The sequence below is a fragment of the Mesorhizobium sp. M2E.F.Ca.ET.209.01.1.1 genome (assembly GCF_004010375.2).
In the GTDB taxonomy this organism is placed as follows: domain Bacteria; phylum Pseudomonadota; class Alphaproteobacteria; order Rhizobiales; family Rhizobiaceae; genus Mesorhizobium.
Window position 1 is genome coordinate 112,687 of sequence record NZ_SADP02000011.1, and the last position, 115,343, is coordinate 228,029.

95 protein-coding genes and 1 other RNA gene (2 of these 96 only partly in view) are annotated in these 115,343 nt (G+C 64.1%); 60 read left to right on the top strand and 36 right to left on the bottom strand.

The window, feature by feature from the left end; all coding sequences use genetic code 11:
* Positions 1–722, bottom strand: partial view of an NAD(P)-dependent oxidoreductase gene (locus EN852_RS20665; protein WP_348643456.1) — the 5' portion only. It extends 382 nt beyond the left edge of the window; only the first 722 of its 1,104 coding nucleotides appear in the window; its start codon is at positions 720–722; its stop codon lies off the left edge, out of view.
* On the opposite strand from EN852_RS20665, the gene EN852_RS20670 reads away from it, so the two are divergent.
* Both EN852_RS20670 and EN852_RS20675 read left to right on the top strand, forming a co-directional pair.
* The gene (locus EN852_RS20670) at positions 706–1,602 is read left to right on the top strand and encodes an NAD(P)-dependent oxidoreductase (RefSeq protein WP_127863152.1); all 897 of its coding nucleotides are present in this window, start codon (positions 706–708) and stop codon (positions 1,600–1,602) included. The genes EN852_RS20665 and EN852_RS20670 overlap by 17 nt on opposite strands.
* 137 nt (positions 1,603–1,739) lie before the next feature.
* Positions 1,740–2,480, top strand: a complete 741-nt coding sequence (locus EN852_RS20675) for a FadR/GntR family transcriptional regulator (protein ID WP_245519500.1) — start codon at positions 1,740–1,742, stop codon at positions 2,478–2,480.
* A gap of 419 nt (positions 2,481–2,899) precedes the next feature.
* On the opposite strand, the gene EN852_RS20680 is transcribed toward EN852_RS20675, so the two are convergent.
* Positions 2,900–3,187: a DUF3175 domain-containing protein gene (locus EN852_RS20680; RefSeq protein ID WP_127863154.1), complete on the bottom strand. Its 288-nt coding sequence runs from the start codon at positions 3,185–3,187 to the stop codon at positions 2,900–2,902.
* A gap of 245 nt (positions 3,188–3,432) precedes the next feature.
* Between EN852_RS20680 and EN852_RS20685 the strand changes: the two genes are divergently transcribed.
* The 7 genes from EN852_RS20685 (at position 3,433) to EN852_RS20715 (ending at position 11,396) form a co-directional block, all read left to right on the top strand.
* Complete coding sequence (locus tag EN852_RS20685) at positions 3,433–4,659, top strand: MFS transporter (RefSeq protein WP_127876691.1); 1,227 nt, start codon at positions 3,433–3,435, stop codon at positions 4,657–4,659.
* Positions 4,660–4,821: 162 nt separating this feature from the next.
* Complete coding sequence (locus EN852_RS20690) at positions 4,822–5,850, top strand: LacI family DNA-binding transcriptional regulator (protein WP_127876692.1); 1,029 nt, start codon at positions 4,822–4,824, stop codon at positions 5,848–5,850.
* Between the two features lie 293 nt (positions 5,851–6,143).
* Positions 6,144–7,268 (top strand): sugar ABC transporter substrate-binding protein, encoded by a 1,125-nt coding sequence (locus EN852_RS20695; protein WP_127876693.1) that lies wholly within the window; start codon positions 6,144–6,146, stop codon positions 7,266–7,268.
* Positions 7,269–7,343: 75 nt separating this feature from the next.
* Complete coding sequence (locus EN852_RS20700) at positions 7,344–8,888, top strand: sugar ABC transporter ATP-binding protein (RefSeq protein WP_127876694.1); 1,545 nt, start codon at positions 7,344–7,346, stop codon at positions 8,886–8,888.
* Positions 8,885–9,865, top strand: a complete 981-nt coding sequence (locus EN852_RS20705; RefSeq protein WP_127876695.1) for an ABC transporter permease — start codon at positions 8,885–8,887, stop codon at positions 9,863–9,865. The genes EN852_RS20700 and EN852_RS20705 overlap by 4 nt, the downstream gene beginning before the upstream one ends.
* A complete protein-coding gene (locus EN852_RS20710; protein WP_127876696.1) occupies positions 9,862–10,848 on the top strand; it encodes an ABC transporter permease in 987 nt (328 codons plus the stop codon). The genes EN852_RS20705 and EN852_RS20710 overlap by 4 nt, the downstream gene beginning before the upstream one ends.
* A gap of 44 nt (positions 10,849–10,892) precedes the next feature.
* A complete protein-coding gene (locus EN852_RS20715; RefSeq protein WP_246694337.1) occupies positions 10,893–11,396 on the top strand; it encodes a gluconokinase in 504 nt (167 codons plus the stop codon).
* A gap of 112 nt (positions 11,397–11,508) precedes the next feature.
* Here EN852_RS20715 and EN852_RS20720 read toward each other — a convergent pair whose 3' ends face one another.
* From EN852_RS20720 to EN852_RS20765, 10 genes are all read right to left on the bottom strand, one after another.
* On the bottom strand, positions 11,509–12,654 hold the full coding sequence (locus EN852_RS20720) for a hypothetical protein (RefSeq protein ID WP_127876697.1): 1,146 nt from the start codon (positions 12,652–12,654) through the stop codon (positions 11,509–11,511).
* Positions 12,655–12,742: 88 nt separating this feature from the next.
* Entirely contained in the window at positions 12,743–13,192 is a 450-nt protein-coding gene (locus EN852_RS20725; protein ID WP_040970141.1) for an Rrf2 family transcriptional regulator, read from the bottom strand.
* A gap of 252 nt (positions 13,193–13,444) precedes the next feature.
* Entirely contained in the window at positions 13,445–14,431 is a 987-nt protein-coding gene (locus tag EN852_RS20730) for a sulfate ABC transporter substrate-binding protein (protein ID WP_127876698.1), read from the bottom strand.
* A gap of 204 nt (positions 14,432–14,635) precedes the next feature.
* The gene (locus tag EN852_RS20735) at positions 14,636–15,676 is read right to left on the bottom strand and encodes a sulfate/molybdate ABC transporter ATP-binding protein (RefSeq protein ID WP_127876699.1); all 1,041 of its coding nucleotides are present in this window, start codon (positions 15,674–15,676) and stop codon (positions 14,636–14,638) included.
* A 69-nt stretch (positions 15,677–15,745) separates the two neighbouring features.
* Positions 15,746–16,630, bottom strand: coding sequence for a sulfate ABC transporter permease subunit CysW (gene cysW / locus EN852_RS20740; RefSeq protein WP_127876700.1), 885 nt, complete (start codon positions 16,628–16,630; stop codon positions 15,746–15,748).
* Positions 16,623–17,474 carry a sulfate ABC transporter permease subunit CysT gene (cysT, locus tag EN852_RS20745; protein WP_127876701.1) on the bottom strand — a complete coding sequence of 284 codons (852 nt, stop codon included), beginning with the start codon at positions 17,472–17,474 and terminating at the stop codon, positions 16,623–16,625. Before cysT ends, cysW begins: the two co-directional genes overlap by 8 nt.
* 65 nt (positions 17,475–17,539) lie before the next feature.
* Positions 17,540–18,568, bottom strand: a complete 1,029-nt coding sequence (locus EN852_RS20750; protein ID WP_127876702.1) for a sulfate ABC transporter substrate-binding protein — start codon at positions 18,566–18,568, stop codon at positions 17,540–17,542.
* Positions 18,569–18,770: 202 nt separating this feature from the next.
* Complete coding sequence (locus tag EN852_RS20755) at positions 18,771–19,508, bottom strand: M15 family metallopeptidase (protein ID WP_127876703.1); 738 nt, start codon at positions 19,506–19,508, stop codon at positions 18,771–18,773.
* A 49-nt stretch (positions 19,509–19,557) separates the two neighbouring features.
* Positions 19,558–21,648, bottom strand: coding sequence for a penicillin-binding protein 1C (gene pbpC / locus EN852_RS20760; RefSeq protein ID WP_246694338.1), 2,091 nt, complete (start codon positions 21,646–21,648; stop codon positions 19,558–19,560).
* Between the two features lie 205 nt (positions 21,649–21,853).
* On the bottom strand, positions 21,854–27,334 hold the full coding sequence (locus tag EN852_RS20765; protein WP_127876704.1) for an alpha-2-macroglobulin family protein: 5,481 nt from the start codon (positions 27,332–27,334) through the stop codon (positions 21,854–21,856).
* Positions 27,335–27,611: 277 nt separating this feature from the next.
* Between EN852_RS20765 and EN852_RS20770 the strand changes: the two genes are divergently transcribed.
* The 6 genes from EN852_RS20770 (at position 27,612) to EN852_RS20795 (ending at position 42,325) form a co-directional block, all read left to right on the top strand.
* Positions 27,612–29,540, top strand: a complete 1,929-nt coding sequence (locus EN852_RS20770; RefSeq protein ID WP_127876705.1) for an autotransporter assembly complex family protein — start codon at positions 27,612–27,614, stop codon at positions 29,538–29,540.
* A 2-nt stretch (positions 29,541–29,542) separates the two neighbouring features.
* On the top strand, positions 29,543–35,596 hold the full coding sequence (locus tag EN852_RS20775; RefSeq protein ID WP_127876706.1) for a translocation/assembly module TamB domain-containing protein: 6,054 nt from the start codon (positions 29,543–29,545) through the stop codon (positions 35,594–35,596).
* 277 nt (positions 35,597–35,873) lie between these two features.
* Positions 35,874–37,526, top strand: coding sequence for an ABC transporter substrate-binding protein (locus tag EN852_RS20780; protein ID WP_127876707.1), 1,653 nt, complete (start codon positions 35,874–35,876; stop codon positions 37,524–37,526).
* A gap of 220 nt (positions 37,527–37,746) precedes the next feature.
* Positions 37,747–38,781 (top strand): ABC transporter permease, encoded by a 1,035-nt coding sequence (locus EN852_RS20785; RefSeq protein ID WP_112127136.1) that lies wholly within the window; start codon positions 37,747–37,749, stop codon positions 38,779–38,781.
* Between the two features lie 12 nt (positions 38,782–38,793).
* Complete coding sequence (locus EN852_RS20790; RefSeq protein ID WP_127863171.1) at positions 38,794–39,951, top strand: ABC transporter permease; 1,158 nt, start codon at positions 38,794–38,796, stop codon at positions 39,949–39,951.
* 52 nt (positions 39,952–40,003) lie between these two features.
* Positions 40,004–42,325 carry an ABC transporter ATP-binding protein gene (locus EN852_RS20795; RefSeq protein WP_127876708.1) on the top strand — a complete coding sequence of 774 codons (2,322 nt, stop codon included), beginning with the start codon at positions 40,004–40,006 and terminating at the stop codon, positions 42,323–42,325.
* Positions 42,326–42,338: 13 nt separating this feature from the next.
* Here the strand turns inward: EN852_RS20795 and EN852_RS20800 are convergent, their stop codons facing one another.
* Entirely contained in the window at positions 42,339–42,929 is a 591-nt protein-coding gene (locus EN852_RS20800) for a hypothetical protein (protein ID WP_127876709.1), read from the bottom strand.
* Positions 42,930–43,140: 211 nt separating this feature from the next.
* On the opposite strand from EN852_RS20800, the gene EN852_RS20805 reads away from it, so the two are divergent.
* Together EN852_RS20805 and EN852_RS20810 are read left to right on the top strand one after the other, a co-directional pair.
* Positions 43,141–44,679 (top strand): trimethylamine methyltransferase family protein, encoded by a 1,539-nt coding sequence (locus EN852_RS20805; protein ID WP_127876710.1) that lies wholly within the window; start codon positions 43,141–43,143, stop codon positions 44,677–44,679.
* Between the two features lie 78 nt (positions 44,680–44,757).
* The gene (locus tag EN852_RS20810; protein ID WP_127876711.1) at positions 44,758–47,184 is read left to right on the top strand and encodes an FAD-dependent oxidoreductase; all 2,427 of its coding nucleotides are present in this window, start codon (positions 44,758–44,760) and stop codon (positions 47,182–47,184) included.
* Positions 47,185–47,268: 84 nt separating this feature from the next.
* On the opposite strand, the gene EN852_RS20815 is transcribed toward EN852_RS20810, so the two are convergent.
* Positions 47,269–47,667, bottom strand: coding sequence for a DoxX family protein (locus EN852_RS20815; RefSeq protein ID WP_127876712.1), 399 nt, complete (start codon positions 47,665–47,667; stop codon positions 47,269–47,271).
* Positions 47,668–47,864: 197 nt separating this feature from the next.
* Here EN852_RS20815 and EN852_RS20820 point away from each other — a divergent pair, with 197 nt between their 5' ends.
* Positions 47,865–48,353 carry a hypothetical protein gene (locus EN852_RS20820; RefSeq protein WP_127876713.1) on the top strand — a complete coding sequence of 163 codons (489 nt, stop codon included), beginning with the start codon at positions 47,865–47,867 and terminating at the stop codon, positions 48,351–48,353.
* A gap of 83 nt (positions 48,354–48,436) precedes the next feature.
* Here the strand turns inward: EN852_RS20820 and EN852_RS20825 are convergent, their stop codons facing one another.
* On the bottom strand, positions 48,437–49,213 hold the full coding sequence (locus EN852_RS20825) for a VOC family protein (protein WP_127876714.1): 777 nt from the start codon (positions 49,211–49,213) through the stop codon (positions 48,437–48,439).
* Positions 49,214–49,529: 316 nt separating this feature from the next.
* Here EN852_RS20825 and EN852_RS20830 point away from each other — a divergent pair, with 316 nt between their 5' ends.
* From EN852_RS20830 to EN852_RS20850, 5 genes are all read left to right on the top strand, one after another.
* Positions 49,530–50,264: a gamma-glutamylcyclotransferase gene (locus EN852_RS20830; RefSeq protein WP_127876715.1), complete on the top strand. Its 735-nt coding sequence runs from the start codon at positions 49,530–49,532 to the stop codon at positions 50,262–50,264.
* Positions 50,265–50,378: 114 nt separating this feature from the next.
* On the top strand, positions 50,379–51,743 hold the full coding sequence (locus tag EN852_RS20835; protein WP_127876716.1) for an NAD(P)-dependent oxidoreductase: 1,365 nt from the start codon (positions 50,379–50,381) through the stop codon (positions 51,741–51,743).
* Between the two features lie 2 nt (positions 51,744–51,745).
* On the top strand, positions 51,746–53,059 hold the full coding sequence (gene preA, locus EN852_RS20840; RefSeq protein WP_127876797.1) for an NAD-dependent dihydropyrimidine dehydrogenase subunit PreA: 1,314 nt from the start codon (positions 51,746–51,748) through the stop codon (positions 53,057–53,059).
* Between the two features lie 370 nt (positions 53,060–53,429).
* Positions 53,430–53,948, top strand: coding sequence for an Rrf2 family transcriptional regulator (locus EN852_RS20845; RefSeq protein ID WP_127876717.1), 519 nt, complete (start codon positions 53,430–53,432; stop codon positions 53,946–53,948).
* Between the two features lie 30 nt (positions 53,949–53,978).
* A complete protein-coding gene (locus EN852_RS20850) occupies positions 53,979–54,437 on the top strand; it encodes a carboxymuconolactone decarboxylase family protein (protein WP_127876718.1) in 459 nt (152 codons plus the stop codon).
* Positions 54,438–54,688: 251 nt separating this feature from the next.
* On the opposite strand, the gene EN852_RS20855 is transcribed toward EN852_RS20850, so the two are convergent.
* Entirely contained in the window at positions 54,689–55,411 is a 723-nt protein-coding gene (locus EN852_RS20855) for an SDR family oxidoreductase (protein WP_127876719.1), read from the bottom strand.
* A complete protein-coding gene (locus EN852_RS20860) occupies positions 55,408–56,253 on the bottom strand; it encodes an SDR family oxidoreductase (protein ID WP_127876720.1) in 846 nt (281 codons plus the stop codon). Before EN852_RS20860 ends, EN852_RS20855 begins: the two co-directional genes overlap by 4 nt.
* 103 nt (positions 56,254–56,356) lie before the next feature.
* On the opposite strand from EN852_RS20860, the gene EN852_RS20865 reads away from it, so the two are divergent.
* Complete coding sequence (locus EN852_RS20865) at positions 56,357–57,229, top strand: helix-turn-helix transcriptional regulator (RefSeq protein WP_127876721.1); 873 nt, start codon at positions 56,357–56,359, stop codon at positions 57,227–57,229.
* 306 nt (positions 57,230–57,535) lie between these two features.
* Here the strand turns inward: EN852_RS20865 and EN852_RS20875 are convergent, their stop codons facing one another.
* Positions 57,536–58,183 carry a TetR family transcriptional regulator C-terminal domain-containing protein gene (locus EN852_RS20875; RefSeq protein WP_127876799.1) on the bottom strand — a complete coding sequence of 216 codons (648 nt, stop codon included), beginning with the start codon at positions 58,181–58,183 and terminating at the stop codon, positions 57,536–57,538.
* A 235-nt stretch (positions 58,184–58,418) separates the two neighbouring features.
* On the opposite strand from EN852_RS20875, the gene EN852_RS20880 reads away from it, so the two are divergent.
* Positions 58,419–59,747, top strand: a complete 1,329-nt coding sequence (locus EN852_RS20880) for an aspartate aminotransferase family protein (protein WP_127863996.1) — start codon at positions 58,419–58,421, stop codon at positions 59,745–59,747.
* Positions 59,748–59,843: 96 nt separating this feature from the next.
* On the opposite strand, the gene EN852_RS20885 is transcribed toward EN852_RS20880, so the two are convergent.
* Positions 59,844–60,482 carry a TetR/AcrR family transcriptional regulator gene (locus tag EN852_RS20885; protein ID WP_127876722.1) on the bottom strand — a complete coding sequence of 213 codons (639 nt, stop codon included), beginning with the start codon at positions 60,480–60,482 and terminating at the stop codon, positions 59,844–59,846.
* Between the two features lie 121 nt (positions 60,483–60,603).
* Here EN852_RS20885 and EN852_RS20890 point away from each other — a divergent pair, with 121 nt between their 5' ends.
* The 3 genes from EN852_RS20890 to EN852_RS20900 all read left to right on the top strand — a co-directional run bounded on the left by EN852_RS20890 (position 60,604) and on the right by EN852_RS20900 (position 63,852).
* Complete coding sequence (locus tag EN852_RS20890) at positions 60,604–61,854, top strand: Zn-dependent hydrolase (protein WP_112127154.1); 1,251 nt, start codon at positions 60,604–60,606, stop codon at positions 61,852–61,854.
* 167 nt (positions 61,855–62,021) lie between these two features.
* Positions 62,022–63,473 (top strand): dihydropyrimidinase, encoded by a 1,452-nt coding sequence (hydA, locus tag EN852_RS20895; RefSeq protein ID WP_127876723.1) that lies wholly within the window; start codon positions 62,022–62,024, stop codon positions 63,471–63,473.
* Position 63,474: 1 nt separating this feature from the next.
* Positions 63,475–63,852: a hypothetical protein gene (locus EN852_RS20900; protein WP_127876724.1), complete on the top strand. Its 378-nt coding sequence runs from the start codon at positions 63,475–63,477 to the stop codon at positions 63,850–63,852.
* A gap of 17 nt (positions 63,853–63,869) precedes the next feature.
* Here EN852_RS20900 and EN852_RS20905 read toward each other — a convergent pair whose 3' ends face one another.
* Positions 63,870–64,280 (bottom strand): cupin domain-containing protein, encoded by a 411-nt coding sequence (locus EN852_RS20905; protein ID WP_189546077.1) that lies wholly within the window; start codon positions 64,278–64,280, stop codon positions 63,870–63,872.
* Between the two features lie 113 nt (positions 64,281–64,393).
* On the opposite strand from EN852_RS20905, the gene EN852_RS20910 reads away from it, so the two are divergent.
* The 5 genes from EN852_RS20910 to EN852_RS20935 all read left to right on the top strand — a co-directional run bounded on the left by EN852_RS20910 (position 64,394) and on the right by EN852_RS20935 (position 69,278).
* Positions 64,394–65,185 carry an ABC transporter ATP-binding protein gene (locus EN852_RS20910; protein ID WP_127876726.1) on the top strand — a complete coding sequence of 264 codons (792 nt, stop codon included), beginning with the start codon at positions 64,394–64,396 and terminating at the stop codon, positions 65,183–65,185.
* A 458-nt stretch (positions 65,186–65,643) separates the two neighbouring features.
* A complete protein-coding gene (locus EN852_RS20920; RefSeq protein ID WP_127876728.1) occupies positions 65,644–66,522 on the top strand; it encodes an ABC transporter permease in 879 nt (292 codons plus the stop codon).
* Complete coding sequence (locus EN852_RS20925; RefSeq protein WP_127876729.1) at positions 66,519–67,664, top strand: ABC transporter permease; 1,146 nt, start codon at positions 66,519–66,521, stop codon at positions 67,662–67,664. The genes EN852_RS20920 and EN852_RS20925 overlap by 4 nt, the downstream gene beginning before the upstream one ends.
* A 39-nt stretch (positions 67,665–67,703) precedes the next feature.
* Positions 67,704–68,675 carry an ABC transporter substrate-binding protein gene (locus EN852_RS20930; protein WP_127863193.1) on the top strand — a complete coding sequence of 324 codons (972 nt, stop codon included), beginning with the start codon at positions 67,704–67,706 and terminating at the stop codon, positions 68,673–68,675.
* A 165-nt stretch (positions 68,676–68,840) separates the two neighbouring features.
* A complete protein-coding gene (locus tag EN852_RS20935) occupies positions 68,841–69,278 on the top strand; it encodes a CHRD domain-containing protein (RefSeq protein ID WP_127876730.1) in 438 nt (145 codons plus the stop codon).
* Between the two features lie 231 nt (positions 69,279–69,509).
* Here the strand turns inward: EN852_RS20935 and EN852_RS20940 are convergent, their stop codons facing one another.
* From EN852_RS20940 to EN852_RS20950, 3 genes are all read right to left on the bottom strand, one after another.
* On the bottom strand, positions 69,510–71,159 hold the full coding sequence (locus EN852_RS20940) for a thiamine pyrophosphate-binding protein (protein WP_127876731.1): 1,650 nt from the start codon (positions 71,157–71,159) through the stop codon (positions 69,510–69,512).
* The gene (locus tag EN852_RS20945; protein WP_127876732.1) at positions 71,156–72,328 is read right to left on the bottom strand and encodes a CaiB/BaiF CoA-transferase family protein; all 1,173 of its coding nucleotides are present in this window, start codon (positions 72,326–72,328) and stop codon (positions 71,156–71,158) included. Before EN852_RS20945 ends, EN852_RS20940 begins: the two co-directional genes overlap by 4 nt.
* 81 nt (positions 72,329–72,409) lie before the next feature.
* Positions 72,410–73,342: an alpha/beta hydrolase gene (locus tag EN852_RS20950; protein WP_127876733.1), complete on the bottom strand. Its 933-nt coding sequence runs from the start codon at positions 73,340–73,342 to the stop codon at positions 72,410–72,412.
* Positions 73,343–73,537: 195 nt separating this feature from the next.
* On the opposite strand from EN852_RS20950, the gene EN852_RS20955 reads away from it, so the two are divergent.
* The 4 genes from EN852_RS20955 (at position 73,538) to EN852_RS20970 (ending at position 78,611) form a co-directional block, all read left to right on the top strand.
* On the top strand, positions 73,538–74,545 hold the full coding sequence (locus EN852_RS20955; protein WP_127876734.1) for a ribonuclease: 1,008 nt from the start codon (positions 73,538–73,540) through the stop codon (positions 74,543–74,545).
* A 284-nt stretch (positions 74,546–74,829) separates the two neighbouring features.
* Complete coding sequence (gene ettA, locus EN852_RS20960) at positions 74,830–76,479, top strand: energy-dependent translational throttle protein EttA (RefSeq protein ID WP_127876735.1); 1,650 nt, start codon at positions 74,830–74,832, stop codon at positions 76,477–76,479.
* A gap of 39 nt (positions 76,480–76,518) precedes the next feature.
* On the top strand, positions 76,519–77,286 hold the full coding sequence (gene tam / locus EN852_RS20965; RefSeq protein ID WP_127863200.1) for a trans-aconitate 2-methyltransferase: 768 nt from the start codon (positions 76,519–76,521) through the stop codon (positions 77,284–77,286).
* A 203-nt stretch (positions 77,287–77,489) separates the two neighbouring features.
* On the top strand, positions 77,490–78,611 hold the full coding sequence (locus tag EN852_RS20970; protein WP_127863201.1) for a beta-ketoacyl-ACP synthase III: 1,122 nt from the start codon (positions 77,490–77,492) through the stop codon (positions 78,609–78,611).
* Between the two features lie 7 nt (positions 78,612–78,618).
* Here the strand turns inward: EN852_RS20970 and EN852_RS20975 are convergent, their stop codons facing one another.
* Positions 78,619–79,317 (bottom strand): isoprenylcysteine carboxylmethyltransferase family protein, encoded by a 699-nt coding sequence (locus tag EN852_RS20975; RefSeq protein WP_246694340.1) that lies wholly within the window; start codon positions 79,315–79,317, stop codon positions 78,619–78,621.
* Positions 79,318–79,365: 48 nt separating this feature from the next.
* Here EN852_RS20975 and EN852_RS20980 point away from each other — a divergent pair, with 48 nt between their 5' ends.
* The gene (locus tag EN852_RS20980) at positions 79,366–79,992 is read left to right on the top strand and encodes an MOSC domain-containing protein (protein ID WP_127876736.1); all 627 of its coding nucleotides are present in this window, start codon (positions 79,366–79,368) and stop codon (positions 79,990–79,992) included.
* A 46-nt stretch (positions 79,993–80,038) separates the two neighbouring features.
* On the opposite strand, the gene EN852_RS20985 is transcribed toward EN852_RS20980, so the two are convergent.
* The 4 genes from EN852_RS20985 to tsaA form a co-directional block, all read right to left on the bottom strand.
* Entirely contained in the window at positions 80,039–80,881 is an 843-nt protein-coding gene (locus tag EN852_RS20985) for an SDR family oxidoreductase (RefSeq protein ID WP_127876737.1), read from the bottom strand.
* 225 nt (positions 80,882–81,106) lie between these two features.
* The gene (locus tag EN852_RS20990; RefSeq protein WP_127876738.1) at positions 81,107–82,063 is read right to left on the bottom strand and encodes a D-amino acid aminotransferase; all 957 of its coding nucleotides are present in this window, start codon (positions 82,061–82,063) and stop codon (positions 81,107–81,109) included.
* Positions 82,064–82,148: 85 nt separating this feature from the next.
* Positions 82,149–82,463 carry a DUF2293 domain-containing protein gene (locus EN852_RS20995; protein WP_127876739.1) on the bottom strand — a complete coding sequence of 105 codons (315 nt, stop codon included), beginning with the start codon at positions 82,461–82,463 and terminating at the stop codon, positions 82,149–82,151.
* A complete protein-coding gene (tsaA, locus tag EN852_RS21000) occupies positions 82,460–82,966 on the bottom strand; it encodes a tRNA (N6-threonylcarbamoyladenosine(37)-N6)-methyltransferase TrmO (protein ID WP_127876740.1) in 507 nt (168 codons plus the stop codon). Before tsaA ends, EN852_RS20995 begins: the two co-directional genes overlap by 4 nt.
* 140 nt (positions 82,967–83,106) lie before the next feature.
* On the opposite strand from tsaA, the gene EN852_RS21005 reads away from it, so the two are divergent.
* Positions 83,107–84,114, top strand: a complete 1,008-nt coding sequence (locus EN852_RS21005; RefSeq protein ID WP_127876741.1) for a metalloregulator ArsR/SmtB family transcription factor — start codon at positions 83,107–83,109, stop codon at positions 84,112–84,114.
* Positions 84,114–85,034, top strand: coding sequence for a methylenetetrahydrofolate reductase [NAD(P)H] (metF, locus tag EN852_RS21010; protein ID WP_095815674.1), 921 nt, complete (start codon positions 84,114–84,116; stop codon positions 85,032–85,034). Before EN852_RS21005 ends, metF begins: the two co-directional genes overlap by 1 nt.
* A gap of 387 nt (positions 85,035–85,421) precedes the next feature.
* On the opposite strand, the gene EN852_RS21015 is transcribed toward metF, so the two are convergent.
* Positions 85,422–86,342: a DMT family transporter gene (locus tag EN852_RS21015; protein WP_127876742.1), complete on the bottom strand. Its 921-nt coding sequence runs from the start codon at positions 86,340–86,342 to the stop codon at positions 85,422–85,424.
* 209 nt (positions 86,343–86,551) lie between these two features.
* On the opposite strand from EN852_RS21015, the gene EN852_RS21020 reads away from it, so the two are divergent.
* Complete coding sequence (locus EN852_RS21020; protein WP_127876743.1) at positions 86,552–87,772, top strand: alanine racemase; 1,221 nt, start codon at positions 86,552–86,554, stop codon at positions 87,770–87,772.
* Positions 87,773–87,917: 145 nt separating this feature from the next.
* On the opposite strand, the gene EN852_RS21025 is transcribed toward EN852_RS21020, so the two are convergent.
* Positions 87,918–88,649 carry an SDR family oxidoreductase gene (locus EN852_RS21025; RefSeq protein ID WP_127876744.1) on the bottom strand — a complete coding sequence of 244 codons (732 nt, stop codon included), beginning with the start codon at positions 88,647–88,649 and terminating at the stop codon, positions 87,918–87,920.
* Positions 88,650–88,728: 79 nt separating this feature from the next.
* On the opposite strand from EN852_RS21025, the gene EN852_RS21030 reads away from it, so the two are divergent.
* A complete protein-coding gene (locus EN852_RS21030; RefSeq protein ID WP_348643458.1) occupies positions 88,729–89,670 on the top strand; it encodes a LysR family transcriptional regulator in 942 nt (313 codons plus the stop codon).
* Between the two features lie 53 nt (positions 89,671–89,723).
* On the opposite strand, the gene EN852_RS21035 is transcribed toward EN852_RS21030, so the two are convergent.
* Together EN852_RS21035 and EN852_RS21040 are read right to left on the bottom strand one after the other, a co-directional pair.
* Positions 89,724–90,902: a lytic murein transglycosylase gene (locus EN852_RS21035; RefSeq protein WP_127876745.1), complete on the bottom strand. Its 1,179-nt coding sequence runs from the start codon at positions 90,900–90,902 to the stop codon at positions 89,724–89,726.
* A 181-nt stretch (positions 90,903–91,083) separates the two neighbouring features.
* Positions 91,084–91,875 carry a GH25 family lysozyme gene (locus EN852_RS21040; protein WP_127876746.1) on the bottom strand — a complete coding sequence of 264 codons (792 nt, stop codon included), beginning with the start codon at positions 91,873–91,875 and terminating at the stop codon, positions 91,084–91,086.
* 234 nt (positions 91,876–92,109) lie between these two features.
* Here EN852_RS21040 and EN852_RS21045 point away from each other — a divergent pair, with 234 nt between their 5' ends.
* The gene (locus tag EN852_RS21045) at positions 92,110–93,492 is read left to right on the top strand and encodes a serine hydrolase (RefSeq protein ID WP_127876747.1); all 1,383 of its coding nucleotides are present in this window, start codon (positions 92,110–92,112) and stop codon (positions 93,490–93,492) included.
* Positions 93,493–93,501: 9 nt separating this feature from the next.
* On the opposite strand, the gene EN852_RS21050 is transcribed toward EN852_RS21045, so the two are convergent.
* The 3 genes from EN852_RS21050 to EN852_RS21060 are packed head-to-tail and all read right to left on the bottom strand — an operon-like array spanning position 93,502 to position 99,138.
* Positions 93,502–94,167, bottom strand: coding sequence for a class I SAM-dependent methyltransferase (locus EN852_RS21050; protein WP_127876748.1), 666 nt, complete (start codon positions 94,165–94,167; stop codon positions 93,502–93,504).
* Positions 94,164–95,462 carry a DUF3419 family protein gene (locus EN852_RS21055; protein WP_127876749.1) on the bottom strand — a complete coding sequence of 433 codons (1,299 nt, stop codon included), beginning with the start codon at positions 95,460–95,462 and terminating at the stop codon, positions 94,164–94,166. The genes EN852_RS21050 and EN852_RS21055 overlap by 4 nt, the downstream gene beginning before the upstream one ends.
* Before the next feature lie 43 nt (positions 95,463–95,505).
* A complete protein-coding gene (locus EN852_RS21060; RefSeq protein WP_127876750.1) occupies positions 95,506–99,138 on the bottom strand; it encodes a hydantoinase B/oxoprolinase family protein in 3,633 nt (1,210 codons plus the stop codon).
* 177 nt (positions 99,139–99,315) lie between these two features.
* Between EN852_RS21060 and EN852_RS21065 the strand changes: the two genes are divergently transcribed.
* The 7 genes from EN852_RS21065 to EN852_RS21095 all read left to right on the top strand — a co-directional run bounded on the left by EN852_RS21065 (position 99,316) and on the right by EN852_RS21095 (position 103,279).
* Positions 99,316–99,522 carry a hypothetical protein gene (locus tag EN852_RS21065; protein WP_127863217.1) on the top strand — a complete coding sequence of 69 codons (207 nt, stop codon included), beginning with the start codon at positions 99,316–99,318 and terminating at the stop codon, positions 99,520–99,522.
* A 133-nt stretch (positions 99,523–99,655) separates the two neighbouring features.
* Complete coding sequence (locus EN852_RS21070) at positions 99,656–100,375, top strand: DnaJ family molecular chaperone (protein WP_127876751.1); 720 nt, start codon at positions 99,656–99,658, stop codon at positions 100,373–100,375.
* On the top strand, positions 100,372–101,139 hold the full coding sequence (locus tag EN852_RS21075) for an N-acetylmuramoyl-L-alanine amidase (protein WP_127876752.1): 768 nt from the start codon (positions 100,372–100,374) through the stop codon (positions 101,137–101,139). The genes EN852_RS21070 and EN852_RS21075 overlap by 4 nt, the downstream gene beginning before the upstream one ends.
* A gap of 187 nt (positions 101,140–101,326) precedes the next feature.
* Entirely contained in the window at positions 101,327–102,022 is a 696-nt protein-coding gene (locus EN852_RS21080) for a transglycosylase SLT domain-containing protein (RefSeq protein ID WP_127876753.1), read from the top strand.
* A 125-nt stretch (positions 102,023–102,147) separates the two neighbouring features.
* Positions 102,148–102,544: RNase P RNA component class A (gene rnpB / locus EN852_RS21085), an RNA gene on the top strand.
* A 160-nt stretch (positions 102,545–102,704) separates the two neighbouring features.
* Positions 102,705–102,989 (top strand): type II toxin-antitoxin system ParD family antitoxin, encoded by a 285-nt coding sequence (locus EN852_RS21090; RefSeq protein ID WP_127876754.1) that lies wholly within the window; start codon positions 102,705–102,707, stop codon positions 102,987–102,989.
* On the top strand, positions 102,986–103,279 hold the full coding sequence (locus tag EN852_RS21095) for a type II toxin-antitoxin system RelE/ParE family toxin (RefSeq protein ID WP_127876755.1): 294 nt from the start codon (positions 102,986–102,988) through the stop codon (positions 103,277–103,279). The genes EN852_RS21090 and EN852_RS21095 overlap by 4 nt, the downstream gene beginning before the upstream one ends.
* 4 nt (positions 103,280–103,283) lie before the next feature.
* Here EN852_RS21095 and EN852_RS21100 read toward each other — a convergent pair whose 3' ends face one another.
* Positions 103,284–104,399, bottom strand: a complete 1,116-nt coding sequence (locus tag EN852_RS21100) for a cystathionine gamma-lyase (protein WP_127876756.1) — start codon at positions 104,397–104,399, stop codon at positions 103,284–103,286.
* A gap of 399 nt (positions 104,400–104,798) precedes the next feature.
* On the opposite strand from EN852_RS21100, the gene mraZ reads away from it, so the two are divergent.
* The 10 genes in view from mraZ to murG are tightly spaced (at most 54 nt apart) and all read left to right on the top strand, a layout consistent with a single transcriptional unit that may run on beyond the window.
* Positions 104,799–105,257: a division/cell wall cluster transcriptional repressor MraZ gene (gene mraZ, locus EN852_RS21105; protein ID WP_095815658.1), complete on the top strand. Its 459-nt coding sequence runs from the start codon at positions 104,799–104,801 to the stop codon at positions 105,255–105,257.
* A complete protein-coding gene (gene rsmH / locus EN852_RS21110) occupies positions 105,254–106,270 on the top strand; it encodes a 16S rRNA (cytosine(1402)-N(4))-methyltransferase RsmH (RefSeq protein WP_127876757.1) in 1,017 nt (338 codons plus the stop codon). Before mraZ ends, rsmH begins: the two co-directional genes overlap by 4 nt.
* Positions 106,271–106,274: 4 nt before the next feature.
* Positions 106,275–106,670: a hypothetical protein gene (locus tag EN852_RS21115; protein WP_095815656.1), complete on the top strand. Its 396-nt coding sequence runs from the start codon at positions 106,275–106,277 to the stop codon at positions 106,668–106,670.
* Positions 106,667–108,391 (top strand): penicillin-binding protein 2, encoded by a 1,725-nt coding sequence (locus tag EN852_RS21120; protein WP_127876758.1) that lies wholly within the window; start codon positions 106,667–106,669, stop codon positions 108,389–108,391. The genes EN852_RS21115 and EN852_RS21120 overlap by 4 nt, the downstream gene beginning before the upstream one ends.
* 54 nt (positions 108,392–108,445) lie before the next feature.
* Positions 108,446–109,900 (top strand): UDP-N-acetylmuramoyl-L-alanyl-D-glutamate--2,6-diaminopimelate ligase, encoded by a 1,455-nt coding sequence (locus EN852_RS21125; protein ID WP_127876759.1) that lies wholly within the window; start codon positions 108,446–108,448, stop codon positions 109,898–109,900.
* Positions 109,897–111,330, top strand: coding sequence for a UDP-N-acetylmuramoylalanyl-D-glutamyl-2,6-diaminopimelate--D-alanyl-D-alanine ligase (locus EN852_RS21130; protein ID WP_127876760.1), 1,434 nt, complete (start codon positions 109,897–109,899; stop codon positions 111,328–111,330). Before EN852_RS21125 ends, EN852_RS21130 begins: the two co-directional genes overlap by 4 nt.
* A 26-nt stretch (positions 111,331–111,356) precedes the next feature.
* The gene (gene mraY, locus EN852_RS21135) at positions 111,357–112,439 is read left to right on the top strand and encodes a phospho-N-acetylmuramoyl-pentapeptide-transferase (RefSeq protein ID WP_042637735.1); all 1,083 of its coding nucleotides are present in this window, start codon (positions 111,357–111,359) and stop codon (positions 112,437–112,439) included.
* 9 nt (positions 112,440–112,448) lie between these two features.
* Positions 112,449–113,852: a UDP-N-acetylmuramoyl-L-alanine--D-glutamate ligase gene (murD, locus tag EN852_RS21140; RefSeq protein ID WP_127876761.1), complete on the top strand. Its 1,404-nt coding sequence runs from the start codon at positions 112,449–112,451 to the stop codon at positions 113,850–113,852.
* On the top strand, positions 113,852–115,003 hold the full coding sequence (ftsW, locus tag EN852_RS21145) for a putative lipid II flippase FtsW (protein ID WP_127876805.1): 1,152 nt from the start codon (positions 113,852–113,854) through the stop codon (positions 115,001–115,003). The genes murD and ftsW overlap by 1 nt, the downstream gene beginning before the upstream one ends.
* A 6-nt stretch (positions 115,004–115,009) precedes the next feature.
* Positions 115,010–115,343, top strand: the 5' portion of a protein-coding gene (murG, locus tag EN852_RS21150; protein ID WP_127876762.1) for an undecaprenyldiphospho-muramoylpentapeptide beta-N-acetylglucosaminyltransferase. The gene runs 791 nt beyond the window's last position; 334 of the gene's 1,125 nt are visible here — the first part of the coding sequence; its start codon is at positions 115,010–115,012; its stop codon lies off the right edge, out of view.

The following is a 115,343-nucleotide window of genomic DNA, read 5'->3' on the forward strand; positions in this document are numbered from 1 at the left end:
AGCGAGACGAAGTTGTTGAGCAGCTTCATACGGTGGCCGTCGCCGGTGTCGCCGATATGGACGATCCGGCCGGCCCAGGTCTCGATCACTGGCTTCAGCCTGGCGAACACCGCGTCCGGCGCGCCGACCATGGCGTCGAGCGTGCCTTCCCAGGCCTCCTTCGGCGTGCGGCTGAGCGGCGCGTCGACATAATCGACGCCGAGCGCCTTGAGCTCGGCGGCCAGGGCCACTGTCGAGACCGGATCGGAAGTCGAGCAGTCGACGACGACCGACCCCTTCCTCAGACCTTCCTTCAGCCCGCCGGGACCGCGGATGATCGCCTCCACCTCGCGCGAGCCGGTGACGCAGATGAAGACGATGTCGGAAGCCGCAGCCACCTCCCTGGAGGTGGCCACTTCCTTGGCGCCGCGTCCCAAAAGGTCTTCCGCGGGCTTGCGGTTCTTGCGGCCAAGGAAGGTAAGCGGATAGCCCTTGTCCACGATGTTCTTGGCGATGCCGTGCCCCATCAGGCCTAGGCCGATGAAACCGATGTTCTCGCGGGCAGCGGTGGTGCTCATGTCGTCTCTTCCCTGTCTTTCGTGGTGATGGGCGCCCGCGCAGCGGGCATTTGCCGAGAAGGGTTCCGCGGATCGCGGTTGGCAAGCGATTGCGGAATATCCTATTGTCTGACAATACACATAATTCCTGAGCCTTGTGGAGAGTAAAATGACGAAGCGGATCATGTTCACCGGCGGCAGCGGCAAGGCCGGCCGGCATGTCGTTCAGTATCTGGTCGAACATGGCTGCCAGGTGCTCAACATCGACACCAAGCCGCTCGACAATCCGAAGGTACGCACCCTGATCACCGACATCACCGACAGCGGGCAGGTGTTCAACGCCCTGTCGAGCTATATGGGCCTGCACGAATTCGATCCGTCGCTGAGGGCCCAGCCGGTCGACGCCGTGGTGCATTTCGCGGCGATCCCGCGCATCATGATCACGCCGGACAACGAGGTGTTCCGCATCAATGCGATGGGCACCTACAACGTCATCGAGGCGGCGGTGAAGCTCGGCATCCGCAAGGTCATCATCGCCTCTTCGGAGACGACCTACGGGCTGGTCTTCGCCAACGAGCCGCGCAATCCGACGCATTTCCCGCTCGACGAGGACTATGACGTCGACCCGATGGACTCCTACGCGCTGTCGAAGATCGTCAACGAGAAGACGGCGCGGGCGTTCGCGCTGCGCAGCGGCTTCGACATCTATGCGCTACGCATCGGCAATGTCATCGAGCCGCATGAATATTCGCTGTTCCCGAAATGGTTCGCCGATCCGGGTTTCCGCAAGCGCATCGCCTGGAGCTACATCGACGCGCGCGACCTCGGCCAGATCACCTTGCGCGCCATCGAGAAGGATGGCCTGGGCTACCAGGTGTTCAACGCGGCCAATGACGATACCTCGTCGGACCTGCCGACAGCTGAGCTTTTGAAGCGCTTTTATCCGGGCGTGCCGGTCAAGGCCGAACTCGGCGAATATGAGACGCTGCTCTCGAACCGCAAGGCGCGCGACATGCTCGGCTTCCGGCCTGAGCACAGCTGGCGCAAATACGTCAAAACGGCCTAAGGCGGGGCCAAGAGCCGGCTGATCTGTGCACATCTCAGCAGGTTGTGGCAAAGCGGGTTTGCCATGCTTGACAGGCTCTGAAAACGGGATTTTGTGGACCTATGCGGGACGCTAAGCCGAACAACGAAAAAAAGCCGATGAAGACGGCGGCCGCGGAGCGTCCGGCCGGCTTCCGCCGGGCAGACGCGCCACGCATCCCTGGTGCCAGCGTGCATACGTCGCTGGCCAGCGAGATCGGGCTTCGCATCGTGCGCGGCGACTATCCGCCGGGCACCATCCTGCCCAATGAAGCGAAATGGTCGGAGACCTTCGACGTCAGCCGCTCCGCGGTGCGCGAGGCGATCAAGATGCTGATGGCGAAGAGCCTTCTGGCGTCGCGGCCGAAGATCGGCAGTTGGGTGGAGCCGAAGGAACGCTGGAACCTTCTCGACCGCGACGTGCTGTCCTGGTACGCGACGTCGCCGGACCGCGAGGTTTTCCTCAAGACGGTGCAGGAATTCCGCCACATCATCGAGCCGGAGGCGACGGCCTTCGCGGCGATGCGGCGTACCGACGAGCAGATGGCCGAGATCAGCCAGGCCTGCCGTGAGATGGGCGAAGCCACCAATCTGCAGGAACGAACCCGCGCCGACACGCGCTTCCACCTCGCCATCCTGAGGGCCTCGGGCAACGACCTCCTGGTGCCGTTGGGCGTGCTGATCGAATCCGCCTTCGACCACCTCTTCGCCTACACGACGCGCGAGCTGGACGATCTGCAGCATGTTCAGAAGCTGCATGAGGCCATCGAGAGGAATATCCGCCTGAAAAGGCCGGATGCGGCGCGCAGCGCGGTCCGCAAGCTGCTGGCCAATACCGACGAAGTCATTCAATCGCGCTAAGGCCTTGTACTGGATAGTACTCCAGCACAGAAACTTTGACCGCTGCCCATGCGTGCGTTGGCAGATCCCATGCCTTGGCGATTAGCCGAGTCGCCTATCGCGGTCGTCATCCGCGGGCGGAGCAAGGAGCGAAGCGACGCGCGCAGACCCGAGGATCCATGCCGTGACTTGGAAGCGCCGCGGCGGTCCAGAATTCTGCACCGTTGCACACTTCGGTCGATGTAACGGCATGGATTCTAGGGTCTGCGCTCCGCTTCGCGTAGCTCCGCCCTAGAATGACGAGGTTCAGGAGCCCTCAGCTCATCGCCAGCGTTTGCGCTGACTACCCCATACGGACGTTGATAGCCTGCCTGGACAAGCCTGCAATCTTTCCAGGTTCCTGTGTTGAGGAACTGGTGCTAGCCGGATCTCAGCAACCTTCAATCCTGCTTCTCGCGGCCGAAGGCGACGCGCAGCTCGTCCTTCGCCTTTTCCAGCACCTTCTTACGCTCCTCGGGCAGGTTCTTGCCGGCGCGGTTGATGTAGAAATTCAACATCGACATGGCGGATTGGAACGGCTCGGCCTTGCGGCGGTCGCTGTGCTCGGCCGAACGCTTCAGCGAGGCGGCGATTTTCCTGGCGTCGTCGGATTCGAAGACGTGCTCCTCGAGGTCCAGCGCATCGCTGTGCTCGGTCACATCGGCCGACCATTTCTTCTTTGCGGTCATGGCGAAACTCCTTGCCAAAGCGGTTAGCGGTTGCCGCCGAACCGCTCTATGTCTTTTTTTCCAGCAATTCCGGACCGAAAACCGTTAGACATTTTTCCTGGAATTGCTCTGAGGCAAAACTCCAGGAAATGAGAGGGGTTCCCGGTTCTGGTGCCACGGATTGACCGGTCGTGGCGCTGCTCGGCAGGCAAATGCGCCGATAGTGGAGGCGAACCGCCGACTTCGAGAACAGCGGACAGGAACGCTTGACGACGATCTCCAGCAATGCAGCGCCCCCAGGCATAGACAGCACCTACGCCTGGACGAGGCTGGCCATTTCCGTGTTGCTGGCGACCATAGGGGGCGTCGGCATGTGGGCGGTGGTCGTCGTTCTGCCGGCGGTCCAGGCCGAGTTTGGCGTCGATCGCGCCGCGGCCTCGATGCCTTACACCGCGACCATGGTTGGCTTTGCGGCCGGCAATGTGCTGGTCGGGCGCGCCATCGATCGTGTCGGCTACTGGATCCCGGCGCTTGTTTCCTCAACGGCGCTGGCTGTCGGCTTCCTGCTGGCGTCGCTCTCCAGTTCGATCCTGCAATTCACCGTCGCTCAAGGCTTGCTGATCGGGTTGGGGACATCGGCGATTTTCGGACCGCTGATCGCCGACATCTCGCACTGGTTCAATCGTCGGCGCGGCGTTGCGGTGGCTGCGGCTGCGTCCGGCAGCTATCTCGCTGGAACGGTCTGGCCGGCGATCATACCGCCGCTGATGCGGGCGGAGGGCTGGCGCTTCACCTATCTGGCAATCGGCATCGCGTGCCTGGTGACGATGGTGCCGCTGATTCTAATGCTGCGCCGGCGTGCCCCAGTGGTTGTGGCAGGCTCGCCAGGCACGCGCCTGGTCCAGCCGATTGCATTGTCGCCGGCGGCACTTCAGGTGCTGCTGGTGATAGCCGGTCTAGGCTGCTGCGTGGCGATGTCGATGCCGCAGGTGCATATCGTCGCCTATTGCCTGGACCTCGGCTATGGCGTCGCGCATGGCGCCGACATGCTTTCGATCATGATGGCCGCCGGCGTCGTCAGCCGCCTCGCTTCCGGCTTCGTCGCCGATCGGATCGGCGGGGTGAGGACCTTGCTGATCGGTTCGGTTCTGCAATGCCTGTCGCTGTTCTTCTACATTCCCTTCGACGGGCTCGCCTCGCTCTACGTCGTCTCGCTGGTGTTTGGCCTGTCGCAAGGCGGCATCGTGCCTTGCTATGCGATCATCGTGCGGGAATACATGCCCGCCAAGGAGGCTGGCCAACGCGTCGGCATCGTCATCATGGCGACCATTTTCGGCATGGCTATCGGCGGCTGGATGTCGGGCTGGATCTACGACCTCACTGGTTCCTATTCGGCCGCCTTCCTGAACGGGATTGCCTGGAACCTGCTCAACATCCTGATGATGGTTCTGGTGTTCTGGAAGGCAAGACGCAGAGACGTCGTCGCGGCCTGACGGTCCACGCCGCTTCCGCAGGAAACGCCTCGGCTTGACAACAAATCGCGGCTGCGCGACGCCAAGGCCAATGGACGTGGCATGGGCCTGTGACATGGCGATACCAAGAGCGATGGCATTGCGAGAACGCAGCGGGCGGGATTTGCCGCGTGAGGCCCGCCCTTGACCAAGCCGCGCTCCCGCCGTGGCGGCGGCCGTCCGACGATTGCCGATGTGGCGCGCAAGGCGGGCGTCGGCGCGATCACCGTGTCACGTGCGCTGCGCGAGCCCGGACGGGTGTCGGAAGACCTTCGCCGGCAGATACAGGCCGCGGTCGACGAACTCGGCTACGTGCCCGACCCGAACGCGCGCGCGCTGGCCTCGGCGCGCGCCGAAGTGTTCGGCGTGCTGGTGCCATCGCTCACCAACAACGTCTTCGCCGAGGTGGTGCGCGGCATCTATGACAGCCTTTCCGATAGCCCGTTCCGCATCCAGATCGGCAACACGCATTATTCCGGCCTGGAGGAGGAGCGGCTGCTGCAGGTTTTCGGATCGCAACGCCCGGCGGCGCTGATCGTGGCCGGCATCGACCAGACGCCCAGCGCGCGACGACTGCTGGAGAATGCCGGCTGCCCGGTGGTGCAGGTGATGGAGACCGGGCCGGACCCGGTCGACATGATGGTCGGCTTCTCGCATTTCGACGGCGGCAGGACAGCCACCGAGCACCTTCTGCAGGCCGGCTTCCGAAAGATCGGCTTCATCGGCGCCAGGATGGATCCGCGCTCGCAGCGGCGCCTTGCCGGCTACCGCGCCGCCATGGAGGCCGCCGGGCTGTTCGATCCGCGGCTGGTCACCACGACGCCGGTGCCGTCAAGCGTGAGCCTCGGGCGCGAGCTGTTCCGCGACGCGCTGGCCAAGATGCCGACGCTCGACGGCGTATTCTGCAACAATGACGATATCGCGCTCGGCGTCCTGTTCGAATGCCATCGCGCGTCGATCGACGTGCCGAAGCAGATCGGCATTGTCGGCTTCAACGACCTCGACATGATGCAGGTGTCGTTTCCCTCGATTACCAGCGTGCGCACGCACCGCTATGAAATCGGCACCCGATCCGTCGCCATGGCGCTTGCGGCGATTGCCGGTAACCCACCGGAACAGCGCGTCGTCGATCTCGGTTTCGAGCTCGTGCGGCGGGAAAGCACAGCGCGTTGAAAGTCCGGAAAAATGTCGAAGGCGGCGCTTTACACCCAATCATGGTAGCGCTACCATTTGTCTGTAAAATCAACATCCGGCAAGGTTGGGAGGCTGTTTATTATACATAAGCAACAGTCCGATCTTGTTTATTATGTATAATATGATAGTTTTCTAAATTGCCAGGAAGCTGAGGGGGAGAGGAGGATCAGGGCGACGCGGGCGTCCCTGTGAGCGCGTTCGGTTCGGTGGAGGATGCCGGCCGGTAGCGCCATGATTCATCACAAGCAGAACTGCAACTGGGAGGAATATCGATGATCAAGTCACTCGTTGGCGGCGTCGTTGCCGCCACTGCATTCGTCATGCTGAGTTCGTCGGCGATCGCCGGACCTGAAGTGGTCAAGGGACCCGCGGCAGAGCCGGACTGCTTCGCGCCATGGGCGGCCGACACGCAGTTTTTCAAGTTTCCGAAGAAAGACGGTCCTTACCGCATCGCGCTTGCCAACGGCTACATCGCCAACACCTGGCGCATCCAGATGATCCAGACGGCGAAGGCCTACGCGGCGCAGCCGGATGTCGCCAAGAAGCTCAAGGAATTCAAGGTCGTGTCGACCGGCGAGGATGTGCCGGCGCAGATTTCGGCGATCAACAACTTCATCGATTCCGGCTTTGATGCGATCGTCGTCAACGCCCAGAATCCGACCGCCTTCGGGCCAGTCATCAAGCGCGCCAAGGAAGCCGGCGTCGTGCTCGTCGCCTTCGACAACATCCTCGACACCAAGGATGCCATCAACGTCAATGTCGACCAGAAGGGCCTGGGCGAGCTCTGGGGCAAGTGGCTGGTCTCACATGTGCCGAATGGCGGCAAGGTGCTCGAAGTGCGCGGCGTTGCCGGCACCTCGGTCGACACCGATCGCCACAACGGCATCCACGAGGTGCTCGATGGGTCGGGCAAGAAGTGGGACGTCACCGAGGTCGTCGGCAAGTGGGATGACGGCGTGGCGCAAAAGGCCACGGCCGATGCCATCGCCACCAGCGGGCCGTTCGACGGCGTCACCGGGCAGGGCGGCGACACCGGCATCGTGCAGGCGATGATCGACGCCAAGCATCCTTTCGTGCCCTTCGGCGGCGAGACGGAGAACGGCTTCCGCAAGTTCTGCGCCGCGCACGCCGCCGATGGGCTGAAATGTTCGTCCGCCGGCACCGGTCCGGCCCAGGTGGCGGTTGCCATCAAGACCGCGATCTCGGCGCTTGAAGGCAATGTCGTGCCGCAGTCGGTCAAGCTTCCCCTGGCCATCGTGGAGGATCCGAATTTCAAGGCCGGCCAGGACTACTTCCCGGACCAGTCCGATAATTTCTTCGTCGGCAATTCCTTCCCGACCTGCGGCATCAATTTCACCGCGCAGGAAATCATGGGCCAGACCAAGGAAAACAAATAGTCTGACCGGACGGTGCCGCGGCGCGTTCGCGGCACCGTCCTCCTGTTCTCAACTCCAAACGGCCAGGGAGGGCTGATGGACGGCGCGGCTCCGCTCTTCCGCATGGAAGGCATCTCCAAGCGTTACGGCGGCGTGCGGGCCCTGGAAAAGGCCGACCTGACGGTCGCCGCGGGCGGCATCCACGCCATTCTGGGCGAGAACGGCGCCGGCAAATCGACGCTGATCAAGATTATGGCGGGCGTCGTAGCGCCCGACGAAGGCATGATGACGCTCGAAGGCCGCGAGGTGAGCTTCGCCTCGCCGGCGGCCGCCAATCAGGCCGGCATCGTCTGCATCTTCCAGGAACTGTCGCTCATCCCCGAATTGAGCGTCGCCGACAACATCGTCATTTCCGATCCGCCGAAACGCTTCGGCATGATCGACCGCAAGGCGCAGCGGCGCATAGCTGAAGAAGCGCTGGCACGCGCCGGGGCTTCCGACATCCATCCCTGTGCCCTGGTCAAGGATCTGCCGCTGTCGCGCCGGCAGATGGTGGAGATCGCCAAGGCATTGGCTCGCAAGCCGCGTATCCTGATTCTCGACGAGGCGACCTCGGCGCTGACGGCGGCGGATGTCGCCAAGGTGTTCGAGGTGCTGAAGCGGCTGCGCTCGGAAGGACTGGCGCTGCTCTACATCTCGCACCGCATGAACGAGATCGCCGAGCTCGCCGACCATTGCACCGTGTTCCGCAACGGCCGCAACGTCGCCAGCTACCCCGCGGGCTCGAAGAGCGACAATGAGGTGGTCGAGCTGATGATCGGCCGCGAATACAGCCATATCTTCCCGCCGAAACCCGGTCCAACCGCGGCCGCGACGACCGTTCTCGAAGCGCGCAACCTCTCCTGGGCCGACCGGCTGGACAACATCTCGCTGAGTGTCAGGGCCGGGGAGGTCGTGGGCCTCGGCGGTCTCGACGGGCAGGGACAGCGCGAATTGCTGCTTGCCTTTTTCGGCGTGCTGCGCGGCCTCTCAGGTGAGATCCTGATCGACGGCAAGCCCGTTTCGATCGCCAGCCCGACCGCGGCCAGCCATGGCCGCATCGGCATGGCGCTGATCCCCGAGGATCGCAAGACCGAAGGGCTGATGCTGCCGATGACGGTGCGCGAGAACCTGTCCTTCGCGGCGCTCGACCGGCTGTCGAAAGGCGGCATCATCGATCGCGCCGCCGAGCAGCGGCTGATCGACGACATGGTCGGGCTCTTGGCCATCAAGACGGCGGGTCTCGACATCCCTGTCGGCGCGCTCTCCGGCGGCAACCAGCAAAAGGTGGTGATCGCCAAATGGCTGATGCGGCAGCCGCGCATCATCCTGCTCAACGATCCGACGCGCGGCATCGATGTCGGCACCAAGCAGGAGCTTTACCAACTGATGCGCAAGCTGGCGGATGCGGGCGCCGCGATCCTGTTCTATTCGACCGACTATGACGAGCTGATCGGCTGCTGCGACCGCGTGCTGGTGCTCTATGACGGCGCGGTCAAGCGCGAGCTGGTCGGCGCCGAGATCACCGAGCACGCGCTGATCGCCAGCGCGCTCAACATCCATGGCGAAGGTGCCGGGCCGAAGCAGGGAGTGGGCGCGTGAGGGACTGGCGCTACTGGCTGGCCGAGCAGCGCGGAACGCTTCTGGCCTTCGGCATCTTCATCGTCATGTTCGCGATCTACAGCGCGAACCATCCGGCCGGCTTCACCGCCAATGTCGTGCAGACGGCCGCCAACAAGGGTGTGTTGCTGGCCTTCGTCGCCATGGCGCAGACATTGGTCGTGATCACCGCCGGCATCGACCTGTCGGTAGGCATGATCTTCACGCTCACCAACTGCATGGCTTCATGGCTGGTGATCGGCACCGGCCTGGAGACAGCGTTTGGCGTGTTGGCAGTGCTCGGCACCGGGCTCCTCTGCGGCGCGGTCAACGGCGCCATCGTCATCTACGGCCGGCTGCAGCCGATCGTCGCCACCATAGCCACGGGCGCCGTCTTTTTCGGCCTGGCGCTGCTTTTGCGACCGGTTCCCGGCGGTTCGGTCAACGAGGACCTTGCGGATTTCCTGACCGGGCGTTTCTTCGGCGTGGTGCCGGCGAGCCTCGTGGCGCTGGTCGTCATCGTGCTCGTCGTCTGGGTGCCGTTCAGCCGCTCCGAATTCGGGCGCGCCGCTTATGCGGCCGGTTCCTCGGAGACGGCGGCTTACATGTCGGGCGTGCCGATTCGCAGGGGCAAGTTCCTGGCATACACGCTTGCCGGCCTGCTTGCGGCCATCGGCGGCCTGTTCCTGACCTTCTTCACCTATACGGGCGAGGCGGCTTATGCGAGCGGCAACGCTTATACGCTGTTCTCGATCGCCGCCGTCGTGCTTGGCGGCGTGTCGCTGTTCGGGGGCAAGGGCAGCGCCATCGGCGCCATCTTCGGCGCGCTCGCCTTCCGCACCATCGGCGACCTCTTGTTCGTCTTCGACTTCGATCCGCTCTGGCAGCCGCTGTTCCAGGGCGTTATCCTGTTGATCGCGGTCAGCCTCGGCGCTTTCGCGCTGTTTCGGGTGCGCAACCGGCTGGAGTGGTTCCTGTGAGCGAGACGACACTCGGCGGCATCGCCGGCCGCATGCCCAAATTTCTGCGACGCGCCGATCCGGCCGTCGTCACCGCCTTTGCCTGCATCGTGGTCCTGCTTCTGCTCGGCAGCCTCTATTCGCGCAGCTTCCTTTCACCGGAATATCTGCTGCAGCAATTGAAGGTCGCGTCCTTCCTCGGCGTCATCGCCACCGGCATGATGCTGGTCATCCTGCTCGGCCAGATCGATCTGTCCGTGCCGTGGTCCGTGGCTACAGGCGCGATGATGGCTTGCGCGGCGGCCGCCTACGGGTCTGTCGGCGTCGCTTTGGCCATTCCTTTCGGGGTCCTGTGCGGTGTCGCGATCGGCATCGTCAACGGCATCGGCGTCGCCTATCTGCGCATTCCCTCGATGATCATCACTTTGGCCACCAATGCCGTGGCGCAAGGGTTGATGGTTGTCTATACGGGCGGTTTCTCGCCACAGGATTCAGCGACGGCGGCGATGCGCTACCTGGCAACCGGTTTCACCATTCCGGGCGTTCCCAACGCCGTTATCATCTGGGCGCTGATCGGCGCCGCGATGGTCTTCGTGCTGACCCGCACCAGCTTCGGCCGCGCCGTCTACGGCATCGGCAACCGCGAGCGCGCCGCCTATCTTTCCGGGATCGACACGCGCCGTATCGTGCTGATCGCCTTCGCCGTCTCCGGCGGCCTGTCGGCTTTTGGCGGCGTGCTTTTGGCCGGTTATGCGTCCAAGGCGGCGCAGTCGATGGGCGACGCCTATCTGCTGCCGTCGATCGCCGCCGTCGTGCTGGGCGGCACGTCGATCCTCGGCGGGCGCGGCTCCTATCTGGGCACGGTTGCGGGCGTGATCCTGATCACGCTCCTGCAATCCATCCTCTCGGTCATGCAGATGCCCGAGGCGGGGCGGCAGATCATCTATGGCGTCGTCATCGTCGCCATGCTTCTGCTCTACGGGCGCGCGCCGGCAAGCCGCTGACCGTGGACGAGGCAAGCCCAAGACCGCAGATCCCGGAGCTCCGTATGAATGATCTTCGGATGGCGCCGGCCATCGTCGTGATGGGCGTTGCCGGCTGCGGCAAGACGGCCGTCGGCGAGGCGCTTGCCGGGGCGCTTGGCGCCGACTTCATCGAGGGCGACCGGCTGCATCCGCCGGAGAATGTGGCGCGCATGGCGCGCGGCGAGCCGCTGACGGATGCGCTGCGCGCAGGCTGGCTCGACGCCATCGGCGAGCGTATCGCGAGTTCCGTTGCCGGCGGACGAAAAGCGGTCGCGGCCTGCTCGGCGCTGAAACGCAGCTACCGCGACCGGCTGAGCCGCTTCTGTCCGGAGGTCGTCTTCCTCTACCTGAAGATCGATCGCGAAACCGCCTGGCGACGGGTGGCCAATCGCAAGGGCCATTTCATGCCGGCCAGCCTCGTCGACAGCCAGTTCGCCACGCTGGAAGAGCCTGCCGCCGACGAACGGGTGGTGACGATCGACGGAACGCGAAGTGTCGCCGGGATCGTGAAAGAGATCATCCGATAGAGCGTTCTAGGAAAAGTGAGAGCGGTTTTCCGTCCGGAATTGCGCAAAAACAAAGAGTTAGAGCGGTTCGCCGTTTCCGTGAAACGGTGAAACGCTATAGGTCAGTTGGTATTCATGCGCCCTCGTTGCCGATCGCGGCCTCGGTCGGCCGCTCGGTCAACCGCACGGCGCTGGACCAGGCCATCATCTGCTCCGGGCAGAGTTTGAGCGTTTCCAGCATATGGTCGCGCTTCGACAGGATGTATCCTGCCTGGACGGCAAGGTTCTTCGCCGCTGTGTCCTTTGCCGGCGACGCGGGGACTTGCGTGCCCGCGCTCAACTCGCTGACGATAGCCCGGTATTGGCGGAAAGGGATCGTCTCGATCGTCGCCATATGAAACAGCGCGGCACCCGCGCGCGTGGCAAAATTTGCCGGCGCCGAGGCGAGGTGGGTCCAGCCGCGTTCGCCCATGGCGGCCTCGGCGAAGGCGGAGCCGGCGTAGATCGTGTTGGTCATCAGCACCACGCCGTTTGCCTTTAGCACCTTCTGGATGCGCGTGGTGACCTGATAGGCGTCGGTGCGCTCAAAGACGATCCGGCTTTTCAGGAAACGGTTCTCGAGTTTGACCAATGGCGGGTTGATGACGCGGAAGCCGAACTCGCTTGGTGAGAAGCCGTGGTATCGCGCGCTTACCTGATGGGCATCGACGCCGGCCTCATGTAGGGCGCGCTTGCCCATGATCGTCTGCGCCGTGAACTGGTCGCACCATATGATGACGCCGCGCCCGTTGCGCACGGCTCGCTGCAGTCCCTCGAGGCCTTCCAGCCGGATCGCCGGCGACCAGCGCCACCCGGCCACGAGATGCGCCGCAAGCGTCAGTCGTCGGCGATGAACGGCGGCAAGTTGCGCTTCGAACATGCCGCACGTGTCGATGGCATTGCCGAGCACTGCCTTCACCGCGATGTCGTAGCGGGCGAACTCCTTGCGGAAATGGCGCTTGCGCCGGAGCCCCGACACCCAGCCGCAGATGGGTCCCCACCAGGAGACCGGCAGAACCGCCGCGACGCCGAGATAGAAACAGGACAGCAGGCTCTCGCGCAGGTCCCTGTTGGCGAAGCGGCGCAGTTTTCCGGGGCGGATTACCTTGCGGCTGAAGAAGCGAACGGTTTCGTTGCGCTCCGGCACCGGCACATCGGCGATGATCTCGGTGCGATAGATGTCGTTCGATGTTGGCTGCCGGCTGGCCCTGCGGGATTTGCCAAGCCAAGGCAGCCTCATGCGTCAGAGCCCTGTTCCATCTCCAGCCGATTTACTGCCTGGAAAGCAGACAAGCAACCAATCTGACTGCAATCAGGGCGAGGCCGCTTCAGATTTGGGACGTGAGTTCGGCCGGGAAATCGTCGTTGTCGGCGTCGCGCATGGCTGCGAGGCTGCGGTTGTCGAGCACCTCGGCGATCGCCTGGCGCACTTCCAGCATCATATGCCGGACCTGGCAGGTCGCTTCGTCGCAATCCTCGCAGCGCTGATATTGCGTGCGGCTGGCGCAAGGGATCGGCGCCAACGGTCCGTCGAGCACACGCACGACATGGCCGATCTTGATCTCGGAAGCGGGCCGGGCGAGGCGATAGCCGCCTTCCTTGCCCTTGCGGCTCTGGACGAAGCCGGCATTGCGCAGCTCCCCCAGGATCGCATCCAGGAATTTCTTCGGGATGTTGTTGGCGACCGCGATGTCGTTGACGAATGCAAGCTGGCCAGCCGGCAGGCTGGCAAGATGCACAAGGGCCTTGAGGCCGTATTTGCCTTTTTTGGTCAGCATGCCCGATTCAATTCATCAAACCCCAATCGCCCCTGCATCTGGCGGTTGTTTGTGTGCAAATCATGACAGTTTGACCGTCGAACGCCCTCTGGCCCAACAATTTGCCGGTACAGCTTAGGCACAAACGCGTTGATTCTTCGTAACGTTTTTCACGTTGGGGCCGGGATTTCCCCTGCGCACTCATGCAACCCCGCTTATAAGAAGAAAGCCGGCAAAGCCGGCCTCCTTGCGCTTCCTGATTGTGGAGCCCTTTCAGCGGCTGCCATAGGTCTGATCGAGCAGTCCGCCGGCGGCGAAATGCTCCTTCTGCACCTTGTCCCAGCCGCCGAAGACTTCCTCGACGGTCAGCAGCCGGACATCCGGGAAGTCGGCCTTGTGCTTGGCGGCGACCGCTGCATCGCGAGTCCGCAAGCCGTTCTCGGCGGCGATCTCCTGGCCGTCCGGCGTGTAGAGGAAGTCGAGATAGGACTTGGCGAGATCGCGGCTGCCATGCTCGTCGGCGACCTTGTCGACGATCGCCACCGGGAACTCGGCCAGCAGGCTGACGGAGGGAGTGACCTGCTCGAACTTGTCGTCGCCATATTCCTTGCGGATGCCGCGCGTCTCGGACTCGAAGGTGATCAGCACGTCGCCGATCTCGCGCTGGACGAAGGTGGTGGTGGCGGCGCGGCCGCCGGTATCGAAGATCGGCACGTTGTTGAAGAGCTTGGTGATGAACTCCTTCACCTTGGCATCGTCGCCCTTGAACGCTTCCTTGGCGTAGGCTGTGGCAGCGAGATAGGTGTAGCGCGCATTGCCCGATGTCTTCGGGTTCGGGAAGATCACCTGCACGTCGTCACGCACCAGGTCGTTCCAGTCCTTGATGTGCTTGGGATTGCCGGCGCGCACCAGGAAGGAGGGCAGGGAATAGAAGGGCGAGGCGTTGTCCGGAAAATCCTTCTGCCAATCGGCCGAGACGAGGCCCTTCTTGACCAGGAAGTCGACGTCGGTGACCTGGTTGAAGGTGACGACATCGGCAGCAAGACCTTCGGCGATGGCGCGCGCCTGCGCCGAGGTGCCGGCATGCGACTGATCGATGGTGACGCCGGGATGCTTGGCGACGAAGGCTTTGTTGATGTCGACGAACAATTCGCGGCCGACGTCATAGGATGCATTCAAGAGCTTGTCGGCCGACCAGGCTTGGGAGGGTGCGAGGACGAGACCGGCAACAGCTGCGATGCCGAGCAACAGACGCTTCATGAAAACAGGCTCCTTGGAAATGGATCAAGCTATGGCGAAACCATAGTCGGGAAAGCCTGAAGCGACGAGGCACGCGCTCCGAGAGGCGAGCGAGGGTCTGGAAAATATCTCGCCAAAACAGCTCTTTGCTAGGATTTTCTTCCAAGCTGATTCATGAACAGCCCAGGCTGGCACGCCGGAGCAGGAGTCAGAGCGAAAGATAGCTCAGGCCGTGGGGAACAGCTTCCAGCGCCGCGGCCTGAACGCCACGCGGCTCTTCTGCGCGGCGGGATGGTCGACGGGAAGCTCGATCTCGACGCGCTGGCGCTCGCCGCCGATCTCCAGCTCGACACGCCTGGTGCCGGCAACGCGGCGGCTGGCGGCAACAGTGCCGGCGATGCAGCCGCTGCAGCCGTCGAGCAGGTCGACATCATGCGGGCGGAAGTAGAGAACCGCCTCTCCGGGTGGCGTATGCGGCGCCTCAAGTCCGATTGGCCGATCGGCGATCCAGACCTCGCCATTCTCGACCTTGACCGGCAGCGAGCTCGACTCGCCGATGAAGGAATAGACGAAGGGCGAGTTCGGCGTGTCGTAGATGTCGTCGGCGGTGCCCACCTGCTCGATGCGGCCCTGGCTCATGACGACGACCCGGTCGGCGAGTTCCAGCGCTTCCTCCTGGTCGTGCGTGACGAAGACGGTCGTGTGGCCGGTCCGGTCATGGATCTCGCGCAGCCAGCGGCGCAGCTCGCGGCGCACCTGCGCGTCGAGCGCGCCGAAGGGTTCGTCGAGCAGAAGCACCTTGGGCTCGATCGCCATGGCGCGCGCCAGAGCCACGCGCTGGCGCTGGCCGCCGGAGAGCTGCGCCGGATAGCGCTTTTCCAGGCCTGACAGCTGGACGAGGTCGAGCAGTTCCAGTGCCCGGCGGCGGATTTCCTGCGCCGGCGGCCGTGCGGCGCCGTGCCGGACCTTCAGGCCGAAGCCGATATTGTCGGCGACCGTCATGTGACGGAACAGCGCGTAATGCTGGAAGACGAACCCGACATTGCGCTCCTGGATCGACTTCTGCGAAGCGTCTTCCTCGCCGAAGAAGATCGCCCCCTTGGTCGGCCGCTCCAGCCCGGCGATCAGGCGCAGCAGCGTCGTCTTGCCGGAGCCCGACGGGCCCAGCAGCGCGATGAGCTCGCCGGACTTGATGTCGAGCGACACGTCGTGGAGCGCCGGAAACCGCTCAAACTCCTTGCGCACGTTGACGACGCGAACTTCCATGCAAATCCCTCAGTTCTTTGATGCATATCATTATCCCAAAACCGCTATGCACTTTTGGGTGACATGCACCTAGTGTCCGCGTGTCGCGGCGATCTCGGCGCCGTAGCGCATCTCGAGAAGTGTTTTCAAGACCAGCGTCACCAGCGCCAAGCCGGCGAGCAGCGAAGCGACGGCAAAGGCGCCGACGGCATTGTATTCGTTGTAGAGGATCTCGACATGCAACGGCATGGTGTTGGTGAGGCCGCGTATGTGGCCCGACACCACCGAGACCGCGCCGAACTCGCCCATAGCGCGCGCATTGCAGAGCAGCACGCCGTAGAGCAGCCCCCATTTGACGTTGGGCAGCGTCACATACCAGAAGGCCTGCCAGCCGCTGGCGCCGAGCGAAAGAGCAGCCTCCTCGTCGCCATTGCCTTGTTCCTGCATCAGCGGGATCAGCTCGCGCGCGACGAAGGGGAAGGTGACGAAGACGGTGGCCAGAACGATGCCCGGCACGGCGAACAGGATCTGGATGCCATGCGCCTTCAGCCATTCGCCGAGCAAACCTTGAGCGCCGAACAGAAGCACATAGACCAGGCCGGAAATGACCGGCGAGACCGAGAAGGGCAGGTCGATCAGCGTGGTCAGGAACGCCTTGCCCTTGAACTCGAACTTGGCGATGGCCCAGGCGGCCGAAAGGCCGAAGACGAGATTGAGCGGCACCGAGATCGCCGCCACCAGCAATGTCAGGCGGATGGCGGAGCGCGTGTCGGCATCGCCCAAGGATTGGAAATAGGCGCCGACGCCCTTGGCGAAAGCCTCCTTGAACACGATGATCAGCGGCAACAGCAGGAAGATGCCGAGAAAGACCAGCGTAACGGTCGTCAGCGTGATGCGGACGGGCCGGCTTTCGGTGACCGCTGCCGAGCGGCTTTCATGCAGTGGTTCATAGGATTTGATCTCGGGATCAGCCATAGCGCTTGCGGCTCCATGTCTGCACGAGATTGATGACCAAGAGCATCGCGAAGGACAGCGCCAGCATGATCGCGGCGATCGCGGTCGCGGCCGGATAGTTGTACTCCTCCAGCCGGATGACGATCAGAAGCGGCGCGATCTCGGATTTGTAGGGCAGGTTGCCGGCGATGAAGATGACCGAGCCGTATTCGCCGACACCGCGCGCGAAGGCGAGCGAGAAACCGGTGATGACGGCTGGCGCCAGCCCCGGAAATAGGACGCGGGTAATGATCTGGAAACGGCTGGCGCCGAGCGTGGCGGCGGCCTCCTCGACCTCCTTGTCGAGCTCTTCCATGATCGGCTGAACGGTGCGCACGACGAAGGGCAGGCCGATGAACACCAGCGCCACGATGATGCCGAGCGGGGTGTAGGCGACCTTGAGGCCGAGGGGCATCAGCAATTTGCCGAGCCAGCCGGTCGGTGCATAGAGCGTGGTCAGCGCGATGCCGGCGACCGCGGTGGGCAGCGCGAAGGGCAGGTCGACCATGGCGTCGACGACGCGGCGGCCGGGGAAGCGGTAACGGACCAGCACCCAGGCGACGAGCGTGCCGAACACGACATTAACCGCCGCAGCGATGAAAGCGGTGCCGAAGCTGATTTCGAGCGCCTTGAGGGTGCGCCGGTCGGTGGCCAGAGCCCAGAAATCGGTCCAGCCGAGCGCGGCCGAACGCCAGATCAGCCCCGAGAGCGGGATAAGGATGATGAGCGTGAGGTAGGCAAGCGAGAAGCCGAGCGTCAGTCCGAAACCCGGAATGACACTCGGCTGCCTGAATCGCCACCCCGCATGAGCGGGTGCTGTGGTCATGCTGTTCTGGATCGTCCCTTCTTACTCAACCAGATTGCAGTCGCCGGTTTTCGAGGCTCAGCCTCTCACTGCGCCGGCTTGTAGATCTGGTCGAATATACCACCGTCGCCGAAATGGTAAGGCTGTGCCTTCTTCCAGCCGCCGAATTGCGGGTCGTCGATGGTGACCAGCTTGATCTGCGGCAGTTTGGCGAGGTCCTCGGCCGGAACCAGTTCGGGCTTGGCCGGGCGATAATGGTTCTTGGCGATGATGGTCTGGCCTTCCTTCGAATAGAGATAGGAAAGATACCCCTCGGCCACCTTGCGCGTGCCTTTGGCGTCGACATTGGCGTCGACCACGGCGACCGGCGGCTCGGCCAGGATCGAGGTCGGCGGGTAGACGATGTCGAAATTGTCGGCGCCGAATTCGTCGAGCGCCAGATAGGCGTCGTTCTCCCAGGCGATCAGCACGTCGCCGAGGCCTTTCTGGGCGAAGGTGACGGTCGAGCCGCGGGCGCCGCTGTCGAGCACCGGGGCATTGGCATACAGCTTGCCGATGAATTCCTTGGTCTTGGCCTCGTCATTGCCGTCATGCGCATTGGCATAAGCCCAGGCCGCCAGGTAGTTCCAGCGCGCGCCGCCGGAGGTCTTCGGGTTCGGCGTGATCACCTGGACGCCGTCCTTCACCAGATCGCTCCAGTCGTGGATGCCCTTGGGGTTGCCCTTGCGCACCAGGAAGATGATGGTCGAGGTGTAAGGCGCTGAATTGTTTTCGAATTTCTTGCGCCAGTCGGGATTGATCTTCTTCGACTTGGTCACGATGGCGTTGATGTCGCCTTCGAGCGCCAGCGTCACGACGTCGGCGTTGAGCCCGTCGATCACCGCGCGAGCCTGGGCGCCCGATCCGCCATGCGACTGCTGGATGGTGACCGTCTCGCCGGTCTCGGCCTTCCAGTGCGCGGCGAAGGCTTCGTTGTAGGCCTTGTAAAGCTCGCGTGTCGGATCGTAGGACACGTTCAAAATGGTCGTATCGGCGAACGCGAAACCGAGCGTGCCGAACTGGATAGATGTGGCGACCAGCGCGCCGAGCAGTTTCCTGAAATGATGTTTGGTCATTCCCGCCTCCGTTGAACTGCAGCGAACTCTAGCGAGTTTATAGAAATTAGATGCATTGAATGTTGCCTTTTTCGCCTCCTCGAAGCAATTTTTCGCCGAGCTTCGGCTCTTTGAAGAAATAACTTCCTCCTCCGCTCTTGGCTCGGCTCGGCATCAGTCGGCCTAATTAGAAGCGGTCAGGGTCAGGGCAAGCCCCGGCGCGTTAATTGGCGGTGACCGGAAAATCGAAACGCTGTTTTGGAAAAGGCTCTTTGGCAAGGGTGAAGTGCCACCATTCGCGCGCATAGTTGCGGAAGCCGGCGGTACGCATGGCGGCAAGCAGCATCTTGCGGTTCGCCGCCGCTTCGGCGCGAAGAGGGCGGTGCGCGGTCTCGCTCATTGGATCGAAGCAGTCAAAACCGGTGCCGAAGTCGAGTGTCCCGACGTCAGGAGCGCCGCATGCCGGATGAACATCGCTTCCCTTGCCCGGGTCGGCGATGGCGAGATCGACGGTCGAGCCGCGCGAATGGCTGGACAATTCACCGACATAGCCCTTGGCGATAAGATCGCCGCGTTCGACCGTCGGATACCATTGCGGATCCGGCGGACCGCCTTCTCGCGTCCATCTGCCCATGTCGGCGACGGCCCGCGCGGGCCGGTAGCAGTCGAAGACGACCAGCGTCAGGCCTTTGGCGGTCATCGTTTTCTGAACACTGGACAGCGCCCTCGCCGCTTGCGCGGTCAGGATGCAGACAGGCGCGTCATAGCCGTCGACCTTGCGGCGCAGGAAGTTTTCGCGGCCGGCGTAGCGGATGTCCTGGTGGATGGTCTGGTCGATATTGGCGAGCCTGACGAAGCCGGCGGGCAGGGGATCGGCGCGGGCTGAGGGAGGGCAAGCTATTGCCAGGGTAAGCGCTGAGAAGAATGCTCCCAATAAAGGGCGGCGCCTCGCGCCATACATCAGGGGAGAAACTCCGCGCGCCGAATCCCTAAGAAGCGCAATCCCCATCCTATTCAACGAAAACCTTCACGCTCGCCGCGCGGCCGGCTGCGTCGATGACCGTCAGCGTCGAATAGCCGGTGCCGTCGGGCTGCCAGGTCGCGGTGCGGCGGCGGTCGATGCCGGCCAACGGCTTGCCGTTGGCGAGCCAGCGGAACGGCGCGCGGCCACCCTGCAGTTTCAGCACCAGCGGCGTGGCATCGGCTGAATTGGTGCCGAGGTCCACACGGGCGCCATTGGGCGGGAAGATGATGGTCGGCGCCGGCTCGCTGGCGGTGGCCTGCACCAGCCCGTCGGAGCCGGCACCGAAACGGGCGAGCGTCACCGGCAATTCCTCGCGCTTGGGATTGAAGACGCCCGGCGGCCGGCCGGGCAGCGGCACGCTGGCAAGGCCGGACCGGACGAAGCCTTCGAACAGGATGGGTGCCGCCGAGACATAGCCCGACAGGCCCGGGACAGGGCTCGCATCGGCGCGGCCGACCCACACGCCCAGGACGTAGCGGCCGTCGAAGCCGACGGACCAGGCATCGCGATAGCCATAGGAGGTGCCGGTCTTGTAGGCGATGCCGCGCTGCATGGCGCCTTCCGGCGGTTTCACGCCGGACAGTATGTCGTTGATCTGCCAGGCCGCCTGGTCGTCGAGGATGGTGGCTGTGGTGCGTTCGGCATTGGCCGGCTCGGTGCCGTCATGCAGCGTGTGCATCTTGCCGCCATTGGCGAGCCCCGTATAGAGCTGCACCAGGTCGCGCAAGGTCACGCCGACGCCGCCAAGCCCGATCGCCAGGCCCGGTGCCTCGTTGACCGGCAGGACCGGGGTGACGCCGGCCTGGCGGAAGCGCGCCGTCAGCCGCGCCGGACCGACCGCGTCGAGCACACGGATCGCCGGCACATTGAGCGACAATTGCAGCGCCTGGCGGATCGAGACGTCGCCCTGGTAGCCCATGTCGAAATTCTTCGGACGGTAGCCGCCAAAATCGGCCGGGCTGTCCTCGATGATCATCTCCTGCGCCACCAGCCCTTGCTCGAAGGCAAGTCCGTAGATGAAGGGCTTCAGTGTCGAGCCGGGGGAGCGCACCACCTTGGTCATGTCGATCCAGCCGGAGCGGCTGGCGTCGAAGAAATCGGCCGAGCCGACTTCGCCGAGAATGTCGCCGGTGCGCGCGTCGGCCATCACCATGGCGACGGAAAGTTTCGGGCCGAGCTTCCTGGCAGCATCCCTTGCCACCTGTTCCAGCCCTTGCTGCACACTCCGGCGGATGGTGAGCTGCAGCGGCTTGCCGGGCACGGCCCTGGGCAGCATGGCGTAGGAGGCGTGCGCGGCCAGCGCCGGCAGTTTTCTGCGCAGGCCGGAGACGTCGTCCAGCGCCGCGCGCTGCGCTTCGCGCTCGCCGAGCAGGCCGGCCGAGACCATGCGGGTCAGCACCCGGTCGCGCGCGGCATGCGCGATGTCGAGATTGCGGTCGGGCCGGCGCCTTTCCGGCAATTGCGGCAGCGCGACGAGAAGGGCGGCTTCCGAGACGGTGAGCCGCTTCGGCTCCTTGCCGAAATAGGCGAGCGAGGCGGCGCGCACGCCTTCGAGATTGCCCCCATAGGGCGCCAGCGTCAGATAGCGTTCGAGGATTTCCTGCTTGGAGAGTCGGCGCTCGATCTGCATGGCGCGCAGCATCTGCTTGAGCTTGGAGCCGAGGCTGCGGCTGTCGCGCGGCTCGATCAGCCGGGCAAGCTGCATCGACAAGGTCGAGCCGCCCGACACGATATGGCCGCTTGTGACGAGCTGGCCCGCGGCGCGGCAAAGCGCCAGGAGGTCGACGCCGCGGTGGTCCCAGAAGCGCTTGTCCTCATAGGTGACCAGCATGTCGACGAATTGCTTGTCGACCTGGTCGAGGCGGGTCTCGAGCCGCCAGTAGCCGTCCGGCGTAGCGAAGGCGCGCAGCAACTGGCCGTCGCGGTCCTGGACTTCGGTGGAGACCGTCAGCTTTGCCGGCAGCGGCGGCGGGAAGGCACGGTCGAGCTCCCAAAGGGTGGCTGCGGCGATCGCCGCAAACCCCGCGAGTGAAGCTGCGGCGATGCCTGTTCGACGGAGAAATTTCTTGGAGAGCATGGCGCTGCCCCTCATCCGCCTGCCGGCATCTTCTCCCCGTATAGTGACGGGGAGAAGGGGGCTGGCTGCGATGTCGGCTTCTGTCTTGCGACGTTGCCGATTGGCGAAAGCGTCGGCGCAAGCCCCTTTCTCCCCGTCACTATACGGGGAGAAATGTCCGGCAGGACAATGAGGGGCAGCGCCATCGCTATGTCTATCAAGCCGCTTACTCCGCCTTCACCTCCATCACGCCGGTGGCGGTGCGGGCCGAATATTGCGGCCGGTACATGTCCTCCACCGTTGCCGCCGGATGGGCGTAAGTGCCCGGCGTCACGGCGCGCACGACATAGGCCAGGGTGATGTTGCGGTCGCCGTCGCCTTCGTTCGGGTTGAAGGCGGCGACGAAACGGTCGTCGCGGAACTCCAGATGCGCGGCGTCGGTCTGCGCCAGCCAGGAGAAGTTCGACAATTGCGCGCTGGACACCAGGCTCGGATTGTCGATCTCGAAGCCGGCCGGCAACAGATCGGTGATCAGCAGCCGCGACGGCCATTTGTTCTGCTCATAGACCTTGAGCACGACCACGTAGCGCTCGTTCTGCTTGGCTTCGGTGACGTTGGCTTCTGTGCCGTCGAGCTTGTAGTAGGTGCGATCGATGGTGAAGCCGTCGCCGCCGGCCGGCAGCGGGTCGACCGGCGCGGCGACCGCGGTCACCACCGCCTGCAGCGGCGTCGCGCCGGTGTTGGCGATGGTGAGCGGACTGTCGACGAGGTCGCTGCCGGCGACCTGGTCGGAATATCCGCCCGAATGCGGCGCGCCGTTGACGGAAAGCGTGATGGAATCATTGCCTTGCTTCAGCGCCCTTGCGGCAAGCAGCATCCAGGATTCGTCCTGCGTGCTCGTCCAGCGGGCATCGGCGCGCGCCACGCCCACCAGCTTGATCAGCTGCGGCATGATGCTCGGCACCGGCTTCGATTCCGCTGCCAGCGCCAGTATCGCCGCGCCGTCGCGCAGCCGCGAGCCATAGTCCGAGCGGTACCAGTCGTAGTCGGTTTCAGCCTGCGCCAGCCTGAGCGCCGTCTGGAACGTGGCTTCCGAACGCTGCGTGTCGCCGTAGAGCGCCAGGCTCGCCGCCAGTTGTGCGACCGCCATCGGGCTGGAGAAGGCTTCGAGCTGCGTGTCGGCGTAGTAGCGCAGATCGCCGATCGAGGCCTTCTTGTTGCGGGCAAGCACGTAGAGCGCGTAAGCGATATCGCTGCCCTTGTCCTGGACGTCCTGGTCGTAGCCGAGCGAGTTCTGCAGGTTGTTCAGCGCCTGGTTCATCGCCAGCGCGGGAACATCATACTTCTCCTCGCGCGCCCGGGTTAGGAACTCGCTGACATAGGCGTCAAGCCACAGGTCGCCGGAACCCGGTCCCCAGAGGCCGAAGCTGCCGCTTGCCGACTGATAGGACAGCACCTTGTAGATGGCGTCCTGAATGCGGCCGTGCAGGTCAGGGTCGCTCTCCATGCCGATGCTCTTGGCGATTTCGTTGACATAGAGCAGCGGCATGGCGCGGCTGGTGGTCTGTTCGGCGCAGCCATAGGGGTAGCGGTCGAGGCTCATCAGCAGCGACGGCACGTCGAGCGCGGACGACTGCGAGACGCCGACGCTGACCGAAGCGCCGTCGAGCACGCTGGCCGCAAGCAGCTCCTTGTCGACCCGCAGCGAGCCGCCATGCGGCTTCAGGTCGACAACCATACGGTTGGTGACCGGAAGCTGCGCCGGCCGCACCGGCAGATAGAGCGTCTGCTCGACCTGGTAGCCGTCGGCATGCGCAAGCTTGACGGTGACGGAGGCATCGCCCGCGGTCCTGGCGACCAGCGGGAAGGTGAGCGACTGACGCTTGCCCTGGGCGAGCGTCAGTTTTTCCGGCAACGGCTTGTCGCCGGTCGTGAGATCTCCGGTCGCGGTGACCGACAGCGCATAGTCGCCGGCCGGGCCATCGGTGTCGGCTATGTCGAGGCGCATGGTCGCGGCATCGCCCGGCGCCAGGAAGCGCGGCAGGCCGGCGGTGATCACCACCGGATCGCGCACGATGACGTCGGTCTGGGCACGGCCGACGGCTTCCTTGGTCCAGGCGACCGCCATGACACGCACGGTACCGTTGAACTGCGGGATATCGAAGTCGATGCGCGCCTTGCCGTTGGCATCGAGCTCGACCGGGCCGGAGAAGAAGGCGACCAGCTTTTCGGTCGGCGGGCTGCCTTGCGCCTGCATGTTGGCGCCGTCGCCGCCGGTCCGTATCTTGCCCATGGTGCCGAGCGAGCCGTCGATCAGGCGTCCGTAGAGGTCGCGGATCTCCAGCCCCAGCATGCGCTGGCCGAAGAACCAGTCCTCAGGATCGGGCGCCTTGTAGTTGGTGAGGTTGAGGATACCGACATCGACGGCAGCCACCATCACATAGGCGTTGGTGCCCGGCTGGGCGCCGTTCACGGCAACGGGGATCGACAGCTGCTGGCGCGGCAGGGTCTTTTCCGGCGGGGTCAGCGAGACCGCCAGCTTCTTCGAGCCCGGATCGACCGACAGCCACTGGATGCCGATGGCGCGGGCCGGCATGCGCGATTCCTGCGCGTCGCCGGGCCGGAACAGTGTCGCCGTGACATAGGCGCCGGCGCCCCAGTCGTCGCCGACCGGGATGTCGACGGTGCTGCCGCCGGCCGGCACCGAAGCGGTGACGGTCTTCAACAGTTTTTCGGCGCCGATGGTGACCAGAAGTTCGCCGGCAAAATGCGGCGAGACCTTCAGCTTGGCGACTTCGCCGGCGGCGTAAGTATCCTTGTCCAGGGCGATCTCGAGGCCGTCGGGGGTCTCGGTGGTGGTCGAGGCGACATACCAGCCGGCATCGAACTCATAGCTGGTCGCCGGACCATCCGGGTAAGCCGTCTCGACCTCGAGCCGGTAGCGGCCCCAGTCGACGGGCAGCGACACCGTCGCCTCGCCATCGGCCTTCAGGTCGACCGCGCCGTTGGCGACGGCCTTGGTCAGGCTCACCGCCTCGTAGTTCCAGGAATTGTTGGAACGGTACCACTGATAATTGCGCTCGACCTTGACCAGCGACCACTGGGCGCCCTTCAGGTCCTCGCGCTTGCCGTTCGGATCGACGGCGATGATGCTGAACTTGGCGATGCCGCCTTGCGGCACCTCATCGCCCTCGAAATCGGGGCGAATGCCGATGACGTCGCGCGGCGGGCGAACGCCGATGTCGAGCGAGCGCTCGACGGCGCGGCCGCCGGCTTCGCGCATGCGCACCGTGACCTTGGCGTTGACCAGCTTGGTGGTCGAGGGCAGCTGATCGATGGTGATCGGGAAGGTCGCCTTGCCGTCGTCGCCGACGACCGGAAGATTGGCGAGAGGCGTCACGGTCGGCTCACTCGACTGCTCGTCGGCGAGGCCGAAGGTAAAGTCCTTGAAGCTGTCCCAGCTGCTGGTGGTCGACAGCGTCATCTCGCCTTCGAGCGCAAGGCCCGCGGCCGGCGCGCCATAGAGGAAGCGGCCGTCGACGGTGGCGTTGGCGGTTTCGCCCTGGGCGATCTCCTTCTTGTCGGCGGTCAGATCGAACTCGATGCGATCCGGCACGAAGTCTTCGACCAGGAACATCTGGCTGGCGACCGGCGACTGCTTGGGATCGGTGTAGATCGACACCGTCCATGTGCCGCGCATGGCGTTGGCCTCGAGCGGCAAGTCGACGGCGTGGCCGCCGGCTGACTCGCCGTTGCTGACCACGCGGCGGTTCTCGACGCCGTCGGGCCGGGTGAAGATGAAGGTCAGCGGCAGGTTCTCGACCGCCTTGGCGGCGCCGTCGCGGGCAAGCGCCGCGACATGGACGTCCTCGCCGGCGCGGTAGATGCCGCGCTCCGTCCAGGCATAGACGTCCAGCGCGCCCGGCGAGGCGCGCCCCTCGACGCCACGATCCGACAGGTCGAAGCCGGCTTTGCCCATGTCGAGGAAGACGAAGTCGTTGTCGCCCTGCTTGGCCATCAGCACGGCCGGCACCATGCCGTTTTCGCCGCGGGTAAGGCCCGGATTGAAGACGGCGTGGCCCTCGGCGTCGGTGGTCGCGGTGCCGAGGATTTCGTTGTTCTTGGCGAGCAGCGTCAGTTCGGCGCCGGAAATCGGCTTGGCCGAGCCCAGCGAACGCGCAAAGACGTTGAGCCCGTCCTGGCCGGTATAGGTGGAGAGGCCGATGTCGGAGACCACGAACCACTGCGTGGCGCGCGAGCCATAATCGTCGCTCTTGTCGTCGACCGGCTGCGCCGTCAGCACATAGACGCCGGGCTTGCGTTGCGGGATCGCCTCATCCACCGGGAAAGAGGTGGTCACTTCCTTGTTGAGATCATTGGCGATGTCGAGCGTACCGGACCAGACCGGCGCGCCCATCTGGTCGGAAATGGTGGAAATGTCATAGCCATCGAGCTGATGCAGGAACTGGTAGCCGGACAGAAGCTGCGCCAGCGAACGATCGCCGATGCGGTAGAGCGTCATCTTGGCGGCGTTCATGTTGACGGTGACGACCGGAATGCCGCGGCGCGCGCCGGCCGGCAGGACAAAACTGTCGCCGGTGAAGCGGGCGGACGGGGCGCGGTCCTGGACATAGATCGACAGCACGACGGGCGCGGCGATCGTTTCGCCTATCGCCGCCGGCAGCCCGGCGCGGAAGGTCACGTCATAATGCTGGCCGTGCTCCAGACCCTCGACGCAGATCTGCTTGTCCTTGGCCTCGACGGCCTTGGGCGCGGCGTTGTCGACGGTGACGAACTGCGCATAGTCGACGCCGGTCTTGACCAGTTCCTCGGAGAACTGGGCGCAGATGCGCGGCGAGGAGGAATCGGCATCGACGGTATGCTCGACGACGCGGAAACCCTTGCGCGCCTTGAGGTCGGCATAGTCGGCCTGGACGGCCGGCGAGCTCACCAGCGCAAGGCTCGCCTCATAGGCCTGTAGCGACGGACGGTAGAGGTCGCGCTTGTCGAGGCCGGCGGCAAGCAGCGCCAGCGCCTCGGCGCGGGTCCTTGCCGTGCGCACCAGCTTGTAGGCGTTGAAGGCCGCCGAGGTGGCGTTCATCGGGAACGTCGCGGGTTCGGTGGTGTTCGACGCCGGCTCCACGGCCAGTATCTCGTGCGCCAGCGCCAGCCAGAGCGCGCCGTCATCGGGCAGAACGGAGATCGCGGCCTGGTATTTCTGCATGGCAAGGCGATGGTCGCCGGTCAGCGAGGCCTGCTCGGCTTCGGCCTGCAGGGCGGCAAGGCCCTCGGTCGGCTTGTCGTAGGCCGGGTCGGTCAGCTTGTTGCGGAACTGCTGGGCCTGGTCCGCCATCCAGTTCGGGAAGAAGGCCAGTGCCGGCGGAGCGCCGATATCGGGGTCGCCATCGACATTCGCGATCTTGCCGGCGACGGCGCCGGTGAAGGATTTCAACTGGTTATAGTCGGATTTGAGAAAGCACCACTTCGCCTTGGTGTTGTAGGTGAAGGCGCGGCAGGCGGCATCGCCGAGGCATGTGGTCTTGCACTGGTCGAGGCTGACATTCTGCTCCGACCTCAGGTCGAAGCCGAAATAGTCGGAATTGTCGGTCGTGACGATTCGCCGGGCTTCAGCCGCAAGGGCCGCCCCGCCCAGGGCGAAAAAGAGAAGGAGAAGGAAAGAGAGACCACGAGCCGCGCGCATTGCCATACCACCCTCCAGACATCGCCAGCGTCCGGGCATGATCAAGCTTCGTGCAGGCTTGTCAACGCCGGAGCGCCGCAGGTTTTTCACCCGCGAACGGTTTCCATGCCGGCCAAAGGCCGGTATTTCGACAGAACCTCTGTGAGACGGATCACACTTTCTTGCCAAAATGCAAAAGGTGTGAATTCCAAGCCCGGTCTATTTCAGACAATTGGATTGTGGCCCCTTTACGAACGTTTCGGAACTTCATTCCAATTTTAGTTTTGTCGACTAGGTTGTCTTAATGCCGGCGCGTGAAACGCAGATGTCAGGAGGGTTCGCGCCAGGGCGCGGGCTTCCGCGCGCCCTGCTTTTCGCGCTCGTCTGCTCGACCGTGCTGGCCGGGGAGATGCGGCCTGCGGCCGCTTTCGAGATTTTCGGCATCAAGCTTTGGGGCTCATCCAAGGACGAGGACGCCGACATCGTCGATCCGCTGCGCTATTCGGTGACCATTGATGCGCCGGATGCCGATAAAGACCTGTTAAAAAGGCTCGAAAACGCCTCGGCGCTGAAAAATGACGAGGATCACCCGGTGTCGGGATCGCTCGGCCTGATGGCCAAGGCGCGCAGCGACCGCGAGCAACTGGTCGCCGCGCTCTATGCCGATGCCCGTTATGAAGGCGTGGTCACCATAACGATCGAAGGCAAGTCGATCGATGAGTTGCCGCCGGATGCCGAATTTAAGGGGCCGCAGCCCATTCCGGTCGTCGTCAGCGTCGCGCCGGGGCCGAAATTCACACTGGGCAATATCCGGCTGAAGGGCGATGCCGCGGGGCTGGCGAGCGCCGATTTCGGGCTCATCGCCGGCGGCGATGCCAGCTCCGGCGCCGTGCTCAAGGCCGAAGCGCTGATCGTGCGAGCGCTGAAGGATGAGGGCAGGCCGCTGGCCAAGGTCACGGACCGCGAGATCGTCGCCGAGCATGCCAGCTCGACGCTGGACGTGACGCTGACGGTGGCGGCTGGCCCGGTCGCCGGTTATGGCGACACGACGGTTGAGGGCACGGAGAAGGTCGATCGCGACTTCACCGAATACATGACCGGGCTGAAACGCGGCCAGCAATATTCGCCGCAGGAAATCGACGATGCCCGCGACCGGCTGCTCGGGCTCGAAGTCTTCAACAGCGTGACCATCAAGGAAGGCGACAGCCTCGACGCCAACGGCAATATCCCGATCGACGTTCAGGTGAGCGAGCGCAAGCCGCGCTTCTTCGGCCTCGGCGGCACGTTTTCGAATACCGAAGGGCTGGGGCTCGAAGGCTATTGGGGACACCGCAACCTGTTCGGCCAGGCCGAGAAGCTGCGCATCGACGGCTCGATCAGCGGCATCGGCTCCAACAGCATCTCGGCGCTCAACTACAATGCCGGCGTCATGTTCGAAAAGCCTGGCGTACTCGGGCCGACGTCGAAATTCTTCACCGGCATCAAGACGGTGTTCGAGCATCCCGATGCCTATGACCATTTCTCGGTCAAGGGCGATGTCGGCGTTTCCTACGACCTCGACAAGAAGCAGCGGGTCTCGGCCGAATTCGACCTCGATTATTCGAGGATCACCGATGCCTTCGGCAAGCATACCTATCTGATCGCCAGCGTGCCGCTGCAATATGTCTATGACAGCCGCGACAACAAGCTGAACCCGACCAGAGGGTTCCGCTTCCTCGCCTATGCCGAGCCGAGCTACGACATATTGAACGGCGCGACCTTCCTGAAGCTGAAGGGCGAGGGTTACACCTACCAGTCGCTCGACACGGCAAGCCGGTTCGTGCTCGCCGAACGCGCGACGCTGGGCTCGATCGTCGGCACCGGGCTGCAGAACGTGCCCGCCGACCGCCGCTTCTATTCCGGCGGCGGCGGCTCGGTGCGCGGCTATTCCTACCAGGGCATCGGCCCCAAGGACGTTGACGGCCAGCCGATCGGCGGTCTCTCCTTCTTCGAAACCTCGGTCGAGATGCGCATCGGCGTCACCGACACGATCGGCATCGTGCCCTTCGTCGATGCCGGCACGGTCTCGACCAAATCCTTCCCAGATTTCTCGGATGTGAAGGTCGGCGCCGGCGTCGGTCTGCGCTACATTACGCCGTTCGGCCCGCTGCGCATCGACGCGGCCGTGCCGCTCAACCGGGATCCGGGCGATCCGCATTTCGGTATCTATGCCGGCATCGGCCAGGCGTTCTGACGATGAAGATCTTTTGGCGCATCCTCCGCATCTTGATCTACACGCTGCTTCTGCTGCTGGTGGTGGCGATCGGCGCGCTGTTCGTGCTGACCGGCACCGAAGGCGGCCGCCAGAACCTCGCGAGCCTCATTTCCAAAATGGCTTCGAACGAGGACCGAAAGGTTACGGTCGCCGGCATCGAAGGCATCTGGTCGGGCGCGCTCAGGGTCGACCATGTAGTGCTGGAAGATCGTGCAGGCCCCTGGATGGTGGCGCGCAAGGTGGCGCTCGACTGGTCGCCGACGGCGCTGCTCTCCCGGAATTTCAATGCCGACCGCTTCGCCGCCGAACGCATCGAGCTGGCGCGGCTGCCGCAGCCGAGCCAGCAGCCTTCGCAGGGCGGCTCGTCCAGCCTGCCGGTGTCGATCGACGTGAAGCAGATCGACCTGCCGGAGATCGCGCTGGGACAAGAGCTGGCGGGCAGCGGCATCGCCGAGCTGGCCGCCAAGGGCTCGCTCAAGGCCGATCCGTCGCCGCTGGCGATCGAGAGCGTGCTGAACGTCTCCCGCCATGACGGCAAGCAAGGCAATGTCGACGCCAAGATCCACTTTGCGCCGGCCGACAACAAGCTCGACCTCGATCTCAAGGCGTCGGAGCCGGCGGGCGGCATCATCGCCAATTTGCTCAAGCTGCCGGACGCGCCGCCCGTCAACATCGTCGTTTCCGGCAGCGGGCCCTTGGCCAATTGGAGCGGCGTCGGCACCTTCATGGTCGACGGCCGGATCGTCAGCCAACTGACCGGCCGGCACCAGTTGACCGACAAGGGCCACCGCATCGAGGCCAAGGGCGACGGCGAATTTGAGCCCTTCCTGCCGGAGAAGATAAAGGCGCTGTTTGCCGGCAAGACGAGCTTCGACCTCGCCGGCACGGCGACCGCATCGGGCGGGGTCGACATCGAGCAGGCCACCATCGAGAGCGACTCGGTGCACGGGGCCGCGACCGGCAATGTCGATCCGAAGGGCGCCAGCGACCTGTCGGTCGAGCTCTCCGCCAAGGACAAGCCAGTCACCGTCGATGTCGGCAACAGCGCCGTTCCGATCCTGGTCGCTGTCGAAAAGGCCACGGTGCGCGCCTTCGGCGACGGCAAGGCGCCGATGGTCGATATTGGCACCTCGCTCACGTCGGTTGCCGTCGGCGGCACCCAACTCAACAATATCACGGGCGCGATCCATTCCGATGGCTTCGACATCGAAAACCGCAGCGGACCGGTCAGCATCAAGCTCGCCGCCGCCGGGCTGAAGACCGATGTGGCGACGCTGGCGCCGCTGGTGACCGGCAAGCTGTCCGCCGATCTCTCCGGCACGATCAGCCGCGAGACCGTCACGATCGACAAGGGCAGCTTGCGCAGCGATGCGCTCAATGCCGGGCTGACGGCAAATGTGGCGCTGGCCGACCTGTCGATGACGCTGAAGATGAATGCCGACGCCGTCTCCAAGGCGTTGCCGCCGCAGATCAGCTCGTTGCTCGGCGAGCGGGTGAAATTCTCGGCCACTGCCACGCGCGATCCGCAAGGCGCGTTCGCCGCCAACTCGCTGGAGATCAGCTCCGGTTCGCTCAGCGCCAGCGGCACCGGCAGCATGCAGGGATCGGACCTCCAGGCCAGCGTCAAGGGCACGCTGGGCGATGTCTCGCCGCTGTCGTCGCTCGCCGGCACGCCGCTCGCCGGTGGGATCAATTTCGCGCTGAGCGCAAGCGGTCCGCGCCTTGCGCCGGATTTCACGGTGTCGGCAGACAGCGCCAGCCTGACGGCGGCGGGCCGCACGGTGAAGGACATCAAGCTCTCGGCCAAGGGCAAGGCCGATGTCGCCAATCCAACCGCTGACCTCTCGTTGACCGGCAATGCCGAGGGGCAGGCGCTCGACGTAGAGGCTTCGCTGGTGACCGCCGACGGCAAGCGTTCGATCAATGGGCTCAGTCTGGCGCTCGGCGACAACAAGGTTTCGGGCGATCTCGCGCTCGACGACAAGTTCCTGCCGCTCGGCACGCTGACGCTAGCCGTGCCCGATATCGGGCCGCTGGCGGCGCTGGCAAACCAGACCGCCACCGGCGACATCAACGGCACGATCGCCTTTGCCAAGGACGGCGAGGCGCCGACCGTCACCATCAATGCGGCGAGCACGTCGATCGCGCGCGGCGATCTGGCGGCGAAAGCCATCACCGTCAACGCGCTGATCGCCAACTACCTGAAAGGGCCGGCGATCTCGGGCACGATCAAGGCCGACAATGTGACCTCCGGCAGCACCGTCATCAGCGACATCGGCATCGATTTGAAGCGCGACGGCGACTGGACGAACTTTACCGGCGGCGCCACGGTGTCCGGCATTCCGGCCACCGCCACCGGCCGGGTGAAGATCGCCAACGGCACGACCAGCGTTGAAATCGCGTCCGGCGAGGCGACGGTGCGCGGCATCAAGGCGGCCATCGCCGAGCCTTCCAGCTTCTCCATCGCCAATGGCGTGACCGCAATCGAGAAGCTCGCGCTCAATCTCGGCGGCGGCTCGGCGACGGTTTCCGGCAGCGCCGGTGAGACCCTGGACCTGACGGCGAACCTCGCTGACCTGCCGCTGGCGCTTGCCAATGATTTCGTGCCCGGTCTCGACGGGGCCGGAACGGTGGAGGGCACGGCACATGTCACGGGTCCGTCGTCCAACCCCGACGTGCAGTTCAACGCGAAGGTGGCGGGCGCCGAGACCAGCCAGACCCGGCAGGCGGGGCTCGGGCCGCTGGATCTGGACGCTGCCGGCAGCTACACGCTGGCGGGCGGCGTCGCCCTGGACCACGCCACGCTCTCGGGCGAAGGGATTTCAGGCAAGGCCGCCGGCACCCTCAATCCCAATGGCGCCAGCGACTTCTCCCTCGATCTTACCTCGTCCGGGGCCAGCCTGCCGTTGACGGTCGGCAGCGCCGAAAGCCCGGTCAAGATCGCGGTTCAGTCCTTGTCGGCAAAGATGGCGGGCGAAAGCACGCAAGCGCGGCTCGATGTGTCCGCCATCCTGCCTTCCATTGCCGCGAGCCAGGCGAAGGTGGACGGTCTCACCCTGGCGCTGCATTCGGATGCCTTCGACTTCAGGGGGCGGGCGGGTCCGGTTTCCGGCACGGTCTCGGTGGACAGGATCGGCCTCGACAATCCCATGCTGGCACCGCTGATCGCTGGCAAGGTGATCGCCAAGGTCAATGGCCGACTGGCTCCCGATGCCGTCGCCGTCAATAGCGGTTCGCTGACCAGCGATGCGCTCAACAGCCAGATCGCCGGCCGGATATCGCTGGGCGACGGCGCCGTCGACCTCAATATGAAGGCCGATGTCGTTTCTTCCGCCTTGCCGGCGGCGGTGCGCGGCATGCTTGGCGAGACCGCGCAGTTGAGCGCCGCGCTGAAGCGCGATGCCAACGGCAATGTCAATATCGACGGCCTGAAGCTCAATTCGGGGGCGCTCAGCGCAGACGGACAGGCGAGCCTTGCCGACGGCAAGCTGGCCGCCGGGATCAGGGGCGCGTTGAGCGACGTTTCGGGGCTCTCGAAAGACGCCAAGGGCGCCATCGCCTTTGCCCTCAACGCGCAAGGCCCGGTCACGGCGCCCGATCTGTCGATGACGGTGGACAGCGACCGGCTCCTCGTGGCGGCGCGCGAGATCACGGGGTTGAAGCTGACGGCCACCGGCAAGGCCGATGCCGCCAATCCGGCAGCCAATGTGCAGCTCACCGGCAATGTCGCCGGGCAGAATTTGCAAGGCAGCGCGGTGCTTGCCACGACCAATGGCAGCCGCGCGATCAACGGGCTTCTGCTGTCGCTCGGCCCGAACAAGATTTCCGGCGATCTCGTGCTCGATGATGCTTTCGTGCCGGTCGGCACCGTTTCGCTCGACCTGCCCGATATCGGACCGCTCGCCGCGCTCGCCCTGGAAAAGGCCGAGGGCAATGTGCGCGGCACGATCGCTTTTACCAAGGCGGCCAGCGGGCCGAATGTCGTGGTGAAAGCGAACACCTCGCAGATCAAGCGCGGCGATCTCTCCGCCAGGAACGTCGCCATCGACGCGCAGATAGCGAACTACATGGCCGCCCCCGTCATTCAAGGCACGGTTCGTGCCGAGAGTGTCACTTCGGGTGGCACAGTCATCACCGGCATCGATGTCGATCTGAAGCGCGACGGCGAGTGGACCGGTTTTTCCGGTGGCGCCACCGTCAAGAACATTCCGGCCAAGGCGGCCGGTCGCGTGAAAGTGGCGAACGGCACGACGACTATCGAGCTCGCCTCCGGCCAGGCGACGGTGCAAGGCATCAAGGCCGCGATCGCCCAGGCCTCGACCGTAACCATCGCCAATGGCGTGACGTCGCTCGACCGGCTGGTGCTCAACCTCGGCGGCGGCACGGCGACGGTCACGGGCAAGGTCGCGCAGGCGCTCGACATCAACGCCAATCTCGCGAGAGTGCCGATCTCGCTCGCCAACAGTTTCTCGCCAGGCCTCGACGCGGCCGGCGCGATCTCGGGCACGGTCAAGGTCGCCGGCGCACCGGCCAGCCCGTCGGTCGCCTTCAAGATCGATGCTTCCGGTGTGCAGACCTCGCAGACGCGCAGCGCCGGACTCGGCGGCATGAATGTCTCGTCGTCGGGAACCTTTGCCGGCAACAAGCTCGCTTTCGACGCCAACATCAGCGACGGCGCGGGCCTCGGCCTCAAGGGCGGCGGCTCGGTGACGACGGCGGGCACCCCAACCTTGGCGCTCGACTTTAGCGGCAAGGTGCCGTTCTCCTTCCTGGCCGCAAAGCTCGCCGCGCAAGGGCTGGCGCTCAACGGCACCGCCAATGTCGATGTGCAGGTGCGTGGTCCAGCATCTGCGCCGGTTATCAGCGGCAAAGTCACGACATCCGGTGCGCGCCTGATCGATGCCCGCTCCGGCCTGGCAGTGAACGACGTCGCCGCCGACGTCTCGATCGGCGGCGGCGTGGCCAGGATAAACCGCCTGACCGGAACGTTGTCGACGCGCGGCAGCCTGTCGGCGAGCGGCACCGTGGGCATCACGCCGGCGCAGGGCTTCCCGGCCGATCTGTCGATCAAGCTCACCGACGGCCGCTATACTGACGGCCGGGTGGTGACCGCCAATCTCGGCGGTGACCTGACCGTCAAGGGCCCGCTCGTCTCCGCGCCGGTGATCGCCGGCACGATCAACCTGGCGAGGACAGTCATCACCGTCCCCGAAAAGCTGCCGGGTTCGCTTTCGGCGCTGGATGTTAAGCACAAGAACGCGCCGGCGTCCGTGCGGGCGCAGGACAAGGCGCTGCGCCCGGCGACGTCCGGCGGCAGCAGCAACAGCGGCAGCGGCCTGACGCTCGACGTGACGGTGAACGCGCCGAACCAGATTTTCATCCAGGGCAGGGGCGTCGATGCCGAACTCGGCGGCTCGCTGAAGCTGACAGGCCCGGCTTCGGCGCCGAGGGCGATCGGCACCTTCGCCCTGCAGCGCGGACGGCTGATCATCCTTTCCAAGCGCCTGACCTTCACCGACGGCACGATCGGGTTCCAGGGTTCACTGGTGCCCTATCTGAACATGACGGCGACCACGACGACGAGCACCGCCACGGTCACGGTCGCCGTCTCGGGCGAGGCGACCAATCCGAAGTTCACGTTCTCCTCCGTGCCGGCGCTGCCTCAGGACGAGATCCTGGCACAGCTCATCTTCGGTCAATCCATGTCCAAGCTGTCGCCGCTGCAGATCGCGCAACTTGCGAGCGCCGCCGCGCAACTGGCAGGCGTCGGCGGTTCGACCTCGCTGCTAGAGAACCTGCAAAGCGCCATTGGCGTCGACGATCTCGACGTGACGACGGACGAGAAGGGCGGCACCGCGGTTTCGGCCGGCAAGTACCTCAACGACCGCACCTATGTGACCATACAAAAGGGCGACAAGCCAGGCTCCGGCAAGGCAACGATCGACCTCGATGTCGGGAAGGGCGTCAAGCTGCGCGGCGAGGCCAACGACGCCGGCGAAGCTAAGGGCGGCGTCTTTTACGAACGCGAATATTGAGGCCGCGACGTCCATCCCTGGCGCGCCGAACGTACTGCTCGCCGCGGCTATGGGGCCATTATCCTTGTAAAATGTATTGGTTTAATCGCCCGCGGCGATTTTTTGGGAAATCCGCGTTGCGATAACAAATTTGCGTCAAGACTGTCGCTATCGCGCGAACCGGGTTGCAGCCAAAGATGCACATTCCCTGGCATGTTCCTACTCCACACCGTCTTTTTGACAACTCGGTCTGGATGCGGAATGTTAAAAGGCGGAAAGCCAACAATGGGAGCAAGTCATGGCAATCTATAAGAGCAATGGTGATCAGGTTCCGGATCATATCTTGGCGTTGGCCGAAGAAGCCAAGGCGGGAAAGGTCGATCGTCGCGAATTCCTGGCGCTCGCAAGCGTTTTCGGAGCGTCCACGGCGATGGCCTACGGCCTGATCGGCCTCGCCGATCCGACCCCGGCGAAAGCTGACGACGTACAGGGCAAGAAGGGCGGCACGCTGAAGGTCGCGCAGTGGGTCAAGGATCCGAAGGATCCGCGCAAGGCCGACTGGTCGGAAATCGCCAATGCCGAGCGCCAGGCGCTCGAGCCGCTGGTCAAATACACCACCGAGTACACTTTCCGCCCCTATCTCCTGGAAAGCTGGGACGTGAACGATGACGCGACCGAGTACACGCTGCACGTACGCAAGGGCGTGACCTGGTCGAACGGCGATGCTTTCACCGCCGACGACGTGATCTTCAACCTCAAGCGCTGGGGCGACAAGAAGGCCGAAGGCAACTCGATGCCCGGCCGCCTCGGCACGTTGGTCAAGGACGACAAGCTCGACGAGAGCGCCGTGACCAAGGTCGACGACATGACCGTCAAGCTGAAACTCGGCAAGCCGGACATCGCGCTGATCCCGAACATGTGCGACTATCCGGCCCTGATCGTTCACAAGAGCTTCGACGAGAAGGGCGGCGATTTCAAAGCCTGCCCGATCGGCACCGGCCCGTTCGAGCTCATGTCCTACGACGTCGGTCAGAAGGTCGTCTACAAGCGCCGCGCGGACAACAAGTGGTGGGACGGCGAGGTGTTCCTCGACGGCATCGAGTTCATCGACTACGGCACCGATCCGGGCGCCATGGTCAGCGCCTTCGAGGCTGGTGAAGTGCACACCAATTTCGAGACCTCGGCCGACTATGTCTCGATCCTTGACGGCATGGACCTGGTGAAATCCGAGGTGGTGACGGCTGCGACCATCGTCTGCCGCACCAATGTCAACAACAAGCCCTATGACAACCAGAAGGTTCGTCAGGCGCTGCAGCTCGGCGTCGACAACGCCGTCGTCCTGCAGCTCGGCTACGGCAATGCCGGCACGCCCGCCGAGAACCATCACGTCAGCCCGATCCATCCGGAATATTTCGAGCTGCCGAAGATCAAGCGCGACGCCGCCAAGGCCAAGGCCCTGATGGCGGAGGCAGGCCAGGCCGATTTCGAGCACGAGCTGATCACGGTCGACGAGGACTGGCACAAGAACACCGGCGACGCGATCGCCGCCCAGCTGCGCGACGCCGGCATCAAGGTGAAGCGCACGGTGCTGCCGGGCTCGACCTTCTGGAACGACTGGACGAAGTATCCGCTGTCGATGACCAACTGGAACATGCGCCCGCTCGGCGTGCAGGTTCTTGCGATCGGCTACCGCACCGGCGAGGCCTGGAACGAGACCGCCTGGTCGAATCCCGACTGGGATGCCAAGCTCAACGCCGCGCTCGCGGTCGCCGACGCCGCCAAGCGCAAAGAGATGATGAAGGACATCGAGCAGATCCTGCAGGATTCCGGCATCATCATCCAGCCGTACTGGCGCAAGCTCTACAGCCACTCGACCAAGGCGGTGCAGAACTTCAAGATGCACCCGACCTACGAGCACGACTACGGCAAGGTCTGGCTGGAACAGGCCTGATCGGACCGAACGGACAAAGGGGCGCTCGGCCCCTTTGTCCCCTTCCTCGCGTGACCCGGGACCGGAGAGCCGCTGCAGCGAAAAAGTTGCGGACTCGTCGAATGGGGTCATGCAATAAATTTGGTTGATTGCATTCGAAGGTCTGTTTGCCGGCTTGCTCCGCATCACGTCGGAGTGATCGCGCAATCAGGCTCCCCCAACCCTTCGGCAGGGGTCCGCCATGCTTTCTTTCATCCTGAGACGTCTCGGCACCATGGCGCTGACGATGCTGTGCCTGACCTTGATCGTTTTCTTCCTGATCAATCTCGGTCCCAATCTGAAGAAGCTGGCGATCAGCCAGACCGAAATGCACACCTCCGCCGAACAGCTGGAAAGCTGGCTGGTCAACCATGGCTACCGCCAGAACTTCTTCGTCCGCTATGGTCAGTGGCTGGGGGTTCTCCCCAAGCAGCCGATCACCGACCCGGCGACCGGAAAGCCGGCGCAGCGCTTTTCCTTCTGCAACGATCCGACGGAGCCGAAATTCTCCGGCGTGCTGCAGGGCGACTTCGGCTGCTCGACTAAGTTCAAGACGACCGTCGCGGCGAAGCTCTTTCCGGCGCTCGGCGCCACAGGCTTGTTGATGTTCTGGGTTCTGGCGGTGATGGTGCCGATTTCGCTGTTGATCGGCATCCTTGCCGGCATGCGCGAGGGTTCGCGCACCGACCGCACGCTGTCTGTCGCCTCGATCGCCTCGACGGCGACGCCCGAATATGTGTCTGGCGTCATCTTCACCGTCATCTTCGCCTCGTGGCTGGGCTGGCTGAACGGCTCGGCGGCCTCGGCGAGCCAGGGCCTCACCTTCTACAATTTCACCCTGCCGGTGATGACGCTGGCCATCTACGGCATAGGCTATATCGCGCGTATGACGCGCGCCTCGATGGTGGAGGTGATGACGCAGCAATATATCCGCACTGCCCGCCTCAAAGGCCTGTCCTTCGGCAGCGTGGTCGTCAAGCACGCGCTGCGCAACGCTTTGATCGCGCCGTTTACCGTCATCATGCTGCAGTTTCCCTGGCTGCTCACCGGCGTCGTCATCGTCGAGGTGATGTTCCGCTACCAGGGCTTCGGCTACACGCTGGTCGAGGCTGCCGGCAACAACGACATCGACCTTCTGCTCGGCTGCTCGCTGGTTTCGGTGTTCATCGTCTTGATCACGCAGCTCATCTCCGATGTCGGCTACGCGTTCCTCAATCCGCGCATCAGGGTTCAATAAGGGGCAGGGCCGATGCAGACCGAGTATATCAATGCCTTCGACATCGTTGTCGGCGTGCTTTGGCGCTTCTGGCCGGTGTGGATCGGTTTGATCCTGGTGATGGGTGTCAGCTTCGCCTACAAGAAGCGGCTTGGCCTTTACGGCCAGCTCTTCGACAGCGGCGTCGGCATTGCCGGCGTGTTCATCTGCTTGTTCTGGCTGTTCACAGCGATCTTCGCCTCGACGATCTCGCCTTTCGATCCCCTGGCGCAGGTCTCGATCATGAAGGACGCGCTGCCCGGCGCGGTCGAGCCGACGTCCAAGCTGATCTATTATTTCGGCGGCGATAAGCTGGCACGCGACGTGTTCTCGCGCATGGTCTATGGCAGCCAGATCGTGCTGATCATCGCGCCTGCCGCCACCGGCTTCGCGCTGATGGTCGGCATCACGCTCGGCCTGCCGGCCGGTTACTATGGCGGCAGGATCGACACGCTCTTGTCGTTCCTCGCCAATCTGGTGCTGGCTTTCCCGGTGATCCTGTTGTTCTACCTCTTGGTTACACCGGGAATCATGGACACGCCGATCCCCTATGCGATGGCGGGGCTGTTCTTCCTGTTCCCGATCATCTTCTTCAGCGTCCTGTTCTGGACGCGGTTCAAGAACCGGCCGGACCGGCTCTATATCCTGCTCGGCATCACGCTCGTCCTTGGCGGCTGGATTTATGTCGGCCTGGTCTTCGACAGGGACCCGCTGCACATCGTCCACATTGATCCGAACCAGCTCAACATCTTCGTGGCGGTGGTGTTCGCCTCCAGCCCCGGCGTGTTCCGCATCGTGCGCGGCCTGACCATGGACATCAAGACGCGCGACTATGTGGCGGCGGCGCAGACGCGCGGTGAATCGCCCTGGTACATCATGCTGTGGGAGATCCTGCCTAATGCGCGCGGTCCGCTGATCGTCGATGCCTGCCTGCGCATCGGCTACACGACGATCCTGCTCGGAACGCTCGGCTATTTCGGCCTGGGCCTGGCGCCGGAAAGTCCCGACTGGGGCACCGCGATCAAGGACGCCAGCCGGCTGTTGCGTTCCTTCATCCACCCGGCGCTGCCGCCGACGATCGCCCTGATGTCGTTCGTGCTGGGGCTGAATCTTTTGGCGGACTCGCTGCGCGAACAGTCGATGAAGGATTGATGGCTGGGGCTCAGGCCCCACCTGCTGGAACAATTTAGGATTGGAGCGACCCATGAACGAGGCAGTTCGAGATCCAGCTCAACCAATCATCGAGATCGAGAACCTCTCGATCTCCTTCTTCACCCGCAAGGGCGAGATCCCGGCGGTGATGGATTTTTCCTGCACGGTGATGCCCGGCGAGGCGATGGGCATCGTCGGCGAGTCCGGCTGCGGCAAGTCGACCGTGTCGCTCGGCATCATGCGCGACCTCTCCAACATCGGAAAGATCGTCGGCGGGCGCATCAAGTTCCAGGGCAGGGACATGGGCGAGATGTCCGACGAGGAACTGCGCGCCATCCGCGGCAACAAGATCGCCATGATCTACCAGGAGCCGATGGCGAGCCTCAATCCGGCGATGAAGATCGGACAGCAGCTGATGGAAGTGCCGCTGATCCACGACAAGGTGTCGAAGGAAGAGGCGTATAACCGCGCGCTGGAGATGGTGCGGGCGGTGAAGCTGCCCGATCCCGAGCGCATGATGCGCTCCTATCCGCACCAGCTTTCCGGCGGCCAGCAGCAGCGCATCGTCATCGCCATGGCGCTGCTGTCGAAGCCGGCACTGCTTCTGCTTGACGAGCCGACCACCGCGCTCGACGTCACCGTCGAGGCCGGCATCGTCGAGCTGGTCAAGGGTCTGGGCGAGAAGTTCGGCACCTCGATGATCTTCGTGTCGCACAACCTCGGCCTCATCCTCGAGACCTGCGACAAGATCACGGTGATGTATTCCGGCGAAGCGGTCGAGACCGGCAAGATCGAGGACGTGTTCGACCGGATGCGTCATCCCTATACGCAAGGGCTGTTCCGTTCGATCCCGCTGCCCGGCGCCGACAAGAATTCACGGCCGCTGATCTCGATCCCCGGCCAGTTGCCGCTGCCGCATGAACGGCCGAAGGGCTGCAATTTCGGGCCGCGCTGCCACCATTTCGTCGAGGGCGTCTGCAACGCCGCTGAAATCCCGATGGTCCCGGTCGAGGGCCATGAGGGGCATTTCTCGCGCTGCGTGCGCTTCAACGAGATCGACTGGGAAGCGCTGCCGCCCGGCGCCAAGAAGGTCAACGAGAAGGTCGAGCCCGGCGCGCCGGTGCTGAAGATCCAGGACCTCAAGAAATACTACAAGGTCGGCGGTAGCGAGGTGTTCGGCTCCAGCGAAGGCCGCGTCGTCAAGGCCAACGAGACGATCTCGTTCACCGCGCGCGAATCCGAGACGGTGGCGATCGTCGGCGAGTCCGGCTGCGGAAAGTCGACGCTGGCCAAGGTGCTGCTCGGCCTCGAGACCGCCAGCTCCGGCACGGTGACCTTGGCCAACAAGGAAATCCAGTCGACGGGTATCGAGAGCCGCGGCGTCGATACGGTCTCGTCGATCCAGATGGTGTTCCAGAACCCGTTCGACACGCTGAACCCCAGTCACAGCGTCGGCTCGCAGATCATCCGCACGCTGGAAAAGTTCAATGTCGGCAAGACTGCCGCCGAGCGGCGCCAGCGCATGCTGGAGCTGCTCGACCTGGTGAAGCTGCCCAGGGCCTTCGAGACCCGCAAGCCGCGCCAGCTGTCGGGCGGACAGAAGCAGCGCATCGGTGTCGCGCGCGCCTTCGCCGGCGATGCCAAGGTGGTGGTGGCCGACGAACCGGTCTCGGCGCTCGACGTCTCGGTGCAGGCGGCGGTGACCGAGTTGCTGATGGACATTCAGCGCAAGAACAAGACGACGATGCTGTTCATCAGCCACGATCTGTCGGTGGTGCGCTATATCGCCGACCGCGTCGTCGTCATGTATCTCGGCTACATCGTCGAGCAGGGCACGACCGACCAGATCTTCTCGCCGCCCTACCACCCCTATACCGAGGCGCTGCTGTCGGCGATCCCGATCGCCGACACCAGCGTGGTCAAGAAGCACATCGTGCTCGAGGGCGACATCCCGTCGGCGATGAACCCGCCGACCGGCTGCCCGTTCCAGACGCGCTGCGGCTATAAGAAGCTGGTGCCGGACAATCTATGCGAGACGAAGGTGCCGCCGGTGAAGAATCTCGGCGGCGGCCATACGAGCCTGTGCTGGCTTTCGGACGATGTGCTTGCCAAGATGGAGCAGGTCATCAAGTTCGACAAGGAGCATGCCGCGCATGAAGGCGTGCCGGATGACGCCCCGCATGTCGCGGGGCCGAGCCCTGCCGGAACGGCGCCCAAGCGGCCGCGTGGCAAAACAGGCAGCGCTGCAGCCGATGAGATCGGAGATGCCGTGGAGCAGGGCGAGGCGGGCATGCGAGCCCGCCGCCATGAAGTGCGCGACGAGGATTCGGAAACCGGTGTCCCAAGGCCCAAGGACACGACAAGGCGGCACTAGACCAAGCGAAGGGTCAACTGCCGCATTGCCGTAGCTGCGCTGCGTAGTCGCGGGCCATCTGGTCGGTGGCGCGCGCGTAGCTTTGAACGCCGGCGTCGCCGCGATTGCCGCGGCCATAGGCGGTCCAGCCGAGATAGTAGGCCAGATAGAGATTGTAAGTGTCATTGCGGGCGACACCAAAGGTGTCGGCGGTCTTGGAGTGGTACCAGCCGACGAAATCGATGGCGTCGGCGAAGCGCGTGCGGCGCGCCGCCCAGTTGCCGGTCTCGCTTTGATATTGCGACCAGGTGCCGTCGAGCGCCTGCGAGTAGCCCGTGGCGCTCGAGACATGCGTCCACGGGATGAAGCCGAGCAGCTTTGTTCGCGGCGGGCGGGCATTGCTCTTGAAGCCGGATTCCTTGCGCACCGTCGCCATCAGCACGGGAACGGGAATGCTGTATTTCTGCTCGGTCCGCTCGGCGGCGGACTGCCAGTTGTCGAACCAGCCGTCATTCTGGTCGAAGACGGCGCAGACATTGTTGATGTGGCTGGGCGCCGTCGCGCAGGCCGAAAGCGCCAGCAGCACGGAGACAGCGACAATTTTACTAAAACTCGACCTACGCATTGGAAGACGAATAGGCCGAAATCATAAAAGGAGTGTTGCGCGGTTCCTTAACGCGGACGCGGACGGCGCGAAAAGCCCAGTATCGATATTACGACCATATAGGTCGCTATTCTTTTCATCGACTTTCAAAAATGCCGCCTAGGTTAAAATCACGCCGGCAAATGGCGAATTCCTGACAGCTCGTATCTGATGCCGGCGCTCTGATGCGCGTATGAGCGAACCAAGACGCAAGCGCGGCGCCGAGCGCACCAGCAACCGCGGGCCAGCCGCTATCCCGCAATTGCCGCCGCGGCGGGTGGAGAATCCCTACCCGCCGATGGCGCTGCTGTCGGCCGACCAGATCGAGTCCATCCACCAGGCCTCGATGCATATCCTGGAGAATTTCGGCATCGAGGTGATGAGCCCGCGGGCGCTGTCGCTGTTCGAGCGCGCCGGCGCCAAGGTCGATCACGGGTCGATGAATGTGCGCATCGACCGCGGCATGGTCGAGGAAGCGCTGACCTCGACGCGCGGCAGCTACACGCTTACCCCGCGCAATCCGGCTCGAGCCATCCATCTCGGCGGCAGCACGATCAACTTCACGCTGGTCGCCGGCCCGCCCAATGTGCACGACATGGAGCGCGGCCGCCGCGCCGGCAATCTCGCCGACTATTCGGACCTCGTGCGGCTGGCGCAGCATTTCAACTGCATCCATATGCTGGGCAACCAGGTCTGCGCGCCGATCGAGCTGCCGGCGAACACAAGGCATATGGACACCTATTTCGCCAATCTGACGCTGACCGACAAATGTTTTCATGTCTCGGCGATCGGGCGGGGCAGGGCACTCGACGGCATCGAGATGATGGCGATCGCGCGCGGGCTGACGCTGGATGAGATGGCCCGGGACCCCGGCATCACCACCATCATCTCGGTCAACTCGCCGCGCCGCTTCGACGAGATGATGGCCGAAGGGCTGATGACCATGGCCGAATACGGCCAGTCGGTGGCCGTCACCCCATTCACGCTGATGGGCGCGATGAGCCCGGTGACGCTGGCCGGCGCGCTGGCGCAGCAGAACGCGGAGGCGCTGTTCGGCATCGTGCTGACGCAGCTGGTGCGCCCCGGCGCGCCGGTGATGTATGGCGCCTTCACTTCCAATGTCGACATGAAGTCCGGCGCGCCGGCCTTCGGCACGCCGGAAAACACCAAGGCTAACATCGCTTCCGGGCAATTGGCGCGGCGCTACAACTTGCCCTACCGCACCACGCCGGGATCGGCCTCCAACGCAGCCGATGCGCAGGGCGCCTATGAGACGATGATGGCGCTGTGGGGCGCGGTGCTCGGCCACGGCAATCTCGTCTATCATGCGGCCGGCTGGCAGGAGGGCGGACTGACGGCTTCATTCGAAAAGCTCATCATCGATGTCGAAATGATCCAGCATATGATGGAGTTCCTGCGGCCGATCGTTGTCGACGAGGCGGAACTGGCGGTGGACGCACTGGGCGCGGTGCCGACAGGGGGCCATTTCTTCGGCGAACCGCACACGCTGGAGCGTTACGCCACCGCCTTCTACCAGCCAATGCTTTCCAACTGGCAGAATTACGAAGCCTGGCAGGAGGCCGGCGGGCTCGACACGACGGCGCGCGCGACGCGGCTTTGGAAGAAGGCGCTGGAGGAATATGTCCAGCCGGCCATGGACCCGGCGGTGCGTGAGGCGCTCGAGGCCTACATGGCGCGGCGCAAGGAAGCGATCGGCCAGGGCGAGCCGTGATGCTTCCCATTTTGAGTTAACGCCCTACCATCCTGAATCCATTTAACCGTCTAACACCCTGATATTAGAGAAAACGCCATGAAGTCGCATGCAAAGGTCGTGGTCATCGGCGGCGGTGTCGTCGGATGCTCGGTGCTGTTCCATCTTGCCCGCCACGGCTGGACCGATGTCGTGCTTCTGGAGCGCGACGAACTAACTTCCGGCTCGACCTGGCATGCGGCCGGCGGCATGCACACCATCAATGGCGATCCCAACGTCGCCAAGTTGCAGAAATACACGATCTCGCTCTACAAGGAGATCGAGGAGCTTTCGGGACAGGCGACCGGCGTGCATCTCACCGGCGGTGTGCTGCTGGCCGCGACCGAGGCGCGGCTCGACTGGCTGCGCGGCGTGGTTTCGAAGGGCCGCTATCTCGGCATCGACCTCGAAGTGATCTCGGCCAAGGAAGCGGCGGAATTGATGCCGCTCATCGACCCCAGCCAGTTCGTCGGCGCGGTTCGCAACAAGGAGGACGGCCATCTCGACCCGTCCGGCGTGACGCATGCCTATGCCAAAGCGGCGCGGAAACTGGGCGCCGAGGTCGAGCGCTTCACCAAGGTCGAGGATATCGTGCGCCGTCCCGACGGGTTGTGGCGCGTCATCACCAACAAGGGCGATGTTATTGCCGAGCATGTGGTCAATGCCGGCGGGCTGTGGGCGCGCGAGGTCGGCCGCATGGTCGGGCTCGAATTGCCGGTGCTGGCGATGGAGCACATGTACCTGATCACCGAGGACATGCCGGAGGTTGCCGAATGGAACAAGAAGACCGGCACCGAGATCATCCACGCGGTCGACTTCGACGGCGAGCTCTATCTGCGCCAGGAGCGCGGCGGCATGCTGATGGGCACTTATGAGAAGGCCAACAAGGTCTGGTCCGAATTCCAGACGCCTTGGAATTTCGGCCATGAGCTGCTGGAGCCGGACATCGACCGCATCGCGCCGTCGCTGGAAGTCGGCTTCCGCCATTTCCCGGCCTTCCAAAAGACCGGCATCAAGCAGATCATCAACGGCCCCTTCACCTTCGCCCCGGACGGCAATCCGCTGGTCGGTCCGGTGCGCGGCCTGCCGGGCTTCTGGGTCGCCTGCGGCGTCATGGCCGGCTTCAGCCAGGGCGGCGGCGTTGGTCTTGCGCTCTCCAACTGGATGATCGAGGGCGATCCCGGCGCCGACATCTGGGCGATGGACGTGGCGCGCTATGGCGACTGGGCGACGATGGCCTATACCAACGCCAAGGTGCGCGAGAATTATTCGCGCCGCTTCTCGATCCGCTTCCCCAACGAGGAGCTGCCGGCCGGGCGTCCGCTGAAGACGACGCCTCTCTATGACGCGCTTGCCGCCAAGGGCGCGCAATGGGGCGTGTCCTATGGGCTCGAAGTGCCGCTCTGGTATGCGCCGGAGGGCGTCAAGGATGAGTTCTCCTGGCGGCGCTCAACCGACTTCGAGCATGTCGCCAAGGAAGTCGCGGCGGTGCGCAACGGCGTAGGCCTGTCGGAAATCTCGAACTTCGCCAAATACAAGGTGACGGGCGAGGACGCGGCTGGATGGCTCGACCGCATCTTCGCCTGCAAGCTGCCCAAGCGCGGCCGCATGACGCTGGCGCCGATGCTGAAGGACGACGGCAGGCTGATCGGCGATTTCACTTTAGCCAATATCGACGACAAAGAATGGTTCATCGCCGGCTCGGGCATCGCCGAGCAGTACCATATGCGCTGGTTCGAGGCGCATCTGCCTAAGGATGGCTCGGCGCGGATCGAGGCGCTGGGCCAGAAGCTCACCGGCCTTGCCATCGCCGGGCCGAAGGCGAGGGCGGTGCTGGCCAAGGTCACGCGCGCAGACATCTCCAACGCGGCGTTCCCCTTCATGGCGGTCGCGCGGATGGATATCGGCATGGCGCCGTGCCTTGTCGGACGCGTGAGCTATACGGGCGATCTCGGCTACGAGATCTGGCTAGCGCCGGAATACCAGCGCGCCGCCTACCAGGCGCTGGTCGCCGCGGGAGGGGAATTCGGCATCGGCCTGTTCGGCTCGCGCGCGCTCAATGCGCTCAGGCTCGAGAAGAATTACGGCTCATGGGCGCGCGAATACCGGCCGATCTACGGACCACTAGAGGCCGGGCTCGACCGCTTCGTCGCCTATGGCAAGGACGCCGATTTCATCGGCAAGGAAGCGGCGCTAGCCGAGCGCAAGCAAGGCGGCAAGCTTCGACTTCGCAGCTTCATCGTCGACGCTGTCGATGCCGATGTCATCGGCGACGAGGCGATCTGGCATGACGGCGTCGTGCGCGGCTGGGTCACGTCCGGTGGTTACGCGCACAATGCGAAGAAGTCGGTCGCCTTAGGCTATGTGCCAAAAGAGATCGCCGACAGACCGGACGGTTTCGAGATCGAGATCCTCGGCAAGCGCCATGCGGCCCGCATCCAGGCGGCGCCGCTGTTCGATGCCAATTTCGAACGGATGCGCGGCTAAAGCAATTCCAGGAAAAAAGTGCGAAGCGGTTTTCCGTCCGGAATTGCGTCAAAACAAAAAAGCCTCCAGGCGCGCATGTTGACATCAAGCCGTGGCGCTGTCGCGATTGTCCACCGCGAAGGCGCCCGGACCGGCAAAGAACAGATAGAGGAAGACGAAGCAGAACAGGATGGCTGCGTCGCCGCCGTTGTTGGCCGGGAAGAAGTCGCGCGGGAAATGCGCCATGAAATAGGCGATGGCCATTTCGCCGGCGAGCAGGAAGGCGACCGGACGGGTGAAGAGGCCGAGCACCAGAAGGATGCCGCCGGCGAATTCGAGAATGCCGGCAGCCGTCGTCAATCCGGTGAGGGCATGCGGCTCCGCGCTCACCGGGAAGTTGAACAGCTTCTGCGAGCCATGCTCGATGAACTGCAGGGCGGTCATGATGCGCAATATGCCCAGCGCCTGCGGCCGGTATTGAGCAAGGCTTTCGAAAAGCTTCATCTGAACTCCAATTTTCCCCCGCCCGGGGCCTTAAATTATCGCCCGGCGACGGACCACTCACTTCCCTTGGCCAGCCATCAACAATCGGTGAATGGAAGTGGTTTCAATCGCCGATATTTCTTCTCGCCATAGTTGCAAATATATCCTTATGGTTGTAACTCTGTCTGATGCATCGAACCCACGCGAGTCCCTTCATCATGAGAAAAGTAGTCATCGGCCTCTTCGCAATCCTTGCAGGCACCAGCTTCGCCATGGCCGCCGATGCCGGCTGCGATGCCTTCAAATGGCCGGTTGAACGCGAGCAGGCGCTGTTTCCGGAGGCGCCCGCCGCGCAATCGGGCGCCACGCTGACGGTCGGGGAAGCGGTGGATCTCACGCTCGCGGCGGCCGACACGGTCAGCTTTGAGGTACCGCCGGAGCGTGCGCCGGCAGCCGGCACCTTCGGCGCGACTGCAAATGTGACCGTGCCGCCGGAAGGCGAGCTGCAGCTCAGCCTGTCCGATGAGGCCTGGATCGATGTGGTGCAGGATGGCAAGACCGTGAAATCGGCGGCTTTCAGCGGCGTGAAGACCTGTCCGGGAATCCGCAAGAGCGTGCGCTTCAAGCTCGCGGGCGGCGCCGCGATCATCCAGGTCAGCGGCGCGAAAAAGGCCGATCTGAAGCTGGCGGTGCTGACGCCGGAGTGACGCCAAATGGATAACGCTGGCGGGACAGCGCCCCCCTCTGTCCTGCCGGACATCTCCCCCACAAGGGGGGAGATTGGCAGCTTCTACCGCGCCGGTGCCAGCAAGGCGAAATGCGCGCCTTGCGGATCCTGGCACTGGATGATCCACTGGCCGCTCGGCACGTCCATCGGTCCCATGATGACCTTGCCGCCATTGTCGGTGACGCGCCTGGCGGCGGCGTCGATGGCGTCGACGTTGAAATAGAACTGCCAGACCGGAACCGGAATCTGCGGCGGTTTGTTCATGATGCCGCCGCCGGATTCAGGGCCGGCGCCGAAGGTTTTGTAGATACCCATCTCGCCCATGTCGAACTCGCCGGCGCTCGTCCAACCGAATTGGGTGGAGTAGAAATCGAAGGCGGCTTTCCAGTCCGAGGTGTAGAGCTCATGCCAGCCGACATGGCCAAGCGTGGTTGCCGGCACAGGCGGCTGGTCGGGCTGGTTGGGCTGCAGGAACATGAAGGCCGCGCCTTGCGGGTCGGCAACGACGGCGAAGCGGCCGACGCCCGGAATGTCGTCCGGCGCGCGGTGGATCGCGCCGCCCGCGTCCTTGAGTGCTTTGGTCGAAGCGTCGACATCCTTGGTGTAGATGTAGCCTAACCAGGCCGGCGGCATGCCTCTCTTGGCGGGTTCTTCCGGCATCGTCATCAGACCGCCGACGCCGCGCACGGCTGAATTCACCACGATGTAGCGGGGCATGCCGGGCGCCTTGTCGAAGGGCTCGGCCTTCCAGCCGACCACGGCTGTGTAGAAAGCCTCGGCGGCGTCGAGGTCGGTGGTCATCAGTTCGTACCAGAAGAATGGTTGCGGGGATTTCGGCATGGTCGGTCTCCTCACCGGTTCAGGCAGCGATCGTTGTTCGATCCATCCTAAGGTATGTCGAGGTTCAGGTGATGCCGGCCTGCAAACGGTGGTTTCCTGCGCTTCCGGTGCTCACGTACTTAAGTACGCTCCGCTCCGGTTCTCGAAAACCGCCGTTTTCGGCGCGGCCTGACCTAACCTCAACACACCTTAGGACGATCCTGGCGACAGAAATCCGACATGGGCCGAAAATCCCGGTCGGCAAGGCGCTTTGCTCCTGATCTTGCATAGCCCACTCTTTTCGACTTTGCTGCCGGCAAAGAGGGGTTTGCCTTCCATGCGCCAGATGTCGCTCACGCCCGAGCTTGTGGCTCTTTGCCATCGCGAGGAGATCGATCCCGGACCGAGCGGGGAGTGGACGCAGCTCAGCGATGACGATTTCGGCGCGCTCGCCACGCGTCTCGCCGGCGAAGCCGATGAGGGGCCGCTTTGGGTGTTCGCCTATGGCTCGCTGATCTGGAAACCGGCCTTCGAGTCCGTCGAGCAGCAGCGCGCCTCGGCGCATGGCTGGCATCGCTCCTTCTGTCTCGACATGGTCCGCTGGCGAGGCAGCGCCGCGCAGCCGGGGCTGATGATGGCTCTGGAACGCGGCGGGCGTTGCGACGGCGTTATCTACCGCCTGCCGGACGGCGAAAAGCCGGCCCAGATCGAGAGGCTGTTGCGACGCGAGATCGACGACCATGAGAGCGTCGCTTCCGTCAGATGGGTTCCGGTGCGGACGGCGCAAGGTCGGGTGCGGGCGTTGGGCTTCTGGGTCGGCGTGACCGGCAGGGGGACGTCGCTCGGGCAGCCGCTGGAGGAGGTGGCTTGGGTGCTGGCGCGCGCGTGCGGCCATGTCGGCTCCGGTGCGGAATATCTCTACAACACCGTCAGCCATCTCGAGACCTTCGGCATCCATGACCGCAATCTGTGGCGGCTGCAGGAACTGGTCGCGGACGAGATCCGGTCGATCCACGGCCACAGGGTCACAAGCCACGACACCGCGGAGGTTACCGAAGTAGCCATAACATGACTTCATTTGTCATGTTTTTGCTCAACCATTACAGTGGCTTGGCCGAAAATTGACCAATTGATAAAAAAATAAAACGTGCTAGCCTTCCCCAAAACGACAACAAGGGGAACTGGAATGGCGACTGGTCATTTCATCGAAGGCATTGCCGGCGGCAGGCTGTCTTCCGAGCAATACGCCGAGAATTTTTCCGACCTGCATCCGCCGCTCGACCACCACGAGGCGCTGGTCGAATCCGATCGCTGCTATTTCTGCTACGACGCGCCGTGCATGAATGCGTGCCCGACCTCGATCGACATCCCGCTGTTCATCCGCCAGATCGCCACCGGCAATCCGCTGGGCTCGGCCAAGACCATCTTCGACCAGAACATCCTCGGCGGCATGTGCGCCCGCGTTTGCCCGACCGAGACGCTGTGCGAAGAGGTCTGCGTGCGCGAGGTGGCCGAAGGCAAGCCGGTGCAGATCGGCCGGCTGCAGCGCTATGCCACCGATGTGGCGATGAGCGAGGGCAAGCAGTTCTACAAGCGCGCCGAAGCGACGGGCAAGAGCATTGCCGTGGTCGGCGCCGGGCCGGCCGGGCTGGCGGCGGCGCATCGCCTTGCCCGTCACGGCCATGAGGTGACGATCCTGGAGGCGCGGCCGAAGGCCGGCGGCCTCAACGAGTATGGCATCGCCGCCTATAAGAGCGTCGACGATTTCGCCCAGGCCGAGGTCGACTACGTCACCGCGATCGGCGGCATCGACATCCAGAACGGCAAGGCGCTCGGCCGCGACTTCCAGTTGGCCGACCTGATGCGCAACTATGATGCGGTCTTCCTCGGGCTCGGCCTCGGCGGCGTCAATGCATTGCGCGCCGAGGGCGAAGACGCCGACGGTGTCGCCAATGCGGTCGAGTTCATCGCCGAACTGCGCCAGGCAAGCGATCTCTCCAGCCTGCCGGTCGGCCGGCGCGTCGTCGTCATCGGCGGCGGCATGACGGCAATCGATGCCGCGGTGCAGTCGAAGCTGCTCGGCGCGGAGGAGGTGACGATCTGCTATCGCCGCGGCCAGGAGGCCATGAACGCGTCCGGCTTCGAGCAGGATCTGGCCGCCGCCAACGGCGTCACTATCCGCCACTGGCTGCAGCCGAAGCGCGTCATTGCCGAGAACGGCAAGGTCTCGGCGATCGAGCTCGAATACACCGCGATGAGCGGAGATAGGCTTGTCGGCACCGGCGAACGGCTCACGCTCGTCGCCGACCAGGTGTTCAAGGCGATCGGCCAGAGCTTCGTGCCGGCGCATCTCAACGGCAGCGCGGAGGCGATCGAGCTCGAAGGCGGCCGCATCAAGGTCGATGCCGAGGGCCGCACCTCGCTGGCCAAAGTCTGGGCCGGCGGCGACTGCATCTTCGGCGGCGACGATTTGACCGTATCGGCGGTGGCGCAAGGGCGCGACGCGGCCGAGAGCATCCACCGGGCACTGACCTCTAACGGGAGGGCATGAGCATGGCAGACATCCGCAACAATTTCATCGGCATCAAGTCGCCAAACCCGTTCTGGCTGGCCTCGGCGCCGCCGACCGACAAGGCCTACAATGTCGAGCGCGCCTTCAAGGCGGGCTGGGGCGGCGTGGTTTGGAAGACGCTGGGCGAAGAGGGCCCGCCGGTCGTCAACGTCAACGGCCCGCGTTACGGCGCGATCTGGGGCGCTGACCGACGGCTGCTGGGCTTGAACAACATCGAGCTGATCACCGACCGCGACCTGCAGACCAACCTGCGCGAGATGAAGCAGGTCAAGATGAACTGGCCGGATCGGGCACTGATCGCCTCGATCATGGTGCCTTGCGTCGAGGAAAGCTGGAAGGCGATCCTGCCGCTGGTCGAGGAGACCGGCGCCGACGGCATCGAGCTCAATTTCGGCTGCCCGCATGGCATGAGCGAGCGCGGCATGGGCTCGGCGGTCGGCCAGGTGCCGGAATATATCGAAATGGTGGTGCGCTGGTGCAAGCAGTACACGCGCATGCCCGTCATCACCAAGCTGACGCCAAACATCACCGACATCCGCAAGCCCGCGCGGGCCGCGCATGCCGGCGGTACCGACGCGGTATCGCTGATCAACACCATCAACTCGATCACCGGCGTCGATCTCGACAGTTTCGCGCCGCAGCCGACCATCGACGGCAAGGGCTCGCATGGCGGCTATTGCGGCCCGGCGGTGAAGCCGATCGCCATGAACATGGTGGCCGAGATCGCCCGTGATCCCGAAACCCGCGGCCTGCCGATCTCCGGCATCGGCGGCATCACCACCTGGCGCGACGCTGCCGAATTCATGGCGCTCGGCGCCGGCAATGTGCAGGTCTGTACGGCGGCCATGACCTATGGCTTCAAGATCGTACAGGAGATGATCGCCGGCCTGGAAAACTGGATGGACGAGAAGGGCCACGCCTCGCTCTCCGACATCATCGGCCGCGCCACGCCCAACGTCACCGACTGGCAGTATCTCAACCTCAACTATGTCGCCAAGGCGCATATCGACCAGGACGCCTGCATCAAATGCGGCCGCTGCCACATCGCCTGCGAGGATACTTCGCACCAGGCGATCACCAGCATGGTCAATGGGACCCGGCATTTCGAGGTGATCGAAGCCGAATGCGTCGGCTGCAATCTCTGCGTCAATGTCTGCCCGGTGGAGGGCTGCATCACCATGGAGCCGCTGGCGGCCGGCGCGATGGACGAGCGCACCGGCAAGCCGGTGTCGCCGATCTACGCCAACTGGACGACGCACCCCAACAATCCGATGGCCAAGGTGGCGGCGGAATAAGGGTTGTCTTCGCAGAATTTAGGTTCCTCGCCCCACGAGAGTGGGGAGAGGTGGCCTGGCGAAGCCAGGCCGGAGAGGGGCCTCGCGGCGGCTGGACACCTCTGAGGCCCCTGATTTGTCTTTATCTTCTTGCGCCTCGTCCTTGACCGGTTTTGGCTTCGCAAAGGGCGTCCCCCCTCTCCGTCCCGGCTTCGCCGGGCCACCTCTCCCCCGCTTCGCGGGGTGCGAGGAACCCAGGTTCTGCGAAGCGGCATTCTCTCTCTCTCTCTCTCTCTCTCTCTGTCATTGCGAATTGTCGGCATTTTTCATTTCCTATTGCAGATAAAATATATCCATGATAAAAAATATCCAAGAATAGGAGATCGGCACCATGAAACTGGGCGATGGCGTTGAGGCGTCCATCCACTGCGCGGCGACGCTGGCCAGCCTCGACGGCAACAGCACCATGCCGGGCGCGGCGCTGGCGGAATGTTTCGGGCTGTCGCCGAGCTATCTGCTCAAGCATCTCAATCAGCTCACGGCGGCGCGGATTCTTGAATCGGTGCCGGGACCGGCGGGCGGCTACCGGCTGGCGCGAGCGGCGGAGCGGATCACGTTGCTGGATATCGTGCTGGCCGTCGAGGGACGGGAGCCCGCGTTCCGCTGCGGCGAAATCCGCCAGCGCGGCCCGGTCAAGATCGATGCGTCGGCCTATGTCAGACCCTGCGGTATCAATGCCGCGATGCTCAAGGCCGAGCGCGCCTATCGGGCGGCGCTTGCCGAAGTGAAGCTGTCCGACGTCGTGGCCGAATACGCCGCCGAAGGCGATCCGCGGTCCTATGCCGCGAGCTGCGCCTTCGTCGAGCGTCACCAGCGGCCGCAGAAATCCTCTTCACCGAAGCAGACTTAACCCGCCAGACAATGTGGAAAGGCAAAGACGATGAAACAGAGACTTCAATTTTATGCCAAGGCGCCGGCTCTCATGAAGGCAGTGACCGAGCTCAACACGGCTGTCGAGGAGAGCGGGCTGGAGGCCAGCCTGATCCATCTGGTCAAGCTCAGGGCTTCGCAGATCAATGGCTGCTCCTACTGCGTCGACATGCACAGCCGTGAGGCAAGGCGCGACGGCGAGACCGAGCAGCGCCTCTATCTGGTCGCCGCCTGGAAGGAATCACCGCTGTTTTCCGAGCGCGAGAGGGCGGCATTTGCCTGGACCGAAGCGGTGACCAACATTTCCGACAACGGCGTTCCGGACGATCTCTATGCCGCAACGCTTGAGCATTTTTCCGAGGAGGAGCTGGTCAAGCTGACCGTGCTGGTCGGCATGATCAATATGTGGAACCGCCTCGCCATACCCTTCCGCTCCGTCCATCCGGTCGAAAAGGCAAAGGCCGCCTGAGGGAACGGGGCGGCGCGAGGGCGTTTCAGTTGTCGGCGAGCTATTTTCTGATGTTGGCGCTGCCCCTCATTGCCCTGCCGGGCATTTCTCCCCGTGAACGGGGAGAAAGGGCTGGTCGCGGCGTCGGCGCCCTTCTTGCAAGCTTGGACATTGGCGAAATCGCTGACGCGAACCCTTCTCCCCGTTTACGGGGAAGATGGCGGCAGCCCGATGAGGGGCAGCGCTGACGTCGGGTTTTCGCCCACTACCACTCACGCTGCGAACCTTAGGCCGCCGTCGCAGGTCAGCACCTGGCCGGTCATGAAGCCGTTGGAGACCAGGAAGGCGATCGCCTCGGCGACATCCTCGGCGCGGCCGATGCGGCCGACCGGTGTCTTGCCGGCATATTCGGCAAACACCGCCTGCCGCTGCTCGTCCGGCAAAAAGTCCCACCAGGGCGTGTCGATGACGCCGGGCGCCACGACGTTGACGCGCAGCGGTTTCAGCTCGACCGCCAGGATCGGCGCGACGGTCAAGAGCATGCCGTTGATGGCGCCGATGCCGGCGACGCCGGGCGCCGTGATCTGCGCCGAGACGGCGGAGATGAAGGTCACCGATCCGGCCTTGTTCAAGGTCGGCAAAGCCGCCTGCAGGCAGGACAATTGCGGCCGGACCTTTTCGTCGACGCCGCTGGCGATATCGGAGAGGTCGAGCGTCGCGAACGGTCCCAGCCCCTTGCCGCCGCTCGCGGCGAGAACCAGGTGATCGAACGGCCCGAGGCGCTCGAAGAACTGGCGGACTTCATCCGGCTTGGTGGCGTCGAAGGCGGCTTTGCCGACGGTACCGTCGAGGCTCTTCCAGGCGCTTTTCAGCTTCTCCTCGTTGCGGCCGGTGATCGTGACTTTCATGCCGGGGCCGACAAGCCGCCTGGCCGTGGCCAGGCCGATGCCGGACGAGCCGCCGATGATGACGCAATGTTGGATGATTTCGCTCATGAGTGCTGTTCCCTGGATGTTGGTGATGGGTGACCGATCAGTTCGAGGCTCAGCGCCCGCAATCGGCGGCGGGCCTTTTCGTCATAGGCCTGGGCGTCGGCGCGCGATTCCCGCTGGCCGTCGAAATAGCGGCCGCTGCGTCCTTCGAGCGCCGGCGATGTCGCGAGGTTGAGGATGGCGTCGGCGCCGGTTTCGACCGAGCTCCATGGCGTGACGCCGGCCTGCCGGACCATCGTGGTGTCCATGTAGCTTGCCGGATGCAGCGCGTTGACGGTGATGCCGGTGCCTTCGAGCTGTTCCGCCAGATCGACGGTGAACAGGATCTGTGCCAGCTTGCTCTGGCAGTAGGCGCGCACGCCGCTATAGCCATGCGTCAGCATGACGTCGTCGAAGTCGATTGCCTGCTGGCCGGCCGAGGCGACGTTGACGATGCGCGCCGGCGCGCTTGCCTTGAGCAAAGGCAAAAGCTCCGACGTCAGCAGAAAGCCGGCGAGATAGTTGACGGCGAAGCGCAGCTCGTAGCCGTCGGCGCTGACCTGCCGCTTGGCGCCTTGGCCGCCGGTGCCGACGCCGGCATTATTGATCAGGATGTCGAGCCGGTCGGTTCTTGCGCGCACGGCTTCGGCGAGGCTGCGCACTTCGGCCAGCGAAGCGAGATCGGCTGCGAGGAATTCCGCCTTGCCGCCCTTGGCCTCGATGGCGGCAACGACTTCCTTGCCGCGAGTTTCGTCGCGACCATGCACCAGCACGCGGGCGCCACCGGCGCCGAGCCTTTCGGCGACCACACGGCCGACACCGTCGGTCGAGCCGGTGATGAGAATTGTTTTGTCCTTGAGTTCCATGTTCAGAGCCTCCTTGTGCTGCTCTGAACGCAAAGATGGGACACCGCGCGCGTCCCAAACAGTTCAAACTTTATCCTGGTATCAATACTGCTATAATAAGTGCATGGATGTCGTGACCCATTCCCCCGAAGACCATCGCCGGCGCGAGCTCGGCGCCTTCCTGCGTTCGCGCCGCGAAAGGCTCTCGCCCTCGGATACCGGTATCGCTTGCGGCGCGCGGCGGCGCACGCCCGGGCTGCGGCGCGAGGAAGTGGCGATGATCGCCGGCGTCGGCACCACCTGGTACACCTGGCTGGAGCAGGGCAGGGACGTGCGGCCTTCGGTCGAGGTGCTGTCGGCGCTCTGCCAGGCGCTGCGGCTTGACGGCGCCGAGCAGCGGCATCTGTTCACGCTGGCCGGCCGCCAGCAACCGGAGCGGCGGCGCATTGTTGCGGGCAAGGTCGAGGGGCCGTTGCTGCACATGCTGCAAAGCCTGGTGCTGCAGCCCGCCTATGTCGTCGGCCCGCGCTGGGACGTGCTGGCCTGGAACGACGCGGCCGTCGCAATCTTCGGCGATTACGGCCTGCTGGAGGGCGACGCCCGCAACATCATCCACGGGGTGTTCACCGATCCGCATCGGCGGCATCTGCTGGTCGACTGGGAGCAAGTAGCCCGTGCAACGCTCGCCGCCTTCCGCGCCGAAAGCGCGAAATACACCGGCGATCCTGATTTCGAGCGGCTGATCGCGCTGATGATGCGCTCGAGCCCCGAATTCCGGGAATGGTGGCCGCAGCGCGATGTCGTGCACCGGCTTTCCGGCCTGAAGCATCTGCGCCATCCGATCGCCGGCGCGATGACCTTCGAGCATATGAGCCTGTCGATTGACGACGGTTCGGATATGCGATTGATCGTCTACACGCCACTGGCAGAGCAGAATTCTGTTGCGAAATTGCGGAAGCTGCTCGAGGGGCTTCCGACCGAGCGGCGCAGCGCGTGAGGTTGGTTGGTCGCAGGCGCAGCCGTCCGAGAAAGGCAGCGGCAAGCCCTCAACTTCGTCATCCACGGGCGGAGCAAGGAGCGTAGCGACGCAGCGCAGACCCGAGGATCCATTCCGTGACTCCAACGCGCTTCTGCGGTGCAGAATTCTGCTCCGCTGCGCCCTTCGACCAAGGTAACGGAATGGATCCTCGGGTCTCCGCGTCCGCTTCGCTCCCGCTCCGCCCGTGGATGACGAAGCTGAGGGGTTTCGGCCAATCGCCAGCGTCAGCACAGCCAAGCGGTTGGTAGGTCAGCGTCATCCGCTTTACCCTTTGGACGCTTCGCTACCCTTCGGCTTCAGCCCATCGAGGAACAACTGCTCCAGAAACCGCGCCGCGTCCTCGAAGCGGCCCTCGCCGCCGCGGTCGGCGCCGAGCACGGCGCGCACCTGGACATCGAAATCGGCATAATGCTGCGTCGTCGCCCAGATTGAGAAGATCAGGTGCCAGGGATCGGTGCGGGCGATCTTGCCGGCGCGCATCCAGCCCTTGATGACGGCTGCTTTCTCGTCGACCAAGGTCTTCAACTCGCCCTCCAGCATCGGCTTGATGCGCGGCGCGCCCTGCAGGATCTCGTTGGCGAAGAGCCGGCTTTCGCGCGGGAAGTCGCGCGCCATCTCCAGCTTCCTGCGGATATAGCTTCTGAGCTCCGTCAGCGGGTCGCCGATGTCGTCCAGCTCGCGCAGCGGCGCCAGCCAGGTGTCGAGCAGGCGCTGCATCAATGTCTCGTGAATGTCTTCCTTGCGGCGGAAGTAATAGAGAAGGTTGGGCTTCGACATGCCGGCGGCCTCGGCGATTTGGTCGATGGTCGAGCCGCGAAAACCATTGGCGGAGAAGACTTCGAGCGCAGCTTCGAGGATCAGCTCGCGCTTTTCCTGTTGGATGCGGGTGCGGCGGGGAGCGGAGCCTTCCATCGTGTCCGTCATCCTTGCAGGCCGCCGCGCCGGCTTTCTGGACCAATTCTCTGGACCAGTTTTTCCTGAGGCTGTGGAGCGCGCTTTTTATGCCGCATTTCCGCTAGTAATCCCCTGACCGCCGACAGGCGGCGCTAACGTTTGTCCAACCGGTCAAAAATTTGCGTAGCACGAAAACGCAGCAAAGACCAAGCGTTGGCCGCACCGAAACAGGTTACAAGGGGAAGTCTTGGCTATGTCCAACCGGCTGAAAGTCACGCCGAACGATCTCAGCGCATTCTGGATGCCGTTCACGGCAAACCGTCAGTTCAAGCAGGCGCCGCGCATGTTCGTGTCCGCCAAGGACATGCATTACACCACCAGCGACGGCCGCAAGGTGCTCGACGGCACCGCTGGCCTCTGGTGCGTCAACGCCGGTCACTGCCGGCCGAAGATCACCGAGGCGATCCAGCACCAGGCTGCCGAGCTCGACTATGCGCCGGCCTTCCAGATGGGCCATCCCATTGTCTTCGAGCTGGCGAACCGGCTGGTCGACATCGCGCCGAAGGGCATGGACCATGTCTTCTTCACCAATTCCGGTTCGGAATCGGTCGAGACCGCGCTGAAGATGGCGATCGCCTATCACCGCGCCAGGGGCGAGGGCTCGCGCACCCGGCTGATCGGCCGCGAGCGCGGCTACCATGGTGTCAATTTCGGCGGCATCTCGGTCGGCGGCATCGTCACCAACCGCAAGATGTTCGGCACGCTGCTCGGCGGCGTCGACCACCTGCCGCACACGCATCTGCCGGAGAAGAACTCATTCTCGAAGGGCGTGCCGGAACATGGCGCGGAACTCGCCAATGAGCTCGAGCGTCTCGTCACGCTGCATGACGCCTCGACCATCGCGGCCGTCATCGTCGAGCCGGTCGCTGGCTCCACCGGCGTCATCCTGCCGCCGAAAGGCTATCTGCAAAAACTTCGGGAAATCTGCACGAAGCACGGCATATTGTTGATTTTCGATGAAGTGATCACCGGCTTCGGCCGCCTCGGCGCGCCGTTCGCGGCCGACTATTTTGGCGTCACGCCGGATATCATGACCACCGCGAAGGGCGTTTCCAACGGCGTCATCCCGATGGGCGCGGTATTCGTCAAGAAGGAGATCCACGACGCCTTCATGACCGGCCCCGAGCACATGATCGAGTTCTTCCACGGCTACACCTATTCGGGCAATCCGATCGCCTGCGCCGCCGCGCTCGGCACTTTGGACACCTACAAGGAAGAGGGCCTTTTGACGCGCGGCGAGGAACTGGCGCCGTACTGGGAAGACGCGCTGCATTCGCTCAAGGGCGAGCCGCATGTGATCGACATCCGCAACATCGGCCTGATCGGCGCGATCGAGCTGGCGCCGATCGCCGGCAGCCCGACGAAGCGGGCGTTCTCGGCTTTCGTCAAGGCCTTCGAGCGCGGCGCGCTGATCCGCACCACCGGCGACATCATCGCGCTGTCGCCGCCGCTGATCATCACCAAGGGCCAGATCAACGAGTTGATCGACCATGTTCGCGATGTTCTGAGGTCGATCGACTGATCAGCCGGGCGGACATCCTTCCCGTCGAGGGGAGGGTGTCCATGAAGCGGCTGGGCGAGGTCGGCCAAGATGCGCCGACCTCGACAGTGGTGCGATTCAGGCCGGCCGCGCGCCGATGCCGGTCAGGATCACCCGCTTGATGTTCTCCTTGGCTTCCCGCCATTGCCGGTCGGAGAGCGACTTGCCGCCGTTCAGCGTCTCGATCTGGTGGCCGAAATCGGCGTAATGCTGGGTCGTGGCCCAGAGCATGTAGAGCAGATGCCGCGGGTCGACCGGGTCCATCTTGCCCTCCTCGATCCAGCGCCTGATGATCTCGACGCGGCCGTCGGTCCATTCGCGAAGCGTTGATTCCATATAGTCCTGAAGCACCGGCGCGCCGTGCATCACCTCCGAGGCCCAGACCTTCGAGCCATCGGGGTGGCGGCGCGATATTTCCATCTTGGCGTCGATATAGGCGCTGATACCGTCTATCGGCCCGCGCGCGGCATCGAAGCAATTGGCCGCCTGCAGCCAGATCTCGAAGATGTTCTGGACGACGGACCGGTAAAGCTCTTCCTTGGTGGCGAAATAGTAGTGGAGATTTGCCTTGGGCAGCCCCGCCAGATCGGCAATCAGCTGCATCGTGGCGCCGCCGAACCCGGCTTCCGCGAACACCTTTTCGGCGGCGAGCAGAATGGCCTTTTCATTCTCCCGCCTTATGTCCTGGCGCCGCATGGGACGGGTGGATTCGGTCATGTCTCCCCCAAGATTCTCGTTGACCGCTTGGTCAGCTTGTGTAGTCTGAAAGCTGACCATACGGTCAGGATGCAAACCACTCAAGGGGCGACAAGACCCCGGATGGAAATGGGAACCGCAAATGGCCGCACCCGGCGAGAATCTGCGAATCAATTCGGACCGTTTGTGGGACTCCCTGATGGAGATGGCGAAGATCGGCCCCGGCATCGCCGGCGGCAACAATCGCCAGACGCTAACCGATTCCGACAAAGAGGGCCGCGCGCTTTTCAAGTCCTGGTGCGATGCGGCCGGGCTCTCGATGGGTGTCGACCAGATGGGCACCATGTTCATGACGCGCGCCGGCACCGATCCGGACGCGCTGCCGGTCTATGTCGGTTCCCACCTCGATACCCAGCCGACCGGCGGCAAGTATGACGGTGTGCTTGGCGTGCTTTCGGGCCTCGAGGTCGTGCGTTCGCTCAACGATCTCGGCATCAAGACGAAGCACCCGATCGTTGTCACCAACTGGACGAATGAAGAGGGCGCGCGTTTCGCCCCGGCCATGCTTGCCTCCGGCGTGTTCGCCGGGGTGCATACGCAGGATTACGCCTATGGCCGCAAGGATCTGGACGGCCTGACCTTCGGCGACGAGCTGAAGCGGATCGGCTGGGTCGGCGACGAGAAGGTCGGCGCGCGCAAGATGCACGCCTATTTCGAGTATCACATCGAGCAGGGACCGATCCTGGAGGCCGAGAACAAGCAGATCGGCGTGGTGACGCATTGCCAAGGCCTGTGGTGGCTGGAATTCACGCTGACGGGCAGGGAGGCGCATACCGGCTCGACGCCGATGAACATGCGCGTCAATGCCGGCCTCGCCATGGCCCGCATCCTTGAAATGGTGCAGACGGTGGCCATGGAGAACCAACCCGGCGCCGTCGGCGGCGTCGGACAGGTGAAGTTTTCGCCCAATTCGCGCAACGTTCTGCCTGGTACGGTGATCTTTACCGTCGACATCCGCTCGCCGGACCAGGCGAAGCTCGACGGCATGCGCGCCCGCATCGAGAAGGAAGCGCCGAAGATCTGCGAGGGGCTCGGCGTCAAATGCTCGGTCGAGGCGGTCGGCCATTTCGATCCGGTGACCTTCGATCCGACGCTGGTCGGCCGCGTGCGCACCGCCGCCGAAAAGCTGGGCTACAGCCACATGAACATCATCTCGGGCGCCGGCCACGATGCCTGCTGGGCGGCCAAGGTCGCGCCCGCGACCATGGTCATGTGCCCCTGCGTAGGCGGTCTCAGCCACAACGAGGCCGAGGAAATCTCCAAGGAATGGGCGGCGGCGGGCGCCGACGTGCTGTTCCACGCGGTGGTGGAGACTGCGGGGATCGTGGAGTGACCGACTAGAGCATTCCACCGTTTCACGGAAACGGTGGAATGCTCTAGTGTCTTTGTTTTAACGCAATTTCGGACGGAAAACCGCTTCACACTTTTCCTGAAATTGCTCCGGACCAATCACCTCGCAACGCCGCTCGCAAAGAAGCGCGAAAGAACAGGGGAACAGATATGACCAAAGTCATCCGGAACGGCACCATCGTGACGGCCGACCGCACGTGGAAGGCCGACGTGCTGATGCAGCACGGCAAGATCGTCGCCATCGGCTCCAACCTGCATGGCGATCATGAGTTCGACGCCACCGGCTGCTATGTCATGCCGGGCGGCATCGATCCGCACACGCATCTCGAAATGCCTTTCATGGGCACCTATTCGGCCGACGATTTCGAATCCGGCACGCGCGCTGCGCTCTCCGGCGGCACGACGATGGTGGTCGATTTCTGCCTGCCGGCGCCGCAGCAGTCGCTCTTGGAAGCGCTGCAGATGTGGGACAACAAGACCTCGAAGGCGTCCTGCGACTATTCCTTCCACATGGCGATCACCTGGTGGGGCAAGCAGGTGTTCGACGAGATGGCGACGGTGGTCGACCGGGGCATCACCTCGTTCAAGCACTTCATGGCCTATAAGGGCGCGCTGATGGTCGATGACGACGAGATGTATGCGTCGTTCCAGCGCTGCGCCGATCTCGGCGCCCTGCCGCTGGTGCATGCCGAGAATGGCGACGTAGTCGCGGCACTGTCGCAAAAGCTTTTAGCCGCCGGCAACAACGGCCCCGAGGGGCACGCCTATTCGCGTCCGCCGGAAGTGGAAGGCGAGGCGACAAACCGCGCCATCATGATCGCCGACATGGCCGGCGTGCCGCTCTATGTCGTGCATGTCTCCTGCGAGCAGAGCCATGAAGCGATCCGCCGCGCCCGGCAGAAGGGCATGCGGGTGTTCGGTGAGCCGCTAATCCAGCATCTGACGCTCGACGAGACCGAGTATTTCAACAAGGACTGGGACCATGCGGCGCGCCGGGTGATGAGCCCGCCCTTCCGCAGCAAGTGGCACCAGGATTCGCTGTGGGCCGGCCTGCAGGCCGGCTCGCTGCAGGTGGTGGCGACCGACCACTGCTCCTTCACCACGAAGCAGAAGCGCAACGGCATCGGCGATTTCACCAAGATCCCGAACGGCACGGGCGGGCTCGAGGACCGCTTGCCGGTCTTGTGGACGACGGGCGTCAACACGGGGCGGCTGACGATGAACGAGTTCGTCGCGGTGACCTCGACCAACATCGCCAAGATCCTCAACATGTATCCGAAGAAGGGCGCGATCGTCGAAGGCGCCGACGCCGACATCGTCGTGTGGGACCCGAAGCGCAAGAAGACCATCTCGGCCAAGAAGCAGCAGTCGGTGATTGATTACAATGTCTTCGAAGGTTTCGAGGTGACCGGCCTGCCGCGCTTCGTCTTCTCGCGTGGCGAGCTCTCGATCGAGGAAGCGGACGTCAAGGCCAAGGCCGGCCATGGAGAGTTCGTCGCGCGTGAGCCGAACGCGGCGGTCAACCGGGCGCTGTCGACCTGGAAGGAGATTTCCGCGCCGCGCAAGGTGGAGCGCACAGGCATTCCGGCGACGGGGGTCTGAGATGCGGCGCGGGGGACTATTCTTAGGCGCAGCCTTTGTGCTTGCGGCCGGCCATGCATGGGCCGCCGGCATCGATCTCTCAAAACCTTATGGCGACAAATATGGCTGCATCAACCGGAACGGCCAGGAGGTCGCCGCCGACAAGATGCTGCTTTTGACTGACAAGGAACTGATCACGGCGGCCAGCGCCTGCACCTTCAGCGACAAGCAGCCCCAGGCCGACGGCTCGCTGGTGGTAACGGCGAAATGTGAGGCGGAAGGCGAAGAGGGACAGGCGCCCACCAAGTTCACCATCAAGCGCAGCGCAAAGAATGCCAAGAAGCTGGTGGTGGCCGACGAGGACGGCCATGTGATGGGCGAAGTCGCGCGATGCAAATGACGGCGATCCCGTCAGGGTCAAGCAACCAGGCCATCCAGTTCCGGCAGCAGGACGACGCTTTCCTGTTCGTTGGGATCGGTGCGGGCGATGACTGCCGAGGACGGCGCTCCGCTCAGATTGGCGGGCAGATGCGGCACGCCGGCCGGAATGTAGAAGAGGTCGCCGGCCTTGACGACGATGTGGTGCTCGAGCCGGTCGCCGTACCAGGTGTGGACTTCGCCCGAGAGCACGTAGATGGCCGTCTCGTGGCTTTCATGCATATGCGCCTTGGCGCGGGCGCCGGCCGGCATGGTGAGAAGATGCATGCAGATGCCGGAGGAGCCGACGGTCTCGGCGGCGATGCCGGCGAAATAGCTCAGCCCCTGCTTGCCCTGATAGGTGCTTTCGGGGCGAACGAGATGACAGGTGGGTTTAGGCGACATCGGCAAGGCTCCGGGCGGCGTCGATCGGGTGGGACAGGACGAGTGGAAAGCAACGCTATCATAAAATCAACCGGATTGCGGACGGCGCGGCAGCGGCTGCGAAAGGCAGGCTGCAGCCAATGAGCGAACAGCCGCCAGCCGTCGTCTCGGCAAGCAAGCTCGGCCTCACTTTCCAGACCAATGACGGTCCGGTGCAGGCGCTCTCCAATGTCGACCTCACCATCGGCAAGGGAGAGTTCGTCTCCTTCATAGGCCCGTCCGGCTGCGGCAAGACGACCTTGCTGCGCGTCATCGCCGATCTGGAAAGGGCGACCTCGGGCGCGATCTCCGTCAACGGAATGACGCCGGAACAGGCGCGCGAGAAACGCGCCTACGGCTACGTCTTCCAGGCGGCGGCCTTGTTTCCGTGGCGCACGATCGAGCGCAATGTGGCGCTGCCGCTTGAGATCATCGGCCTCTCGCAGGCTGAGCAGGCGGAGCGCATCAAGCGCACGCTGGAACTCGTCAATCTCGCGGGCTTCGAGAAGAAATATCCCTGGCAGCTGTCCGGCGGCATGCAGCAGCGCGCCTCGATCGCACGCGCGCTCGCCTTCGACGCGGACCTTTTGTTGATGGACGAGCCGTTCGGCGCCCTGGACGAGATCGTGCGCGATCACCTGAACGAGCAGCTCCTCGACCTCTGGGCGCGGACCAACAAGACGATCTGCTTCGTCACCCATTCGATCCCCGAGGCGGTGTATCTGTCGACCCGCATCGTGGTGATGTCGCCGCGGCCGGGCCGCGTCACCGACATCATTGAATCGACGCTGCCGAAGGAGCGGCCGCTCGACATCCGCGAGACACCGGAGTTCTTGGCGATCGCCGCGCGGGTGCGCGATGGGCTGAGGGCTGGGCACAGCTATGATGATTGAGGCGGACGAGGATACGCTCCCTCCTCTCCCCACCGGGGAGAGGGTGGCCGGAGCGAAGCGGAGGTCGGGTGAGGGGACGTCCCCCCGCGCCTTCGTCATCCTAGGGCGGAGCAGAGGCGCCAACGCGCGCGTGAAGGGAGCCGGCGACCGCGATTTCGTCATCCTAGGGCGGAGCGACGCGAAGCGGAGCGCAGACCCTAGGATCCATGCCGTGGCGCTGGTCGAAGGGCGTAAGCGGTCGAGAATATCCGCCCGGGGCTCGGCACAAAAAGCCCTGTTCTGCACCGCTGCGGAGCGGAGAAGTAACGGCATGGATCCTAGGGTCTGCGCTGCGTCGCTACGCTCCTTGCTCCGCCCTAGGATGACGAGATCACGGTGGGCGGCTCCAGTCGCGCAGGCTGCTACGCTCCTGCTTCGCCCTAGGATGACGAAGGCGCACGGCCCGCGAGGGCAACGCCATGGATAGCTTCCGCTCGAAAATCATTCCCGTCACCGCCATCCTCGCCGGCGTGGTGGTGCTCTGGTACGTTTTTGCCGTCATCCTCAACGCGCCGTTCCAGCGCGACCTCGATCAACGAGGCAATGAGACGCCCGGCGCTGTCGAGTTCATCGGCAAGACGCTGTCGCAGCCGAAGCCGACCCTGCCGGCGCCGCACCAGGTGGCGGTGAATTTCTTCGAAAACACTTTTCTGCGGTCCGTCACCTCGAACCGCAGCCTCGTCTACAATGCCTGGGTGACGCTATCCTCGACGCTGCTCGGCTTCGCCTTCGGCACCGCGCTCGGCATCGTGATTGCGGTGGGCATCGTGCATGTGGCGACACTCGACCGCAGCCTGATGCCGTGGATCATTGCCTCGCAAACGATTCCGATCCTGGCGGTGGCGCCGATGATCATCGTGGTGCTGGCGGCGATCGGCATCACCGGCCTGATCCCGAAGGCGCTGATATCGACCTACCTGTCGTTCTTCCCGGTCGCCGTCGGCATGGTGAAAGGCCTGCGTTCGCCCGAGCTCATGCATCTCGATTTGATGCATACCTACAATGCCAGCGCCTCGCAGACCTTCTGGAAACTCAGGGTACCGGCCTCGGTGCCGTTCCTGTTCACCTCGATGAAGGTGGCTGTGGCGGCAAGCCTGGTCGGCGCCATCGTCGGCGAGCTGCCGACGGGCGCGGTCGCGGGCATCGGCGCCAAGCTGCTCGCCGGCGCCTATTACAGCCAGACCATCGATATCTGGTCGGCGCTGGTTGCGGGCTCCATCGTCGCGGCGCTGCTGGTGATGGTGGTGGGCATCGCCGGCCGCCTCGTCGACCGCGCCATGGGCGGGAGGCCGGCATGACCTGGTTGAAACCCTCTTGGCAGGCGGTGCTGGCGATTGCGCTGTGCCTCATCGCCTTTGCTCTCGGCGCAATGACGAAGCCGGAGGCAGCCGCGCTGGCGGACCCGACCGCAACGCTTGCCTATCCCTATATGGGCGCAAAAGGCCTGATCATCGGGCTGCTGCTGATCGCGGCGCTTGTCTCGATGGTGAAGCTCACCCCGATCGTTGAGGCGATCGTGCTCTTCGTCGGCGCCCATGCCGCCGCCTGGCTCCTGATCAAGGGCATAGCCGGTTTCGAGGGCACGGCCCTTGCTCCGTATTTCCTGCTGCTTGCCGCCGCCTGGCTGCTTGCCTGGCGCTGCGTTGCCCTGCTGTCCTCATTGCGTCCGAGTCAAAGCGTGGCGTTGCGCCTGATCATCCCGGCGATCTTCGGCGCCTGGATCCTGATCATCTGGGAAGCGATGACGCGCGGCGCCGGCATCCCTTTCATCCTCTTGCCGCCGCCCAGCGCCATCGGCGCGCGCATCGCCAACTCGCTGCCGATCCTGGGCTCGGATGTGCGGCAGACGATCTTCAAAGCGGTGCTGATCGGTTATGTCGCCGGCAACCTCGCCGGCTTCGCCGTCGCCATCCTCGCCGATCGCGTGCCGTTCCTGAGGCGCGGGCTCTTACCGATCGGCAACATGGTCTCGGCGCTGCCGATCATCGGCGTGGCGCCCATCATGGTCATGTGGTTCGGCTTCGACTGGCCGTCCAAGGCCGCGGTGGTCATCATCATGACCTTCTTCCCGATGCTGGTGAACACCGTCGCGGGTCTCGCCGCCTCCGGCCACATGGAACGCGACCTGATGCGCACCTATGCGTCGGGCTATTGGCCGACGCTGCTCAAGCTAAGGCTGCCGGCGGCAATGCCATTCATCTTCAATGCGCTGAAGATCAACTCGACGCTGGCGCTGATCGGCGCCATCGTCGCGGAGTTCTTCGGCACGCCTGTCGTGGGTATGGGATTCCGCATCTCGACGGAAGTCGGGCGGATGAACATCGACATGGTGTGGGCCGAAATCGCAGTTGCAGCACTGGCGGGTTCGGTCTTTTATGGCGTGGTCGCTCTGATCGAAAGAGCCGTCACGTTTTGGCACCCCTCTGTCCGAGGTGGATAGGGGCGGTGGGTTTGGGTACTAACTTCAGAGGGTAAAAACATGAAAAGACTGCTGATTTCCGCTTTGGCCGGCGCCATGTCGCTGGCCGCCTTCCAGGCGATGGCCGCCGACAAGGTGACACTGCAATTGAAATGGGTCACGCAGGCCCAGTTCGCCGGCTATTATGTCGCCAAGGCCAAGGGCTTCTATGACGCCGAAGGCCTCGACGTCGAGATCAAGCCGGGCGGCCCGGATATCGCGCCCGAGCAGGTGATCGCCGGCGGCGGAGCCGATGTCATCGTCGACTGGATGGGCGGCGCGCTGGCGGCCCGCGACAAGGGCGTGGGGCTCGTCAACATCGCCCAGCCGTTCAAGAAGGCCGGCATGGAACTGGTCTGCCCCAAGGCCGGGCCGATCAAGACCGAAGCCGACTTCAAGGGCCATACGCTCGGCGTCTGGTTCTTCGGCAACGAATATCCCTTCTACGCCTGGATGAACAAGATCGGTCTCAAGACCGATGGCGGCCCGGACGGCGTCACCGTGCTGAAGCAGAGCTTTGACGTGCAGCCGTTGATCCAGAAGCAGGCCGACTGCATCTCGGTCATGACCTACAACGAATACGGCCAGGTGCTGGATGCCGGCTACAAGCCGGAAGACCTGATCGTCTTCAACTACTCGGCCATGGGCAATGACCTTCTGGAGGATGGGCTCTACACGCTCGAGGACAAGCTCAAGGATCCGGCCTTCGAGGACAAGATGGTGCGCTTCGTGCGCGCCTCGATGAAGGGCTGGAAATATGCCACCGAGAACACTGACGAGGCGGCCGAAATCGTCGTCGACGCCGGCGGCCAGGACGAGAACCACCAGAAGTTCATGATGAAGGAAGTGGCCAAGCTGGTGGACAATGCCGACGGCAAGCTGATCCCGGCCGCTTACGAGCGCACCGCCAAGGCGCTGCTCGACCAGAAGATCATCAGCAAGGAGGCGAGCGGCGCCTACACGACCGCGATCACCGACAAGGCGATCAAGTAAGCTCCGCTTTCAACGCGGAAGGTGGAAAGGGGCGGGCGACCGCCCCTTTTTCTTGGTCGCGGTAAAATATTCGTGTGTCGGGATACATCCGGCCGCCCAACCGTTAATTGGCGCATCCGCGCGTTGGGGAGCCGCGCAGGATGCTGCAATCAACGGAGGTTCTTCATGCGCATCCTATCCGTGCCGATGCTTTCGGCTTTGGCCGTTTCGACCGCCTTCCTTCTCGCATCGCCGGCCATGGCCGAGACGATGAAGTTCATGGCGACGCTCGACGGCAGCCAGCAGAGCCCGCCCGTGACCACCAAGGGCAAGGGAACCGCCACTCTCACCTTCGATACGACAAGCAAGAAGCTCAGCTGGAACGTCAAATATTCCGGTCTCAGCGGGCCTGCCGTGGCCGGTCACATCCATGGCCCGGCGGATAAGGGCGCGAATGCGGACCCCGTCATCCCGTTCAAGAAGCTGAAGAGCCCGATCAAAGGATCGGCGACGCTGACCGACGCGCAGGTATCCGATCTGGAGGCCGGCAAATATTACGTCAACATCCACACAGCCAAGAACAAGGACGGCGAGATCCGCGGCCAGATCGAGAAGGCGATGTAGGGTCCGTCGGGATTGCGATCCCTTTGGAAGTCGGCGGGACAGCGCCCCCTTCTGGCCTGCTGGCCATCTCCCCCACGAGGGGGGAGATTAGCAGTTTCGTCGCGACGCCAATTCTGCAACGCCAGTGATTGGCGAAAGCCGGCGTGAGGCCTGATCTCCCCCCTTGTGGGGGAGATGTCCGGCAGGACAGAGGGGGGCGCGAAGGAACTCAGCCTAAACTCTCATAGGCACTCAGCTCTTGTTGCGGATCTGCGTCAGCGTGCGGGTCGGCGTGATCGCTTCGGGATCAAGCTTGATCTCGACGATCGCCGGCTTGCCGCTGGCCAGCGCGCGTTCGAAGGCCGGCGCGAAGTCGGCGGTCTTTTCCACCGTCTCGCCATGGCCGCCATAGGCGCGGGCGAGCGCGGCAAAGTCAGGGTTCTTGAGCTCGGTGGCGACGACGCGGCTCGGATATTCCCGCTCCTGATGCATGCGGATCGTGCCGTAGATGCCGTTGTTGACGACGATGACGATGATCGGCAGGTCGTACTGAACAGCCGTCGCGAACTCCTGGCCGTTCATCAGGAAGCAACCGTCGCCGGCGAAGGCGATCACGGTGCGATCCGGGAACAATGACTTGGCGGCGACCGCGGCCGGCGTGCCGTAGCCCATCGAGCCGGAGGTGGGCGCGGCCTGTGTGCCGAAGCGGCGGGTGCGGTAGAAACGGTGCACCCAGGTGGCGTAGTTGCCGGCGCCGTTGGTGAGGACGGCGTCCTCCGGCAGGACTTTTCCCAGATGTTCGATGATCGGACCCATCTGGACGGCGCCCGGGCCGGTCTGCGGCGGCGTCGACCATTCGAGATAGGCGGCATGCGCCTTTTCCGCCTCGGCCGCCCAGGAAGGGCCAGCGGCGGGCTTGCGTTTGGCGAAGGCCTCGACGAAGGCGGCGGGGGAGGCATTGATCGCCAGCGTCGGCCGGTAGACGCGGCCGAGCTCGCCGGCATCGGCATGGACATGCACCAGCGCCTGGTCGGGGTAGGGGCTCTTCAGCAGCGTGTAGTCGGAAGACGGCATCTCGCCCAGGCGGCCGCCGATCAAAAGCACGACGTCGGCCTGCTTGATCCGCTCCGCGAGCTTGGGATTGATGCCGATGCCGACATCGCCGGCATAGTTCGCATGAAGATGGTCGAACAGCATCTGGCGGCGGAAGGAACAGCCGACGGGCAGCGACCACGTCTCGGCGATCGCGCGCATATGCGCCACGGCTTCCTCGTTCCAGCGGGTGCCGCCGAGGATGACGAACGGCCGCTTGGCATTGGCGAGCAGCATCTGCAGCGCGTCGAGCTCGGCTTCGCCAGGACGCGTCTCGACCGGCGTGTGCGGCAGCGCTTTCGGCGCTTCGACCTCGCTGGTCAGCATGTCTTCCGGCAGCGAGATGACCACCGGGCCGGGGCGGCCTGACGTTGCCACCGCGAAGGCGCGGGTGACGAATTCGGGGATGCGCGCGGCATCGTCGATCTCCACCACCCATTTGGCGATGTCGCCGAAGAAGCGCTTGTAGTCGACCTCCTGGAAGGCCTCGCGCTCCTTGGCGTGGCTGGCGACCTGGCCGATGAACAGGATCATCGGCACCGAATCCTGCATGGCGATATGGACGCCGGCCGAGGCGTTGGTGGCGCCGGGGCCGCGGGTGACGAAGCAGATGCCGGGCTTGCCGGTCAGCCGGCCCTGGCAGTCGGCCATCATCGCGGCACCCCCCTCCTGACGGCAGACGATGGTGCGGATCGAGGAGTCATGCAGCGCGTCGAGCACCGCGAGATAGGATTCGCCCGGAACGCAGAAGATGCGGTCGGTGCCGTTCGCCTCGAGCGCCTCGACGATCAGTTGTCCGCCGGTCTTCATTTTGCTCTCTCCAATTCGGCAAGGATTTCTGCAGTGTGCTCGCCAAGGCGCGGCGAGGGGCGTTCATAGACGAGCGGCGTGCCCGACATCACCATCGGCGCGCGCACGGACGGCAAGAGGTTGCCGTGGCCGTCGTCGAGGTCGAGCCGCATGCCGCGCGCGATGGTCTGCGGGTCGGCGAACATCTGGCCGATCGTGTTGATCGGGCTTGCGGGCACGCCGGCGGCTTCCAGCTTCGCCAGAAGCGGATCGCGATCCCAAGTGGCGAGTGTTTCGACGATCCGTTCGCGCAGCTTCACGCGGTTGGCGACACGGGCGGGATTGGTGGCGAAATCCGGATTGGCGGGCAGATCGGTGAGCCCGACCACGGCGCAAAACTTGCCGAACTGGCCGTCATTGCCGACGGCCAGGATGATGTGGCCGTCCTTCACCGGCAGCACCTCGTAAGGCGCGATGTTCATATGGGCATTGCCCATCTGCACCGGCGACTTGCCGGAGACCAGATAATTGAGGTTATGATTGCCGAGCGCCGAGATCTGGCTGTCGTAGAGCGCCATGTCGATGTGCTGACCCTCGCCGGTCTGTTCGGCATGGCGAAGTGCTGCCTGGATGGCGATCACCGAATAGAGCCCGGTGAAGAGATCGGAGATGGCGACTCCGGCCTTCTGCGGCTCGCGGCCGGGCTCGCCGGTGATCGACATCATGCCGGCCATCGCCTGGATGATGAAGTCGTAGCCGGCGCGGGGCGCATAGGGACCGTCCTGGCCGAAGCCGGTGATCGAGCAATAGACGAGACGCGGATTGATGGCCTTCAGGCTGTCATAGTCGAGGCCGTATTTCTTGAGGCCGCCGAGCTTGAAGTTCTCGATCAGCACATCGGCGGTGGCGACCAGCTTGCGCAGCGTCTCGGCGCCTTCCGGCTTGGAGAAGTCGACCGCGACCGAGCGCTTGCCGCGATTGCAGGAATGGTAATAGGCGGCCGATAGGTTCTCGCCGTCATGGCTCATGACGAAGGGCGGACCCCATTTGCGGGTGTCGTCGCCGCCATCCGGGCTCTCGACCTTGATGACATCGGCGCCGAGGTCGGCGAGCAACTGCCCGGCCCAGGGGCCGGCCAGGATGCGGGCAAGCTCTATAACGCGGATGCCTTTCAGCGGGGGTTCGGCCATGGATCACCGTGTTCTAACGAAAGGCAGCCTCTAGCAACCCGCACCGGTCGTGTCACGACCCATGCAGTAGGCCAAGCCGGATCAGGGTTTCAGCACGCTGTCCGCCCAGGCGGCAAAATCGTTCATGACGGCGTCGCGGTTGATCTCGTTCAGGCTTTCATGGCGGGTTTCCGGGTAAACCTTTGAAACCAGATTCGAAAAGCCCATCGCCTGCATGCGCTTTGCGAGATGATGGACCGCCTTGCCGTAATCGGATGCGGGATCCTTCTCGCCACCGATGAGGTTGACGGGCAGGTCGCGGCGCACGGTCGCAAAACTCGAATCCTTGCCGGCGTGCTGCGCCATGTTGACCACGTCGCGCCACATCGAGATGGAGGCGTCCCAGCCGCAGAGCGGGTCGGCGACATATTTGTCGACCTCGGCGGGGTCGCGCGACAGCCAGTCGAACAGAGTGCGGTGGTTGGGCACCGCCTTGCCCCAGGCCTGGAAGGTGAGCTTTGGCAGAAGGCGCGACGGCACGTCGGAGCCCAGCCGCATCCGTTCCCAGCCGAGGATGAGCAGTGCCAATTGGCCAAGAAGCCCTTGCGAGAAATTGCCGTTCCAGATTGCGGCGGCATGGACGCGCTGCGAGTGCCGCAGCACGAAGTTCAGCGCGATCGAGGCGCCGAGCGAATGTCCAAAGGCGATCACCGGCAGTCCCGGATGCTCGGCCGCGATCAGGTCGTGCACCGCGTCGACATCGGCGATCACCTTGGCGATGCCGTCGCTGTCGGCGAACTTGCCGAGTGGCGCGTCGGGCGCCTTCGTCGCGCCATGGCCGCGATGGTCGTGGGCGTAGACGTGGAAGCCGCGCGGCGCGAGGTAATCGGCAAAGCGGGCATAGCGCGCCGCATGCTCGGCCAGGCCATGGTTGATCTGGACCACGGCGCGTGGATGTCCTGCGGCTTCTTTCACATAAAGGTTGAGCTCGGCCCCGGTCGGTGAGGCCAGCCTGGTCTTTCTGTCGAATGGCATGTCTCGCTCCCTCGGCGACTGTTGGGCGAGGGCTTTGCCGGCGTCAAGTGGGCGAGCGCGCTTGCGAACACGCCGACGAGAGCGCGCTCAGCTGGGGATTGTTCTTTCGCACGATGAAAAAGATCGCAATTCTGACACGTCGCCTGTTCTAGTGTGACGAATCCAATACGGTTCAATGATCGCCGGGAGAGCGGGATGCGGGTTTGGGCATTGTGGGGTTCGATGGTGCTGGCTCTGGCCGGCGCCGGCGCGGCTAATGCCGACGTCAAGATGAGCGGGACTTTCGTTGCCGACAGCGCCTGTCCGGCGACGCAGGCCATCAAGAGCGGCAAGAATCCCGGCAACATCTCGACCGAGACGGGCAAGAGCTATGAGCTACTCGCCGGCAACAAGGACGAGCCCACCCATTATCTCATCCAGGTGCCGGGCGCCGACCCCGAGCGGCGCTGGGTGAAGATCAGTTGCGGCCATGTCAGCGGCGGCAGCGCGGCGACGACCCCGGCGCCTGCCGGTCAGGCCAAGCCATCGTCCGCCTCCGGAAAACCCGAATATGTCTTTGCGCTGAGCTGGCAGCCGGCCTTCTGCGAGACCAAGGCAAGCAAGCCCGAATGCAAGGCGCAGAACCCCACCGAGTTCGATGCCTCGCACTTCACGCTGCACGGCCTGTGGCCGCAGCCTAACGGCAATTTCTATTGCCAGGTGCCGGCGGCCGACAAAGCCAATGACAATCCGACGCATTGGGGAGATTTGCCGCCGGTAAAGCTCGATGCGAACACGCGCGCCGAGCTCGACCAGGTGATGCCTGGCACGGCCTCCAAGCTGGAGCGGCATGAATGGATCAAGCACGGCACCTGCTACGGCAAGAGTCAGCAGGAGTATTTCTCCGACGCGCTTAACCTGATGCGGGCGGTGAACGCCTCGGCGGTGCGCGATCTCTTCACCAAGAACATCGGCAAGCAGCTGACCTCGGATCAGATCCGCAGCGCCTTCAACGCGGCCTTCGGCGCCGGCGCCGGCGACCGCGTGCGCGTGTCCTGCCTGGTCGACCCATCGAGCGGCCGGCGCCTGATCGGCGAGATCACGCTCGGCCTGTCCGGGCCGATCGGGCCCGACAGCAAGCTTGCCGATCTCTTGATGGCGTCCGCGCCGACAGGCAAGGCCGGTTGTCCGAAAGGCACGGTCGACGCGATCGGATTCCAGTAGGCTGGAGTTCTTTGGACGGCCGTTCTTCCCCGAAATCGCGGCTTGGCCGCGATTTCCCAATCTAGCATCGTTTTGAAGGCGAATGGCTAGCCGCATCTTTCGCGCGATCGCGGAGCAGCGAAAAGCTGTTGACGGACCTGGATCGACGAACTGGCGGCGCAAACCGCAGAATGCGCCCTGTTTGGCCGCCGGCGTGCCGAAAGCGATTGCCGTGCGGCGCTTCATCGCCTACATAGCGCGCAACCCCCATTCACCTTGACAACTAGTTTCCAGGGAAAGCGCGCGTGGCTCGCCAGTTCATCTATCACATGTCAGGCCTGTCGAAGGCCTACGGCACCAAGAAGGTGCTCGATAACGTTCACCTGTCCTTCTATCCGGACGCCAAGATCGGCATCCTTGGCCCCAACGGCTCGGGCAAGTCGACGATCCTGCGCATCATGGCCGGGCTCGACAAGGAGTTCCAGGGCGAGGCGTGGCTGGCCGAGGGCGCCACCGTCGGCTACCTGGCGCAGGAGCCGCAGCTCGACAACACCAAGACCGTGCGTGAAAACGTCATGGACGGCGTTGCCCGGAAGACCGCCATCATCGAGCGCTACAATGAGCTGATGATGAACTATTCCGACGAGACGGCGGACGAGTCGGCCAAGCTCCAGGACGAGATGGACCGCCTCAATCTGTGGGACCTCGAGCAGCAGGTCGAGATGGCGATGGACGCGCTGCAGTGCCCGCCGCCGGATTCCGAGGTGACCAACTTGTCGGGCGGTGAGCGCCGCCGCGTGGCGCTGTGCCGGCTGCTGCTCGAACAGCCCGACCTCCTGCTGCTCGACGAACCGACCAACCATCTCGACGCCGAAACCACGCAATGGCTGGAAAAGCACCTGCGCGACTATCCGGGCTCGGTGCTGATCATCACCCACGACCGCTACTTCCTCGACAACGTCACCGGCTGGATCCTCGAGCTCGATCGCGGCCGCGGCATCCCCTACGAGGGCAACTACACCAAATATCTCGACGCCAAGGCCAAGCGCCTGATCCAGGAAGGGCGCGAGGACGACGCGCGCCAGAAGTCGATCTGGCGCGAGCGCGAGTGGATCCAATCCTCGCCCAAGGCGCGCCAGACCAAGTCCAAGGCGCGCATCAAGGCCTATGAGGAATTGGTCGAGCAGTCTCAGAACCGCAAGCCGACCGACACGCAGATCGTCATCCCGGCGAGCGAGCGCCTCGGCAATGTCGTCATCGAGGTCGAAGGCCTCAACAAGGGCTTTGGCGACGAGCTCTTGATCGAGAACCTATCGTTCCGGCTGCCGCCGGGCGGCATCGTCGGCGTCATCGGCCCGAACGGCGCCGGCAAGACGACACTGTTCAAAATGATCACCGGCCAGGAGACGCCGGATGCCGGCACGATCCGCAAGGGCGAGACGGTGCGGCTTGGCTATGTCGACCAGAGCCGTGACGCGCTCGATCCGAACAAGACCGTGTGGGAAGAGATTTCGGGCGGCGCCGAGGTGATCAAGCTCGGCAAGCACGAGGTCAACAGCCGCGCCTACTGCTCGTCCTTCAACTTCCGCGGCGGCGACCAGCAGCAGAAAGTGGGCAACCTGTCGGGCGGCCAGCGCAACCGCGTGCATCTGGCCAAGATGCTGAAGGGCGGCGGCAATGTTCTGCTGCTCGACGAACCGACCAACGACCTCGACACCGAAACGCTGGGCGCGCTGGAAGATGCGCTCGAAGCCTATGCCGGCTGCGCCGTCATCATCAGCCACGACCGCATGTTCCTCGACCGCATGGCCACCCATATGCTGGCCTTCGAGGGCGACGCGCATGTCGAGTGGTTCGAAGGCAATTTCGAGGAATATGAGAAGGACAAGCTGCGGCGCCTCGGCGCCGAGGCGGCAACCCCGCACCGCATGACGCACAAGCGGCTGACGCGGTAACATCGGTCCGAGGGCGGCGAACAGAGCGAAGGTTCTAACATGGCTGACTGGTCCGCCGCCCAATATCTGAAGTTCGAGGACGAGCGCACGCGGCCCGCGCGCGATCTCGTGGCGCAGGTGCCGGTCGATTTTCCGCGCCGTGTCGTCGATATCGGCTGCGGTCCGGGCAACTCGACCGAGCTTCTGGTCGCGCGCTGGCCGGATGCCCGGGTCAGCGGCTTCGACACCTCGCCCGACATGATCGAGAAGGCGAGGGCGCGGCTGCCGAACGTCAATTTCGAGCTGGCGGATGCCGCCGCATGGCAGCCAGAGCATCCCGTCGACGTCATCTTCGCCAACGCCGTCTTCCAGTGGCTGCCGGAACACCCGGCGGTGTTCCAGCGGCTAATGGGGCTTCTGGCGCCGGGCGGCGCCCTGGCCATCCAGATGCCCGACAATTTGGGCGAGCCCTCGCACCAACTGATGCGCGAGACGGCGGCCGAAGTGCCGTTCGCGGCCAAGCTCAAGGGCGCCGCGCGCGGGCCGCTGCCGCCGGTGTCGTTCTACTACGATCTGTTGTCGCCGCTCGCCGACCGGCTCGACATCTGGCACACGATTTACAATCATCCGCTGGCCGACGCCGAAGCGATCGTCGAATGGGTCAAGTCGACAGGGCTGAAGCCCTTCCTCGATCCGCTCGACCCGGATGAGAAGAAGCTGTTCCTCGACAGCTATACCGCCAAGATCGCCAAGGCCTATCCGAAGACGGCGAATGGCAAGGTGCTGCTGCGCTTCCCGCGGATTTTCATCGTCGCCAAACGCGCCTGAGCAAATTCCGGCTATCGCGTTTCGCCGCGATGCCAGCGAGGGTTGTCGATTTAAGCTGGCATAAACCGGCCAAATGCGACAAGGGTTGCGCCAGGCCATTTCCGCGCCCACATCAGGCCCGTTACGCCGGGGCATTTGTTCAACGCAATTCCGAACGGAAAACCGGTTCTCACTTTTCCTGGAATGCTCTAGACGGATCGGACATGCATCGCGTCATCATCAGCGGCATCGGCGCCGAAATCCCTGAACCCGTCATCACCAATGAAGAGCTGGTCGCCAGCTTCAACAGCTGGGTTGACACCGAGAATGCGCGCCGCGCCAACACCGGCGAAACGCTTTTGCAAAAATCGGACAGCGACTTCATCGTGCATGCCTCGGGGGTGAAGAGCCGCCATGTCATCGAGCGCGAGGGCATTCTCGACCCGACCCGCATGACGCCGCGCATTCCGGCGCGGCCGGACGACGCGCTGTCGCTGGAGGCTGAGTTCGGCATTGCCTCGGCCAGGAAAGCGCTTGCCCATGCCGGGGTCGACGGGTCGGACATCGATCTGGTCATCTGCTCGGCCTCGCATCACCAGCGGCCCTATCCGGCCATCGCCATCGAGATGCAGGAAGCGCTCGGCACCAAGGGCGCCGGCTTCGACATGGGGTTGGGCTGCTCTTCGGCCGCAGCCGCGCTGCATGTCGCCGTCAACCTGGTGAGGGCAGGGGCGCACAAGCGCGTCCTGGTGTCGACGCCGGAAATCATCACCGGCCATCTCAACTTCCGCGACCGGCAGACGCATTTCATCTTCGGCGACGCCTCGGTCGCCATGGTCGTCGAGGGGCTGGCGCAGGGCGAAAAGCGGCCGGGGCGTTTCGAGGTGCTCGACACGCGCACCTGGACGCAGATGTCGAACAACATCCGCACCAATCTCGGCTATCACACGCGCACCGCCCAGGACGATCCCTACATGATCAACCTGGAAGGCAATCTCATCAAGCAGGTCGGCAACAAGGTGTTCAAGGAAGTCACCGTCGCCGGCCAAAAGTTCATCGTCGAGTTCCTGGCCGAGCATGGGCTGACGCCGCAGGGGATCCGCCGGTTCTGGCTGCATCAGGCCAATGCGCGCATGAATGCGATGATCCTGAAATTGTCCTTCGGCCACGATGTCGATCACGATCGCGCGCCGATGGTGCTGGAGCGGCTCGGCAACACGGCCGGCGCCGGCGCGATCGTGGCGCTGTCGGAGAACCATGCCGACATGAAGGCCGGCGATTTCGGCCTGATCTGCGCCTTCGGCGCCGGCTATTCGATTGGTGGCGCCTTGCTGAGAATGCTGTAGCCGGCCTTCACGCTGGCGCGAACGGCACCAGCATCGGCACGCGCCTGGCGTAATCGTCGTAGGCTGGGCCGAGCTCGCCGCGCAGGAAGGTTTCTTCCAGCCTCGCCTTGACGACAACGCCGACAAGCAGCAGCGCCGCGCCGGCAACGCCCCAGACCGTGCCCTTGACCGCCATGGTGGCGAGTATCGACAGCAGCAGGCCGCTGTAGATCGGGTGGCGGACGAGGCTATAAGGGCCGGTATCGACCACGCGATGATCGGCCTTGGCGGTGACGTTGGCCGACCACAGCCGGCCAAGATGCAGCCGCGCCCACCAGGCGAAGGCGATGCCGATCGCGATCAAGGCAACGCAGATCCAGGCCTCGGCGAGCGTCGGCGTCCAGAGCCTCAGCCGGCCGGCATAGCCGTGCGCCGGCACGAACATCAGCACGGTGCCGGCCAGCCAAAGGACGCGATAGCGCGCCTCCGACTTGAGATCGGCGCGCTTTTGCGCCGGATCCGCCCAGGCAGCGGCAAGCACCCAGGATACCACCCAGAACAGCCAAAGCGCCGCGATTGCGTGTCCAACCTGCATGATCGAACCTTCCCGGTTGCGCGCGCAGTCGTCTATGCCGCCGGCGCGGCAGCATTGCGGTTCGCAGAGGTTGGCGAAAGCGATTTGCGGTAAGAAGATCGTGATCGCCATCAAGCGGCGTGATCGGATCATCAGCGCTTTCGACTGGACCGCATTCTCCGGCACCTTTAGACCAACGGCATGCAGGAAACGAACCTCGAACTTTTTCCCGTGGCGGAACCGGCGGTGGAAATCGTGCCGGGCCGCAAGCTGACGGCCAAGGCGGCGGCGCTCTATGCAGCCCCGCACGATCATTTCGAGACGAGGGCGGTCGATGAACTGCGGCTTGGCTTCGATGGCATCGCCGGCGACTTCCATGGCGGGACGACGCGGCATTCAGGCGGGCGCGAGCCCTGGTATCCGCGCGGCACCGAGATGCGCAACGAGCGGCAATTGTCGCTTGTCGCAGCGGACGAGCTCACCATTGTCGCGCAGCGCATGGGCCTCGCGGAAATCAGGCCGGAATGGATCGGCGCCAATCTGGTGATCGATGGCGTGCCGCATCTTTCGATGCTGCCGGCCGGCTCGCTGATGTTCTTCAAGGGTGGCGCGACGCTCAAGGTCGACGGCCAGAACAAGCCCTGCCGCTTTGCCGGACAGTCGATCGCCGAGCACGTCGGCGCCGCGGATCCCGACGCCACCGCGCTGCTCTTCCCGAAGGAGGCGAAACGGCTACGCGGCCTGGTCGCGTGGGTCGAAAAGCCGGGCACGATCACCGTCGGCGAAGAGATTTCCGTGCGGGTGCCGGAGCAGTGGATCTATCGGTGACGGGAGGCCATGCCGCGCAAGGCGACATGGCCGAGTGTTTTTGGGATTAGGCTGCCTTACGGTTCTTGTTGGCGCCTTGCGCCATGACCGAAACATCATCCCACTTTTCCCAGGTGGCGATGCGATTGGCGTATTCCTGCTTGATCATCGGCAGGCCGGCGTCGCCGAAGAAGACCCGGAGCGGCGGCTCGGCGGCATCGACGATCGCCAGCATTGCCGGGCCGGTCGCTTGCGGATCGCCGGCGACCGAGCGGCTGCGGCGCTCCGCCATCGCGGCGCGGACCGGCTCATAGACGTCCAACGGCTTGGAGACCTTGGCCGACGGTCCAGCCCAGTCCGTGGAGAAACCGCCCGGCTCGACCAGGGTCACGTGAATACCGAACTGCGCGACTTCCAGGCTGAGCGACTGGCTGAAGGCTTCCAGCGCCCATTTCGAGGCGTGGTAGAGGCCGATGGAGGCAAAGGCGTTGACGCCGCCGATCGACGAGATCTGGATGATGTGGCCGGAGCGCTGCGCCCGCATGATGGGAAGCGCCGCCTGCGTCACCCAAAGCGCGCCGAAGACGTTGGTCTCGATCTGGTCGCGCGCCTCCTGCTCGGTGACCTCCTCGATCGCGCCGAAATGGCCGTAGCCGGCGTTGTTGATAACGACGTCGAGCCGGCCGAAGCGCTTGTGCGCCTCGGCGATCGCGGCGTCGACCGCCTTTTTGTCGGTCACGTCGAGCTTCAAGGCGGCGATGTTGTCGCCATATTTCTCGACGAGATCGGCAAGCGTCCCGGCGTCACGGGCAGTGGCGGCGACGCGATCGCCGCGAGCGAGCGCGGCCTCGGCCCAGACGCGGCCGAAGCCCTTCGACGATCCGGTGATGAACCAAACCTTATCAGTCATGATCTGTGATCCTTGCCCTTGGAGCGGTGCGGCGCCTCTCAGGATCGCCGGGCACTCCAAGTGTTTGTTTTGCGCAATTCCGGACGGAAAACGGCTATGCGCTTTTCCTGGGATTGCCTTACGGGCGATGTATTCCGGATATAAGCGGAGGTTACTCCGCTTGCTGAATGTACGGCGCTTTCGGCGATTTTCCAGAGGCGCCGCCGGATTTATTTGGCTGGCACGTCAGGGGTAGCGCACCGCGCTCGACCAGGCCGGGTCCTCATGCCTCTTCCAATAAAGCGCCATCAGCCGCTCGGTGATCGGACCGACCTTGCCGTCGGCGACAGGCGCGCCATCGATCGTCGTTACCGGCATGACGCCGCCGGCGGTCGAGGTGATGAAGACCTCGTCCGCCTTTTTCAGCGCGGCCACGCTGACTTCGGTCGCGACCGCCGAAAGGCCAGCCTCGGCGCACAGGTCAAACACGGTGCGGCGCGTGATCCCGGGCAGCACGCCGACGGCGGGCGTCGACAGCTTGCCGTCCTTGACGCAGAAGACGTTGAAGCCCGGGCCTTCGGCGACATTGCCGTTGAAGTCGAGGATCAGCGCGGTGTCGGCGTCACGGTCATAGGCATCGTAGAGGCCGCGCACGAGGTCCAGCCAGTGGTAGTTCTTGATCGAGGGATCGATCGAGGCCGGCGGGATGCGCACCTTGTCGCTGATCGCGACATGAAGGCCGCTCCGCAACTGTTCGGCATTGGCAACCGAGCCGAAGGGAACAGCGAACGCCATAAATCGGTTGATCGCTTGGCGCGGGTCGCGGCTGAAGCTCGGCGAGGCGCCGCGCGTGCACAGCATCTCGACGTAAGCCGCGCGGTGGCCGGAGAGCGCGACGCAATTGTGGAGAATCTCGGCAACGCCGTCGCGATCGAACGGGATCGTCATGCGCAGCTTCTCCAGCCCGCCGAAGAAGCGGTTGAGATGGAGGTCGAGGCGGAAGAAGCGGCCGTCCCAGACATGGACCGTGTCGTAGGTGGCGTCCGAATGCAGAAAGCCCCAGTCCAGCACCGAGATTTTGGCCTGGGACATCGGCAGATATTGCCCGTCGAGGAAGGCCACGCCCTCGGGATAGGCGTGAGGGTCGAGATGGCGATCGGAGAGAAGGGGGAATTTGGCTGGCGTGGCGGCGGCCTGGCTCATTTCATTCCTCCTCGTGAGTTGCGGCGAGGCAGGCTAGCGTCCGGTTGCGGATGCAGTAGAGCCAGGCAGGCAGCGCTGCTTGGCCTCATTCGTCCTCGTCGTCTTCCTCCAGCAGCCTTGTGGCGCGCCAGCGGGTGAGCACCATATTGGTCTTCTCGATGACGAAGAAACGCGCCGAGTCGCGGTCGTAGCCTTCGGCGAGCAGCTTTTCATAGTCGGTATGGGCGTGACGGACATGGGCGATCGTTGCCAACCATACCGCGATCGTCGGCGGCAGAGTCTTCATATGCACCGAACCGGCATCGGCGCGGATCTTTTCCATGTCGGCGTAAGGAGCGAGCGGCAAGAGCGCGGTCAGCGCCTTGGCAATGGCGCGGCGGCGGCCGGTGGAGGCGCTCATTTCTCGTCGCGCCCGGCGATGGTTGCCTCGGGGAAGGCGTCGGTCGAAGCGTAGTAGGGCTTGATGTCGATGACCGGCGTGGCGTCGAGCACGTCGATGGCGTCGATCTCGATCCGGCCGGCCTCGATGTCGAGCGCGACGAGCTTCGCCACATGCAGGCCGACAGGGTTCGGCCGGGCAGGGGAGCGCAACGAGAAAACGCCTTTCGATTCAGCCGCATGGCGCGGTTTCTGCACGATCAGATTGCGCGGCGCGTGATGCAGCCAGGACAGGATGACGACGTGGCTGGCGCGGTCGAGGTTGTGCAGCCCCGGGCGGTAGGGTTCGTCGATCAGGACGGTTGCGGCCCGCCCTGATTCGCGGGCGGCTCTCATATTCTTGGGGCAGTCTTCCCGCCTCGTCCAAGGCGAAACAATGCGGCCGATAAAGACGACATGGCCGTCTGGCCGCAGTTGCGCCGGATCGGCTGCAAGAAGCGTTTCACCGTCGCGCGTCTCGAACATACTCTTCACTCCGCGCAAGAACCGTCTGCCAGATGCGGATCACGGCTGCGCCATTTTCTTGTCCGGAAGCGACATAGCGCTTGCCAGGGTTTCAAAATCGACATAAACATATCTTTATATCTTTCAACGAGAGCCCGCTCATGCATGTCTCGCTCGACACAATGGTAGATACATTGAAGGCGGCGGCCGAATCCAGCCGGCTGCGCATCCTTGTGCTGCTTTCGCGGGGCGATCTCACTGTCTCCGACCTCACCGAGATCCTTGGACAGTCGCAGCCGCGCGTCTCGCGCCATCTGAAGCTGCTGCTCGATGCTGGGCTGATTGGTCGCTACCAGGAAGGGTCCTGGGCCTTCTTCCGGCTGACCGATACGGATAATTCGCGCGATTTCGTGCAGCGTCTCGTCTCAGGCATCAGCGAAGGCGACCCGCAGGTGGTGCGCGATCTGGAGCGGCTGGCGGCCGTGAAGCGCAAGAGGCAGGACCGGGCTGCCGAATATTTCTCCGAGAACGCCGCGAGCTGGGATCATATCCGCTCGCTGCATGCGCCGGACCGCGCGGTGGAAGCCGCACTCATCAAGCTTGTCGGCAAACGGCCGTTCCAGTCGATGCTCGATCTCGGCACCGGCACCGGCCGGCTGCTCGAAATCTTCGCGCCGCTCTACCGGCGCGGCGTCGGCATCGACATGTCGCGCGAGATGCTGACGGTCGCGCGCGCCAATCTCGACAAGGCTGGTATCGCCAATGCGCAGGTGCGCCAGGGCGACATTTTCTCACCGCCGGTCGAGCGCAACGCCTTCGATCTCGTCACCATCCACCAGGTGCTGCACTATCTCGACGACCCCGCCCGCGCCATCGCCGAAGCAGCGCGGCTGCTGCGCCCATCGGGCCGGCTGATCGTCGTCGACTTCGCGCCGCATAATCTCGAATTCCTGCGCGACCAGCACGCCCATATGCGGCTCGGCTTTTCCGACCGGCAGATGTCGGACTGGTTCGCGGAGGCCGGGCTCGACCTGGAGGACAGCCAGGAGTTCGAGCCGCGCGGCGGCAACGAGGCAAGGCTTACCGTAAAACTCTGGCTCGGCCGCGACCGCCGCCTGCAGATCGCCGATCCGTCCAACGATTCCTTGCCAGTGAGGGAAACAGCCTGATGAACCAGTTCCGCTTTTCCCGCCGCCCCGACATCGGCGACAAGGTCCGGGTTTCGTTCGAATTCTTCCCGCCGAAGAATGACGAGATGGAAGCAAGGCTCTGGGACACGGTCACCCGGTTGGAGCCGCTCAAGCCGAAATTCGTCTCGGTGACCTATGGCGCCGGCGGCTCGACCCGCGAGCGTACGGCGCGCACGGTCAAGCGCATCCTCAACGAGACGACGCTGACGCCGGCGGCGCATATGACCTGCGTCGACGCGGCGCGCGACCAGGTCGACGCCGTCATCCGGGAATTCGTCGACTTCGGCGTCACCCGTTTCGTCGCGCTGCGCGGCGATCCGGCCGCGGGCGTCGGAACCGCTTATCGCCCGCATCCGGACGGCTACGCCAACGGCGCCGAACTGGTCGGCGCGCTGAAGAGCGTCGGCGATTTCGACATCTCCGTCTCGGCCTATCCGGAAAAGCATCCGGAGAGCCCGGATTTCGCCACCGACATCGACATGCTGAAGCGCAAGGTCGACAATGGCGCGACGCGGGCGATCACCCAGTTCTTCTTCGACAACGACCTTTATGAGCGCTATGTCGAGCGGGCGCGCCGCGCCGGCATCTACATCCCGATCGTGCCCGGCATCCTGCCGGTGCATAATTTCACCCAGGTCGCGAATTTCTCGTCGCGCTGCGGGGCGCTGGTGCCGGCCTGGCTGGCCGAGCGTTTCGAAGGGTTGGAGAACGACCCGCAGACGCATGCGCTGGTGGCCTCGGCCGTGGCGGCCGAGCAGGTGCTCGACCTCGTCGAGCGCGGCGTCGGCGACTTCCATTTCTACACGATGAACCGCGCCGACCTCGTCTTCGCCATCTGCCACATGATCGGCATCCGCTCGCATGAGGCGGAGGCGGCGGCTGGGTCGGCCGCGGCATGAGGCAGGCTGCGGGGGAGGTCAGGCTGTAATGGAAAAGGCCGGGTAGAAACCCGGCCTTTTCGAACTCTTGGACTATCCTCGGTGCTGGTCTTCCCGGCTTTGGCGGGTCAGGGAAGAACGCCTATGATAAGGGCACCGATGAATGCGAATGCGGCACAAATCATCAAAGCGTTGATTGGCCTCGTCAGTCCCATGCCATAGCCTCCTCTTCAGAGCTATGGCAGGAGTCTAGGGTCATTTGGGCCACAGGCAAGCGGAAAACGTGCTGCATTGCGACATGATTTTGGAATTTGCGACTTCGAATTTGCCGTTAGCCGTTGAAACTCTTCGGCAAAAGGCGCCTCCGCGGTTGTGAATAAATTGTGGCGGCGGTGTGGCATGACACCGCTACCATCGGCCGAACAGCCGTCCGTCGATGGTGATCAAGCCGAGTCCGATCAGCGCCATGCCACAGATTTCGAACAGCGCAAGCCGCTCGCCAAGGAAGAGAAAGCCGAGCAGAACCGCGCTGACCGGCACGACCAGGGTGACCAGCGAGGCATTGGTGGCGCCGGCCGAGGCGACGAGGTTGAAATACAGGATATAGGCGAAGGCGGTGGACAGCAGCGCCAGTCCCAGCACCGCGGCCCAGACCGGCGGCGAGGCCGAGAACAAGCCCGTCGGCCCATAGGCAATGAGCACGATGGGGATCATGATGATGGTCGAGGCGGTCAGTTGCCCGGTGGCAATCACCGGCGAGGGCACGCCCTTGAAGCGGCGCGCGATCATCAAGGCGATTGCATAGGACACCGAGGCGCCGATCAGCGCGAACTTGGCCCAGACCGGCCCGCCCAGCCCGGCAAGCAGGCCCGGGCCGATCATCACCGCGGTGCCGGCTACGCCAAGCGCGATGCCGGCCAGCTTGTTCCAGGACAGCTTCTCGTCGGTTGTGAGCGCATTGGCGAGCACCAGCGTCCAGAACGGCGTCGTGGCGTTGAGCACCGAGGCGACGCCGGCGCCGAGCTCAGTCTGGCCGGCGAAGATCAGCGAGAAGGGCACGACATTGTTGGTGAGCGCCAGCAGGAAGAACAGGCCGGCATGCGGGAAGGCGAGACGAAAGGATGGGCCGCGGATCGCCAGATAGAGCTGGAGTGCTGCCGCTGCGATGGCGACGCGGAACAGCACCAGCGCCAGAGGATGGATCTCGGCCACGGCAATGCGGGCAAAGAAGAACGAGCCGCCCCAGATCGCGCCGAGCAGGAGAAGCTGCGCCCAATCCTTGAGCGTCATCGGTCCGCGCGTTGGCGCGGCGGCGGCCGTAATCGACATGTCTTTCCTCCCCAGGCTGATCGCAATCTCAGCCTTCACACCTCACCAACCGATAATGCGTTCGCAGGCAAGGGCCACCCGAAACCTGACTGGTGGTTTAGCGTTGGCAAAATGTGCAGCCGGCCGCTCCGGGTCGCCAGACACAGAACTGTTTTCTTTGGCGGCTAGCTAGGATTAATTGTGCGCGCTCCAGACCTGAGGATTCGTCCATGCAGCGATTCGAAAATGCCCGTGACGCGGCACTGGCGCTTCGTCCCGACGATCCGGTCTACTGCTTTCGCCCGCAGGTGCTGAAGGCGGATGCGCTGCAGTTCGTGGGCATGTTTCCCGGCAAGACCGCCTATGCGGTGAAGACCAATGGCGAGCAGATCGTGCTGAAGACGCTGGTGGAAGCCGGCGTCAGCACCTTCGATGTCGCTTCGCCCGGCGAGTTCGCTGCCGTTCGGGCAGTCTCGGCGGATGCCGAGATGCTCTACATGCATCCGGTCAAGGCACAGTCCGACATCAAGCTGGCGCTGGAGAAATACGGCATCCGGGTGATCTCGCTCGACCATGAGGACGAGATCACCAAGCTGACGCGCGTGGTGCGGGCGCTCGATATCGACCCGGGCGCAATCACCGTCTTCGTGCGCATCCAGACCAAGGGCCACGCCGCTTACGAATTGTCGAAGAAATTCGGGGCGGGGCCGGCCAACGCGGTCGAGCTTGCCGAGCGCCTCAACCGCACCGGCTACAAGGTGGGGCTCTGCTTCCATGTCGGCAGCCAGATCGAGGATCCCGACACCTATGAGCGGGCGCTCGCTTCGGCCGACTGGGTGCGCAACCGCCTGACCTTCGACATCGCCGGGCTCGATGTCGGCGGCGGCTTCCCCGCTGAATACGGCCACGATCCGAACCGCAAGCTGGTCGAGATGCCGTCGCTCGGCCAGCTGATGTCGCGGCTTGCCGGCGACCTGAAGGAGTACCAGTTCGACCAGATGCCGCTGGTGGCGGAGCCCGGCCGGGTGATCGTGGCGCGCTGCCTCTCGCTGATCGTGCGGGTGCTGCTGCGCAAGGGCAAGCGGCTCTACATCAATGATGGCATCTGGGCGTCGCTGTCGGATTCATGGACAGGCAAGATCACCCTGCCGGCGCGCTTCATCCCCGATCCGGCGATCCGCACGCGCAACGGCGACGAGAGAAACATCGTGCCGTTCAAGGTCTGCGGCGCGACCTGCGATTCCGTCGACATCCTGTCGCGCCCGTTCTGGCTGCCGGAAACGGTCGACACCGGCGACTGGATCGAGATCGGCCATATTGGCGCCTACTCGCTGTCGCTGAGAACCCGCTTTAACGGCTTCTTCCCGGACACATTCGTGGAGGTGACGACGCCGTTCGACGAAGGCGACGCGCCGCAGGGGTTCGCGAGTTTGGAGACGATGGCGGATTAGGCAGTAAGCAGTAGGAGGTAGAAAGAAGAGAGCGTGAATTATCCCTATCCCTTTTGAATATCGCCTCGGTATTTTTCTACTGCCTACTGCCTACTGCCTACTGCCTACTGCCTACTGCCTACTGCCTACTGCCTACTGCCTATCCTTACGCCACTCCACCGCCGGCCTGGATGTTTTCGCCGGTCAGCCAGCGCGCTTCATCGCTGGCCAGGAAGACGGCGACATCGGCAACGTCGCGCGGGGCACCGATCCGGCCGAACGGCGACATGCCGGCGGCCACGGCGCGATCGCGCTCCGGCAACAGATCGGTATCGGTGAAGCCTGGCGACAGCGCGTTCACGGTGACGCCGCGCGGTCCCAACTCGCGCGAGAGCACGCGCACGAACTGTTCGACGGCGCCCTTGCTGCCGAGATAGAGCGCCGTCTGGGTGAAGAACATCTTGGTGCCGCCGGTCGAGACGGCGATGATGCGGCCACCGTCGCGGACACGTTTGGCCGCCTCTTGAAGCGTGAAGAAAGTTCCTTTGGCATTGGTGCCGAAGACCAGGTCGAAATCGGCCTCGGTCGCTTCAATGAGCGGCTTGATGACGGCGACGCCGACATTGGCGACCACGATGTCGATCTTGCCCAGCCGGCGCTCGGTCTCGTCGAAGAGGCGGCGAACATCGGCGAGAACGGAAATGTCGGCTTGTATGGCAACCGCCTTGCCGCCTTTGTCGGTGATGCCGGCCACCACCTCATCCGCCGCCTTGTTGTTGCCGACATAGTTGACGACGACGGCCGCGCCCTTGGCTGCGAGTCCTTCGGCGATGGCGCGGCCAATGCCGCGCGAGCTGCCGGTTACAATTGCGGTTTTGCCTTGCAGTGATTGAGACATGATCGATTTCCTTCACCTTCGCCGGTTGTCCGTAGCGTGGCCGTTGGGTGAGAAATAGCGACCTGCAATCGATTGGATGATGACCTACTATCTGACTGGTCTATTAATCGCAGGATACACAATGCGCGGCTCTGAATTCGCTGAGTTGAAGGCATTTTCGGCAATCGTCGAAGAGGGCAGCTTCGTTAGCGCCGCCGCGCGGCTGCGGGTGTCGCCGCCCGCACTCAGCCAGACGATCCGTCGGTTGGAGGCGCGTCTCGGCGCCAGGTTGCTCAATCGCACCACGCGCAGCGTCTCGCCAACCGCAGCCGGCGAAACCCTGTTTGCCCGACTCGCGCTGGTGTTCGGCGAGCTGGAGGGCGCCCTTGCTGAAGTCCAGGCCGGGCGCGATCAGCCTGCGGGCGCGCTCCGTATCAATGTCCCGCGCGTCGCGGCGATGCGGTTTGTCGCACCAATCCTTGGCGATTTCCAGGTCGCTTATCCCGATATCGCTCTGACGGTCATCGTCGACGACGTGCTGACCGATATCGTCGAAGGTCGATTCGATGCCGGTATCCGGCTCGGCGAACGGCTGGAACAGGACATGGTCGCGGTCAAACTCAGCGACGAACTGCAAATGGCAGCGGTCGCCGCTCCGGCCTATCTCGAAGGCCGTTCAATTCCACGCCACCCGCAGGATTTGCACCAGCATCGCTGCATCAATTTCCAATGGCCGGGCGGTGGTAATATATACCGGTGGGAGTTCTCTCGGGGCAGGCGCTCGCTGGAAATCGCCGTCCAGGGCAGCCTTGTTGTGAACGACACGGAACTGATGCTCAACGCGGCGCTCGGGGGAGCGGGCGTGGCCTACATGATCGACTATCAAGTCCAGCCATGGATCGAGCAAGGCCGGTTAGTCCGATTTCTCGAAACGTGGTCGCCGAGCTTTCCGGGTTTTTATCTTTATCATCCAAGCCGGCGGCATGTGCCGCCAGCGTTGCGCGCATTCATAGATTTCGTACTGAGGAAGAGTAGGGAGTAGGGAGCGTTGTCTCCGACACGCCCTCACTACTCACTACTGGCTATTCGCTCTTCTTACAGCTTGGCCAACAGCTCCGGCGTCGGCCAGCCATCCACGGGCAGGCCTAACCGCATCTGCTCCTTGCGGATCGCTTCGCGCGTGTTGGTGCCCAGGATGCCGTCCACCGTGCCGACATCGTAGCCCTTGGCCTCGAGCTTGGTCTGAAGCGCCTTCATCTGTTCGCCGCTCAGGCCCTGCTCGGGCGTGCGCGGGTCGAATTGCGGCGCGCCGGCAAACCGCGTCGCCATGACCGCCGCGGTCAGCGCATAGGTGAAGGACTGGTTCCATTCCAGATAGACGTCGAAATTGTCGTAGGTGAGGAAGGCCGGACCCTTGCGACCCATCGGCAGCGCCAGGCCGGCTTTCAGGCCATTGTCGATGAGCGGGTTGCCGTTGGGTTCGGTGACGCCCCACTCAGCCCACTGCGACAGCGGCAGCTTGTTGGCGCGGCCGGTCTGGTCCCATGGCATTTCGTCGGGGACGCGCACTTCCTGGACCCAGGGCTGGTCGCGCTTCCAGCCGCGCGACTGGATCTTACTGGCCGTGGTCATGATGACATCCGGCACGCTGTTCCTGAGGTCGACTTTGCCGTCGCCGTCGCCGTCGACGCCGTGCGCCAGATAATCGGTCGGCAGGATCTGCGTCTGGCCGATCTCGCCGGCCCACGCGCCCTTGACGTCGGCCGGCAGCACGCCGCTATCGATCAGCGTCAGCAGCGGCACCAATTGCTGCCGGAAGAGCTGCGGGCGGCGGCAATCATGCGAAAGCGTGACCAGCGCATTCAGCGTATGGAAGTCGCCCTGCACGGCGCCGAAGTCTGTCTCCAGCCCCCAGAAGGCGGCGATGATGGCCGGCTGGACACCGAATTCCTGGTCGGCGCGGGCAAAGACGTCGGCATATTTCTTGAGATTGGCCGCGCCCTGCTTCAGGCGGTAGGCCGAGATCATCCGGTTGGAGAATTCGGTGAACGTCTGGGTGAAGACGCCCTGGGCGCGGTCGCGCGCCAGCGCCCGTTCGTCAATCGTGGCGTCCTCCAGCGCGTCGAGCCCGGTTGCGCCTACGCCGGCCGCTTTGGCTTCGGCCGCCACGCCTTGTTTCCAGGCCTCGAAGTCGCCGCCGCATTCCTGCGCCGCGGCGGGCAATGCAAACACGCCGACAAACAGCGCCGCCAGGATTTCAACGCGCAATCGCATCGCTTCCCTTTCGAGACCGGCGCATGGCTCCATCGTGACCCCGGACCGGGCTCGGACAGGCGCATGCGAGGATTTCAAAGCTCAGGAGACTCAGGCACTCGCACGAGTGCGCCGCTCCAGATTACCAGCGGTTGCATGTTTCGCCGCCCGCCGTGTCGAAAAGCAGGCGGGAGGGCCGATGTCAACGGGTGTTCTGCCGCAGCCACTTCTTCCAGGCGGCTTCGGAGCCGTTGAAGACGTTGATGTCGGACTTGCCGGTCATGCCGGGCACAATGCCGGTGCCGGTGTACTGCCAGAAGGTGAAGGGATGGCTGCCGTATTTCTCACGCGGGTGGCCTGCGACCGAGCGCAGCCAGTACGGATAGCCGCGGAAGGTCGCCAGTTGGTTGTCGTCGAAGAAGTCGAGCGAGGTGTAGATGATCGGCTTCTTGCCGTAATAGCGCTCGACCATTTGGAGGAAGACGGTCATTTCGCTGCGCACGGTGGCCGGATCGGGGCGCAGCCTGCAGGTCGGCGATTTGGGGTTCCATTCCATGTCGAGCACCGGCGGCATGGCCGACGGGTCTCTCGGGACATTGGCGATGAACCAGCGCGCCTGGGCCTCGGCCGGCGTGCAGAAATAGAAGAAATGATAGGCGGCGCGCGGAATTCCGGCAGCCTTCGTGCGCGTCCAGTGCTCGTTGAAATAGTCGTCGAAGCGGTCGCCGCCTTCCGTCGCCTTGATGAAGGCGAAGGAGATGCCGCTGGCCCTGGCCGCGGGCCAGTCGACCGAGGTCTGGTATTTGGAGACATCCGTGCCGTGGATGGCGTAGTTCCACGGCGCGCCGCTGTCCCATTCGTGCGGCTTGGAATCCTCGAATTTGGGCGCGCGCACGGCAACCGTCTGCGACGATGGCGACAACGGCGAAAGATCGTCGACGGTCGAGCAGGCGCCCAGCAGCGTCAGCATCAGGATGGCCGCAAGACGGCGCATGATATTCCCCGAGCCGGGTTCAGCCGGCCGCTGATGGGTCCTTTACCGATGGTGGTCGCTAATCTGCGCCCCCCTGCCGGATGGATCGCCCCACGAGATCATCCGTCTCCATCGTTGATCGCCGAACATGGTTGATAATCCATTGACGATGCTCGACAACACCGATGATTTTGCGGGAGCAATGGCGGCAAATCGATGACATAAATCGAGCCGGCGAATCCAAAGGCGGAAAAGATGCGGGCTGTGGTGAAGTTCATCAAGTGGCTGCTTGGCCTCGTGATCCTGGCGGTGGTCGCGCTCTTCGCCTGGCTCTATTTCGCGCCGCCGGAACTGATCCGGGTCGGCTCCGGCTATTCGGCCAAGATCGTCTGCTCGAACGTCTTCATTGCCGGCCGCGACGCCAACCAGGTTCTGGCCGTCGATGTGCAGGCGCCCGGCCATCCGCTGCTCAGGCTGATGAAAGTCTCCGTCGACAAGGAAAGGGGACTGGTCTCCGCCGGCCTGCTGTGGGTGCTGGGCAAGAGCGTCGCGGTGGAACGCGACGGCGTCGGCTGCGCCTCGGTTCCCGACGGCGACACCGGCAGGGCGCGGCAGACCTCGCTGCGTGGGGCGGCCTCCAGGCCGGCTCAGGCGGACGCGCTCTGGCCCGATGGCGAGCGCGTGGATGCCTCGCAAAATCCCGAGGTCGCGAAAATCGTCGACGATGCCGCGATGGCTGGCACCGGCATGCGCGCCATCGTGGTGGTGAAGAACGGCCGCGTCGTCGCGGAGCGTTATGGCGACGGCTTTTCGGCGAAGACGCCGCTGCTCGGCTGGTCGATGACCAAGACGGTGAATGCCGCGATCGTCGGCACGCTGGTCAAGGACGGCAAGATCGCCATCGACAACAAGGGTCTATTCAAGGCGTGGAAGGCCGATGGCCGGGCCGCCATAAGCCTTGGCGACATGATGGCGATGTCGAGCGGGCTGGCGTTCAACGAGGATTATGGCGATGTCGCCGACGTCACGCGCATGCTCTATCTCGAGCCGGATATGGCTGGTTTCGCCGCGGCCCAATCGCTGACCGGCGAGGTGGGAAAAGTGTTTTCCTATTCGAGCGGCACGGCGGTGATGCTGTCGCGGCTGTGGCAGGATGCGATCGGCGACAAGGCCAAGGCGCTGGCCTGGCCGCGCACCGCGCTGTTCGAGCCGCTCGGCATGCATAGCGCGGTGCTCGAAACCGACGAGCAGGGCACCTTCGTCGGCTCGTCCTATCTCTATGCAACGGCGCATGACTGGGCACGCTTCGGCCAGTTCCTGGTGCAGGGCGGCGTCTGGAACGGCAACCAGATCCTGCCCACCGGTTTCGTCGACTGGATGCGCGAGCCTGCGCCGGCCTCGAAGGTCTACGGCAGGGGTCAGCTATGGATCGAGGGACCAGGCGATGAGGAAAAGCCCGGCGCGGGCGCCGCCGCCGGCCTGCCCAAGGACACAGTTTGGATGGAGGGCCATGACGGCCAGACGGTGGCGATCATTCCCTCGGAGCAGCTGGTGGTGGTGCGGCTTGGACTGACGCCGGCCAAGCTCGGCTATCGTCCGCAAGCGATGGTCGGCGCGCTGGTCAAGGCGCTGCATTAGTAGCGCTTGCTATTTGGAAGATCCGATCACGCCGAGATATGCATAGCCGCGATAAAGCGTTCTGAACCGGAAGGTCGTGCCGGCGCGCTGCGATTCCGATTCCAGCACATCGCGCAGCGAGGCGCGCGGCGAAACATGGAATTTGCGCAGCCAGCCGCGCAGGAGGGATCGGAACCAGCGCGGCAGGCCTTCCTGCTGGCCGAAATCGACGACATGCAGCGAGCCGCCAGGGGCGAGCGCGGCAAGCGCGGCCGATACGGTCTTTTCCCAGCCGGGGATCATCGACAGCGAATAGGACACGAAGACGCGGTCGAAGCGTTCGATGCCGAAGAGAGCCTTGGCGTCGAAATCGGTGGCGTCGCCGCGTGCGAGGTTGACCTTGCCGGACAGGCCTTCGCGAGCGATAGCCGCGCCCGCCGTCTCCAACATCTCGGCCGAGATGTCGAGACCGAAGAAGCGAGCGTTGGGATAGCGGCGGGCGGCCAGAACGATGTTGCGGCCAGTGCCGCAGCCGAGCTCCAGCACGGTGCCGCCTTGCGGCACGTCCAACCCGTCGATCAGGCGGTCGCGGCCGAGCAAAAAGTATTTGCGGGTCAGGTCGTAGATGTGGCGCTGCCAGCGGTAGACGCCGTCCATCAGTTCGGCATGGCTGACCGGCAGCTCCGTCGCGCTCATGCGGCGCGCTTCACATAAAGGTGGAAGCCGCCATAGATCGCGGAGCGGTCCCTGGCCGAAAATTCGCGTGAGGCGTCGCTCTCATAGGTCCACTGGTCGAGCAGCGAACTGGAAACGCGGCCGGGCAACAGGCTTGGTTCGGCTGCGGTGCGGAAGATGACGCGAGCACCCACGGAAGCCGTGCGGGTGATCTCGGTCCAGAGCGCGTTGAGCAGGTCGTCGGTCATCCAGTCCTGCGCGTCGAGCAGTACGAAGCGGTCGACGGTGCCCGCGTCCTTGGCGGCCAGGAACTTGATCAGGTTGGCGTGATGGATGGCGACGCGGTCGATGTTGTCGCGGATCGTCTTGTAATTGCGCTGTTCGAGATAGGCCGGCAGCGCCGCCTCGCCGGGTTGCGGATAGCGACGGGCGAAGGCCTGCCAGGCGAAATAATTGTTCTTGAGCGGGAAGTCGCAGGCGAGCTTTTCCAGCCGTGCCTTCAAGACGCTCGCCATCGAGCCGTCGCCGGAGGTGATCAGCGAATCGTACTGCGCCGGCGGGATGCCGAGGCCGAACAGCGAAGCCTTGCGCGACGTCGCCCAGCGCAGCAGCTTCTTGTCGAAGACCGGCGCCAGTTCTTCGTTGAAGAAGCGGCGCTGCTCGCCGATATTCTCGGCCTTCATGATGCCGGCCGGGTCGACGCCAAACAGCTTGCCGACGCGATGACCCATGGCGATGAAGAGGCCGAGCAGGCCGGTCTGGTAGAAGTTGCGGTCGAAGACCGAGATGCGGCGGCGGCCGCGCCAATTGCGGCGCTCCCAATAATGGCGGCTGACCGGATCGAGATGCGGCGCGATGAAGCGATCATAGGCATCCGAATTGTGGCTGGTGTCGGCGGCGCCGAAGAAGCGGAAAAGGTCACCCTGCGACGGCAGGTGGCGCACGGCTTCCAGCTTCATGCGGTTCAGCGCGATATGCGCGGCGTTGAGATCGACGGCGTCGATCCTGGCCGGTGAGCGGGTCAGGTAGGCCAGAATGTTGCAGCCGCCCGAGGCGATTGTGACGACGCGGTGACCGGCGCCCAGCTGCATGGCCTCCATGTCGACATCCGGGTCTTCCCAGATCTGCGGATAGACCAAGCCAGAGAACAGGAAGGCGAAGAGCCGCTCGGAAATGCCGTCCTTCGACAATGCGCGGTTCTGGTAGACGGCCTTTCCGACTTCCTTGCCTCGACGGTAAACGAGTTCTCCGGATACGTCCGACATGGAAAGGTGATTCCCCGTTTGCGTTGGCGCAAGCGGGTAGCGCAGCGTCATGACAGGCAGGTGACAGCCTGTTGACGGCAGGTTGACGTGAATTTCACACTTTTCCGAACCCACCGGGCGTCGGCGTGGTGACGATGACGGCTTCGCCGGCATCAAGCGTGGTCTGGTCGCAGGCCTTCAACACATCGACCGAGCCGTCATTGCGCCTGACCTTGGTCGAGCCGGCCTCGCCATCGCCGCCGCCGTCGAGACCCTGGGGCGGCCGGCTTCGATGCGAGGACAGGATCGCGCATTCCATCTTCTCGAGAAAACGGATGGTGCGCCTAGTGCCGTCGCCGGCGTTCCACTTGCCCTTGCCGCCGGAGCCCTCGCGGATGTGGAAGTCTTCCAGCACGACGGGGAAGCGCAGTTCCAGCACCTCGGGGTCGGTGAGGCGCGAATTGGTCATGTGGGTGTGCACGCCGGAGGTGCCGGCAAAGCCGCGGCCCGAATTCATCCGGCCGGCCGGCGAGCCGGAGCAGATCGTCTCGTAATACTGGTATTTCCTGTTGCCGAAGGTGAGGTTGTTCATCGTGCCTTGCGCATTGGCCATGGCGCGCATCGCGCCGAACAGCGCATTGGTGACATGCTGCGAGGTCTCGACATTACCGGCGACGACAGCGGCAGGGTAGGCGGGCTTCAGCATCGAGCCGTCGGGGATGACGATGTTGATCGGCCTGAGGCAGCCGGCATTCATAGGGATCATGTCCTCGACCATGACGCGGAAAGCGTAGAGCACGGCGGCGCGGGCGACCGGCTCCGGCGCGTTGAAATTGTTCTTCATGACAGGCGAGGTGCCGGTGAAATCGACGGTCGCCTCGCGCTTTTTCCGGTCGACGGTGATCTTCACCCTGATCACCTGACCGGTGTCGGTGGGATATTCGTACGCCGCGCTGTCGGGAAGCCGCTCTATCACGCGGCGCACGCTCTCGGCGGCGTTGTCCTGGACATGGCCCATATAGGCCTCGACGACATCGAGGCCGAAATGCGCGACCATCTTGCGCAGTTCCGCCACGCCCTTTTCGTTGGCGGCGATCTGCGCCTTGAGGTCGGCGATGTTCTGAGTTGGGTTGCGCGCGGGGTAGGGATGGTCGGTAAGCAGCGTCTCCAGCTCCTTCTCGCGGAAGCGTCCGCGATCGACGATGCGGAAATTGTCGAACAGCACGCCTTCCTCATCGACCGTTGTCGCAAGCGGCGTCATCGAGCCGGGCGCGGTGCCGCCGACATCGGCGTGATGGCCGCGCGAGGCCGCCCAGAACAGGATCTCATTCAGCGCATCGTCAAAGACAGGCGTCACCACCGTGATGTCGGGCAGATGCGTACCGCCATTGTAGGGCGCGTTGAGCGCGAAGACGTCGCCCGGATGGATATCGCCGGAATTCAGGCGGATGATGGTTTCGACGGAACGGTCCATCGAGCCCAGATGCACCGGCATATGCGGCGCGTTGGCGACCAGCGCGCCATGGCGGTCGAACACGGCGCAGGAGAAATCGAGCCGTTCCTTGATGTTCACCGAATAGGCGGTGTTCTGCAGCGTCACGCCCATCTGCTCGGCGATCGACATGAAGAGGTTGTTGAAGACCTCCAGCATCACCGGATCGGCCTCGGTGCCGAGTGCAGCGGCACGCGCTTTCCGTTCCGTGCGGCGGATCACGACGTGGTCGAGACTGGTGATTTCGGCGCGCCAGCCCGGCTCGACGACGATGGTCTGGTTCGGCTCGATGATCAGCGCGGGGCCGGCGACCGTGTTGGATGGGCGCAGGTTTTCACGGCGGTAGACGCCGGCCTCGTGCCAGCGGCCTTCGGTATAGATGCGCCGGCTTTCCGAAGGCTTGGGCTCTACTCCTGCCAGCCCGGTAGGGGCGGAGGCTTCAGCCCTGTCCTGTCGAGCGGCTTCCATGCCTTCAACGGCGACGGTTTCGACGACGATCGGCTTGTCGTCATAGACGAATCCGAACTGCGCCTTGTGCGCGGCCTCGAAATCGCTTCTGGCGCGGAGGATCGAGCCATGCTCGAAATTCACCGGCAGCGCCGTGTCGGTGCCGTCATAGCGGATGTGCAGGAAAGGCCTCGTTGAAACGACGTCCTCGGCAATGCCCTGCTCGCCGAGTTCGGCGATGACGTCGCTGCGCAGGGCCACGATGAGAGTCTCGATCGCCGCGCGCGATTCCTCGGCGAGCGGCTGCAGCAGGCCCTGCTGGCGCGAGGCGAAGACCGACGAGAGGCCGATGCCGTAAGCGGAAAGCAGGCCGGAAAAGGGGTGGATGAGCACGGCTTCCATGCCCAGCGCATCGGCAACCAGGCAGGCATGCTGGCCGCCGGCGCCGCCGAAGCAATTCAAGAGATATTCCGTGACGTCGTAGCCGCGCTGCACCGAGATCTTCTTGATGGCGTTGGCCATGTTCTCGACGGCGATGGTCACAAAGCCCTCGGCGACCGCCTCGGGCGAGCGGCCGTCGCCGATCTGAGCGGCAAGTGCTGCGAATTTCTCGCGAACCATGCCGGCGTCGAGCAGCTGGTCCTGGCCGGCGCCGAAAATCGCCGGGAAGAAATCGGGCTGCAATTTGCCGAGCATGACATTGGCGTCGGTGACGGCGAGCGGCCCGCCGCGCCGGTAGGCGGCCGGGCCGGGATTGGCGCCGGCGGAATCCGGGCCGACGCGGAAGCGGCCGGCTTCATAATGCAGGATCGAGCCACCGCCGGCGGCGACGGTGTGGATGCGCATCATCGGCGCGCGAATGCGCACGCCGGCGACCTCGGTTTCGAAGGCGCGCTCATAGTCGCCGTCGTAATGGGCAACGTCGGTCGAGGTGCCGCCCATATCGAAGCCGATGACCTTGTCGAAGCCGGCGAGCTTCGCCGTCTCGACCATGCCGACGACGCCGCCGGCCGGACCGGAAAGCAGCGCGTCCTTGCCCTGGAACATGTCGGCGGCGGTCAGGCCGCCCGAGGACATCATGAACATCAGGCGCGGCCCGGCGCCCAGCTCTCCCGCCACACGTTGCACATAGCGCGACAGGATCGGCGACAGATAAGCGTCCACCACTGTGGTATCGCCGCGGCCGACCAGTTTGATGAGCGGCGAGACCTCGTGGGAGACCGAAATCTGGCTGAAGCCGATCTTGCGGCAGACTTTTGCCACGGCTTTTTCGTGATCGGGGTATTTCCAGGCATGCATGAAGACGATGGCGACCGCTTCGATACCGTCGGCCTTTGCCTGTTCGATCGCCGGGCGGCAGGCGGCGATGTCGAGCAGACGTTCGACGCCGCCGTCGGCGCGCACGCGTTCATCGACTTCGATCACACGCTCATAGAGTTGCTCGGGCAGGATGATCTCCTTGGCGAAGATGTCTGGCCTCGCCTGATAGGCGATGCGCAATGCGTCGCGAAAACCCTTGCTGATCAGCAGCAGCACGCGGTCGCCCTTGCGCTCGAGCAGCGCATTGGTGGCAACGGTCGTGCCCATCTTGACGTCGCCGATCGCGTCGGCGGAAATGGCATCGCCGGCTTTCAAACCCAACAGGTCGCGGATGCCCTGGATGGCAGCGTCCGCATAAGCCTCGGGATTCTCGGACAAGAGTTTTCGAGGGTGCAGCCGGCCTTGCGGATCACGGCCGATGATGTCGGTGAAGGTGCCGCCGCGGTCGATCCAAAAATCCCATTTCTGTGTTTCCGCGGCTACCGGCATTCTGCTTATCCACTGTGTCTTCGAGCGCATGTTCTGTTAGTTCGGGATTTCGGCGCCAGCAATTGCAAGTTGATGTTACACATCGAAATGCAACGTTACGAAACCGGCGAGCCTGCTGATGCATTTCCCCTGCGATCGCTCACCGAAACGTGAGTGTTCTGTTGAAGGAGAGATACCATGAAGAAGCTCATTCTGGCGTCTTTATCGGCGCTCGCCCTGCTGGGGGTCGCGGCGTGCAGCGACAGTGGCACCGATAAGACCACCACCCAGAGCACCAATCCGCCGGCCAACGAGCAGCCGATGAAGCCGGCCTCGCCCGACGCTTCGAAGCCCGCTGAACCGGCTCCGGCAACAAATCCGGCTCCTGCCGCGCCTGCGCAGTAAGAGCCGACCGATAGATTCAGGGAAGGCCGGCAATGCCGGCCTTCCCTTTGCCCCGTCGATCCCGAAGCTCGCCGATCACCTGCGGCAATGTCCAGGCTTGATAGAACCGCCCGGTTCGCTCTATGAAGCCGGCATGTCGATTTGGGACCGCCTTGGCGACTTCATCGCTCGTGTTTCGTCGTCGGCGTCCTCGGGCGTCGCGGATGTCGTCGAAGCCGTGCGCACCGTGTTTTCCGGCGATCCGGACCTGCGCCGGCGCGTGGCCTTCTCGGTGGCGATGATCGCGCTGTCGGCCAAGATGGCCAAGGCCGACGGCATCGTCACCCAGGACGAGGTGCGCGCCTTCCAGGAAATCTTCGAAGTGCCGCCGAGCGAGACGCGCAACGTGGCGCGGCTTTACGACATCGCCAAGAAGGATGTCGCTGGGTTCGAGATCTATGCCCAGCGCATGGCGCAGCTCTGCGGCTCCGGCCATGCCAACTGCATGATGCTGGAAGACATCCTCGACGGATTGTTCCACATCGCCAAGGCGGATGGGCTCATCCATGAGCGGGAAGGCCAGTTCCTGCATCGGATCGCCGAGATTTTTCGCATCGACGAGGCGCATTACGAGGCGATCCTGTCGCGGCACGTCAATCTCGGCGCCGCCGATCCTTACGTCGTTCTGGGCATCGAACGCGGCAAGCCGTTCGAGGAGATCAGGAAACGCTATCGCAAGCTGATCTCCGACAATCACCCGGACAGGTTGATCGCGCGCGGCCTGCCGCAGGAATTCATCAAGATCGCCACGACCAGGGTCGCCGCGATCAATGCCGCCTATGAGATGATCGAGCGGGGCCTCAGGCACGCATGAGCGGTTTTCTGCCCGACCAGCCAGGTGCGGAGGTCCGGGTCTCGCCGAATTTCGGCCCGCGCCGCGAGACGCTCCGGCCCGACATGATCGTGCTGCACTATACCGGCATGGCTAGCGGCGCCGGCGCCGAGGCGTGGCTATGCGATCCGGCAAGCGAGGTGTCCTCGCATTACCTCGTTCACGAGGATGGCCGTATCGTGCAAATGGTGCGCGAGAGCGATCGCGCCTGGCATGCCGGCAAGAGTTCCTGGCTCGGGCGAACCGACATCAACTCCTGCTCGGTCGGCATCGAGATCGTCAATCCCGGGCACACGCTGGGCTACAAGGCCTTCCCGCGGCGGCAGATCGGCGCCGTGATCGAGTTGTGCGCGGGTATCGCGGGGCGCCATTCCATTCCCGCTGTAAGGGTGCTCGCACATTCGGACGTGGCGCCGGGCCGCAAGGTCGATCCGGGCGAGAAATTCCCCTGGAAGGCGCTGTTCGCGGCCGGTGTCGGCCACCTCGTGCCGGCGGCGCCGATAAAGGCGGGCGCCGCGCTGGAGGCCGGGGATGCCGGAACCGACGTTGAAGCACTGCAGTCGATGCTGGCGCTCTACGGCTATGGCGCCGAGATATCGGGTGTCTATGATCGGCAGACGGAAATCGTGGTGGCGGCGTTCCAGCGGCATTTCCGGCGGCGACTGGTGGATGGCGTGGCGGACAATTCGACGATCCGCACGCTGGAACGGCTCCTGGCTTCCGTAAAGGCAACCACCATCAAATAGTCGCGCCGGGATCCTTAAATTACAATCTGTCACTCAAAGTGAATTGCGCCGCCTTCATTGCCGCCAATTCCCACTGCAAATGCCCCTCCCGCAAGTTGTCGGGCGTCTATCCCCCCCCAAGACACCCGATGTTGAGTTGACCCAACTGCGCGAAGTTCTTCGCGCAGCTCTAACAGAACAGGACTACATGCAAAGATTGACCGTTGTAGCGGCAGCCGTTGCTGCCGGAGTGATAAGTTTTGCCTTCAATCAGGCCGACAGTGCCCCGCTCAGCACCAGGGCGGACAACGGCTTTGCAGCCGTAGCGCCAAAGGCGAGCGCCAAAACACCAAATACCGCGCGGGCTGCTCCGGCAAAGGTTCAGAAGGCCGCCGCAACCCGGGTGACAAAATCGACGGCCAAACGCGCCAGGCTCGGTAGAAAGGCTATCGATCTCACCACAACGGCCTCGATCCAACCCGGCAAGATCGCCGTAGCGTCGCCCGCTGCAGCCGGCGACGGCCAATATTCGGCGATCATTGCCCGCTATGCCGCGAGCTACGGCGTGCCGATGTCCTTGGCCAAGGCCGTCATCAAGATCGAAAGCAATTATCGGCCGAACATGGTCGGCGGCGCCGGCGAGATCGGCCTGATGCAGATCAAGCCAGCGACGGCCCGGATGATGGGTTATACCGGTTCGGCCAAGGGATTGTTCGATCCCGACACCAACATCAAATACGGCATGAAGTACCTCGCCATGGCGCGGGACCTCGGCGGCGGCACCACCTGCGGCACGATCCTGAAATACAATGCCGGCCACGGAGCGACGCGGATGAACCCGGTCTCCGCCGCCTATTGCAGCAAGGTGAAGGTGCAGATGGTGGCGCTGGGCTCGCCGGCCTGACGCTAACGCGGCGGATTTGGGCAACGCGCGCTTTTATGCAGGTCGTTGCCCCAAACCGCAGCGCATGTGGGACGAGGCGCTTTTTCGTTTGCGTTTTCAGGCGGGAATCCCTTTATACGCGCTTGCCAGCTGGCCGGGCGGCCGCACCCGCGGGAACCGAAAGGTTGCGGGTGAGGAAAGTCCGGGCTCCATGGAGACACGGTGCCGGCTAACGGCCGGCGGGGGCGACCCCAGGGAAAGTGCCACAGAAAGCAAACCGCCGCGGCTTCGGCCGCGGCAAGGGTGAAAGGGTGGGGTAAGAGCCCACCGCGCGACTGGCAACAGGAGCGGCAGGGCAAACCCCACCGGGAGCAAAACCGAATAGGGGCGGTGCGAAGGGAAACCTTCGAGGGCTGTTTCCGGCCCACCGTCCGGGTAGGTTGCGTGAGGCGCGTGGCAACATGCGCCCAAGATGAATGGCCGCCACGTTCTCGCCGCAAGGCGAGGGCCATACAGAACCCGGCTTACAGGCCAGCTGGCATTTTTCTCCCTACGGCGATAGCGATATAAATCAAAAGGTTGCATCCATGGGTGTGCTTTTTGATTCAAGTGATGGCGCGATGGTTGCTTAAACCCGACTAATCCTTGCCTTGAAGGCGGTGCGATTAAATCGTACCATTCCAAGAATGGACAGGAGCACGTCATGGGCCAGGTCGACAAACGCAGCATCACGCTTTCGCCGGAACTGGCGCGGGCAGTCGACGATGTGGTCGCCGCCGGAGAATATGCTTCCGCGAGCGAGGTGATCCGCGATGCGCTCAGGCAGTGGAAGGAGCGCCGCGACCTCCTCGGCTACACTGTCGAGGAATTGCGGGAACTGGTGCAGGAGGGGATCGATAGCGGACCGGCGCTGGACGGCCCCCCCTTAATGGAGCGATTGCGCGCCAGATATGCGAAGATGGCGGAAGCCAAAGGCGCTGACGAGTGAAGTACCGCCTGCTTCCACAGGCACTGATCGACCTCGAAGTTATCGGCGACTATATCGCCGTCCACAATCCTAATGCTGCAATCCGTTTTGTGGAAACTCTTCAGCGGCGATGGGACTTGCTAACTCTCCATCCCCGATCAGGCGCACCGCGCGATGACATCCTGCCGGGCATTCGCCACGTTGTTGTCGGGGAATACCTTACGTTTTATCGAATTGGCGACGATGCGATCGAGATCCTGCGCGTGCTGCACGGCCGGCGCAGGATCGAGACAGAGGATCCGGGACCCTAGCCGCTCAGCTGGCGACTTTGTCCAACGACGCCTCGATCGCCTGCCACAACTCCTCGACCGGCTCGCAACCCACCGACAAGCGCACGAAGCCGGGCGGCACGGCGTCGCCGCGCTTCGAGCGCCGCTCGGCCGACGTGTGCACGCCACCGAAAGAGGTCGCCGATTCAATCAGCGTGCAATTGTCGATGAACGCCTCGGCCTTCTGTTCCGAGGCCAGTTCGAACGAGATCAGGAAGCCGAAGCGATCCATCTGGGCGCGGGCCAGATTGTGCGAGGCATCGCCCGCGAGCCCGGGATAGCGCAGGCCGCTGACCGCGCGGTGATCCTTCAGTCGCCGCGCGATCGTTTCGGCCGTGGAACACATCCGGTCGAAACGCACCTCCAGCGTTTCCAGCCCGCGATGGACAAGCCAAGCCTCGAAGGGGCCGGGGATGCCGCCGACCAGGCTGCGCCAGTCGGCCACCATGGCGATGAGGTCGGCATCGCGGCTCGCGACATGGCCGAAGAGCACATCGGAATGACCGTTCACCGCCTTGGTGTCGGCGGAGACGACGATGTCGGCGCCGAGGTCGAGCGGACGCTGGCCGACGGGCGTCATCGTCGTGTTGTCGACGACCAGCAACCCATCCTGCCTGTGGACGGCTTCGGCCACCGCCGCGATATCGCAGATGTCCAGCCGGGGATTGGACGGCGTCTCGGCAAAAACCACCCGGTAACCGTCGAAGCCGCCGTCGAGGAAGGTTGGCGTCGGCCTGGTGTCGCAGGCAATGCCGAGGGGATTGAGAAAGCGCTCGGCCATGGCGCGCGTGGCGTGATAGCCGTCTGACGGCAGAAGCACGCGGTCGCCTGATTTCAGCAGCGCGAAAAACACCGACGAGATCGCGCCCATTCCGGACGGGAAGGCGACGCATTGCGCGCCTTCGAGGTGGCCGAGCGCGTGCTCGACGGCGCGCCAGGTCGGATTGTCGTAGCGGCCATACTGATCGAAGCCGGCTTCAGCGCCCGGCGTGTGGAAGATCGATGCCATGGTCAGCGTCAAGGGGATCGGGTCGCCCTTGGCGAAATCGCGGCTGCGCAAATGGGCAAGCGCCGCGGCGCGGGACTTCGCTGTTTCGGACATCAGGCTTCATCCCTCCGGCTGTATAGCAGTTGCCGCGACGCTAGGCGTGCCGGCTGTTCGCGGCAAGCCGCGTCCTTTTGGGCCAGAGGGCTCTAAACGCTTCGTTAGGCTTAATAGACGATAAAGACGAGACGTGCCTTCAGCCTGCGCTTTCAGGTTGTGGCAAGCATGTTTGTGATGCCTGTTCCCGTTGACGCCCATAGTACCCCATGATATCCCGTTCACATCATCAGGCTTTCGTTCCGCGTCAGGGTGAAGCGTACGCCAATCGGGCAGCCGCGGCGGCTGCGCGTTTGCCGGTTTTCGCCCCGGTGAATGAAGCGATTTGCTGCGAGTGCGGCGAGGGCGCGGAGAACAACATGGGAAGGGGTGCGGCGGCGGAAGCGGCTGTAGCGTTCATTGGACCGATTTCTGTCAAACGCGGTGAACAGGATCGATGCGAAGGGGCGGGTCTCCGTTCCGGCGCATTTCCGTGCGGTGGTTCAGAAGCGCGGCTATTCGGAGCTTTACGCGCTGCGTTGCCTGGATCTGCCCGCCATGGATGTCGGTGGGCTCGACCTGCTCGACCGCTACGAGCAGCGGATCGCGCTGGAGGATCCCTTTCTGCAGACGGCGGACGATATGTCCTTCTTCTGCCACGGCGACGGGACATTCCTGAAGCTCGACCAGGATGGACGCATCACCATGACCGACTTCATCCGCGAGCATACGGGCATCTCGAACGAGGTGGCCTTTGTCGGCCGCGGCAATTTCTTTCAGATCTGGGAGCCGGGACGGCTTTCCGCCTATGGGGCACAGGCGCGCGCCAGGCTTTTGCAGCTTCGGCAGGGGACGAAGCCCGGGGAGCGATCGGAATGATGGCTGGCCACGGCGATGATCATCACGCCGTTGGCGGACCGGCCCGCCACATTCCGGTCCTCCTTGCCGAGGTGCTCGACGCGCTCGCGCCGAAGGCCGGCGAGACGATCGTCGACGGGACATTCGGCGCCGGCGGCTACACCAGCGCGATCTTCGATCGCGGCGCCTCCGTCGTTGCCATCGACCGCGACCCGGACGCGATCGCGGCGGGCAGGGCGCTGGAGCGGCAGGCCGGCGGCCGGCTGAGGCTTGTCCAGGCGCCGTTCTCGACATTGGACCAACATGTCGAAGGCGCCGACGGCGTGGTGCTCGACATCGGCGTTTCGTCCATGCAGCTCGACCAGGCGGAGCGCGGCTTTTCCTTTCGCGCCGATGGGCCGCTCGACATGCGCATGGCGCAGTCGGGGCTTTCCGCCGCCGACGTCGTCAACAGCTTCAAGGCCGGCGACCTTGCCCGCATCTTCGGCTTTCTCGGCGAGGAGCGCCATGCCGGCCGCATCGCGCGCATGATCGAGAGCCGGCGCGAGAAGAAGCCGTTCGAGCGCACGCTCGATCTCGCCGACGCCATCGAAACGCATATCGGGAGAGGGCCGAAGGACAAGATCCATCCAGCCACGCGCGTCTTCCAGGCGTTGCGCATCTTCGTCAATGACGAGCTCGGCGAGCTTGCAAGGGCGCTGCTGGCGGCCGAGCGGGTGCTGAAGCCCGGTGGCCGGCTTGCCGTGGTGACCTTCCACTCCCTGGAAGACCGCATCGTCAAGCGCTTCATTGCCGACCGTTCCGAAGCCGCCAGCGGCTCGCGACACATGCCAGACGCGCCCCAGCGCGCCGCGACTTTCCGTAAGGCTGGCGGCGGCGTGACGCCGGGGGAGGCCGAGATAGCGGCCAACCCGCGAGCACGCTCTGCCAGGCTGCGCGCGGCGATCCGCACCGAGGCGCCGGCGCGCGCAGGCGATTTTTCGATTTTCGGCCTTCCAAAGCTTCCCGCCGTCGAACGGCCGGGAGAGAGGTGAGCACGTGTTTCGTACCAGCGACATAGTCCTGATCGCCGTCATGGTCTCGGCCGCGGCCCTGACCTACAAGACCAAGCGCGAGGCAGAGGAGCAACTGGCGGCCGTGCAGAAGATCCAGGCGCAGATCCGCTACGAGGAAGACACGATCGATCTCCTCAAGGCGGATTGGAGCCTGCTCACCCAGCCATCGCGGCTGCAAAAGCTTGCCGACGTCTACAAGAGCCAACTCGGGCTCGAACCGGTCGGCGCCCGCCAGATCGGCGGTCTTGACGACATTCCGGTGAAACCGCTGACCATCGAGGACCTCTCCTCGCAACGGCTTGGCGGCATGGCCGACAATTCCGGCAATGGACCTGCGGGCGACAAGGACCCGGTCGTCACGGGGAGCACGGTGCAATGATCAGCAGGTTTCCAAGGATCGGTGACCTGCTAAAGCATCGGAAGAAGACCGCCGAGGACGGCTCGATCGTCGTCGACGCCGCGCGCAAGGCGACGGGCGGAAAGGCCAGGACCCGCATCGTCATGACGATGGCGGTGTTCTTCACCCTCTATTCGACGATTGCCGGCCGGCTTGTCTATCTCGGCCTGCAGAATCCGGACCTGTCGGACGGCCCGCAGAGCCGGGTCACCGCATCGCGTCCCGACATCGTCGACCGCAACGGCGAAGTGCTGGCAACCGACATCAAGACGGCGTCGCTGTTTGCCGAGCCGCGGCGCATTGTCGATGCCGACGAAGCGATCGAGAAATTGTCGACCGTGCTGCCGGAGATCGACTACGAGCAAACCTATCGCAAGCTCAAGAGCGGCGCCGGCTTCGTCTGGCTGCAGCGCCAGCTGACGCCGAAGCAGCAGGCCGACATCATGGCGCTGGGCGTCCCCGGCCTCGGCTTCCGCACCGAAAAGCGCCGCTTCTATCCGAGCGGCGAGACCTCGTCCTATATCGTCGGCCTGACCAATATCGACAACCAGGGCATCTCCGGCATGGAGAAGTATATCGACGAGCAGGGGCTGAGCGACCTGCAGGCGTCGGGTCTTGCCATCCCCAAGGACCTCAAGCCTATCAGGCTTTCGATCGATCTGCGCGTCCAGCATGTGGTGCGCGACGAGATCGCCGCCGGCCTGGAGCGCTATCGCGCCATGGGCGCCGGCGCTGTCGTGCTGAACATCAAGACGGGCGAAGTGATGGCGATGGCCTCGGTGCCGGACTTCGACCCGAACAATCCGTATAACGCACAGGACAAGGACCGGCTGAACCGCATGTCGGCGGGCCTCTACGAGATGGGCTCGACCTTCAAGAGCTTCACCTCGGCGATGGCGCTCGATTCCGGCAAGGCGACGATGAACAGCCGCTTCGACGCTTCGCATCCGATCCGGGTCGGCCATCAGGCCATCCACGATTTCCACGGCAAGAACCGCGTGCTGTCGCTGCCGGAGGTGTTCCTCTATTCGTCCAACATCGGCTCGGCCAGGGAGGCAGAGCTCGTCGGCATCGAGGGGCACCGCGAATTCCTGCACCGCCTTGGCATTCTCGACAGGATGCGGACCGAACTGCCGGAGGTCGCGCGCCCGACCGAGCCCAAGGTCTGGAAACAGGTCAATTCGTTCACCATCGCCTTCGGTCATGGCGTGTCGACGACGCCGCTGCAGGCCGCTGTCGGCTGCGCGGCGCTGATGCAGGGCTATCTGATCGAGCCGACATTCCTGGTCCGCAGCGAACATGAGGCCATGGCGGTGGCCAAGAGAGTGGTCGGCGACAAGACGGTCGAAGGCATGCGCTATCTCTATACGCTCAACGCCGAGAAGGGCTCTGCCAGAAACGCCAGGGCCCCCGGCTATCGCGTCGGCGGCAAGACTGGAACGGCCGAGAAGGTCATCAACGGCCGTTACTCCAAGGAATTGAACTTCAACACCTTCGTCGCCGCCTTCCCAATGGACGATCCGCAATTTCTGGTGTTCACCATCGCCGACGCCCCGCATCCGGAAAAGCCCGGCATGACGGACGTCGCCGCCAACAATGCGGGGGTTATCGCCGGCAATATCATCAGGCGCTCGGCGGCCATGCTTGGCGTGAAGCCAGATTTCAGCCATGAAAATGGTGCAACGCTGGTTTCCTATCAGTGATTCTTGGGGCGCGCCGGCAACTGCGCGCTATTTTGTTGCGATGAACGGAACTCAATGCATCTAAAAGATCTAGCCGGTATTCTGCCTGTCGAGGGAACAGCTTCCCGCGATCTGGAGGTTACCGGACTTTCCTCCGATTCCCGTCAGGTAGGACCCGGCGTGGTCTTCTTCGCGCTCGCCGGCAGCAAAGCCGATGGCTCGGCCTATGCCGCCGATGCCGCCAGCCGGGGTGCCGCCGCGATCGTCACCGGCAAGGGCGCGGCGGTTTCCGGCCTGTCGATCCCGGTTCTTGCCGTCGATGATCCGCGCCATGCGCTGGCGCTCGCCGCCGCACGCTTCTTCGGCCGCCAGCCTGAGACCATGGTCGCCGTCACCGGCACCGCCGGCAAGACATCCGTCGCCGCTTTCACCCGCCAGATCTGGGAGCAGGCGGGTTTTGCCGCCGCCTCGATCGGCACGACCGGTGTCGTGGCGCCCGGCCGCAACGAATATGGCTCGCTGACCACGCCCGACCCCGTGGCGCTGCACCGGTTGCTCAAGGAACTGGCGGATGCCGGCGTGACCCACGCCTCGATGGAAGCCTCGAGCCACGGCCTCGACCAGCGCCGTCTCGACGGCGTGAAGCTCGCAGCCGGCGCCTTCACCAATCTCGGCCGCGACCATATGGATTACCATCCGACGGTCGAGGATTATCATCGCGCCAAGCTGCGCCTGTTCGACACGCTGCTGCCCAAGGGCGCGCCCGCGATCGTCTTTGCCGACGATCCGTGGTCGGAGCCGACGATCAAGGCCGCAAAGGCGGCCGGACTGAAGGTGCTTACCGTCGGCCGCCATGGCGATTTCCTGACGCTGAAACGTGTCGAGCATGAACGCCGTCGCCAGCGCGCCGAGATCGAGGCCGACGGCGTGCTCTACGAGGTCGACCTGCCTTTGGCCGGCGATTTCCAGATCGCCAATGCGCTGGTTTCGGCCGGCCTTGCCATCGCGACTGGAACATCCGCGGGCAAGGCCCTGGCGGCATTGGAAAAACTGAAAGGCGCGCCGGGCCGGCTCGATCTCGTCGGCACGACCGCTACCGGCGCTCCGGTCTATGTCGACTATGCGCACAAGCCGGACGCGCTGGAAAATGTGCTGACCTCGGTCCGGCCCTTCACCACCGGCCGCGTCGTCGTGGTGTTCGGCTGCGGCGGCGACCGCGATCGGGGAAAAAGGCCGATCATGGGCGAGATCGCGACGCGGCTCGCCGATATCGTCATCGTCACCGATGACAATCCGCGCACGGAAGTACCGGAAACCATCCGCGCGGCGATCCTTGCCGCCGCGCCCGGCGCCATTGAGATCGGAGACCGCCGCAAGGCGATCCATGAGGCGGTGGCGATGCTGCGCGCCGGCGACACGCTGATCGTCGCCGGCAAGGGGCATGAGGAAGGCCAGACCATCGGCAGCGAAACCTTCCACTTCTCCGACCATGAGGAAGTGCGCGATGCGCTGAAGGAGCGCGCCGCATGAGCCTGCTGTGGACGTCGGAAGCGCTGGTCGAAGCCATGGGCGGCAGGCCGATCGGCTCGCTGCCGGAAGGCATCACCGGTATTTCGATCGACAGCCGCAGCCTGGAGCCGGGAAACGCTTTTTTCGCCATCAAGGGCGAGACGATGGACGGCCATGATTTCGCGACCGCCGCCGTGAAAGCGGGTGCGGCCGTGCTGGTCGTCGCCGAAGGCAAGCTGCCCTCGCTCGGCCGGCTGACGGCGCCGATGATCGTCGTGCAGGACGTGCTTGCGGCCCTCGAGAAGCTCGGTGTGGCGGCCCGCGCCCGCTCGAAAGCCAAGATCATTGCCGTCACCGGCTCGGCCGGCAAGACGACCACCAAGGAAGCGCTGCGCCATGTGCTGTCGGCGGTCGGCAAGGTGTACGCCTCGGCGCAGTCGTTCAACAATCATTGGGGCGTGCCGCTGACGCTGGCACGCATGCCGCAGGACTGCGACTACGCGGTCTTCGAGATCGGCATGAACCATCCGGGCGAGATCAGGCCGCTGGTCAAGATGGTCAGGCCGCATGTCGCCATCGTGACGATCATTGCCGCCGCGCATCTCGGCTTCTTCAACAGTCTCGACGAGATCGCCATGGCCAAGGCCGAGATCTTCGAGGGGATCGAGCCCGGCGGCGCCGCGCTGCTCAACCGCGACGACCCACGCTGGAAGCTGCTCGGGAAAATGGCGAAAGACGCAGGCGTCGAGCATGTCTTCGGCTTTGGTGAAAATGTCCGCTCGGCCTTCCGCCTTGTCGACTGCGAGCTTCATGCCGACCATTCCGACATCGCCGTCAAGATCGGCAAGAGGGACCTGTCGGTCCGTGTCGGGGCGCCCGGCCGCCATATCGTGCAGAACGTTCTGGCGGTGCTCGGCGCCGCGCAACTGGTCGGCGCCGATCTCGACAAGGTCGCGGCGGCACTTGCCGACCTGTCGGCCGAACGGGGGCGCGGCCGGCGCCATGTCCTGCACCATCCAAACGGGCCGATCACACTGATCGACGAGAGCTACAACGCCAATCCGGCGTCGATGGCGGCGGCGATGGCGCTGCTCAACGCCACACCGGTCTCGGGCGAGGGCCGGCGCATCGCGGTGCTGGGCGACATGCTGGAGCTTGGCAGCCATTCGGCCAAGCTCCATGCGGCACTGGCCGAACTGATCGTCGGTACGGGCACGCGCAACGTCTTTCTCGGCGGTCCGGAAATGCAGGCGCTGGCAGGGGTTTTGCCGGCCGATGTCCAGACCGAGTATCGGGCAGGTGTCGAGGAACTGAAGCCGATAGTGATCGCAGCACTCAGGCCCGGCGACGTGGTGATGGTCAAATCGTCGAAAGGCATCGGGTTTTCAAAGCTGGTCGAGGCATTGCTCGGCAAATTTCCGGCGGAAGCCACAAACATTGAACCGACTTGAGGTCGGCTCCGGGGGACGGAAGGACCATGTTCACACTGCTCGTCGATTTCGCGGACAAGATCTCGTTCTTCAACGTCTTCCGCTACATCACTTTTCGCACCGGCGGCGCGCTGATCACCTCGGCGCTGATTGTCTTCATCTTCGGACCGACGATCATCAATTCGCTGCGCCTGCGGCAAGGAAAGGGCCAGCCGATCCGCGCCGACGGCCCGCAGACGCATTTCAAGAAGGCTGGAACGCCGACCATGGGCGGGCTGATGATCCTGTCCGGCATCATCGGTTCGTCGCTCCTATGGGCGAACCTTTCCTCGATCTATGTCTGGGTTGTGCTGCTGGTCACCGTCGGCTTCGGTTCGATCGGCTTTTACGATGACTATCTCAAGGTCACCAAGCAGTCGCATCTGGGCTTCTCCGGCAAGGCGAGGCTGGCGATTGAATTCGTCATAGCGGCAATCGCCGCGTGGGTGATCATGCATAACGGCCAGGCGCCGTTCTCGTCGTCTCTGACCTTCCCCTTCGCCAAGGAATTCCTGATCAACCTCGGCTGGTTCTTCGTACCGTTCTCCTGCTTCGTCATCGTCGGCGCCGGCAATGCGGTGAACCTGACTGACGGCCTCGACGGCCTGGCGATCGTGCCGATCATGATCGCGGCGGCGTCCTTCGGCGTCATCGCCTATCTCTCGGGCAACGCGGTCTTCGCCGAATATCTGCAGATTCATTTCGTTCCCGGCACCGGTGAGCTTGCCGTCGTGCTCGGCGCGGTGATCGGCGCCGGCCTCGGCTTCCTCTGGTTCAACGCGCCGCCGGCCGCGATCTTCATGGGCGACACCGGCTCGCTGGCGATGGGCGGCCTGATCGGCACCATCGCCGTCGCCACCAAGCACGAGATCGTGCTGGTCATCGTCGGCGGCCTGTTCGTGGTCGAGATTTTCTCGGTCATCATCCAGGTCGGCTATTTCAAGATGACCGGCAAGCGCGTCTTCCTGATGGCGCCGATCCACCACCATTTCGAAAAGCTCGGCTGGACCGAAAGCCAGGTGGTGATCCGCTTCTGGATCATTGCCGTCATCCTGGCGCTGGTCGGCCTCTCCACCCTCAAGCTCAGATAGGATGCCCGCTTGATTCCCGCCGCTTCCTTTTCAGGCAAACGCGTTTCGCTCTTCGGGCTTGGCGGCTCTGGAATCGCCACCGCGCATGCGCTGATCGCGGGCGGCGCCGAAGTGCTGGCCTGGGACGACAATCCTGAAAGTGTCGCCAGGGCAGCGGCCGCGGGCATCGCGACGGGTGATCTGCGCGCAGCCGACTGGCCGCGCTTCGCCGCCTTCGTGCTGTCGCCAGGGGTGCCGCTGACGCATCCGAAGCCGCATTGGACGGTGGAGCTCGCGCGCGGCGCCGGCGTCGAGGTGATCGGCGATATCGAGCTGTTCTGCCGCGAGCGCATCAGCGACGCGCCGGCAGCACCCTTCATCGCGATCACCGGCACCAACGGCAAGTCGACGACCACGGCGCTGACGGCGCATATCCTGCAGTCGGCGGGGCGCGACACGCAGATGGGTGGCAATATCGGCCGCGCCATCATGACGCTCGATCCGCCCGAACCGAAGCGGCACTATGTGGTGGAGTGCTCGTCCTACCAGATCGATCTCGCGCCCTCGATCAACCCGACCGCCGGCATCCTGCTCAACCTGACGCCCGACCATCTCGACCGGCACGGCACGATGGCGCATTACGCCTCGATCAAGGAAAGGCTGGTCGCCGGCTCAGACACCGCGATCGTCGGCGTCGACGATTCCTGGTGCGCCCAGATCGCCGACCGGCTCGAGCGGGCAGGGCGGCAGGTCATCCGCATTTCCAAGCGCCTGCCGCTTACCGACGGCTATTTCGCCGACGGCACCAATCTGATGGAAGCCGTGCATGGCCGCTACAGCCGCGTCGCCTTCCTCGAGGGCATCGGCTCGCTGCGTGGCCAGCACAATGCCCAGAACGCGCTGGCCGCCGTCGCCGCCTGCCTCAAGGTCGGGCTCGAGCTCGGCGAGATCCAGGCCGGGCTCGAGAGCTTCCCTGGACTGGCGCACCGCATGGAGCAGGTCGGCCGCAAGGACCATGTGCTGTTCGTCAACGATTCCAAGGCGACCAATGCCGATGCGGCTGCTCCCGCGCTGTCGAGCTTCCCCAATCGCATCTACTGGATCGCCGGCGGCCTGCCCAAGGAAGGCGGCATCGAGCCGCTGCGCGGCTTCTTCCCGCGCATAGCCAAGGCCTATCTGATCGGCGAGGCGGCGCCCGCCTTTGCGGCGACGCTCGGCGAGGCCGTGCCCTACGAGATATCAGGAACGCTGGCGGCGGCGGTCGAGCACGCCGCTCGCGACGCGGCAAACGACGCCGGCGGCGAGGCGGTGGTGCTGCTTTCGCCGGCCTGCGCCAGTTTCGACCAGTTCAAGAATTTCGAAGTTCGCGGCGAAGCCTTCAGGCAAGCTGCGACTGCTATTGATGGTGTGAAACCCATCGGAGGGCCACGTTGATGCAAAGCCGTCTCGACAAAAGTCCTGTCGCCACCTGGTGGTGGACCATCGATCGCTGGTTCCTGGCGGCGTTCCTGTCGCTGATGGGACTGGGCATCGTGTTGTCCTTCGCCGCCAGCCCGGCGGTGGCCGAACGCATCGGCCTCAGCAGCTTTCACTTCGCCACCAGGCAGATCATCTTCACCATCCCGGCGCTTGTCGTGATGCTGGCGGTCTCCTTCCTGCAAGCGCGGCAGATAAGGCGAATGTCGCTGGTGCTGATCTGTGTCATGCTGGTGCTGATGGTGGCGGTGCTCTACATCGGCGTCGAGGTGAAGGGCGCGCGCCGCTGGGTGTCACTTGCCGGCCTGTCCATCCAACCGTCCGAGTTCCTGAAGCCGGCCTTCGTCATCATCTGCGCGTGGCTGTTTGCCGAGCATAAGCGCCAGCTCGACATCCCCGGCAATCTGTTCGCCCTCCTGCTTCTGGTCCTTGTGGTTTCTCTTCTGGTGGCCCAGCCCGATCTTGGCCAGACCATGCTGGTCACCGGTACCTGGGGCGTTATGTTCTTCATGGCTGGGCTGCCGTGGCTGTGGATCATGGCCCTCGGCATCACCGGCGCGACTGGCCTGTTCGCCGCTTACACGGTGTTCCCGCACGTCGCCTTGCGCATCAACAAGTTCCTGACCGGCGAAGGCGATACGTTTCAGGTCGATATGGGCCGCGAGGCGCTGATCAACGGCAGCTGGTTCGGCGTTGGGCCGGGTGAGGGAACCGTCAAGCGCATTGTTCCGGATGCTCATACCGACTTCGTGTTCTCGGTCGCGGGCGAGGAGTTCGGCCTGATCATGTGCTTCTTCATAATGTCGATCTTCGCCTTCATCGTGTTGCGCGGCTTGAGCATAGCGCTCAAGGAGCACGACGATTTCACTCGCTACGCGGTGGGCGGTCTGGTCACCATCTTCGGCTTGCAGTCGGCCATCAACATGTGCGTGAACCTGCAGTTGATGCCCGCCAAGGGCATGACGCTGCCCTTCATCTCCTATGGCGGCTCCTCGCAGATCGCCATCGCCATCTCGATGGGTATGGTGCTGGCATTGACGCGCAAGCGTCCGGAAAAGCGCAAGCAGATGGGCTTCGTCCTCGCGCAGCGCGCAATCCCGGCGGAATGAGGCGGGATGGCGAAGGGTGTCATCCTGCTTGCAGCCGGCGGAACGGGCGGACACCTGTTTCCGGCCGAGGCGCTCGCGCATGAGCTGATCGAGCGCGGCTGGAAGGTGCATCTTGCCACCGACCGGCGCGCCGAGCGCTATTCCGGACAGTTTCCCGCCGCCGACATCCACGCGATCCCGTCGGCGACGCTGGGCTCGAAAAATCCGGTCGCCGTGATCTCGGCGTTCTGGAAGATCTGGCAGGGCGTGCGCGAAGCGGGCAGGATCATCGCCCGGATCAAGCCGGAGGCGGTCGTCGGCTTCGGCGGCTATCCGACGCTGCCGCCGCTCTATGCCGCGA

Coding starts and splice junctions, on each gene's coding strand:
- EN852_RS20670 (WP_127863152.1), top strand. CDS start 706: ATGACGAAGCGGATCATGTTCACCGGCGGCAGCGGCAAGGCCGGCCGG.
- EN852_RS20675 (WP_245519500.1), top strand. CDS start 1,740: ATGAAGACGGCGGCCGCGGAGCGTCCGGCCGGCTTCCGCCGGGCAGAC.
- EN852_RS20680 (WP_127863154.1), bottom strand. CDS start 3,187: ATGACCGCAAAGAAGAAATGGTCGGCCGATGTGACCGAGCACAGCGAT.
- EN852_RS20695 (WP_127876693.1), top strand. CDS start 6,144: ATGATCAAGTCACTCGTTGGCGGCGTCGTTGCCGCCACTGCATTCGTC.
- EN852_RS20700 (WP_127876694.1), top strand. CDS start 7,344: ATGGACGGCGCGGCTCCGCTCTTCCGCATGGAAGGCATCTCCAAGCGT.
- EN852_RS20715 (WP_246694337.1), top strand. CDS start 10,893: ATGAATGATCTTCGGATGGCGCCGGCCATCGTCGTGATGGGCGTTGCC.
- EN852_RS20720 (WP_127876697.1), bottom strand. CDS start 12,654: ATGAGGCTGCCTTGGCTTGGCAAATCCCGCAGGGCCAGCCGGCAGCCA.
- EN852_RS20725 (WP_040970141.1), bottom strand. CDS start 13,192: ATGCTGACCAAAAAAGGCAAATACGGCCTCAAGGCCCTTGTGCATCTT.
- EN852_RS20730 (WP_127876698.1), bottom strand. CDS start 14,431: ATGAAGCGTCTGTTGCTCGGCATCGCAGCTGTTGCCGGTCTCGTCCTC.
- EN852_RS20735 (WP_127876699.1), bottom strand. CDS start 15,676: ATGGAAGTTCGCGTCGTCAACGTGCGCAAGGAGTTTGAGCGGTTTCCG.
- cysW (WP_127876700.1), bottom strand. CDS start 16,630: ATGGCTGATCCCGAGATCAAATCCTATGAACCACTGCATGAAAGCCGC.
- cysT (WP_127876701.1), bottom strand. CDS start 17,474: ATGACCACAGCACCCGCTCATGCGGGGTGGCGATTCAGGCAGCCGAGT.
- EN852_RS20750 (WP_127876702.1), bottom strand. CDS start 18,568: ATGACCAAACATCATTTCAGGAAACTGCTCGGCGCGCTGGTCGCCACA.
- EN852_RS20755 (WP_127876703.1), bottom strand. CDS start 19,508: ATGTATGGCGCGAGGCGCCGCCCTTTATTGGGAGCATTCTTCTCAGCG.
- pbpC (WP_246694338.1), bottom strand. CDS start 21,648: ATGCTCTCCAAGAAATTTCTCCGTCGAACAGGCATCGCCGCAGCTTCA.
- EN852_RS20765 (WP_127876704.1), bottom strand. CDS start 27,334: ATGGCAATGCGCGCGGCTCGTGGTCTCTCTTTCCTTCTCCTTCTCTTT.
- EN852_RS20770 (WP_127876705.1), top strand. CDS start 27,612: ATGCCGGCGCGTGAAACGCAGATGTCAGGAGGGTTCGCGCCAGGGCGC.
- EN852_RS20775 (WP_127876706.1), top strand. CDS start 29,543: ATGAAGATCTTTTGGCGCATCCTCCGCATCTTGATCTACACGCTGCTT.
- EN852_RS20780 (WP_127876707.1), top strand. CDS start 35,874: ATGGCAATCTATAAGAGCAATGGTGATCAGGTTCCGGATCATATCTTG.
- EN852_RS20785 (WP_112127136.1), top strand. CDS start 37,747: ATGCTTTCTTTCATCCTGAGACGTCTCGGCACCATGGCGCTGACGATG.
- EN852_RS20790 (WP_127863171.1), top strand. CDS start 38,794: ATGCAGACCGAGTATATCAATGCCTTCGACATCGTTGTCGGCGTGCTT.
- EN852_RS20795 (WP_127876708.1), top strand. CDS start 40,004: ATGAACGAGGCAGTTCGAGATCCAGCTCAACCAATCATCGAGATCGAG.
- EN852_RS20800 (WP_127876709.1), bottom strand. CDS start 42,929: ATGCGTAGGTCGAGTTTTAGTAAAATTGTCGCTGTCTCCGTGCTGCTG.
- EN852_RS20805 (WP_127876710.1), top strand. CDS start 43,141: ATGAGCGAACCAAGACGCAAGCGCGGCGCCGAGCGCACCAGCAACCGC.
- EN852_RS20810 (WP_127876711.1), top strand. CDS start 44,758: ATGAAGTCGCATGCAAAGGTCGTGGTCATCGGCGGCGGTGTCGTCGGA.
- EN852_RS20815 (WP_127876712.1), bottom strand. CDS start 47,667: ATGAAGCTTTTCGAAAGCCTTGCTCAATACCGGCCGCAGGCGCTGGGC.
- EN852_RS20820 (WP_127876713.1), top strand. CDS start 47,865: ATGAGAAAAGTAGTCATCGGCCTCTTCGCAATCCTTGCAGGCACCAGC.
- EN852_RS20825 (WP_127876714.1), bottom strand. CDS start 49,213: ATGCCGAAATCCCCGCAACCATTCTTCTGGTACGAACTGATGACCACC.
- EN852_RS20830 (WP_127876715.1), top strand. CDS start 49,530: ATGCGCCAGATGTCGCTCACGCCCGAGCTTGTGGCTCTTTGCCATCGC.
- EN852_RS20835 (WP_127876716.1), top strand. CDS start 50,379: ATGGCGACTGGTCATTTCATCGAAGGCATTGCCGGCGGCAGGCTGTCT.
- preA (WP_127876797.1), top strand. CDS start 51,746: ATGGCAGACATCCGCAACAATTTCATCGGCATCAAGTCGCCAAACCCG.
- EN852_RS20845 (WP_127876717.1), top strand. CDS start 53,430: ATGAAACTGGGCGATGGCGTTGAGGCGTCCATCCACTGCGCGGCGACG.
- EN852_RS20850 (WP_127876718.1), top strand. CDS start 53,979: ATGAAACAGAGACTTCAATTTTATGCCAAGGCGCCGGCTCTCATGAAG.
- EN852_RS20855 (WP_127876719.1), bottom strand. CDS start 55,411: ATGAGCGAAATCATCCAACATTGCGTCATCATCGGCGGCTCGTCCGGC.
- EN852_RS20860 (WP_127876720.1), bottom strand. CDS start 56,253: ATGGAACTCAAGGACAAAACAATTCTCATCACCGGCTCGACCGACGGT.
- EN852_RS20865 (WP_127876721.1), top strand. CDS start 56,357: ATGGATGTCGTGACCCATTCCCCCGAAGACCATCGCCGGCGCGAGCTC.
- EN852_RS20875 (WP_127876799.1), bottom strand. CDS start 58,183: ATGGAAGGCTCCGCTCCCCGCCGCACCCGCATCCAACAGGAAAAGCGC.
- EN852_RS20880 (WP_127863996.1), top strand. CDS start 58,419: ATGTCCAACCGGCTGAAAGTCACGCCGAACGATCTCAGCGCATTCTGG.
- EN852_RS20885 (WP_127876722.1), bottom strand. CDS start 60,482: ATGACCGAATCCACCCGTCCCATGCGGCGCCAGGACATAAGGCGGGAG.
- EN852_RS20890 (WP_112127154.1), top strand. CDS start 60,604: ATGGCCGCACCCGGCGAGAATCTGCGAATCAATTCGGACCGTTTGTGG.
- hydA (WP_127876723.1), top strand. CDS start 62,022: ATGACCAAAGTCATCCGGAACGGCACCATCGTGACGGCCGACCGCACG.
- EN852_RS20900 (WP_127876724.1), top strand. CDS start 63,475: ATGCGGCGCGGGGGACTATTCTTAGGCGCAGCCTTTGTGCTTGCGGCC.
- EN852_RS20910 (WP_127876726.1), top strand. CDS start 64,394: ATGAGCGAACAGCCGCCAGCCGTCGTCTCGGCAAGCAAGCTCGGCCTC.
- EN852_RS20920 (WP_127876728.1), top strand. CDS start 65,644: ATGGATAGCTTCCGCTCGAAAATCATTCCCGTCACCGCCATCCTCGCC.
- EN852_RS20925 (WP_127876729.1), top strand. CDS start 66,519: ATGACCTGGTTGAAACCCTCTTGGCAGGCGGTGCTGGCGATTGCGCTG.
- EN852_RS20930 (WP_127863193.1), top strand. CDS start 67,704: ATGAAAAGACTGCTGATTTCCGCTTTGGCCGGCGCCATGTCGCTGGCC.
- EN852_RS20935 (WP_127876730.1), top strand. CDS start 68,841: ATGCGCATCCTATCCGTGCCGATGCTTTCGGCTTTGGCCGTTTCGACC.
- EN852_RS20940 (WP_127876731.1), bottom strand. CDS start 71,159: ATGAAGACCGGCGGACAACTGATCGTCGAGGCGCTCGAGGCGAACGGC.
- EN852_RS20945 (WP_127876732.1), bottom strand. CDS start 72,328: ATGGCCGAACCCCCGCTGAAAGGCATCCGCGTTATAGAGCTTGCCCGC.
- EN852_RS20950 (WP_127876733.1), bottom strand. CDS start 73,342: ATGCCATTCGACAGAAAGACCAGGCTGGCCTCACCGACCGGGGCCGAG.
- EN852_RS20955 (WP_127876734.1), top strand. CDS start 73,538: ATGCGGGTTTGGGCATTGTGGGGTTCGATGGTGCTGGCTCTGGCCGGC.
- tam (WP_127863200.1), top strand. CDS start 76,519: ATGGCTGACTGGTCCGCCGCCCAATATCTGAAGTTCGAGGACGAGCGC.
- EN852_RS20970 (WP_127863201.1), top strand. CDS start 77,490: ATGCATCGCGTCATCATCAGCGGCATCGGCGCCGAAATCCCTGAACCC.
- EN852_RS20975 (WP_246694340.1), bottom strand. CDS start 79,317: ATGATCCGATCACGCCGCTTGATGGCGATCACGATCTTCTTACCGCAA.
- EN852_RS20980 (WP_127876736.1), top strand. CDS start 79,366: ATGCAGGAAACGAACCTCGAACTTTTTCCCGTGGCGGAACCGGCGGTG.
- EN852_RS20985 (WP_127876737.1), bottom strand. CDS start 80,881: ATGACTGATAAGGTTTGGTTCATCACCGGATCGTCGAAGGGCTTCGGC.
- EN852_RS20990 (WP_127876738.1), bottom strand. CDS start 82,063: ATGAGCCAGGCCGCCGCCACGCCAGCCAAATTCCCCCTTCTCTCCGAT.
- EN852_RS20995 (WP_127876739.1), bottom strand. CDS start 82,463: ATGAGCGCCTCCACCGGCCGCCGCCGCGCCATTGCCAAGGCGCTGACC.
- tsaA (WP_127876740.1), bottom strand. CDS start 82,966: ATGTTCGAGACGCGCGACGGTGAAACGCTTCTTGCAGCCGATCCGGCG.
- EN852_RS21005 (WP_127876741.1), top strand. CDS start 83,107: ATGCATGTCTCGCTCGACACAATGGTAGATACATTGAAGGCGGCGGCC.
- metF (WP_095815674.1), top strand. CDS start 84,114: ATGAACCAGTTCCGCTTTTCCCGCCGCCCCGACATCGGCGACAAGGTC.
- EN852_RS21015 (WP_127876742.1), bottom strand. CDS start 86,342: ATGTCGATTACGGCCGCCGCCGCGCCAACGCGCGGACCGATGACGCTC.
- EN852_RS21020 (WP_127876743.1), top strand. CDS start 86,552: ATGCAGCGATTCGAAAATGCCCGTGACGCGGCACTGGCGCTTCGTCCC.
- EN852_RS21025 (WP_127876744.1), bottom strand. CDS start 88,649: ATGTCTCAATCACTGCAAGGCAAAACCGCAATTGTAACCGGCAGCTCG.
- EN852_RS21030 (WP_348643458.1), top strand. CDS start 88,729: ATGACCTACTATCTGACTGGTCTATTAATCGCAGGATACACAATGCGC.
- EN852_RS21035 (WP_127876745.1), bottom strand. CDS start 90,902: ATGCGATTGCGCGTTGAAATCCTGGCGGCGCTGTTTGTCGGCGTGTTT.
- EN852_RS21040 (WP_127876746.1), bottom strand. CDS start 91,875: ATGCGCCGTCTTGCGGCCATCCTGATGCTGACGCTGCTGGGCGCCTGC.
- EN852_RS21045 (WP_127876747.1), top strand. CDS start 92,110: ATGCGGGCTGTGGTGAAGTTCATCAAGTGGCTGCTTGGCCTCGTGATC.
- EN852_RS21050 (WP_127876748.1), bottom strand. CDS start 94,167: ATGAGCGCGACGGAGCTGCCGGTCAGCCATGCCGAACTGATGGACGGC.
- EN852_RS21055 (WP_127876749.1), bottom strand. CDS start 95,462: ATGACGCTGCGCTACCCGCTTGCGCCAACGCAAACGGGGAATCACCTT.
- EN852_RS21060 (WP_127876750.1), bottom strand. CDS start 99,138: ATGCCGGTAGCCGCGGAAACACAGAAATGGGATTTTTGGATCGACCGC.
- EN852_RS21065 (WP_127863217.1), top strand. CDS start 99,316: ATGAAGAAGCTCATTCTGGCGTCTTTATCGGCGCTCGCCCTGCTGGGG.
- EN852_RS21070 (WP_127876751.1), top strand. CDS start 99,656: ATGTCGATTTGGGACCGCCTTGGCGACTTCATCGCTCGTGTTTCGTCG.
- EN852_RS21075 (WP_127876752.1), top strand. CDS start 100,372: ATGAGCGGTTTTCTGCCCGACCAGCCAGGTGCGGAGGTCCGGGTCTCG.
- EN852_RS21080 (WP_127876753.1), top strand. CDS start 101,327: ATGCAAAGATTGACCGTTGTAGCGGCAGCCGTTGCTGCCGGAGTGATA.
- EN852_RS21090 (WP_127876754.1), top strand. CDS start 102,705: ATGGGCCAGGTCGACAAACGCAGCATCACGCTTTCGCCGGAACTGGCG.
- EN852_RS21100 (WP_127876756.1), bottom strand. CDS start 104,399: ATGTCCGAAACAGCGAAGTCCCGCGCCGCGGCGCTTGCCCATTTGCGC.
- rsmH (WP_127876757.1), top strand. CDS start 105,254: ATGATGGCTGGCCACGGCGATGATCATCACGCCGTTGGCGGACCGGCC.
- EN852_RS21120 (WP_127876758.1), top strand. CDS start 106,667: ATGATCAGCAGGTTTCCAAGGATCGGTGACCTGCTAAAGCATCGGAAG.
- EN852_RS21125 (WP_127876759.1), top strand. CDS start 108,446: ATGCATCTAAAAGATCTAGCCGGTATTCTGCCTGTCGAGGGAACAGCT.
- EN852_RS21130 (WP_127876760.1), top strand. CDS start 109,897: ATGAGCCTGCTGTGGACGTCGGAAGCGCTGGTCGAAGCCATGGGCGGC.
- mraY (WP_042637735.1), top strand. CDS start 111,357: ATGTTCACACTGCTCGTCGATTTCGCGGACAAGATCTCGTTCTTCAAC.
- ftsW (WP_127876805.1), top strand. CDS start 113,852: ATGCAAAGCCGTCTCGACAAAAGTCCTGTCGCCACCTGGTGGTGGACC.